Below are 111421 nucleotides of genomic sequence, written 5' to 3'. Positions count from 1 at the left end.
CGCTCCTCGTGAGGCTTTTGAGCTATCGTCAGAAACAGATGCGGCGCAGGCTTTACGAGGCGCTTTCTGCCTTTGTGGCCAATGATGCCGCGCCGTCTTTCACCACGGATTTGAATGGCGTGATCGGGTATGAGAACCGCGCTGCGGTGGCCCGGTTCGGCGGTCGCGGCGGCGAGACGCTTTTGGGCGCGCTCGAAGACCTCTTCGCAGCGCCTGCCGCCACGCTCAGCCGCCTGCAATCGCGCGCACTGGCCAAAGGGGCGGCGCGCGAAGACGTGGTGATGCGCCACGGGCATATGCGCCTCGCGGTGCATCTGATCGGCGAAGACGGTTTTCTGTGGCGGCTCGAAGATATGGCGGAGCGGGGTGGCGCGCTCGATGGCGATGTCATTTCCCTGCCCATGCTGACGATGAGCAAGAACAACACCATACTTTACATGAACGAGCCGTTGCGTCGCTTGCTCGGGCACCGCGAAAAGGCGCTGGACCGGATGATCACCGATCTGCCGATCCGTCCGGGGGACGTGCATGTTCTGGCCGGGGTCGAGGGGCGGATTTATGCCCGTGTGGCCCAGTTCGAAAGTGGAGAGTCGGGGCGTAAGGAATTGTATTTTCTGCCGGAAACCACGCCCAATGTCGGGGAATGGGACGCCTTTGATGCGCTCCCCGTTGCGCTCTTGAAGGTGGCGGTCGATGGGCAGATTTTACAGTCAAACCGACATTCGCGCGAGCTTTTGTCGATCCCTTCGCATGATCAGTTGAGCCTGAGCGATCTGGTCGAGGGGCTTGGGCGTCCGGTGCAGGATTGGGTCACCGATGTGGCGATGGGACGGGCGCGCAAGCCCGAGTTCGTGCGCGCGTCGCGGCCGCAGAATGACACCTTTTTGCAGATCACCCTCAATCGTGTCGAAGGCCAGAACAAACAGATCGAGCTGATTGCCGTGCTGTCGGATGCGACCGAATTGAAATCGCTCGAGGCGCAGTTCGTGCAGAGCCAGAAGATGCAGGCCATCGGCCAGCTTGCGGGCGGTGTGGCGCATGATTTCAACAATCTTTTGACAGCGATTTCAGGTCATTGCGACCTGTTGTTGTTGCGTCACGACAAGGCGGACCCGGATTACAGCGATCTTGTTCAAATCCACCAAAACGCCAACCGCGCGGCCTCCCTTGTTGGTCAGCTTTTGGCATTCTCGCGCAAACAGACGCTGAAACCCGAGGTCATTGACCTGCGCGATACGCTGTCCGATCTGACCCATTTGCTGAACCGTTTGGTGGGTGAGAAAGTCACCCTGACGCTCAATCACGATGCCGGGCTTTTGCCGATCCGTGTGGACAAGCGCCAGCTTGAACAGGTAATCATGAACCTCGTGGTGAACGCCCGTGATGCGATGCCGTCGGGTGGTGAGATCAAGGTGGAAACCCGCAACGAGGTGCTGCGCGAAGGCTTTACGCGCGACCGGGCAACGCTTCCCGTGGGAGAATATGTCATGGTAACCGTGTCTGATCAGGGCATCGGCATCCCGCCGGAGCGGCTTCAGAAAGTGTTCGAGCCGTTCTACACCACGAAGCGCACGGGCGAGGGCACGGGGCTTGGACTGTCGACCGCCTATGGCATCATCAAACAGACGGGCGGGTTCATTTTCGTCGACAGTGTGGTGGGCTCCGGCACTGCCTTTACCATCTATCTCCCGGCCCATACGGCACGCGCTGAGGCGGTGGTCGAGGCGGCGAATAAGCCCTTGCCCGATGTCACAACACAGGCGGAGCGGGGCTCTGGCGTGATCCTACTGGTCGAGGACGAAGCGCCCGTGCGGGCCTTTGCCTCGCGCGCGCTGCGCCTGCGCGGCTACACGGTGATCGAGGCGGAGAATGCAGAGGAGGCATTGGAAACCTTGGAAGACGACAGTCTGCATATCGATGTTTTCGTCTCCGATGTGATCATGCCTGGGATGGATGGGCCAAGTTGGGTGTCCGAGGCGCTGAAAGAGCGTCCGGGGGTCAAGGTGGTCTTCGTGTCGGGCTATGCGGAGGATCATTTTTCTGAGCAGCAATCACGCATTCCGAATTCGACCTTCCTGCCAAAACCCTTCTCTTTGTCCGAACTGACCGCGACGGTGCAGGCGCAGTTTCATTGAATGAAGCTGCGTCAGCCGTTGAAAATAATTGCGTGTGGCCGCATTTTCGCAACCTCTCGTTAACCAGTCTTGTTTCACAGTCATTTTCGTAAATTTAAGTTGAAATGTTCTCTTTTTGTGCTCATAAAGATAAATAAGAACAAGAGGCGAACACGAGCTCCGCATAGGACCCCGACCAATACGCGCCACAGATTGCGTGATGGACGCTTTGGAACGGGTGTGAAATAAGGAATTAAACAGATGGCAACGGCGACCAAAGACATGGCAAAGAACGACAAGCAAAACGGGGACAAGCAGAAGGCGCTCGACAGCGCGCTGGCCCAGATCGAGCGGCAATTTGGCAAAGGTTCGATCATGAAACTTGGTGCCGACAACCCGGTGCAGGAAATCGAGTCGACCTCGACGGGCTCTCTGGGCCTCGACATCGCGCTTGGCATCGGTGGCATCCCGAAGGGTCGTATCGTCGAGATTTACGGCCCGGAATCTTCGGGCAAAACCACGCTGACGCTCCATTGTGTGGCCGAAGAACAGAAAAAAGGCGGCGTTTGTGCCTTTGTCGATGCGGAACATGCGCTGGACCCGATCTATGCGAAAAAACTCGGCGTCGATCTCGATGAGTTGCTGATTTCCCAGCCGGACACCGGCGAGCAAGCGCTTGAAATCGTGGACACTCTGGTGCGTTCCGGCGCGGTGAGCCTTGTCGTCGTCGACTCGGTGGCGGCGCTGACGCCAAAATCCGAACTTGAAGGCGACATGGGCGACAGCTCCGTCGGTGTGCAGGCCCGTCTGATGTCTCAGGCGATGCGCAAGCTGACCGGGTCGATCAGCCGCTCGAAATGTACCGTGATCTTCATCAACCAAATCCGCATGAAGATCGGCGTGATGTTCGGCTCGCCCGAAACCACCACCGGCGGCAATGCGCTGAAATTCTACTCCTCCGTGCGTCTGGACATCCGCCGCATTGGTGCGATCAAGGATCGTGACGAAGTCGTCGGCTCCGAAACCCGCGTGAAAGTGGTGAAAAACAAGGTGGCGCCGCCGTTCAAACAGGTGGAATTCGACATCATGTATGGCGAAGGCATCTCGAAAACCGGCGAGCTTCTGGACCTCGGCGTCAAGGCCGGTGTCGTGGACAAATCCGGTGCCTGGTTCTCCTATGGCGACGAGCGTGTGGGGCAGGGCCGTGAGAACGCGAAACGCTACCTCAAGGACAACCCGCAGGTGGCGCTTGAGATCGAGGATAAAATCCGCGCGGCGCATGGCCTCGATTTCGATCTTGGCGATGATTTCGAGAAGGACGATCTGCTCGACGACGAGTGAGATCACCGCTGAGATCACCGGGACAATCTGATTTCAAAGCACTAGATTAAAACAAAGGGCCGACGCGTTTCGGCCCTTTTTGCTGTCGCGCGTTATGGACAGCCCCGCGTGAGAACGGTAAACCGGCTTGAATGCCAAGAAAACCCGCAAGGACGCGCCCCACATGCCCAGCGTGAACGACATCCGCTCTACCTTTCTCAACTATTTTGAACGCAACGGTCACACCGTCGTGGACAGCTCGCCGCTGGTGCCGCGCAACGACCCGACGCTCATGTTCACCAACTCCGGGATGGTGCAGTTCAAGAACTGCTTCACCGGGCTGGAAAAACGCGATTACGTGCGGGCCACCACGGCGCAGAAATGTGTGCGCGCAGGCGGCAAGCACAACGATCTGGACAATGTCGGCTACACGGCGCGGCACCACACGTTCTTTGAGATGCTCGGCAACTTTTCCTTTGGCGATTACTTCAAACACGAGGCGATCCCCTTTGCCTGGGAGCTGATCACCCGCGATTTCGACATCCCGAAGGACAAGCTCTACACCACCGTCTATCACACCGATGACGAGGCGTTCGAGATTTGGAAAAAGGTCGGCGTGCCGGAAGATCGGATCATCCGCATCGCCACCTCGGACAACTTCTGGCAGATGGGCGACACCGGGCCTTGTGGTCCCTGCACCGAGATTTTCTACGATCACGGCGATCACATCTGGGGTGGCCCTCCGGGCAGCCCGGAAGAGGACGGGGATCGTTTTATCGAGATCTGGAACCTCGTGTTCATGCAGAACGAGAAATTCGCCGACGGCACCATGACCGATCTCGACATGCAGTCGATCGACACGGGCATGGGGCTTGAGCGGATTTCGGCGCTGTTGCAGGGCTCGCACGACAACTACGACACCGATATGATGAAGTCGCTGATCGAGGCCTCGGCGCATGCGACCTCTGTCGATCCTTATGGTGACAAGAACGTCCATCACCGGGTGATCGCGGACCACCTGCGCTCGACGTCCTTCCTCATTGCCGATGGGGTGATGCCGTCGAACGAGGGGCGGGGCTATGTGCTCCGCCGCATCATGCGCCGCGCCATGCGTCACGCGCACCTCTTGGGCGCGAAAGACCCGATCATGCACAAATTGGTACCGGAACTGGTGCGCCAGATGGGCGATGCCTATCCGGAGCTGCGCATCGGTCAGGCGATGATCGAAGAGACGCTGAAACTCGAAGAAACCCGGTTCATCCAGACGCTGGATCGTGGTCTGAAACTCTTGGAAGACGAGCTAGTGGACCTGCCCGAGGGCGAAAAGCTTCCGGGCGAGGCGGCGTTCAAGCTCTATGACACCTACGGGTTCCCGCTCGATTTGACCCAGGACGCGCTGCGCGAAAAGGGCGTCGAGGTCGACACCTCCGGCTTCGATAGTGCCATGGCCGAACAAAAGGCCAAGGCACGTGCCGCTTGGGCCGGCTCTGGTGAGGCGGCGGATGCGACCGTCTGGTATGACATCGCGGAAGATAAAGGCACCACGGAATTCCTAGGCTACGACACCGAGAAGGCCGAGGGTGAGATCGTCGCGCTCGTCAAAGACGGCGCGCGTGTCGATGCCGTCAAAGAGGGCGACACGGCGCAGATCGTGGTCAACCAGACGCCGTTTTATGGCGAGTCTGGTGGTCAGGTCGGGGACACCGGCGTGATCCGCGTGGAAAAATCCATCGCCAAGGTGACCGACACGAAAAAGGTCGCGGGCGTCTTTATTCATTTCGCGACCATCGAGTCTGGCGAGATCAAAGTCGGCGCACCGGCGGCGCTCGAGGTTGATCATTCCCGCCGTAGCGCCATCCGCGCCAACCACTCCGCGACGCACCTGTTGCACGAGGCGCTGCGCGAGGCTTTGGGCGATCACGTCGCACAGCGCGGCTCGCTGAATGCGCCGGATCGTCTGCGCTTCGACTTCTCGCACGCAAAGGCGCTGAGCGCCGAGGAAATCGCCAAAGTCGAGGCCGACATCAACCTCTACATCCGCCAGAACACGGCTGTGGAAACTCGGATCATGACGCCCGACGACGCCCGCGAGTTGGGTGCGCAGGCACTCTTCGGTGAGAAATACGGCGAAGAGGTGCGCGTGGTCTCCATGGGCACGGCGGACACCGGCAAAGGCACCGATGGCAAGACCTATTCCATCGAGCTTTGCGGCGGCACCCATGTCAAACGCACGGGCGACATCGGCCTTTGTGTGATCCTCGGCGACAGCGCGTCGTCGGCCGGTGTGCGCCGGATCGAGGCTCTCACGGGGCAGGCGGCTTTGGCGCATCTTGAGACTGAAGCGCACCGTGCAGGCGAGATCGCAGCCCTGTTGAAAACCCCGGTCTCCGAGGTCGTGGATCGCGTGAAATCCCTGTCGGACGAGCGCAAACGCCTCGAACAGGAAGTCGCCAATCTCAAACAACAGATCGCACTTGGTGGTGGCATGAGTGGCGGCGCCAAAGGCGGTGCCGAGGCTCAGGATGTGAACGGCATTCCGTTCCTCGCACAAGCGCTGCAAGGCGTTTCCGGCAAAGACCTGCGCGGCTTGATCGATGCGCATAAAAACAACCTCGGCTCCGGCGTGATCCTGTTGATCGCGGAAGAGGACGGCAAGGTCGCTGTGGCCTGTGGCGTGACCGACGACCTGACCGACAAAGTCTCCGCCGTGGACGTGCTCAAGGCCGCCGTGCCTGCGGTCGGTGGCAAAGGCGGCGGTGGCCGTCCGGATATGGCGCAGGGCGGGGGCAAGGACTTCGCGGGCGCCGAGGCCGCGATTGAAGCCGCAGTTGCCCTGTTGAAAGGATAAACCATGCCAGCCCTTTGGATTGCTCATGTGACCGTCACCGACGAGGAGGCCTATGGCAAATACGCCAAACTGGCCGGTCCTGCGATTGCCAAACACGGCGGCAAGTTCATCGCCCGCGCCGCACGTTACGTGCAGCTTGAGGGCAAAGAACGTCCGCGCAATGTGGTGGCGAGGTTCGACACGGTCGAGGCCGCGGTCGCCTGCTACCACTCGCCGGAATACCAAGAGGCGCTGAGCCATGCCAAAGGTGCCTCAGAGCGGGAGCTTTTGGTGGTCGAAACGGAAGAGTGAGAGCTCTTATATGATGTGAGAACGGCGCGGGAATTTCCCGCGCCGTTTTTCATGTCTCAAAGGGATTTTTCGCGGCGCGATCAGAGGAGAGCGTCTTCGTGTTCTCGCTGACAAGCGCCTCAATCGCATCGGCCAAATGCACCGTATCGATATGGTCATCGCCCGCCGCCACACGGATCAGATGCGCGCGGTGGAGCACATCGGTATGAGTGTAGCCCAGAGGCGGCTCAAAGCGGTAGGACGCCAGCTCGATCAACATGCCATTCGGTTCGCGGAAATAGATCGAGTCCATGAACCCGCGATCCTTGACGCCCGAGTGTTTCACGCCGCGCGCGTCGAGCCGCGCGACCACCTGATCAAAGGTCACTTTCGAGACATTGAACGCGAGGTGATGCAGAGACCCCGGCCCCTGGTCGATCCTGTGCCGTCCCGGTTTGCGCTCCTCGGAGGTGAACACCGTGATCAGCCGCCCGTCGCCCGGATCGAAATAGAGATGGCCGTCCTCGGGCTTGTCGAGGTTGGGTTGCTCGAACACAAACGGCATGCCCAGCACACCCTCCCAAAAGTCGATGGTCGACTGCCGGTCCGCGCCGGTGATGGTGATGTGATGCACGCCCTGAGTTTGGATTTTACGCATGGCTTGTCTCCTTTGAGACCAAGATAGCGCAATCAGGACCAATCCCGAAGGCCGTCAGCCGCACAGACTCTGCGCGCCAAAGCGAAAGGCCCGCCGGTGAGGGCGAGCCTTTGGTTTCCTTTGTGCCTGAAATACTCAGGCAGATTTAGATCTGAGCCGCCTTGGCGTTGCGCTTGCGCTCATGCGGGTCGAGGTAGCGTTTGCGCAGGCGGATGCTCTCCGGCGTCACTTCGACCAGCTCATCGTCGTTGATGTAAGCGATGGCTTCTTCCAGAGACAGCGTCACCGGTGTCGTCAGGCGCACCGCGTCGTCCGTACCAGAGGCGCGCACGTTGGTGAGTTTTTTGCCTTTGAGCGGGTTCACTTCGAGATCGTTGTCGCGGGAATGCTCGCCGATGATCATGCCTTGGTAAACCTTGGCTTGCGCCCCGATGAAGAGCTTGCCGCGTTCTTCGAGGTTCCACAGCGCGTAGGCCACGGATTCACCGTCTTCCATGGAGATCAGAACACCCTGACGACGGCCCGGGATCGGGCCTTTGTAGGCGGTCCAGCCGTGGAACACGCGGTTCAAAACGCCGGTGCCGCGGGTGTCGGTCAAAAACTCGCCGTGGTAGCCGATGAGACCGCGCGACGGCACATGCGCGATGATGCGCGTTTTGCCGTTCTGCTGTTTCATCTCGGTCAGGTCGCCTTTGCGGGCCCCCGTCAGTTTCTCGATCACGGCGCCGGAGTATTCGTCATCCACGTCGACCGTGACTTCCTCGACTGGCTCCATGCGTTTGCCGTCTTCTTCCTTCATGATCACCTGCGGGCGGGAGATCGACAGTTCGAACCCTTCGCGACGCATGTTTTCAATCAGCACGCCCATCTGCAATTCGCCACGACCGGAGACCTCGAAGGCCTCGCCGCCGGGGGTGTCTTTGACCTTGATCGCGACGTTGGTTTCGGCCTCTTTCATGAGACGATCCCGGATCACGCGGGACTGGACCTTCTTGCCTTCGCGACCGGCCAGCGGGCTGTCGTTGATGCCGAAGGTCACGGTGATGGTCGGCGGATCGATCGGCTGAGCTTCGAGCGGCTCATCGACTTCCAGCGCACAGATCGTGTCGGAGACGGTCGCTTTCGCCATGCCCGAAAGCGATACGATGTCGCCCGCGATGGCTTCGTCGATCTCTGCCATGGCGAGACCGCGGAAGGCTTGGATTTTCTTGACCTGGAATTGTTCGATCTTTTGGCCGTTGCGGGTCAGGGCCTGCACGGTGGCACCGGCTTTGATTTTGCCGCTTTCAACGCGACCGGTCAGAAGGCGGCCGAGGAACGGGTCAGACCCCAGCGTGGTGGCGAGCATTTTGAACGGCTCGGTCTGGTGCTTGAGCTGACGCGGGGCCGGGACGTGGTTCAGGATCAGGTTAAAGAGCGCATCGAGGTTCTTGCGCGGCCCATCGAGTTCCGCATCACACCAGCCGGAACGACCGGAGGCGTAGAGATGCGGGAAGTCGAGCTGATCGTCATTGGCGTCCAAGGAGGCGAAGAGGTCGAAACATTCGTCCAGCGCACGGTCCGGCTCGGCGTCCGGTTTGTCGACTTTGTTCAAAACCACGATCGGGCGCAGGCCCAGAGCCAGCGCTTTCGAGGTCACGAATTTGGTTTGCGGCATCGGACCTTCGGCGGCGTCCACCAAAAGGACGACCCCGTCCACCATGGAGAGGATGCGTTCAACCTCGGCGCCAAAGTCGGCGTGGCCGGGCGTGTCGACGATGTTGATGCGATGGCCTTTCCATTCGACAGAGGTGGCTTTCGCCAGAATGGTGATGCCGCGCTCGCGCTCCAGATCGTTGGAGTCCATGGCGCGTTCGGTGGTGGCCTGGTTTTCGCGGTAAGTGCCCGACTGTTTCAGAAGCTCGTCCACAAGCGTGGTTTTGCCGTGGTCAACGTGGGCGATGATGGCGATATTGCGAAGATCCATAGGGTAGGGGTTTCCGTGGTGAAAATGAGTTGGCTTGCGCCTACCCCGGTCCGGGACAAAAAGCCAGACGTAAAACCGCTTTTTGGCGGTTTTAGGCGGTTTGACCCGGTTGCATGCGGGGATGCCCGCCGTTGCGAGGCATCTAGGGGGAAAAACGCCGCGGAATTTTCCCTTTGCAAAATCAGGCAATTTCCGATTTTGACGCGCAATAAACTTTCTCAACGATAAGGGACATAAGAGTGCAAGACCAAGAGTATCGCCCGGTGGTGTTTTCCGGGACCGCACGCGAGTATTTCGGCGTGTGGATCGTCAATCTTCTTTTGAGCATTGTGACGCTCGGCATTTATTCGGCCTGGGCCAAGGTGCGCCGGTTGAAATATTTCCACCAACATACCGAGATCGAGGGGCGTCGCTTCGACTACCACGCCACTGGCAAACAGATTTTCATCGGTCGTCTGATCGTGATCGCCGCCATCGTGGTGTTGCAGATCGTCACGGCCGTTCTGCCGCCGCTGGGGATTTTGCTCTGGCTCGGTGTGCTGATCTATGTGCCGACGCTGATCAACAAAGCCCTTCGCTTCCGCGCCCGCATGACCTCCTGGTCGGGACTGCGGTTCGATTTCGAGGGCAGCTATTGGGGCGCGTTGCGCACGCTGATCCTCTATCCGGTGCTGTCCCTGTTCACGCTTTACCTGGCGCTGCCCTTCGTGATCCGCGCGCAGCACAGCTACACCACCAACAACCACCGCTTCGGCACGGCGAAATTCCATTTCGAAAGCCCCATCGGCCCGTTCTACAAAGCCTTCGTCTTTGCCATCCTGTGGATGGCGGTGATCGGCGGGGTTGGCCTCTGGGCGCTCGGCGCGGGCGAGCTGTTCACGTCTCTGGCGATGGAAACCGCTGAGCCGACGCCGGAAATGATGATCCGTTTCGGTCTGATCTACGTGGTGGCTCTGGTGGCGATTGTGCCTATGGCCTTCATCTATCAGGCCTTCCTGCGCAATGCCGTCTTTGCGGGCACCGAATTGGAAGGCGGGCATAAGTTCCGTTCGACCATCTCGCCGGCGGGTCTCCTCTGGGTGGCTTTTTCCAACGCCTTCTTCGTGGTGATCTCCTTGGGTCTTCTGACGCCGCTCGCCCATGTCCGCATGTCGCGCTATCTGGCCGCGAACACCTTTGTCGCGCCCAACGGCTCGCTCGATGAATTCATCGGCGGCGAGGCTCAGAAAACTTCGGCCATTGGCGACGCCTATGTCGATATCGAGGGCATCGACCTCGGCATGGCCATCTAAGTGATGGCGGAGAGCTACACATCGGTTCGGGGGCAGGCCTATGCCCCCGGCACCTCTCGCCTCATCGCGGCGGAGTTGAAACGCAATGGCGTGGAGATCCTGTTGTGCGACGCGGCGGGCGAAGTTTTAACCCGTGGTGCGCCCATCGACCATGAGACCGGCCCTGCGGGGCGCGATGTTTTGAGCTTTGCAGATGGGATGCGGTTTGAGACGGTGGACCGCGACGGCCTGCGCGCGCTTGGCGTGATCGCCCAAGACGGCTGGCTCGCCCGGCTCGAGGGCTGGCATCCGCGTCTGGCGCTTGTCGCCGTGGTCTGTCTTTTGGGCGCGATTGCGATCTGGCGCTGGGGGCTTGATCTTTTGGTGTCGCTGGCGATTCTGGCGACGCCTGCGCCCGTGGTCACAAGCATGGATCGCGGCAATATGTTGATGATCGACCGCACCATGGCCGAGGACAGCGGTCTATCTTTAGAACGACAGGCTGAGGTCCGCGAGATTTTCGCCACGCTGAGCGCCGTCGCGCCGGAGGCCCCCTACGGCGCCTACAGGCTTGAATTCCGTGACATTGACGATATGGGCCCCAATGCCTTTGCGCTGCCCGGTGGCACCATCGTTGTGACTGACGCTTTGGTCGAGCAATTCGGAGACGACGACATCCTCGCGGGCGTCCTTGGGCATGAGATGGCCCATATCAGCGAACGCCATTCGCTGCGCCAGCTCTATCGCTCGCTGTCGGTCTATGTGCTGATCGGCATGATGGCGGGCGATGTGGGGCCGGTGTTGGAGGATCTGATCCTCGACGGCGGTGTTGTCCTGTCGCTGGCCTATTCGCGCGCGCATGAGCGCGTGGCGGATGACGTCGGCGTGCGCACGGCGGAGGCGGCGGGCTATGACGGTACAGCCTTGGCCGGGTTCTTCGACGAGTTGGATCGCCGCTATGGCGGAGTGGGGCCGGAATGGATGTCGACCCATCCGGACTCTGCGGAGCGCGCGGCGCGCATTCGCGAGATGCAATAAGGATCGGGCGGGCTTTGGCTCGCCTGAGGCCTTAATGTGAGGCGGTCTGCGAGAACAGGTGGATCACCAGAACGCCCGCGATGATCATGGACATGCCAAGGATCGCCGGCAGGTCGAGCTTTTGCCCCAGAAACACCAGCCCGATCAGAGAAATCAGCACAATCCCCAACCCCGACCAGACCGCATAGGCGATGCCGACCGGCACGACTTTGAGCGTTTGCGACAGGAAGTAGAACGACAGCCCGTAGGACACCACGAGGATCAGAACGGGGATCAGCTTGGTGAATTGCTGGGAGGCGGCCATGGCCGTGGTGCCGATCACCTCGAAACAGATCGCAAGGATGAGAAAGATGTATTGGGTCGGCATCGGCGGGCTCTTTTCGGATAAGGCGTTGAGTTACATGGCGATGTAGCGGTCGCGGCGGTGGTTGATGGCGATCACGAGGTTGACGACCACGGCCCCCACAAGAGAGTAGAGCACCAGCGGCAGCGGCATGATAAAGAAGGCGACGGCAAAGAGACAGGCGTCGAACGCAAGTTGGACATAGCCCGCTTTGACCCCGGTCGCATCCTGAAGATAGAGCGCGAGGATGCCGAGGCCGCCCAGAGAGCCGCCGTGGCGAAAGATCGCCATGAGGCCCGCGCCAGTCATGAACCCAACCATGATAGCGCCGAACAAGGGTGTGATTGCCTCAAACGCGATCATGCTCGGGAACCATTCGGACAGCACGGAGATCAGCGCGACATTGATAAAGGTCTTGCCCACGAAGGTCTTGCCCATGCGTTTGTAGCCGAACCAGTAGAACGGCAGGTTCACGGCGAAGAACACCCAGCCGAAGGGCAGGCCGGTGATATAGGAAATCAACACGGCCAAGCCCGCCATCTGTCCGGTGATCAGCCCCAAGGAGCGGAGCATCACGAGCGCAAAGGCGCACATGGAGGTGCCGAAGATATAGCCCTGAAGATCCTCGAACCACGTGTGTTTCTCGGGCTTTTGCGCATCCGTTGGCATGATGTCCTCTTCGGTCAAGCGGTGGTGTCAGTCGGCGATATAGCGATCACGGCGGTGATTGAAGGCGATCACACCGTTCAAAATCACTGCGCCCAAGAGCGAATACAGGACACGGCTGGGTTCGAAAAGGAAGAAGGCGACGGTAAAGAGCACAGCGTCGAAGCAGAGCTGCACAACGCCCGCGCGGATGCCGAAGCGGTCCTGGGCATAAAGTGCGACGACGCCGAGACCGCCCAGAGAACCCTTGTGTCGGAACGTGCCCAAAAGCCCGTAGCCGGTCAGAATGCCAAAAGCGATGGTGCCGAAGAGCGGATTGAGATGGGAAAACGTCATCCAGTCGGGAATGACCGCTACGAGAATCGAGAGGATCGTCACGCAAATGGCTGATTTAATGGTGAATTCTTTCCCCATGCGGAACCATGCGAGGGCATAGAAGGGGATGTTGATCAGCCAGAACACCCAGGAAAACGAATAGCCCGTCAGGTAGGAAATCACCAGGGCGAGGCCTGCGGTCTGGCCGGTGATGAAGCCAAGCTGGGCAATGATTGTGAGCCCGATCGCGGTGGTGATCAGGGCAATGGAAAAGCCCTGCACATCCTCGAGGAGGCTGTGCTTCTGGACATGTTGAGGGATCGGCATGGGCGCTGGCATGGGTCAGATTTAGGACAGCTTTGCTGACCTGTCCAGCGAAATGTGAGCGCCATCGCTGTCTGGGGGGTGACGTTCCGGCTGGCTGCTAAAAAGAACGGCAGATGCCCTGGCGAGGAGGCGCTATTCGACCCAGAGTCTTTGCGCCTGAAACAGCACTAAGGTTTCGGCGAGTTGCGGCGCCGAGGAGGGCGCGTGGGCGGCGCTGGACCGGCTCATCTGCGCTTCTTCCAGTTTGAAAAGCTGGGTCGAGAGGCGCTCCGTGTCCTGACCATAGCGTTGTGCCAGAGCAAGCTCGGAGCGCGTCTTGGCTATCAGATCGACCGGGGCGTCGGCGTCGAAATCTTGGTCACCGATGCCGTAAACGCTGCCAGAGGCCTCCATCTCCGCATGATAGGCGGCACCTTGGCGTTCGAGCGACATGACAAAGCCCAGATCGTCAAAACGCGCGGCTTTGAGATCGGCGGTGAGCGCGTCGATTTGGGTGGGGGTGATCTTGGTCAGGTCGTATTTGGCAAAGACATCCGCAGCTCCCCGGATGGTTTTGCGCGCGGCCGCGTTTTGCGTTGTGGTGGCGTCTTGCGCGCCGTTTTGAGCCCCGTCTTTAGCGGTATTCTTCTGGCCCTGCGCGTCCGTTGCGACAGAAGAACCGCCTGCATCCTGTGCGGCGGTTTTCGGGTCTTGTGGGTCCTGACGCAGTTGCGATTGCGCCCAAAACTGTGCGGCAGAGGAAATCTGCATGATCGGGAAACCTTCTGTTCTCCGTTTGCTAAGAACATAGGCACGCGAGGCTTAAGGCCAATATAACAAATAAAATTGCGCGGATTTTCGCCCGCGCAATCTGAGACTTATGGTTAATGAGGTGTGTTAGCCGATCAAAAGCGACAGGCCCATGAGCGTCGCCAAGGCGCCCAGGATACGCGGGCCATAGGGCAGCGCGCGGGCCATGACTTGTGCGGCCAGAATGCCTGCGGCGTGAAGGGCTGCGGTGGCAATTACGAAGCCGACGCCGAAGCCGAGCGCATTGGCGGCGCCCAGTTCGGCACCATGGGCATGGCCGTGGAACAGACCGAACAGGGCCGCGATGGCCACGCCACCTGCGAGCGCCGGTTTGACGGCGAAGGTGGCCAGAAGCCCGATCAGGATCGCGGAGGCGAGGATCATCGGTTCAACGAAGGGCAGGGACAGGCCGGAGACACCAGCGAAATAGCCCAAAGTCATGGCGCCGACAAAACCCGCGGGCACGGCCCAGACGGCTTTTCCGCCGATCTGAAGCGCCCAGATGCCGACGGCGACCATGGCGATGATGTGATCAAGGCCGAAGAGCGGGTGGGACACGCCCGCCATGAAGGAGCCGTGCTGTTCCGGCGGCAGGTGGGCGAGGGCGGGGCTGGCGGCGAGGGCGAAGAGGCCGGTCAGAAGATGTTTTTTCATAACTGTCCCTGAGAGTTATCCAAGAATTATGTCGAGAGGCGGCCCGGACGGGGCGCGCGTGTCGTTTTAACCTGACGAAGCGGGGTCGGACACGCAAGGGCCGGGGGCGCATTGCGGCAAAAAGAACACGTTTCCCCGGGGGCAGAAAAAAACCTTTGCCTGAAATTCGGGCGTCCGGCATGGTGTGCCCACTGAAACTGGCCACATTGGAGGGCGACATGACTGTTTATACGCAACGCACCCTTCGAGGACTCGCCGGACGCGGAGCAATTCGCGCGGCCGGGGTTCAACGTGGTCAGGGCGCTTTTGACGCGCGACGATCTTAACCGATCTCTTTTCCTGAAAACGTGCCTCTGCGTCTGTCTTCGTGATGGGACGGTTGATGACCTGTGTTTGACATTCGTTCAATGACACGGATGTCTGTCGCGGGCGGCGCGGTCCATATCCTGAAAAATCTCATATAAGGCCGGCCTTTGCCGGGCATTTCTCATGTTGGATGTTCTGCCTCCTGCGCCGCTCAGCTTGCGGCATCACCTTGAACCTTTGATCGAACACCATGGCTTTTGGCGCGTGCTCAAGGCCGCCTTTGCGGTGCGGCGTGATTTGCGGCGTGCGGCGAAACTGGCCCGGAGCCTTGCGCATCTGAGCCCGCACTTGCGCCGTGATGTGGGCCTGCCGCCTGAGGCGCCACCGGGGCGGGATTATGCGCTTTGGTTGCGCTGATAAAAAAGGCCATAAAAAAGACCGGGGCGCCTGAGGGCCCCGGTCATCTGTGGCGGAAAGGACTGGGGGTCTTATCCCGCCAAAGCTTTGTTCAGGTTCTCGTCGATTTTCTCCAAGAAGCCCATGGTGGTGAGCCAGGCCTGATCCGGGCCGACGAGAAGCGCGAGGTCTTTCGTCATGAAACCGCTTTCGACCGTGTCGACGATGGTCTTTTCCAACGTCGTGGCAAAGCGCATGAGCTGTTCGTTGCCGTCGAGTTTCGCGCGGTGCTTGAGGCCGCCGGTCCAGGCGTAGATCGAGGCGATCGAGTTGGTCGAGGTCGCTTCGCCCGCCTGGTGCTGGCGATAGTGACGGGTCACGGTGCCGTGGGCGGCTTCGGCCTCGACGATCTTGCCATCGGGGGTCATGAGCTGCGAGGTCATGAGACCCAGAGAGCCAAAGCCCTGTGCCACGGTGTCGGATTGCACGTCACCATCGTAGTTCTTACAGGCCCAGACGAATTTTCCGGACCATTTCATCGCGCAGGCGACCATGTCGTCGATCAGGCGGTGTTCGTACCAGATGCCGGCCTTTTTGAAGTCTTCGGCAAATTCGGCGTCGAACACCTCTTGGAAGATGTCTTTGAAGCGGCCGTCATAGGCCTTGAGGATGGTGTTTTTGGTCGACAGATAGACCGGCCAGCCGAGGCTGAGACCGTAGTTCAACGAGGCACGCGCAAAGTCGCGGATCGAGTCGTCGAGGTTGTACATCGCCTGATAGACGCCCGCAGACGGCGCGTCATAGACGACTTTCTCAATGACCGTGCCGTCTTCGCCCTCGAATTTCATCGTGAGCTGACCTTTGCCGGGGAAGGTGAAATCGGTGGCTTTATATTGGTCGCCGAATGCGTGACGGCCCACCACGATGGGATCGGTCCAGCCGGGCACAAGGCGGGGCACGTTTTTACAGATGATCGGCTGACGGAAGACGACGCCGCCCAAAATGTTGCGGATTGTGCCGTTGGGCGATTTCCACATTTTCTTGAGGTTGAATTCCTCGACGCGTTGCTCATCGGGCGTAATGGTCGCACATTTGACGGCGACGCCGACCTCTTTGGTCTTTTCGGCTGCATCAATGGTGATCTGATCTTCGGTCTCGTCGCGGCTCTCGATGCCCAGATCGTAATAGAGCAGATCGATGTCGAGATAGGGCAGGATGAGTTTCTTTTTGATGAAATCCCACATGATGCGGGTCATTTCATCGCCGTCCATTTCGACGATTGGGTTGTCTACCTTGATCTTGGTCATCTGGGGGAGCTCCATGCGATGTCTGGAAGAGTCGGGTTTGTTTTAGCGCAGTTCCGGGGAGAGTGAAATGTTTATTGTATGCCATTGCATACATTTTTCGCCTTTTGTCTCTGAGTAGCCTGTCAGGGCAGACCGCGTCTGTCTATGGGCTTGGTATCGCGGAGAGATGTTTCAAATCTGCAACGCTGCACCTAAGCGGCCCAGATTTATTCTTGATAAAAATAGTAAGAATATGTAGGAGCAGCCTGAATGCTGGCTCCGATCCACACGGCGGAGCTTCCAGGTAGCGACAGCCCCCAAGACGCAGCACATCGAAAATGCAAACCATGAGGGGGTTTCCATGACCACTTTGCACCGGACCGCTGGGGTCCGTATGCGCCTGCACTGCAGTGTCGCCATTCTAGTTTCCTGTTTTCCGATCGCCACTTTGGCTCAGGATGTGTCGCAAAATGTCACCGTCCTCGACACCATCGTGGTCGAGGGCAACACAGGCGAGGCCAGCGTCGAGACCCTGACAGGTGGCGAGATCGCCGTCGTCGAGGGCGAGGCCGTCGCCGACAGCTACACGGGCGATGTTGCCACTGCGTTGCGCTCCGTGCCTGGCGTGTTCACGCGCTCGCCGGGGGACAACCCCGCCGTCACGGTCAACATTCGCGGCATGCAGGGGTTTGGCCGCGTCAACACGATGATCGACGGCATCCCGCAGACCTTCCGCAATATGTCGGGCCATGGCGGGTCTTATGACGATCAGGTCTTTGTCGATCCCGGTCTGGTCGCCAGTGCCGATGTCGCAAAAGGCGCCGTGGCGGGGGCCGCGGGGATGGGCGCGCTGGCAGGGGCCGCGAATTTCCGCACCATTGGCATCGACGATGTGCTTGATGGGGAGGAGCGCGTTGGCGGGATGTTGAAATTCAGCGCCGGCACCAACGGCTACGGCCCGCATGTGACGGCGGCGGGCGCCATGCAGGGCAATTTCGCCACCGGCGGCGACTGGGGGACGATGCTGGCGATTTCCGGCTATGAGAATGGGCAATATGCGGATGGCGATGGCACCAAATCCAGCGAATATACTCAGGACGAGCCACTCACGATCCTTGCCAAAGCCCGCTTCCGCCCGTCGGACGCGCTTGAGATCAATATCGCGGCGCAGGACTATAATAACAAAATGTTCCCGGCGAGCAGTTCCGGTTATCTTTGGGACATGGAGCGTCAGAGCGTGTCTGCCGATGTCCATTACAACCCGGCCAGTGAACTGATTAACATCTCCGCCAGTGCTTATTGGCAGGATATGTCCTTTGATTTTCCCGGTCACGAAGGACAAGCCTTCAATGGCAACACTGGGCGCGCGGGCACGGATATTTCCAAGGGTCTCTCCGTGTCGAACAGCAGCCGCATCACTCCCGACCTGCGTCTGGACTATGGGCTGGCCTGGTCGAACAACGATTACGATGTGAATGAGCTCGGTGGGCAAAATGGCTCGGGCGAATTGGACAAGCTGGGCGCGTTCTTTCAGGCCAGCTACCAGATGGGCGCCTGGGATTTCGGGGCGGGGCTACGCTACGACACATGGGAGGTCTCCGGCGAGATTCCTGAGACCGTAGGTGGCGTAACCAACGTCGTGCCGCTGGACAACTCGGGCGAGGAGCTTTTGCCGAACCTGAGTGCGCGCTATCACTTTAGCGATGCGCTTTCGACCTATGCCTCTTATGCGCAAACTATGCGCGCGCCGACCGCGACCGAGATGTTCTTCGGCATCAACGGCAATGTCCACTCAGGCGGCTCCACGATCAGTGTGAACCCGGATCTCGACTCGGAAAAGGCGGAGACTTTTGAGATCGGGGTGAATTACGCCTCTGAACTCTATTATGTCTCGGCCTCTGCTTTCCAATCCAATGTCGAGGATTTCATCGTCTTTGAGACCGACAGCGACAATGAAGTCCGGTTCATCAACATTCCGGGCGAGACCAAGCTGCGTGGGATCGAACTTGCGGGGGGCTTTGAGACGGAGCGGTTCTTTGGCTCTCTCTCTGTGACGCTTTCCGACACGGACCAGCCCGCAGCGCAACAGGCCGGTGGCGGGCAGGACCAATATGGCGAGCTGCCGAATGAGTATCTGACGCTCGATCTTGGTGCGAAATTCCAGGGCGACGATGGTCGTATCGGCGCGCGGATGCGCTATGTCGGCGACAGCGTCGTGGCGCGCTATACGAGCTTTGGCGACATGACGGCTATGATGATCGACAAACCGTCCTATACGCTCTTTGACCTCTACGGTTCCTATCAGGTCAGCGACAATGCCGAGCTTTTCGCCAGCGTGGAGAATGTCTTCGACAAATATTACGTCGAAGCGAATTCCGGTGACACCAGTCTCAATGGCGGCATCGGCGGGCGCGGGCGCACCTTTACCCTCGGGGCGACGTTCCGGTTCTGAGGTGTAAACTGTCTTAACGAGTGTTGGCCTGTCCTTTTCGGACGGGCCTTTTGTTTTTGCGGCGTCGCGCCGCGTTACCCCGCGACCACCAAACCGACGCCATAGGCCACAAGCGCACAGACGCCGCCGACCAGAACCGTCTCGCTCACCGCACGCACAAGCCCTGCGCGGGTGGCGACATGGCGCAAGACGCCCAACAATGTGAGCGCGACGGCGGCGGCGGCCACGGCGGAGCCGAAGCGGATGCCAAGAGGCAGGCCCAAAAGATAGGGCAGGATCGGGATCACGCCGAAGGCCACGAAGGACAGGAATGTGATCAGGGCACGGGGCCACAACAATCCCTGTCCGGGGTCTTCCAGCCCTTCGACTTGCGAGAGCGTCATCTCCGCCATCAGCCCCGGCGATTTCGCCGCCAGCGCCGCCATGGTCGTGGCGTCGAGCGTCGAGAGCCCGTGGCTTTGCAGGTGCCGGGTGAGGGCGTCGATCTGTGCAGATGGGTTTTGTCTCAACTGCCTGTGTCTCAGCTTTGTCATGTCGCGGGCGGCGCGGGCCGAGAGGAATTCGCCCAAGCCCATCGAGGTCGCATCCGCAAAAAGATTGGCCAGTCCGAACACCAAGACCGCCAGAGCGGCGATTTCGCCTGTGCCCTCGGCATTGGCGCCGGCAAAGCCTGCGACGATGGCGAAGGTGGTGACGATGCCGTCGTTGCCGCCATAGACGATCTGTTTCAGGTGATCGGTGAGGGGGGACCTTGCAAACATGCTGGGCTCTCGTGTTGGTTTGTGCGAGAGCTTAGGCGAAAGCCCCGATTGATGCCAGATTTTCGGCTGAAACGGAGGTTTTGCGCTCGGGGAGGGCGATTTTGTTGGGGTAAAATGATACCTATTTTTTAAGGTGTTGTTTTTGCTAATTAAATCGCAATAGGAGCCGCTTGACGTGGCGCGCGAAATGCTTAGAACACGCTCAATCGAATTCCTATCCCATAAGGGCTGAACCTATGAAAACCTTTTCCGCAACACCGGCGGACATCGACAAGAAATGGATCATCATCGACGCCGAAGGCGTGGTGCTGGGCCGTCTCGCGTCTATTGTCGCTATGCGTCTGCGTGGCAAGCACAAAGCCACCTTCACCCCGTCCATGGACATGGGTGACAATGTCATCGTGATCAACGCCGACAAAGTGCAACTGACCGGCAAAAAACGCACCGACGAGCGTTTCTACTGGCACACCGGCCACCCGGGCGGCATCAAATCCCGCTCCATGGGCGAGCTGCTTGAGGGCAAGTACCCCGAGCGCGTCGTGACCAAAGCCGTGCAGCGCATGCTGCCGGGCGGCAAACTGTCCCGTCAGCAAATGACCAACCTGCGCGTCTACGCCGGTGCCGAGCACCCGCATGAAGCTCAGAACCCCGAAGTTCTGGACGTGAAGTCCATGAACAAGAAAAACACCCGGAGCGCATAATCATGGCTGATGAAATCAAATCCCTCGACGAGCTGAACGCCGTCGCCGGTGGCGAAACCGTCGTCGAAGTTGCAGCTCCGCGTGAACCGGTTCGTGACGAACTGGGCCGTTCCTACGCCACCGGCAAGCGTAAAGACGCTGTCGCGCGCGTTTGGATTAAACCGGGCTCCGGCAAAGTCACCGTCAACGGCAAAGACATGTCTGTCTACTTTGCTCGTCCGGTGCTTCAGCTGATCGTGAAACAACCGGCTCAAATCGCTGGCGTCGAAGGTGAATTCGACGTGGTTGCCACCGTCAAAGGCGGCGGCCTCTCCGGTCAGGCCGGTGCTGTGAAACACGGCATCTCCAAAGCTCTGCAGCTCTACAACCCGGAATTGCGCGCCGCTCTGAAAGCCGCTGGCTTCCTGACCCGCGACAGCCGCGTCGTCGAGCGTAAGAAATTCGGTAAGCGCAAAGCGCGTCGTTCCTTCCAGTTCTCCAAGCGTTAATCGCTTACTGGACCCAAGATTTGGAAACCGCCACGGAGCACTCCGCTGGCGGTTTTCTCTTTTTTGCGCCCGTTTTCGCCCTTGGCAGTTTTGCCATGCTGTTTCATAGTTTTCGAAACAGAGAAGGCGTGTCTTTTGAAAAATCCCTATTCCGACCTGCCGCCGAAAGCCTTTTGGAAAACCGGCGTCGTTCAGACGGACAAGGTCCATTGGCCCGAGCTTTTCGTGCCGAAATTCACCATCTCCGCCGACAGCGCCGTCGCAACCGCCGGAAGCTGTTTCGCGCAGCGCATCCGGCAGGCTTTGGCCGACGAGGAGATGCCGATCCTCGACGTCGAACCCGCGCCTGCGGCGGTGCAGGGCGATCTGGCGCGGGAGTTCGGGTACGGGCTACACTCTGCGCGCTACGGCAATATCTATACGCCGCGTCAGCTTTTGGAGCTGTTGCAGGACATGCAAAAGGACGCGGTGCACAAGGCGCTGATCTGGGAGCGCGACGGGTGCTATGTCGACATGCTGCGCCCGAATGTCGAACCCGATGGCTGTGCCTCGGTGAAAGAGGTGCTCGAGTTGCGAAAGCAGCATCTGGCGCGTTTGCGCGAATTGTTCGAGACGGTCGATGTCTTTGTCTTCACTTTGGGCCTGACGGAAGCGTGGATTCACGAACCGACCGGGCGCTGCCTGCCGGTCGCGCCGGGGGTGATCGCGGGGGAGTATGATCCCAAAACCTACCACTTCCACAATTTCACCCATTCGGAATTGCTCAAGGATCTCAAGGCGATCCGCGTTCTTCTTCGCGATATCCGCAAGGGGGTAAAGATCATCCTGACCACCTCTCCCGTGCCGATCACGGCGACGGCGTCGGGCGATCATGCGTTGAACGCCAGCACCTACACGAAATCCACGCTGCGCTCTGTGGCGGGCGAAATGGCGATGAAATTCAAGGATGTCGATTATTTTCCCGGCTATGAAATCGTCACCACCTGGGCGCGGGAAAACCCGGCCTATGAGGCCAACCAGCGCAGCATCCGGCCCGAGGTCGTGGCGCATGTGATGGCGGTGTTTCTCGACGCTTACGGGCTGCGCAACGCGAAGACGGAAGGGCGACGGCCGGAGCCGATCCATGACGATGCCGAATATCTCGAAGGCCATGACGACGATCTGGTCTGCGAGGAAATCCTGATCGAGGCCCTGCATAAATGACCCGCGCCTTGTTGATCGGAAACTCGCATGTTGGCCCCTATCTCAATGCGCTGAAACATGCGGAGGGGGAGGTCGCTTTGGACCTCGATTGCATCGCGGCCTTTGGCGACGGTCTGGAGCGTTACACCATTGAGGACGGCGTGTTCTGCGGCAATATCCTTGATCCGAAGGTGACCGGGCGCAAGGGCAAGGGACCGTTTCCCGGCTCGGACGCGCGCGCGGTGCTGAAGGATTACGATGTGGTGCTGCTGACCGGGCTCAGGTTTTCGATCTTTCAGGTGATCCGTGTGTTCCGAGATCTGGGTCTTGTGACGATGGACAGCTCCCGCGATTATGCGACGGCGGCGGAAAATGGCGTGACGCTGGTCTCCGAGGCTTTGTTGTACCGGCTGATCGCAGAGCGTCTGTCGGGCAGTCTGATGATGCAGATCGCGCGCGACATCCGGGCCGCAACGGATGCGCCGATCCTTGTGCTGGCCCAACCGCGTCCAACGCGGCAGGTCTTGGTCGAAGGCACAAGGTTCGAGACCTTTTGCAACGCCGAAGAGCGCGGTGAGGGGGACTTTGTGTCAAAGACCTATGAGCGCCTCGGGCAGGAGCTTTGCGCCGGGATCGCGGCGCATTATGTGCCGCAGCCGTCGGGAACCATCGACGGCGGGATGTTCACGGACACCTCCTATATGATGGGCACCCTGCGCCCGCCGTTTTGGAAAAAGAACGGGCGCCCGGTGGATTTTCGCCATGGCAATGCCCGCTATGGGGCACGGATGTTGAAACATGTGGCGCGGGAGCTGGAAACGCTGTGAGCCATCCCTATGAAACGAGCCTGGCAAAAGCGTTTTGGCGCAGTGGTGTTGTGGAGACCGACCGGCGGCGCTGGCCGGAGATTTACACGCCTGCCTTTCCGATCCGGCCCGAGACAGCCGTCGCCACCGCCGGAAGCTGTTTTGCGCAGCACATTGGCCGGTTTCTGCGGGACGTGGGCGTCAATGTTCTGGATGTGGAGCCTCGTCCTGAGGGGATGAGCGATGAGCAGGCCAAAGCGCGTGGCTATGGCCTCTATTCGGCGCGCTACGGCAATATCTACACGGCGCGCCAGCTGCGCGAGTTGTTGGAGGATGCCTTTGAAATCTATGTGGAGGACCGCCATTTTCTGACCCGCGACGGGGCATGGTTCGATGCGCTGCGCCCCGATGTGGAGCCGGACGGCTTTGCCACTTTGGAGGCGGCGGTGGAGGCGCGGCGGGCGCATCTTTTGCAGGTGGTGGAATTGGCGCAGGAGATGGAGGTGTTCATCTTCACGCTGGGTCTGACCGAAGGCTGGATCGACCGTGAAACGGGGCGGGTTCTGGCCATGGCGTCAGGCGTGATTGCGGGCGATTACGACCCGGAGCGCTATGTGTTTCACAATTTCACCTATGACGAAATTTACGCCGATCTCGTTGAAATCAGGAAACTTTTGCTCGGCATCAATCCCAATGTGCAGCTGCTTTTGACGGTCTCGCCGGTGCCTTTGACCGGGACGGCCTCAAACCAGCATGTTTTGGCAGCGACGAGTTATTCGAAATCGGTTTTGCGCGCGGCAGCAGGGGATTTGGCGGAGACATACGCGACGGTGGATTATTTTCCCTCCTATGAGATCGTTACCACTTGGGCAGCACCCGAGGCGGCTTTTGCGGCGAACCTGCGTTCGGTCCGGCCAGAGATGGTCGAGGGGGTGATGGCGGTTTTTTTGACCGCGCATGGGTTGGAGGCCACTGGCGGTTGACAGGCGATTGATGAGCTGCCTGTTTGATGGTCGAAGATGTGGCACATGCCATGAAATTGATCGTAGGGTCGGACGGCCTTTGGGAAAGCTCTTGCACATTTGATCAAAATCTTTTCAGGATCGAAGAGACAGGGGATAGGGCCGGGACCGGTTCGGAAACAGGAAGGACACCAGCATGGCGGCGAGCGACAGGATACGTCGTTTTTTCCGGACAGAGCAGGGGATCGGGATGCTTTTGGTGTCCCCGACGGCACTCTATGCGCTGTTGCTTTTGGCCGTGCCTTTGATCGCGATTTTCGTAATTTCGTTCTGGACACAGACCGGGGTGCGCGATTTCGACACCGCCTTTACGCTCGCGAATTACAAAGAGGCGCTCACCGATCCGCTCTATCGCCAGCTCATGCTGCGCTCTCTTATGGTGTCTGGTCTGGTGACGCTGATCACCGTGGTGCTGGCTTTTCCGATTGCCTATTTCGTGTCTTTCGGGGTGAAGCCGGAGCATAAATCGCTCTGGATTTTCCTGATCACCATCCCGTTCTGGACCTCTTACCTGATCCGTGTGTTCCTCTGGAAAGTTATTCTCGGCTATAACGGGGTGCTCAACTCCGGTCTGAAACTCGTTGGTTTGATTGAAGAACCTCTGTCCTTCATTCTCTATAACGTCAACGCGGTGATCATCACGCTGGCCCATGCCTATGCGCCTTTCGCGATCCTGCCGATCTTTGTCGCGTTGGAGAAAATCGACCGCTCTCTCTTGGAAGCGTCGCGCGATCTGGGCGAGAGCCGGACGATGACCTTTCTGCGGGTGACCCTGCCTCTGGCCGCGCCCGGTGTGGTCGCCGCCGTGCTGATCGTCTTCATCCCGACCATCGGTGATTACGTCACGCCGCGCCTTGTCGGTGGGCCAGGCGGCCTCATGATCGCCAATATGATCCAGACCCAATTCCTGCGCCTCAACAACGCGCCTTTGGGGGCCACTTTGGCGGTGCTCGCGATGTTGATCGTCGCGGTGATTGCCGTGGCCTTCCTGCTCTTGGGCAACCGCGCTGCGGGCGGTAAAAAAGGAGCGCGCAAATGAAATCGCTCAAGACCTATGCGATCCTCTATCTGATCTTTCTCTACGCGCCGATCTTTCTGTTGCCGCTCTTTGCTTTCAACAGCTCGACGATCATCGCCTTTCCGCTGGAGAGCTTCACGACCGAGTGGTTCACCCAGCTTTTGACCCTCTCCGAGATGCATGGCGCTTTGCTCAATTCGCTCAAGATCGCCGTGACCTCCGCCGTGTTGGCGACCACTTTGGGCATTTTCGCCGCCATGGCGGTGTCGCGCTATAGCTTCCCCGGCCAAAAGGGCATCATGGGGTTTATCATGCTGCCTTTGGTGCTGCCGGAGATCATCGTCGCCGTGTCCTTGCTCATCGTCATCCTGCGCATTGGGCTCGACACCGGCGCCTGGTCGGTGATCGCGGGGCACACGCTGATCTGCACGCCTTTTGCCATCGCGATCCTGCAATCGGCCTTCGCCGCTCTGGACCCGTCGCTCGAAGAAGCGGCCTACGATCTGGGCGAGACGCCCGCCTCGACCTTTCGCCTCGTGACCCTGCCTTTGGTCATGCCGGGGATCATTTCGGCGCTGTTGATTTCCTTCACCATCTCGATGGACGAATTCATCATCGCCTTCTTCCTGACCGGCGCCGAGCCGACGTTGCCGGTCTATCTCTTCTCCATGCTGCGGTTCCCGAAACTGCTGCCTGCGGTGATGGCTTTGGGCACGATCCTCGTCGTCCTCTCCATCCTCTTGATCACAATCGCCGAATTTTTCCGCCGCCGGGGCGCCAAGCGCACGGGCAATGACACCGGGGGCTTTCTTTGACTATGGCTGACATGACTGCTGATACACCTCTGATCTCTCTGCAAAACGTCAACAAGCACTATGGCGACTATCACGCCTTGCGGGGCATCAATCTCGACATCCGTCAGGGCGAGTTCTTTTCGCTTTTGGGGCCGTCGGGCTGTGGCAAGACCACTTTGTTGCGCACGATTGCGGGGTTTGAGGATTACGACACCGGCGCTGTGATGATCTCTGACCGGGACATGCGCGGCGTGCCCGCGAACAAGCGTCCGACCAATATGGTGTTTCAGAGCTACGCGATTTTCCCGCATCTCTCCGTTATCGAAAATGTCGCCTTCGGGCTGCGCAAATCGAAGATGTCGAAGACCGACAAAATGCTGGCCGCCGAGGCAGCGTTGGAGATGGTCGGTCTCAAAGGCTACGGCCATCGCGCCGCCCATGCTCTGTCTGGCGGGCAACGCCAGCGGGTCGCATTGGCTCGCGCGCTGGTGTTGAAGCCCAAGGTTTTGCTGTTGGACGAGCCGCTCTCCGCGCTTGACCGCAAGATGCGCGAACAGATGCAGGTGGAGCTGATCAAGCTGCAACGCGAGGTGGGCATCACCTTTATTCTCGTGACCCACGATCAGGAAGAGGCGCTTGTGATGTCCGACCGGATCGCGGTGATGTTCGAGGGTGAAATCGCGCAATGCGACGACCCGGAGGTGCTTTATCGCAAGCCCAATTCGAAACGCGTGGCGGATTTCATCGGGGTGATGAATTTCCTGCCCGCCACGGTCCGGCAAGAGGGCGAAACCTATCTGGCCGAGATCGCCGGGCTGGGCGAAACCGAGATCACCGAGGCGCAATGTCCGGGCGGCGTGCCTCTCCAGAATGACAACAGGGGCGAGGCCACAGTGGGCTTCCGCCCCGAGACCCTGACGCTTTTGTACGAGGGTCAAAGCGCCACCCACCGCGCAGCCCCCGCCGTGGTCGACGAGGTCGTCTATTACGGCGATATGACCTATTACGACGTGCGGTTTGAGGGTGTCGAAAAGCCGGTGCGTATTTCGATGCGCAACATCTTTGGCCGCGATGTTCTGGGCGTCGGCACGAAGGTCCGCGTCAGCTGGTCCCCGGGCGCGCTGGTGGTGTTTGATCAGAGCGCGTGAGGCCCACCGTCAGACGATCATGTTGACCCAATGGATGTTGTCAGCGATATAAGTGTCGTTGATAAGGTTTTTATTCAAAAGGGATTTCAGGATGTGGCGGGCTTTCGGCGTATTGGCTGTATTGGCGATGATTGCAGGTGCGGCAGGCACCCTTTGGTTCAAAACGCCGCTGAGCGATACCTTTCAGATCACGCGTCAGCTGCGGAATGTCCCGGTGCTTGAGGGGTATGAGATTGAGCTTGAATCCTGCACTTTGACTCTCTCCTACGAGAGTGTGGATGCGGATCGCAACAGTGTCAGGGTCATTCGGAGCCTTCTCGACCTGTCGCAATACGACCTCAAGAATGTGCGCATTCAAAGCCTCACCGATGGCAGCGCGATCTATAGCGCCTCGTCGCGTCGGGCCACGCCGGAGATGGCGCGGGAGGCCATGCGTGTGGTGGCGCTCTTGCCCGATAGCTTTTCCAGCAAAGAGACGACGCTGACCCTCTTGGGCGAGAATGGTGCGCGGGAGGTGCAAGAAACAATTGGGGCGGAGAGCCCCGAGGCCTTCAGTCTTGAAGCTGTACGAGAGCTGCTGGCAAAACCGGATCAGACTTTGACCTTTTGGCTCAACAGGTTCGTTCTCATTCCAAGTGAGGGCGGCGAGCCGGGAATTCATCCGGATGCGCCGGATTTTGATCGGTTCGCAACCTCCGTCCTCACCCTCGATCCGCCGGTTTCCACGCTTGTGATGCGGAACTATTTGTCGAAAACCGAAGACCCCACGCGGTTGTTGTCGGGGCAAGTCACGGTTTTCCCTAAACTTGATTTGCAATTCAAAACCCAAGACGATTTGATGGCCTTTGGCCAGCGTCTGGCGGGGTATCAAAGGCGCGTCTGCCCGGTCCGGTAAGGCTGGGGTGTCGCTCAGCGCTGCAACACCTTCGTCACGAACCCCGTCACCGCGCGTTCCAGATCGGGGCGCTTGCCGGTGCCGAGCGTGCGGTTCACCTCGGCGTGGCGATAGTTTGAGCCATCAAATAGGGCGGCATCCGCGCCCTTCGACCGGGCATTTGTGACGAAATTTGACATCGCCGTGGCGTGCCCGTGGGCCTCAGAGGTGATCGCCAAAATGGGCGGCAGGTTTTTGGCCAGATTGTAGGTGGGCGACAGCGCCCCCCATTGATTGCGGTCCGTGAACGCACTCGCGGTGCCAAAGGGCAGGTGGCCCTGATGGGCGCGCGCCAGCGTGATCAGATCGACCGCCCCGCTGTCATTGACGATCACGCCTGCGGGCAGGGGTGTCCAGCCGGTGAGCGCCGCCATGGCCACAAGATGCGCACCTGCCGAGTGGCCCATGACGATCGTGCGTTCGGGCTTGGCGACATTGGCAAAACACCAGTCCATCGCTTGCCGCACGGCTTTGATTTGGCCGGTCACCGGGGTTTTCGGCAGCGTCGGGTAGTCGATGGAGACGAAATCGAGGCTCATGGAATTGACCCAATCGGGTTTCGCGTCCACCGCCTTACGCGAGCCTCTGCGCCACGATCCGCCATGGACATAAATTACGGCCCCACGAGGGTTCGCGGCACGGTAGATGTCCAAATCCTCTGCGCCATAGCTTTTGGTCTCGGGCTTGCCAGCGGCCAAGGCAGGCCAGGGGTAGGCCGCGGCCAGAGCGCTCAACAAAAGGTGGCGACGGGTCAGGGGGCTGTGTTGCGGCATCTGCTCTCCTCACTAAAGCGTTTTTCGTTTAATCTGTTTCAGATTGAGCGGAAAACGTTGCCACACTGAATTGATAGTGCTGCGTTTCTCAAAAATTGAGTGCCTCAAGTTTTTTAAGAAACGCTTTAGTCTTGAGGGATCAACCCCAATCCGCGCAAGTATATGCCGATTCCGGTTTCCAAAAGGTCTTCGGGCGGGAAGGGCACCCGCGCGCCGGGGGTGCCACGGGCAAAAAGCTCGACCACGCCATGCGCCATGGCCCAAACATGCGCCGCGAACATCTGGGGCGGGGGGCGTTTGCCTTCGGGGATTTGTTCCGACAATTGCGTGGCGGCCCGTTCCAACACACCCAAGGCCCGTTCGGCCACGGCGTAGAGTTCGGGCGAGCGCTGCATCGAGATGCCGCTTTCGAACATGGCGATGTAATGGCCGGGGTAGCGGCGGGCAAAGGCCAGATAGGCGCGCCCCACCGCCTCAAAGGACGCAAGCGCCGAGGGCTGGCCGGTGTCATAGGCATAGTCGAGAAGATCGGCGAAGACCTCGAACCCTTGCCGGGCGATCTCGGCGATTAGGTCCTCGCGGCCCTCGAAATGGCGGTAAACGGCGGCGGGGGTGACGCCTGCGGTCTTGGCGGCCTCGGAAAGGGTGAACCCCGTCGGGCCCTTTTCCTCGATCAGCACAAGCGCCGCCTCGATCAGCGCTTGTCGCAGATTGCCATGGTGATAGCCGCGCTTGCTCATTCGGGCTTACTCATCCTCGTCGCCGGTGATCAGCAGGCTCGGCCCGTCGACGATCTTATCGTCGATCTCGCCGATGTTGTCCGCGTTTTTGCCCTTATAGTCGATCTGACACAGGACGGAGCGAATGGCATTGAGCCGCGCGCGGTATTTGTCGTCCGAGCGGATCACGGTCCAGGGCGCGATCTCGGAATGGCTGCGTTCCATGGTCTCGGAAATCGCCACAGTGTAGTCGTCCCAGCGTTTGAGGCCCTCGACGTCAATGGACGAGAGTTTCCACTGTTTCAGCACGTCCTGTTCACGCGCCAGAAAGCGTTTGAGCTGTTCGGCGCGGCCGACGTTGAGCCAGATTTTAAAAAGCTGAATGCCCTCTGAGACCAGCATGTCCTCGAACTCTGGCAGCTGGTGAAAGAACTTTTCGCGCTCCTTGTCGGAGCAAAAGCCAAAGACCTTTTCCACCACGCCGCGGTTGTACCATGAGCGGTCGAACAGCACGATTTCGCCCGTGGTCGGCAGGTGGTCGATGTAGCGCTGGAAATACCATTGCCCGGCCTCGCGCTCGGTCGGTTTCGACAGCGCCACCACGCGGGCGGAGCGCGGGTTCAGGTTCTCGCGGAACCGCTTGATCGTGCCGCCTTTGCCCGCCGCATCGCGGCCCTCGAACACCACGACGATGCGCTTGCCGGTCTCGCGCACATCGGCGAGCATCTTGACCAGCTCGCGCTGCAACAGCTTGATTTCATCCTCGTAGTCGGACTTTTTCATCCATGCGTCATAGGGGAAGGAGGGCGACAGGATCTCTTTCTTGCCGCCGTCTTCGACCGCTTTGCGGATGGATTTCGGCGCGTCTTTTTCGAAATAGCGGGAGATGGCGCCGTCAAAAGGCAGGTCTGAGGATTTATCGGTCATGGCGCATCGCTTTTTCCGTGTTAATCACCTTAACACTATGGGGTTTTTCAGGCCGGGTTGCAACGCGCACCGCTGCGTGACGTGGCGCGTCTCACAGCCTCGACCACAGCCTCCGTCGCCACGTGATGCGGCATATGGCCGATGCCGTCCAGTCGCGTGAGCACATTCGAGGCCACTTTGGCATCAAAGGGCAGGGCGTGGACGTGATCGGGGACGATGACATCCGACGTGCCATGAAGGCTCTCAATCGGCAGAGTTAGACCCGCGTAGCGCGGCACCATGGCGACCATTTCGGCCTTCAAGGCAATGCGTTGGCGGGCGTTTTGACGGTGACGCGGGGGATAGATGGAATTGCGGGGCTGGAAATGGTCGGCGTAGCCCTCGGGGACATCTTGCGGGGCGAAAACCTCGGCCAGTTGTTTGGCAATGATGCCCGGCGTGACCAGCGCGTTGATCAGCTCGGAGGCCCACCAGCCGAGGACAGGTTCGGCGAGTGTGCGGTGCAACAGCGGATGGCCGGTCTCCCAGTCATGGGACGGCGAAGAAACCAGAACCAAAGCCGCCAGATCGTCGGATTGAAGCGCCCATTCGAGCGCCACGGCGCCACCGTAGGACTGACCAAGAACGATGGGCGGGCGACTGTCGAGGGTCTGGATCGCCTCGCGCAGGACGCGGGCTTGGGCGGCGAGGCTTTCTTCTTTCATTCGGGGGCTGTGGCCAAAGCCGGGGCGGTCGATGACATAGACGCAAAACTCTTGCGCCAGCGCGGGCGCGAGGCGGAAACTCATGTCATAGGTCGAGCCAGACGCGCCGTGGATCAAGGCGACGGGCGGGGCGTCACGCTCACCATAGGTCTCGACATGGATCACAGCGCCGGAGCTGGTGTTCACCAAATCGCCCCGGCGTCGTGTCTTGATGGCACGCAGAGGGCCGCGCCGCGCAGGCATCCCAAAGAGGTCTCCAGCCGGTCGCGGTGCCACCGATCAGCTCCCGATGTCTTCCAAACGATAGGGCGTGTCCTGATAGATCGCGTTGATCCAGTTGCCGTACAAAAGATGCGCGTGCGACCGCCAGCGGTTCATCGGGCGCAGCGACGGGTTATCGTCCGGAAAGTAATGTTTCGGCAGGATGATCTCTTTGCCCGCATCCACATCCCTTTGATATTCCTCGAACAAAGTGCCCGTGTCATATTCAAAATGGTTGAAGATATAGAGGGCACGATGCTCCGGGTCCTGCACCAGACAGGGGCCGGTCTCGTCCGATCCCAGGAGCGGCACAAGGCCCGGCACGGCGTCGATTTCGGATTGGCGCATCTCTGTCCAGCGGCTCACGGGGATGTAGCACAGGTCGGAAAAACCGCGCAGATAGGGCGAGCTGGGGGCCAGGTTTTCCTGAAGGAACAACCCAAAGGCCTTGTGATCCAGATCGTATTTCTTCACGCCGTGGAAATAGTTGATCATCGCCATGCCGCCCCAGCAGACGCCGAAGGTGGAAAACACATGGCTCTGCGTCCACTCAAACACCTCTTTGAGCTCATCCCAATAGGTGACGTCTTCGAAGGGCAGGTGTTCGATCGGCGCGCCGGTGATGATCAGCCCGTCGAATTTCTCGCCGGAGGCTTTCACGTCCGAAAACGGCCGGTAGAATTGCTCCATATGCTCGGCGGCGGTGTTTTTAGTCTGGTGCTCGCTCATGCGGATCAGCTGAAAGTCGATCTGCAGGGGCGTCGCGCCGATCAGACGGGCAAATTGGTTCTCCGTCTGGATTTTCTTCGGCATCAGGTTCAAAAGCGCGATCCGGAGCGGGCGGATTTCCTGCGACTTTGCCCGGCCTTCGCCCATGACCATGACGCCCTCGGCGGAGAGCACGTCATAGGCGGGAAGGTTTTCGGGCAAGGTGATGGGCATTTCAGGATATCCTTTTTAGGGCAGGAAGGTAATTTAGGCTTGGGCCGCGCGTTTATCAAGCGCACGTTTCTCAAGTGCGGTGGCGATGAGGGCGGAGAAGTCGTCGGGGCCGGTGATGCGTTTGACGTCTTCGTAATCGAGCGTGATGCCCCAGTTTTTCGCCATGGCCTCGTAACGCGGCTGGCGGTGGTTGAGGGCGCGGGCGTAGGTGTAGCGGATGAAATCGTCGGGGTTGACCTGATCCTCTGTGAGGCCTTTTTCCGAGAGATATTCCGCCCAGATCGCGGCGAGGAATTCGGGCTGATAGGCCATCGGTTTCGGCGCCTTGTCAAAGCGGCGGATCAGCTCTTCTGTGTGGGCCTCGGAGCCTTTGAGCCACACGAGAAGCGCGTTTTTAGAGAGCGCGCTCAGGATCGGGTCATTGGCGTCCTCGGGATCGACCCATTCGCAGATCGAGCCACCGGTGTCGCAGACGAAATGCGGGTAGTCATAGAGCGTCTGCGCGCGGGTGATGAAATGGCTGGTGTCCATCAGGGCGGCTTTTTCGGCGACTTCGAACAGGCTCTGACGGCGCTGGAATTCTGCGATTGGAATGCCGCCCTGTGCCTCCGATCCGGGTTTGCCGAGGAAATAGGAGACTGGCGCGAGGTTGTCGAAGGTGATGTTCGACTTGATGTAGATGCTGTCCGACAGGAATTGTTCGCGCAGGAACGGCTCGCGCATCGCGACTTTTTTCAGATTGTCGTCAATGGCTTCGCCCAGATACCGCGTGCCGATGCGGTAGTCGATGGAGTAGTGATACCATTCGCCCGTGTCGCGCAGCATGTTGGAGATCACGGTTTTTCCGAGACCCGACATGCCGAAAAGAATGAGGCGTTTGTGGTCCGCACCCTGCCACTCTGCCGCTGTGTCGTAATGCATCTGTCTGTTCCTGTTGGTCTCGCCCTGTCGGTCGCGGTGGTGCCATGCCGCGCGCGGCCTCGCAAGTGTTATGCGGGGTTTTGGCGCCTCAGACACGTCAAAACCCGTCCGTCGATGACCAAAAGACCCAATGCGATGAGGCCAAAGCCCACGTAAGCCTGAAGCGAGAGGCTTTCGCCCAGCACGAGCGCGCCCAAGGCGATGGAGACCGGGGCGACGATGAGCGTCGTGAGCGAGGTGTTCCCGGCGCCTGCGAGTTGGATCACCTTGTAATAGATGATGTAGGGCAGGCTAGTTGCGAGGATCGAGAGATAGAAGAGCGCGCCCCATGTTTCGGGGCGGAGCGGGACGGGGGGGAGGCCAGAGATCAGGAACGCTGCGGGCAGGGCAAAGAGGGCCGCCCCCGTGAGCATGCCGGCGGCGGCAACCTCGGGGCGCAGATCGGACAGCATGATGCGCCCGACGCAGTTCGACAGCCCGTAACACATGGTCGCCCCGATCATCGCCAATTGGCCCAAAGAGGTGAGGTCAAAGGACCGAAGCGCCTCGATGCCGATGATGATCACGATGCCCATGACGCCCAAGAGCACGCCGGTGCCCTTGCGCAGGCCGAGCTTTTCATCGGCAAAGATGAGCGCGGCGAACAAGACGCCGAAGATCGCGGTGGAGGCGTTCAGGATGCCCGCAAGGCCCGAGGGGATGTGATGCTGTGCCCAGGAAATCAACAGGAAGGGTACGGCGGAGGTCAGGCAGCCGACAAGGATGAAACGCCAGAGGTAGCGGGAGAAGGCGGGAAGGGGGAAGCCTTTGATCAGAACATAGGCCCAAAGCACCAGCGCGGCGATGGAGACACGACCCGCCACGATCCAGAACACCGGAAGTTCGCGGATCAGGATGGCAACCGAGAGAAAGGAACAGCCCCAAAGGCCGCCCATGGCGAAGAGCCCGGCCCAGGCTGCGGGGGGGATGGTTTTTTGTGGGGCCATGCGGATGGGTCCTTTTGTCTTTCGGGACAAGGTCGCGTGCATCGGCACAGGTGGCAAACCGGAAATTGTGCAAAAGCCCATCACGGTTTCTGATGAAAGTCTTCGTCACGAAAAAAAAGGCCCCGCGAGATGCGAGGCCTTTTAATTGCGTATCCGGTCGGATCAGAAGTGATGCGACAGTTTCAGGCCGACACCGATGGCGGTGTTGTCTTCGAAGTCTGTCGTGTTGCCACTGAGGTCGGTATTTGCATCCCCAACCCAGACATAAGACACCCCACCGGCAATCGCAGTCTGCTCGGTGATCTGGTATTTCAAGCCCGCGGTGATGGATTTGTAACCGTCCTTCGGAGACAGGTTACCCTGAATGCCACCATAGGATTTCTCATAGCCGACAGAGAGCGAGCCGGACCACTGGTCATTGAAGCGACGCCCGACACCGAGGCTATAGGAAATTGTATCGTCGTTGTGATCGACGAGGTTATCATTGACGACACCGGGCGAGCTATAGATTTGCGGCGCAATGACAGTCTTGGTCCACTCAGCCCAGCGTGCGGAGAACATCAACAGGGTGTCGGCGGCGATGCCCGTCTGGAAATCGAAATTGATTGACTGGGGAAGCGTCACGTTCAGCGGTGTGTCCGAGGCGCCACCGGCGCCGCCGGAAAGATCTTCGGTCGCGGTGAAGTCGATGTCGATTTCGGAGTTGTAGGTCAGGCTGGCACGCAGCGCGATGTCCGGGATTTCATAGGCAACGCCCACAAGGTAACCCCAGTCATTCTCCGTTGATGTGTCCAGAGTATAGCCTGCCGGACCAACGGCGGGCAGGCTGACTTCGCCTTCCGTGGTCAGGTTGCGCACACCGCCGTGGACGGAGAACCGATCATTGAACTTGTAGCGCAAAAGGGCGGTGATGGCGACCGTATCCACGGAGGCCGTCGAGCCAGCCACCGGATAGCCTGTGCCTGCCGGGTAATCAACGTCCGCACCGAAGGGTTGGTCAATGATCAGGGCCATAGAGAGCGTGTCTGACAGGTCGCGTTTATAGGCACCTGCCATTTGCGTGTAGGACGGGGCCATGTCGCCAGATTGAAGGGCGCCAAAAAGGTTTCCGGAGACATCCGGGTTGACCGACCCAAAGCTCAGTTCGACATAGGTGCCTGTCTCGAAAATCGGAGCAATGGATTGGCCGGAACGGTCCATGCCACCCGCAAATGCACTGGTAGAGCCGACCGCGAGTGAGGCGGCCAGAAGTGTTGTTGTTTTCATGATCTCCATCCCTGACGAGCACCGAGGCTCGCTTCGATCTAAGTTGTTCGTGTTGAGCGACTTTCCGCTCTTATTGTTCACTCAGCCTAAGCTGCGACAAAATTTCAAGCAATTCTGACGCCACGTCATGATGAAAACGGGGTGATCATGGTTTTTGTGCATCAACTTGGGGTGGAGTGGGCTGACATCCGACGGTTCTCGGCCAAGATGTTGATGTAATTGGCGGAAAAGATGATCGCAGCGCCCAGAAACACCAGCGCATCGAGGCCTTCGCCGTAGAACATCATGCCGATGACGGCGATGATCGGCAGGCGCAGAAAGTCGATCGGCGTGACGATGGAGGCGGGCGCCAGGGACAGCGCCGTGGTCAGACAGAAATGCGCGCCGAGGCCTGAGACGGCCACCACGGTGACCCAGGGCAGATCGATCAAGCGGGGCAGGGCCATGTCGCCGTCGGCCAGCGCGCAGACGAGGCCAAAGCCGAGCTGAAGCGTGACCATCCAGAACATGATGCCCAGAATCGTGACATGGGCCGTGAGCGTCAGCCGCTTGGTGAACAGAGCCGAGGCGGCAAACCCGAGGGCACAGGCCATGGCGGCAAAGATGCCGATGGACAGGCCATCAGCGCCAAAGGGCCGCGCGACGATCAAAATACCAGCAAACCCCATCAAGGAGGTGAGCGCGCGTGTGGGCGTCATCTTTTCGCCCAAAAAAATCGTGGCGCCGAGACCCACGAGGATCGGGTAGGAGAATTCAAGCGCGAAAAGCTGTGCCATCGGGATCAGGGTGAGGGCGTAGAGCCAGAGGTTTTGGCCTGCAAAATGGCCGAGGTTGCGCCCGACATGCAAAGGCATGGCGGAGGGGCGACACTCGCGCAGGCGGCCTTGGGTCACGGCGATGGTCAAGACGATCACGAGGCCGATCAGTGAGCGGTAGCCCAGAATTTCAAAAGTGTCGAGATGGCCGGCGAGCTGGCGCCCGGCCACGGCCATGGAGGAAAATCCCAAAAGCGCGCCGCTCATCCAGAGCGCGGCTTTGATCGGCTGACTTTGCATACTCATTTAAAGGAACTCACGCGGCGCTTTTTTTGAAATTGCGCGCCATATGATGGGTGACGCGCCACCAGTCGGAGCTTTGCGTGCGGTCCTGATGCGCCTCAAAGGCGCGGGCGTCGCGGAACACTTCGGTAACATGAAACTCGGAGGGGCGCACCTCATCCTGCCAGAGATCGAATTGCAGACATCCGGGTTCGGCGCGCGACAGACGGATGTGCTCGGGCAAAAGCGCCAGAACGTGGTCCACCTCATCGGGCGCGCAGGTCATCGTGCCGGTCAATAGCACTTTTCCAGCCATTCGGTTCTCCTCCCAGAGCCTTCACGTGCGGTCTGTGCGCCTTGGAAAACGGGCGTCTCAGGTCGCGAAAGGGTCGTTGCAAAGACGCAGGATGTCCAGCCCAGTTTCCTCCGAAAGCTGCGCAGCCTCTTTGCGCCAATGCATGTGGGCTTGGTGCTGAAAGGGGCTTAGGGGCGTTTCCTCATCTTGGGGCCGCCATGGTTTTTGGCCCCCTGCGAAATGAAGAATGCCGGGGCGTACAAAGGCCTCACGGTATTCGACGCGCATCCTGCGTGGCAAATAGCGTTTTCGGGTTTTGCGCTCTGAAATCAAAAGGTGTTGCAGGTTCCAGCGCATCGGCAGTGTCGCGATTTGACCGGCGAACAGAAAATTGAACCAATCCTGATCGTTATGACTCCAATTCTTATCGATCTTGGTGTTCAGGCAGGATTCGAGATCACAAAGACGTAGGGCTTTTTCCGTGGAGCGCAGTTTCGGCATATCAATGAGGACGATGCCGGTGTTGCAATAGTTGCGCATGGGAATATCGCGTTTGTTTTCATGAAGATGAGCTGCGATTCTGCGCCGCTTGGATTGCCAGAACGGATAAAAGCGCCGGAAGTATCGCCCGCTGTGATAGAGCCTCTGATAGTGGCAATCGGGCGCGGCTGCTATGGCATGATCGCCAAGGGGCGTATCATAGGCCTGAGCGGCGTCATCCACGACCAAAGTGTCTCCGTCGATCACAAGGCTTTTGCACGGCAGGATGTCATAGAGATACAATTGCCAGAAGTTCTGAATGGGAACTTTATGCGCCCACGGGTGATCTGTTCCGGGCAAGTCCGGGTTTTCGATCAGTGTGATCTGGGCTTCGGGGTGGCGTTGTTTCAGGTGGTCGAGCGCCATATGAAATGCAGGAAGGGCCCGGTCGGTCAGGAGCAGAACGTCGCAGGCTCCGCGGCTCTGACGCAGAAGGGACGAGAGCGAAACAAGCGTCGGGAAGGTGTAGCCTGCGTTGAAAACGTAGGAAAAATGCGCGTTGTGAGCCATGGAATATGGGGTGCTTTAAAGACCACATGCCCCAGAAGGGGCATGTTTTGAGTTTCGGTATCTGCGTTATTCCAGCTCGATCGTGCCCGGCGGTTTCGAGGTGCAATCGTAGAACACGCGGTTCACGCCTTTGACCTCGTTGATGATCCGGGTGGAGGTTTCTCCGAGGAACTCGTGGCTGAACGGGTAATAGTCCGCGGTCATGCCGTCGACCGAGGTCACGGCACGCAGCGCCAGCGCATAGTCATAAGTGCGCCCGTCGCCCATCACTCCGACGGTGCGCATCGGCAGGATGGCCGCGAAGGCCTGCCAAATCTCGTCGTAAAGCCCGTGTTTGCGAATCTGGTCGATGTAGACGGCGTCCGCTTTGCGCAGGATTTCGAGCTTGTCGCGGGTGATCTCGCCGGGGCAGCGGATCGCGAGACCCGGGCCGGGGAAGGGGTGACGCCCGATGAAAGAGGCCGGCAAGCCCAGCTCATGACCGAGTGCCCGCACTTCGTCTTTGAACAGCTCGCGCAGCGGCTCCACGAGTTTGAGGCCCATCTTTTCAGGCAGGCCACCGACGTTGTGGTGCGATTTGATCGTCACCGAGGGGCCGCCGGAGAAGGACACGGATTCGATCACGTCCGGGTAAAGCGTGCCTTGGGCCAGGAATTCCGCGCCTTCGATCTGGTCGGCGTATTTCTGGAACACGTCGATGAACAGCTTGCCGATGGTTTTGCGTTTGACCTCCGGGTCAGAGACGCCTTCGAGCGCGCCGAGGAACAGATCGCTCTCATCCGCGTGGATGAGGTTCAGGTTGTAGTTGTCGCGGAACATCGAGACGACCTGTTCGGCCTCATTGAGGCGCAAAAGGCCGTGATCCACGAAGACACAAGTCAGCTGATCGCCGATGGCTTCGTGCAACAGGATGCCGGTCACGGAACTGTCGACGCCGCCGGACAGGGCACAGATGACCTTCTTGTCGCCGACCTGTTCGCGGATTTTCGCGATCATTTCTTCGCGGTAGGCGCCCATGGTCCAGTCGCCTTTGAACCCGGCAATTTTCACGAAATTCTCATAAAGCGTCGCGCCATTCGGCGTGTGGTGCACTTCGGGGTGGAACTGCACGGCGTAGAAGCGACGCTCAATGTCGGCTGTCATGGCGAAGGGCGCGCCCGGCGAGGTGCCGTAAACATCAAAGCCCGGCGCAATCTCGGCCACGTGGTCGCCGTGGGACATCCAGACCTGTTCGCGGCCGGAGGCGTCCAGGAACCAGCCGTTGAAGAAATCGGTGCTTTTGTCGGTCGGCGTCACATAGGCGCGACCGAATTCGGCGGTGGCATGTTCGCCCGCCTCAACACGACCGCCCAGATCGTGCATCATCACCTGCTGGCCATAGCAGATGCCAAGAATCGGCACGCCCATTTCATAGGCCGCTTTCGGCGGACGGGGCGAGCCCTCGCGCATCACCGAATCCGGGCCGCCGGAAAAGATGATCGCTTTCGGATCGAACTCTTTCAGGCTTGCGTCGGTGACGTTCTGATAGGGGTGGATTTCGCAATAGACATTCAACTCGCGCAGACGCCGCGCGATGAGCTGCGTCACCTGAGAGCCGAAGTCGATGATGAGGAGGCGGTCATGGGATGTCTGGGTCATGACTTGCCTTTATGCGCGCGCGGGCCTTGAGGCAAGATGGATTCCCGCCTCGCTTTCGCTGTTGCGGGGTTTGGCGCACAAAAAGGCATGAAAAAGCCCCCGGGACCGCCTTTTTGAAGGGGCGCCGGGGGCGTGGGAGATTGCTTTGGGGTCAGGCGGCGTGTTGTTCGCTTGGGAGCAGGCGCGCCTCGCCCATCAGGGCGATTAAAAGCTCGACATGGCGTTTCACGCTATAGGTCGCGTCGCCCGCGCGGCGGGTCTCCTCGATTTTGGCCTCTTCCTCGATCAGCGCGGAGAGGGCGCGGCTGGGCGAGGGGGCGGTGCTGGTGCGCATCACGCGCTTGAGGTCACGATTGCGGTTGTAGTCGTTCAGGCCAAAACGCGCGGCCCGGATCAAGAGACGGGGGCGACGCAGGGCGTTGAGCAGGGTCGTGACATCATTCATGAGTTTTATCTCCTGTTGTGGTGTGTCGTCACGATGACGACGCATTGATGACACATTTGCACAACCTTAGCGTGTGTTGCGCATTGTTTCCGAAATGCGAACGGTCCTTTCCTCAAGTGTTTAGAAATAGGAAACAATACTGGACAAACGAGGCCATAATTAACCTTTGGGTAACCAATGCAACCCATGGTTGAGGCAAGATTCGGGATAAATTTGGGGATAAAGCGTGGAAAAACGGTGGATAATTTGCTGAGCCGCCGAAACGTCTGCCCCAAGTCTTAACCGTATCACCAATGGAAACAATTAACAGAACTGCCGGGGGAAAGATGCTGGAATCAGGGAAGCCGACGATGAACCAAGGGAGCGCACGAGGGGGGTGCCTGCCGAAATGGGTGCCTCAGGAAGCCAAACGCTATCTTGCACATACGGAAAGCGGAGACACGATCAGGGAACTGGCGCGACAGGGGGGCTGTGCACCCTCCACGGTGATGCGACAGGTCCGCAAGCTTGAGCAAAAGCGCGACGATCCGTTGATCGACGAAGCGCTGGCCTCGCTTAGTCGTCTGGCCCCGAAAGATGCCGATCCCCAGCCTCTCCCCAGCGCGCTGCCCAAAGCCAAGGACATGGACACGATGACAGACAATACCCCGTTCGACGACCCCATGGGGTCCACCCCGCCGGATGACGCGACGATCCATCGCGAAGCGCGCCGCATTTTGCGCCGCCTGTCCGAACCGGGGGCCTGTCTGGCGGTGGCGAAAGATATGGAAAAGGCCGTCGTGGTGCGCGATTTGCCGGACGGGCGCACCACGCGCACCGCCGTGCTCGACCGTCCGATTGCGCAGGCGATGGCGCTAAAGGATTGGATCACCGCGAACGCCAAGGGCAAGATCACGCGCTATACGATCACCTCCGCGGGCCGCGCCGCGCTGCGTCGGTTTCTGGCAGAGGACGAATCCGCTCGTGCAGGGTTTGCCGAGGCCCCGGCACGGTTCGGCGAGATGGACCCGGACTATGATTTCCGGGCGGAGTTCGATCAGGGCGAGAGTCGCAACAAACGCATCCGTTACAACACGGCGGAAAGCCCGGTCATGGTGCTGGCGCGCCGTCGTGACAAAGAGGGCGAGGCGTTTCTTTCGCCGGAACTTGTGGGGGCTGCGGAGCGTCTGCGCGAGGATTTCGAACTGGCCCAGATGGGGGCGGGCAAAGAACAGAATTGGGACCTCTACCTGACGGCGGGGGCGCAAAAGGATGTCGCGGGCAACGTCAACGGCTTTGGCCCCGATGCGGCGCGGGCGCGCGTCGGCGCGGCGCTTTTGGACCTCGGGCCGGGCCTGGGCGATGTGGCGCTGCGCTGCTGTTGCTATCTTGAAGGCATGGAGCAGGCCGAGAAACGCATGGGCTGGTCGGCGCGCTCCGGCAAGATCGTGCTGCGGATCGCGTTGCAGCGGTTGAAGAAGCACTACGATGAGGCGGGGTATAGCAATCTGATTGGGTGAGGGCCGGTCTGGCCAAGGGCCAGATTGAAAGGTCCAGTGGACCTTTCAAAGGCGCGAACGCCCTCGCACGCTTGCGGGGGCCGGCCGGTTCGGGGCTTCGCGCAAACGCTCCAGTGGAGCGTTTGAGGATTTCACGGGCGGAGCCCAGGAGGAGCGCCGGTCTGGCCGAGTTAAGAGCATCCTCATCATTGCAATAAGTTGTCACACCGCCCTCGTTTGATTAGATAAACTAATCAAACGAGGGCGTCCCCCATGCTTACACTCCGACAAATGACCTATTTCGTGGCTCTGGCCGAGCGGCGCAGTTTTTCGGCCGCCGCCGAGGCCGTGCATGTCACGCAGCCCGCTTTGTCTCAGCAAATCAAGGAGATGGAGGCCTCGTTAGGGGCACAGCTGGTCGAACGCCTGCCGCGCGACATTCGGCTGACCCGCGCGGGACAGGTGGTGCTCGAGCGTTGTCACGAAATTCTGGCCCTGACCCGCAATCTCGAGGCCGAGATTCGCCTGTCCAAAGGCCTCACCGGGCGGCTGACCCTTGGTGTCATCCCGACCATCGCCCCCTATCTCTTGCCGCGCGCGCTGACACGGATCAAGGCGGCGGCTTTGGATCTCGACATGCGGGTGCGCGAGGCGCAGACGGCGGAGTTGATTGCGATGGTGGCGGCGGGTCAACTCGATGCGGCGGTGATCGCGTTGCCCTATGACACGCTGGGGCTGATGGCGGAGCCGTTGTTCACGGATCGGTTCTTGCTCGCCGGGTCGCAAGCGCGGATCGAGGCGCTGACGGCGCAAAGCGCCCCGCGCCCAACTGACCTATCCCCAGATACGCTTTTGTTGCTCGATGAGGGCCATTGTCTGGCCGATCAGGCGCTCGATGTCTGCGGCCTCAAACGCACCCGCCAGACAGTGGACCTCGGCGCCTCGTCCTTGGCCACGCTTTGCGGGCTGGTGGCGCAGGGCTTTGGGCTGACTTTTTTGCCGGAGATCGCGCTCTGTTCCGAAATGGCGGCGAGCCCCGATATGGTCGTGCGGCGCTTTCCCGATCCGCAACCAGAACGCACCGTGGCGCTGGTGCGGCGGCACTCGACGGAGGTGAAAGAATGGTTCACGGAACTGGCCGCGCTGTTGAAAGATGCGGGTGAAGAATTGCTTTGTGAGGCGCGTGTTCGCGCCTAAATTTCTCCCCCAATAAACCACTCAGCCCGTTGAACAAAAATGTCTTATAAAAAGAAATCTCGTCGGCAACGATCCCGTTCGAGGTCTGAACGTGCGCAGCCGACGCATTCGTCCTTTGAACTGCATCTTAGACACAAACGAAGCGTGCCGCGTATGCTGTGCGGGGCTGTTTTGATCTGGGTCGATCTGAAAGGCGTGCTAGGATTGATTGCGATACAGCCTTTCTGGGGGCTGTTTCTGTTTGTGGGCATCCTGTTGTTTTCTGGTGGTTTGATTTTACCCGGCCTGATGCGGCGACCCGCCGTGGACATCCAAAATGGTCACGTGCGGTTCAAGACATTGCTAAGAACATATGAGTTTGCTGCCGGAAGACCCCCGGCGTTTTTCTATCCGCTGACGGTTTATTTTTACACTGTTCTGATGATGAAGGTGCGCAAGTGCAACGGGTACAAAGGCTTTGCCGTGCAGATCCACAACATGCGCCATTTGAATGGGGACAAACCAGACCCTGAGACACTTCAAATGGACATGATGGGGGTCAAAAGGCTGGACGATGATGATCGGGAGATGTTTGCTTATGCGGAACGATACCGGGGTTTCATCGGTTCGATCCGTGCGATGGGCTGGGCGGTTTGGCTTATCCTGATCATGGCGATTGTTGCTCTCACCTTGCGGGAGTTGGGGGTGGGGTGAGGACTTCGGTTTTGATTTGAGCCATGCGTCTCCGGCATTCCCGGTATGCGATGGTATTCTGAGATCTTAAAATGCCGCAGATGCAAAAAGGCCCGCGAGGTTTCCCCGCGGGCCTTTCGTATCATTGGAGAGGCGGGCGTCTTACGCGACGGCTTCGGCCTCTTCGCCTTTGAGCCACTTGAGCACGTTTTCCGGGGAGGAGACGCCATAGGGGTCTTCGCCATGGTTGTCGCACAGACCCGGCTCTTCGAACCAGGCTTCGACAACGCCGTTGTTGACGACGGCGGCGTAGCGCCAGGAACGCAGGCCGAAGCCGAGGTTGTCTTTGCGCACCAACATGCCAACGCGGCGGGTGAATTCGCCGGAGCCGTCCGGGATCACGCCAACGTTCTCAAGCTCTTGAGATTGCGCCCATTTGTTCATGACAAAGCTGTCGTTGACGGACATGCAGTAGATCGCGTCGATGCCTTCGGCTTTGAAATCTGCAAAGCCTTTTTCAAAGCCCGGCAGCTGGTAGGTGGAGCAGGTGGGGGTGAAGGCGCCCGGCAGGGAGAACAGCACAACGCGCTTGCCTGCGAAGTAATCGGAGGTGGTTTTGTCTTCCCATGTGAACGGGTTCGGGCCACCGATGCTCTCGTCACGCACGCGGGTGTGGAAGGTCACTTCGGGGAGTTTGTAACCGGCTTTCATCATCTTGCTCCTTGGATCGCGCGCCCGGATCACAAAGGGGCGCTTCATTCTGTCGCGGACCTTTTAGAGCGATTCTAAAGCACGTATCAATGCACTTGCAGCGAAACCGGCCCCGCCCCGGAAATCTGCGGATTTCACGAGACATTTGCGGGCAGGTTGCCTATATCGTGATCCATACGGAAAAGCCCAAACGGAAAAGCATCCTGCCATGCGTGATCTCAAGATCCCCGACCAACGCCACCCCGAAAAGGCACATCGCCCCGACAACGCCCAGCCGAAGAAACCGGATTGGATCCGGGTCAAGGCACCCACGTCCAAGGGCTATATGGACACGCATAAGATCATGCGTGAGCATAAATTGGTGACCGTATGCGAAGAGGCGGGCTGTCCGAACGCGGGCGAATGCTGGTCGCAGGGCCACGCCACCATGATGATCATGGGCGAGATTTGTACCCGTGGATGTACCTTCTGCAACGTCGCCACCGGGCGCCCGGATGAGTTGGATGTCTTCGAGCCGGGCCGCGTGGCCGATGCGGTTCAGAAACTGGGCCTCAAACATGTGGTGATCACCTCGGTCGACCGCGATGACCTCGAGGACGGGGGCGCGGAACATTTCGCCATGACCATCCGCGCCATTCGCAAACGCTCGCCCGAGACCACCATTGAAATTCTCACGCCAGATTTCCTGAAATGCGCCCCGTCAGCGCTGGAAACCGTGGTTGCGGCCAAGCCGGACGTGTTCAACCACAACCTCGAGACCGTGCCGGGCCTCTATCAAGAGGTGCGCCCCGGTGCGCGCTATTTCCACTCCCTGCGTCTGTTGCAGCGGGTGAAGGAACTTGACCCGACGATGTTCACCAAATCCGGCATCATGGTCGGTCTGGGCGAGAAACGCCCCGAGGTGCTGCAAGTCATGGACGACATGCGCGCCGCCGACATCGACTTCATGACCATTGGGCAATATCTTCAGCCAACCTCGAAACACCATGCGGTGGCCGAATTCATCACGCCCGACGCCTTCAAAAGCTACGAGAAAGCCGCGATCAACAAGGGCTTTTTGATGGTCTCCGCCACGCCGCTGACGCGCTCGTCTTATCACGCGGGCGACGATTTTGCGCGCTTGCGCGAAAACCGTCTGGCCAAACTCGGTCAAGCCTAAGTGTCAGACAGATTTGAAATTTTCCTCGGCACCCAGCCGGGGCTTGAGCCCTATCTTCTGGCTGAGGCGATTGAGGCGGGTTTCCCGTCGCCGGTCGCCGTCGGCGGTGGCGTGACCTTTGAAGGCACATGGGAAGACGTCTGGCGTGCCAACCTGACCCTGCGCTGTGCGGCGCGGGTTCTGGCGCGGATCGGCAATTTCCGGGCGCTGCATCTGGCGCAGCTCGACAAACGCGCGCGCAAATTCCCCTGGGGCGAGGTGCTTCGACCCGATGTGCCGTTTCGGGTCGAGGTCGTCACCGGCAAGCGCAACAAAATCTACCACGCGGGCGCTGCACAAGAGCGCATCGAACGCGCCATCACTGAGGAACTGGGGGCGCCGGTCTCGCCCGAGGCCCTCGTGGTCCTGAAGGTGCGGATTGAGGACGATATGGTCATCCTCTCCGTCGACACCTCCGGAGAGGCGCTGCACAAACGTGGCTTTAAGGCGGGCGTCGGCAAGGCGCCGATGCGCGAAACCATGGCGGCCTCTTTCCTGCGCGCGTGCGGATTTGACGGCGCCGAGCCGGTGCTGGACCCGATGTGCGGTTCCGGGACCTTTGTGATCGAGGCGGCGGAAATGGCGCGGGGGCTTTTGCCCGGTCGTGCGCGGTCCTTTGCCTTTGAACATCTGGTGGGCTTTGACCCGAAGCCTCTGCACAATTTCAAGACCCAAGCCTCGACATGGGACACGGATGTGCAGTTTTACGGCTCTGATCGCAATGTGAACGTTATTCGCATGGCAGGTGACAATGCCGAACGCGCGGGCGTCGCCGATCTGTGCCAGTTCAAACCTGTCTCTGTGTCCGAGATAGAGCGCCCCGAAGGCGCACCGGGTCTTGTGATCGTCAACCCGCCTTACGGGGCACGGATTGGCAAAAAGAAAGACCTCTATGCGCTTTACGGTGCCTTTGGCGAGGTGATGCGCGCGCGGTTTTCCGGCTGGCGTGTGGGCATGATCACCTCGGATGCGCAGCTGGCCAATGCGACGGGTCTGCCGTGGCTGCCGACTGGCGCGCCGGTGGCGCACGGTGGCTTGAAGGTCACACTGTTCCAGACGGCGGCGTTGCCCTGAGCGTCAAAGACACCGCAGCTTCACGACTGTAAAACCTGTGCAAAAATCGCCCTTCATGTGATCTCTCTCAAGGCAGAGTGCACGACTCCCATGCTATATTTCGCATATATCAAGGGAGAGACTGATATGATGCACAGACCAAATTGGGACGATTATCGGTTCGTGCTTGCCGTGGCCCGCTCCGGGTCTGTCTCGGGGGCTGCGCGCGAGTTGGGGGTCAACCATGCCACCGTTTTGCGTCGCGTGGCGGCTATCGAAAAACGTCTGGGCGTTGAACTGTTCGAAAAATCCGTGCGTGGTTATGACATCGCGCCCGAAAAGTTGCGGCTGATCGAAGCCGCGCGCGAGGTTGAGGCCGCCGTGGGCGCCGTCGAACGGCTGGCGCAGGTGGGCGAGGCGCCCTTGGCCGGGATCATTCGCGTCACCTCGACGGATACATTTTGTCAGGCGGTTCTGCCGCATCTTCTGGCACGGCTCTCGGCACATGCGCAAGACCTGTCCTTCGAGCTTTTGTCCACCAACAGCCACCTCGACCTGTCGCGGCTTCATGCCGATGTGACGGTGCGCCCGACCTACAAACTGCCCGACGATCTGTTCGGCGATATGGCGACGCAGATGGCCTTTGGCTTTTACGCCGCCTCTGACGCGGTGCCCGAGGACCACTGGCTGGGCCTGACAGGCGGCATAGGGCGGTCTCATGCGGGGCAAAAGCTGCGCGAGGAACTTGAGCGGCGACACGTGCATTTCATGGCGGCCTCTGACAGTTTCCTGACGCTTCGGGCCTTGGCCGAAGAGGGCATGGGCCGGGTGATGTTGCCGGTGTTTTTGGGCAATGCCTCCACCAAATTGCGGCGGATCACGCCGGTTTTGGAGGTGCCGCCGGTGCCGGTCTTTGTGGCCTCACATGTCGATCTGGCCGATGCGCCGCGTCTGCGTCAGGCGCGTTCGCGGATCGCCATGGCTTTGGAGGCGGAGGAGGATATGCTGATGGGGCTGGAGAGCGTGAAAGCCACCGTTGAGCTTACTGAAGCTTGACCCTCGCGGGCCGTTCGACCTGCATCCAGTCGGGCAGGCCGACGGTTTTCTCGACCGCGTAGAGCGCGATGCAGGCGGCAATGATCGCAAAGGTAAATTTCACCCGCTTGGCGGAGGGCGGGTTCTGCGCCCAACGTTTGGCGCGGAGCATCCAGCGCATTTGGTTCACGCGCCTTTGCCTTCGTCCTCAAACACCACCGAGCCGATATAGGGCAGGTTGCGGTTGGCCTGGGCAAAGTCGATGCCATAGCCCACGACGAAAGCGTCGGGGATTTCAAAGCCGGTCCAAGTCGCCTTAAGATCGACCTCGCGCCGCGCCGGTTTGTCCAAAAGCGCGATGGTTTCGATCTTGCGCGGGTTGCGCGAGTGCAGGAGTTTCATCACAGCGGACAGCGTATGCCCGGTGTCGACGATGTCCTCGACCACCAAAACATCGCGGCCTTCGATGGGACCGCGCAGATCCTTGAGGATTTTCACCTCGCGCGAGGATTCGGTGGCATTGCCGTAGGAGGAGGCCTCCAAGAAATCGACCTCGACATTCATCTCCAGCTCGCGCACCAGATCGGCAATAAAGACGAATGAGCCGCGCAACAGGCCCACGACCACCAATTTGTCGGTGTCTTTGTAGTCGCGTCTGATCTCTTTCGCGAGGTCCTCGATCCGGGCGGCAATCGCCTTGGCCGAGATCATGACATCGATGTGATAGGGTCGCTGCGTCATCCTGTTCCCTTTTGGTCCCGTTTTGGACCCTTGCAATTTTGGGCTTAGCCATAGATGTATCAGGCAAGGAAAACATAGACCAGAGACCATGCCGACGCACCAGGAAACAAAGCACATGCCGTTCAGCGCCGATCAGATGTACGCGCTGGTGGCCGATGTCGAAAGCTACCCGAAATTCCTGCCGTGGAATGCCGCGGCGCGCATCCGCTCGCGCAGCGACATGGGCAACCACGAGTTGATGCTCGCCGATCTGGTGATTTCCTTTAAGGTGTTTCGCGAAAAATTCGGTTCGCGTGTGAAACTCTATTCCGAAGAGCGCCGGATCGACACCGAATATCTCGACGGCCCGTTTCGCTATATGAAAAGCTGGTGGCAATTCACCCCCGCCGAAGATGGCGGCTGTGATGTCGAGTTCTTCGTCGATTTCGAGTTCAAGAACGCCATCCTGCAAGGCGTGATCGGCATGGTGTTCAACGATGCCATGCAACGCATCGTGCGCGCGTTTGAACGTCGGGCGGCAGAACTCTACGGGTGACGGTTCAGAGCAATCGCACCGTAAAGATCACCGTCATCACCACGCCGACCAAGACGATGAAGTGCTTGAGCCGTGCGGTGTTCTTGATCCGTCGCGCGTAATGCGCGCCCAAGAAACCGCCCGCGATCATCGCGGCGGCCAACACGGCGGCAAAGTCCCAAGCGATCACACCGGCCAAAACATAGGTCACGGCGGAGACCAGCGACAAAAGCACCGACAAAGCGTTCTTCAGCCCGTTCATCGCATGCAGATCGGTGAACCCGATGAGGCCCAGAACGGCCAAAAGCATGATCCCCAGCCCGCCGTTGAAATAGCCGCCATAGATGGAGACGGCGAACAGCGCGACAGCGGCGCCAAGCGGCCCCAACATCTCGCGCGCAAACAACCGTTTGATCATCTGTGGCCCACCGGCAAAGAGTAGGGTCGCCAAGGCCATCAGCGCAGGCACCACCACAAGAAACGTGTCATTGGGCGTGATCAGCAAAAGCAGTGCGCCCATCACCCCGCCCAGCGCCGAAATCACGATCATCCGCGCGGCGGGCATGGTCGCGGTGCTGTGCAGGTCGCGCCTGTAGGCCCAGACGCTTGAGACATAGCCGGGCAGGGCGGTGAGCGTGGCGGTGGCATTGGCCGAAACCGGCGGCACACCGGCAAAAATCAAGGCGGGCAGGGTCAGAAATGTCCCGCCCCCCGCGACGGCATTGAGCGCACCGCCGGCTAGCCCGGCGATGAGGATCACGATCATTTCGAGCATTTTTCCTCCCCTTACGTCCTCCCCCTGAGCGGGCCACCAAAAAAAGCGGACCCGCAGGCCCGCTTTCTTATGAGATTTTCTGTCTTAGGTCGATTACGAATTGTGATCGTAGGCGCTTTCGCCATGGGCCGAAAGATCGAGCCCCTGATGTTCGCTTTCCAAATCGACGCGCATCCCCACGAGCGCCTTTGTCACCAGCACCAGCACGACGGTGACGACAAAGGTGAACACCCCCACGATGGCCAAAGCCCCAAGCTGTGCCAGCCATGTGCCCTGACCGAAGGCCGCAATCATGATCGTGCCGAAAATACCGCCCACACCATGGACGGCAAAGACGTCAAGCGTGTCGTCGATCCGCAGTTTGTTGCGGATCAAACCGACCATTTCCTGACACAGAATGCCGGCCACGGCACCAATGATCAGCGCTTCAATCGGGCCGACAAAGCCCGAGGCCGGGGTGATCGATGCAAGTCCGGCGATGGTGCCGGTCACAAGCCCGACGAGTGAGGCCTTGCCATATTTGATCCGCTCCCAAAGCGCCCAGGTGAGCGAGGCGGCGGCCGCCGACAGATGTGTCACGGTGATCGCCATGGCGGCGCCCCCGTCGGCAGCAAGCTGTGAGCCGCCGTTGAACCCGAACCAGCCAACCCAAAGCATCGAGGCGCCGATCATCACATAGCCGGGGTTGTGCGGCGGTTTGTTGTCCACTTTGCGCCGCCCGAGCATGACCGCGATGATCAGCGCGGCAAGCCCTGCGGTTTCATGCACCACGATGCCGCCTGCAAAATCGCGCGTTCCGGTTTCGCCGAAAATACCGCCATCGGCCATAAAGCCGCCGCCCCAGATCCAATGGGTCACCGGCGCGTAGCACAAAAGCATCCAGAGCGCGGAAAACAAAAGCACAAAGCCGAAGGTCACGCGTTCGACATAGGCGCCGACGATCAGTGCCGGGGTGATGATGGCAAAGGTCATCTGAAAGGCAAAGAACAGCACTTCTGGCAGGGTGCCCGACAGGCTCTCGGCGTCGATGCCCGCGAGGAACATCTTGCCCGGACCGCCCCAGATCGCGCCCCAGACCCCGCTGCCTTCGCCAAAGGCAATGGAATAGCCAAAGGCCAGCCACAAGACGCTCATCAAACAGGCGATGGCATAGACATGCATAAAGACCGAAAGCACGTTCCGTGCCCGCACAAGCCCGCCGTAAAACAGGGCGAGCCCTGGCAATGACATGAAGAGCACCAGTGCTGTGGCCACCAGTATCCAGGCGGTATCCGCTCCGACCATTGTTCCTTCGACCATTGTCCCCTCCTTGGTCAAAATCTGCGCATGATTTGCGCGTTGTGCTGCGTAAAGCGGCACTGATGATGATTTAAAAGAGGCAAGACAGCGAGAAATGAGGCCAAAAATGCATCATTTTTGGAATTGCATATAAAATGACCTAAAATTCCGGCTTGAGTGTAAAATCTAGCCGGAATTGAATCTTTGTCGCGCGAGAGGGCGATTCATCGGAGGGAGTCTTCAAATCCGGTCGCTTTGAAGACTCTTGCAGAGCATTTCCAGCGCCGTGATCACGGTCGCGCTGCGCACATTGGCGCGGCCAATGGGGCCGAACTCCACCGTTTTCACGATCGTGTCGTGCCCCTCATAGGCGAGGCCGAAACAGACCCGGCCTTCGGGTTTATGTTCGGAGCCGCCGGGGCCAGCGATGCCTGTCACGGCAACGGCGATCTGGGCCTGCGAGCGGCTCACGGCACCTTCGGCCATTTCGCGCGCCACCTGTTCAGAGACCGCGCCATATTGCGCCAAGGTCACCGGCGAGACGCCCAACATTTCACGCTTGGCGGTGTTGGAATAGGTGATGAATCCGCGTTCGACCACGTCGGAGGAGCCCGCCACTTCGGTTAGGCTGCCGATGATCATCCCGCCGGTGCAGCTTTCTGCGGTGGCGATCATCACGCCTTTCGAGCGCGCCGCCGCCAGCGTCGCCTCGGCCAGTTGATAGGGAATTTCGGTCGTCACATGATCACCTTATGGTAAATCCCCGCCATGATCACCACGACCAGCGCCGCAAACACGCCGGCGATCACATCATCCAGCATCACCCCCAAAGCATCGCCGCGTCTGTCGGCCCAGCCGACGGGGCCGGGTTTCCAGATGTCGAAGAGGCGGAATGCGATGAACGCCGTGGGCCATGCGGGCCAAAGCGCGGTCGAGGGCGCACCGGCCATCGCGGAGCCGATGGAGACCGGAATGAGCGCGATCCACATGCCGACCAACTCGTCGATGACGATCTCGGAGGGGTCGTGATTGTCGGAACCGCGGGTCATTTCGCCGGTGGCCCAAAGCCCCGCGATAAACATCACGACGGTGCCGATCAACACGCCCGGGACGCCCAGAGTTTCATGCAGAATCCAGAACAAAGGCACAGCGGCCGCCGAGCCCCAGGTGCCGGGGGCGGGGCGCATATAGCCGATCCGGGCCATGGTCGCGATGAGTTCGGCGAAAGGGTTCATCTTGCTCTTCCTTCTTATGCGGTGCGGATCAAGGCGGCGGTCGCCAAAGACGCGATGCCCTCTTCGCGACCGGTAAAGCCCAGCCGCTCGGAAGTGGTTGCTTTGACCGAGACTTTTTCGACATCGACGTTCATGATCTCGGCCAGAGCGGCGCGCATGGCCTGAGCATGCGGCCCCACCTTGGGGCGTTCACAGACCAGTGTCACGTCGCAATTCATCAGCTCATAGCCCATCTCGCGCGCCAATTCGATGGCGTGGCGTAGGAAAATATGGCTCTCGGCGCCTTTCCATTGCGGGTCAGACGGGGGGAAATGCTGGCCGATGTCGCCGCGCGCCAGTGCGCCGTAAATCGCATCGGTGAGCGCATGCATGCCGACATCGGCGTCGGAATGGCCCTGAAGGCTGCGACCGTGCGGGACTTCGACGCCGCAGAGCCAGACGTGATCACCCTCTCCGAACCGGTGCACGTCGTAGCCATTTCCAAGACGTATATCCATCTGTGTCGTCTCCTGCTCTTTTTGCCGCAACAGTGCGGAGGCCCGGGCGAAATCCTCCGGGTGGGTGATTTTGAAATTCTCTTCCGCGCCGCGCGTGATCGCCACTTTGAGGCCAGCCGCGCGGGCCACTTCGACATCGTCGGCGGCCTCGCCCTGATAAGATCTGTGCGCGGCCAGAATCGCCTCGAACGCGAATCCCTGTGGTGTCTGGGCGCGAAACAATCCGCTCCGATCCTGCGTACCGTCCACGAAACTGCCTGTTTCCGTGGCATCCTGCGAGACGGCCCCCCGCCAAAGCGCATCCGTCACAGCAAGCGCGGGGGCGGCGCCTTGGTGGTGGGTGAGGGCGCTTTTCACACCTTCGATCACGGCATCGGGGACCAAAGCGCGCGCCGCGTCATGGATCAGAACCCGGTCGATGCCCAGCCCGACAAGCGCCTCAAGCCCCGCCCGCACCGAGGCCGCACGCGTCGCGCCGCCGCAGACAAGTGTCACGTTTTCAAGGCTTTGCGCGAGGTCCAAATCGTCCGGGTGATGCACAACGACGATGTTGTCAACCTGCGCCCGACACCGCGCGATGCTATGGTCGATCACGCGCAACGACGCAGCCGCGCCCTTGAGCACCTGCCATTGCTTCGGCAGCGTCCCGCCCGCGCGGGTGCCGCGTCCGGCGGCAACGATGATGACGGCAGTTTTTGTCATGCGACTTGGGATAAGCGCTGGCGCGCGCCCTTGCAATGCGCTGTTTTTGACTGTCTGATAGATTAAATTTTGTGCAAACGTCGTTTTTCGCCCCTTTTTTCCTCGAAAGCCCCGCGCGACCCTTTGCGACTCGCATCTCTGGGCGCTACCTCTGGTCGAAATGCTTAAGGATTAATCGCTTGCCCGTTCGTTTGGCGCAACTCACACTGGACCCTCCCGTGTTTCTGGCCCCTATGGCCGGGATCACCGATCTGCCGTTCCGCACGCTGGTCTCCAGCTTTGGGGCGGGGCTTGTGGTGTCCGAGATGGTGGCCTCGCATGACATGATCAACGCGCGTCCTGGCACCCGCGAAAAGGCGGAGCTGGGCTTTGGTGTCGAAAACACTGCCGTGCAGCTTGCAGGGCGTGAGGCGGAGCCGATGGGCTTGGCAGCGAAGATCGCCGAAGACAGCGGTGCGCGGATCATCGACATCAATATGGGCTGTCCCGCGAAAAAGGTGGTCTCCGGCTATTCCGGTTCGGCGCTGATGCGCGATCTCGACCATGCCTTGACGCTCATTGAGGCGGTGGTGGCGGCGGTCGATGTGCCGGTGACGCTGAAAACCCGGCTGGGTTGGGACGATGCGCTGTTGAACGCGCCGGAGCTTGCCAAACGCGCCGAAGACGCGGGCATCCAGATGATCACCATCCATGGTCGCACCCGGTGTCAGTTCTACAAAGGCCGCGCCGATTGGTCGGCGATCCGGGCGGTGAAAGAGGCGGTGTCGATCCCGGTGATCGCCAATGGCGATATCACCTCGCCCGAGACGGCGCAGGAGGCTTTGAGCCAATCGGGCGCTGATGGGGTGATGATCGGGCGCGGCGCGCAAGGTCAGCCTTGGGTTCTGGCGCAGGTGGCGGCGAACCTCACCGGCTTGCCGGAACCCGTGCGACCCGAGGGCAAGGAGTTCGCCGATATGGTCGCCGGACATTATGAGGCTGGTGTCGTCTTTTATGGCAGGGACCTAGGGGCGCGCGTGATGCGCAAACATCTGGGCTGGTACATGGAGACCGCAGGCACGCCCGCGGCGCTGCGCAAGCGTGTGTTGACCGAAAAGACGCCCGAAGGCGTGCTGGCGCTTTTGCCGGATGCGCTCAGCGGAGATTTTACCGATACGGAAGGATATGCCGCATGACAGATGCGCGGTTCGATATGCTCTGGCCTTCGCTGCCGGTGCCTGCGGTCATGATCGACGCGACGAATCTGATCAATGAGGTGAATTCCTCGGCGGAACTGTTTTTGAATGCCTCCGCGCGCACCCTGATGGGCGTGCCGGTGTTTGACAAACTGGCCATCGATGCGCCGCTCGAAGAGGCTTTCGCCCGCGTGCGTCGCGACAATTCGCCTTTGTTTATCAACAATGTGGATGTTTCCGGCGGCAATGCGGCCCCGGTGCAATGCAACATCCAGATCGCGCCTTTGCAGGGCATGGACGACTGGCTGATCCTGTTGATGGAGCCGCGCCAGATCGCCGACCGGCTGGGCCGCGCGCATCAGGTGAAAACCTCCGCGCGCTCGGCGATCGGCATGGCGGAAATGCTGGCGCATGAGATCAAAAACCCTCTGGCTGGCATCACCGGGGCTGCGCAGCTTCTGTCGATGAGTTTGAGCCCCGAGGATCTGGAATTGACCGATTTGATCGTGGCCGAAAGCCGCCGGATCGTGGCGCTTTTGGAGCAGGTCGAGCAATTCGGCAACCTGCGCCCCCCCGCGAAACGCGCGATCAACATTCACGACCTTTTGGACCGCGCCCGCAAATCGGCCGAGCTGTCCTACGGCGCGAATATGAAGTTTATCGAGGAGTTCGACCCCTCGCTGCCGCCCACTTTTGTCGATGGCGATCAGCTGTTGCAGGTCTTTTTGAACCTAATCAAGAACGCCTCCGAGGCGGCGGGTAAAGAGGGCGGTGTGATCCGTCTGCGCACCTTTTACGACTTGTCTTTGCGGCTGCGGCGCAAGGATGGCACCGGCGGTGCGTTGCCGTTGCAAGTCGAGATCATCGACGATGGCCCCGGTCTTCCGCCGGAGATCGCCTCGGATATTTTCGAACCCTTTGTGTCGGGCCGCGAAAATGGCACGGGGTTGGGCCTCGCTTTGGTGTCCAAGATCATTTCCGACCACGAGGGCTGGATTTCGGTCGACTCGACGCCGGGCAGAACCGTGTTTCGAATTTCGCTGCCGGTTGCGCCGCGTGACGCAACATCCTCGACGTGAGGCGGATGATCTGGGCATGATGTGTAATAAAACTGTGAAGAACCCCGTTAAAAAGGGGATGCGCGACGGACAGGAGACGGCTTCGGTTCCGTTTTCAGCTCTGGCGCGAAACTGACAAGGAGAGAAAAACATGGATGGCACGATCCTCGTCGCTGATGACGACCGCACGATCCGCACCGTTCTGACCCAGGCGCTGACCCGCGCCGGATGCAAGGTCCACGCGACCTCATCTCTGGTCACCCTGATGCGATGGGTCGAGGAGGGGAAGGGCGATCTGGTGATCTCCGATGTGATGATGCCCGATGGCAATGGCTTGGAGGCGCTGCCGAAAATCGCAGAACTGCGCCCCGGTCTGCCGGTCATCGTGATCTCGGCGCAGAACACCATCATGACGGCAATTCAGGCGGCAGAGGCAGAAGCCTTTGATTACCTGCCGAAACCTTTCGATCTGCCCGACCTGATGAAGCGCGCCGCGAAGGCCCTGGAGGTCAAGCGCCGCGCCAACCCGGCGCCGTCGAATGCCAAAGCGCCCTCCGAGGGACCGAAAGAAGACCTGCCGCTGGTGGGGCGCACGCCTGCGATGCAGACGCTTTATCGGCTTGTCGCCCGCGTGATGAACACCGATCTTCCGGTTCTGATCACCGGCGAGAGCGGCACGGGAAAATCGTTGATTGCCCGCGCGATTCATGATTTCTCCGACCGACGCACTTTGCCCTTCGTGGTGGTCTCGGCCGCCGATCTGGCGACGATGGAAGGCCCGGCTGCGGTGATTTCCAAGGCCAAGAACGGCTCGATCCTGTTTGACGAAGTGGGCGATCTCGATGAAGAGGCGCAGGCTCGTATCGTGCGGATGCTCGACAGTTTCACCGACAACGGCCCGCGCATCATGGCCAGTTCCCAGGCCAATCTGGCCGCGAAAATGGAAAGCGGCGCCTTCCGTCAGGACCTGTTCTACCGTCTGGGCGGCGTGACGATTTCTGTGCCCTCGCTGCGGGAGCGCGTCGATGACATCCCGCTTTTGGCGGAGTTCTTCCTGTCGAAAGCCGAACGTGATGGCCTGTCCGCGCGCCGCTTCTCGCATGAGGCGATGGAGCTGGTTCGCGCCTACAGCTGGCCGGGCAACGTGCGCCAGTTGGAAAACACCATCCGTCGTCTGATTGTGACCTCGCCCGAAGAGGAAATCACCCGGATCGAAGTAGAAACCGTTTTGGGCAACCAGCCCGCGATGGAACCGCTGCAAGGCGGCTCCGAGGGCGAAAAACTGTCGTCTTCGGTGGCGAAACACCTGCGCCGCTATTTCGACCTGCATGGCGGTGTCCTGCCGCCGCCGGGGCTTTATCAGCGGATTTTGAAGGAAGTCGAAGGGCCTTTGATCGAAATCGCGCTCGATGCGGTCGGCGGAAATCAGGCCAAATGTGCCGATCTTCTTGGCATCAACCGCAATACCTTGCGTAAAAAGATCAATGATCTCGATATTCAGGTGACACGCCGCCGCAAGTTGATGTAAAAAGGCCACATCCGTGGTGATTTGGGCGCAGTGATGCGGAAAGCACGCAGCTGCGACCAGATTGCAACGGATGTCCGTGCTTTGCGTCTTGGTCATGATTTTGGTCCAACCCGCGCAAGAGGGCAGGACCAGAAGCAGGATAAAGACGAGGCGCAGCGTGGCCAAAACACGGGCAGATAAGGCCCTGGCACAACGGATCGGACGGCAAAGCTGGCAGCGGTTGACGCGGCTCAGGCGCCAGCGCCGATTGCAAAATGTCGCGACGCTCGCGGTGTTCATTCTCGGCCCGGTTCTGGCGATCATGACCTTCCTCGTCTTGGGGCCTTTGGACCATGGCCCGGCCTCGACCGTGCTGCGCTCGGTGCTTTTGGCCGATGTGGTCTATGTCATTCTGGTCGCGGGGCTGGTGGCGCAACGCATCGCGCGGGTCATCGCCGCGCGGCGCGCCCACTCCGAAGGCTCGCGGCTCCACCTTCGGCTCTCCGGCGCTTTCGTGCTTTTGGCGCTCATTCCGACCGTCATGGTGGCGATCTTCGCCGTGGTGACGGTGAATTTCGGCCTCGAAGGCTGGTTTTCTGATCGGGTGCGCAATGTGGTGGGGTCGTCGATGGAGGCCGCGAAGGCCTATGAGGACGAGCATCACGATGGCCTCTCCGAGGACACCCGCGCGCTTGCGAATTTCATCATCGACCGCCGCCGTCAGGTCACGATTCTGCCCGACGGGGCGCTTAGACAGGTGCTCAATCAGGGCCAGGGCCTCATTCAGCGGGGCCTGCGCGAAGCCTATGTGATCGACCGGGCGGGCGACATCAAAGCGCGCGGTGATCGCTCCTATCTCTTTGATTACGAACATCCCTCCGAGGCCGATCTGGCCCGCGCCGAGACCGGCGAACTGGTGCTGATCGACGATTGGGATCAAAACGAATCCCGTGCGCTTCAGCGGCTTGCCGGGTTTTCGGATCGCTATCTCTATGTGACCCGCGATGTGGATGGCAAAATCCTCAATCTCTTGGACGAAACGCAGGACAGCATTGCGCTTTACAACCAGTTGGAAAGCGACCGTGGGCGGCTGTTGTTTGAATTCGGGCTTTTGTACATCGGCTTTGCCATCATCCTCATTCTGGCGGCGACCTGGCTGGGTCTGTGGTTCGCCGAACGCCTCGCGCGCCCCATCGGGCGGCTGGCGGGGGCGGCACAGAAGGTGGGCGAGGGCGATCTGTCTGTGCGTGTGCCTGAGGAAGAGGGCCAAGACGAAATCGCCACTTTGGGCCGGGTGTTCAACCAGATGACCGGGCAGGTGAAGCTGCAGCGCGACGAGCTTTTGGACCGCAACGAACAGATCGATCAGCGCCGCCGCCTGTTCGATTCTGTGCTCTCATCGGTGACGGCGGGCGTCGTGGGCTTGGACGCGGAAGGTCGCGTGACGCTTTTGAACCGCTCGGCGCAGGCGCTGTTGAACCTTGGCGCGCGCGATGTGACGGGCGAGGCGCTGGCCGTGGTGGTGCCGGAATTCGGACCGTTGTTCGATGTGCTGCGCGCGGGCAATCGCGAGGTGGCCCAAGAAGAATTGCGGCTCATTCGCTCCGGCGCGCAGGAAAGCCTTTTGGTGCGCATCGCCACGCGGCGCGACGTCGAGGGGCGGCTTGAGGGCTATGTGGTGGCCTTTGACGATGTGACCGATCTGGTGAGTGCCCAGCGTCTGGCCGCTTGGGGCGATGTGGCGCGGCGCATTGCGCATGAGATCAAGAACCCGCTGACGCCCATTCAATTGTCCGCCGAACGCATCCTGCGCAAATTCGGGCGCGGCCTCGACGAAGAGGCGCGGGCGGATCTTGAGCAATACACCTCCGTCATTGTGCGCCAGACCGGCGATTTGCGTCGCATCGTGGATGAGTTCTCGAAATTCGCCCGGATGCCAAGCCCGGAACGGCGCGAGAATGATCTTGTCGATCTGGTGAAAGGCGCTGTGCTGTTGCAGCAAAACGCGCTGCCGGACGTAAAGGTGCGGGCCGAGATCGAACCGGATCACGCCTGGGCCGAAGTGGATGCAACGATGATCGGTCAGGCCTTTACAAATTTGATAAAGAACGCCGGGGAAGCCATTGAAACTGTGTTGGAAAAAGGTTTTCAAGAGGGCTATGAGCCAACCGTGCGCGTGGCGATGCGGCGCGAGGAGAATGAGGCGGTGGTGACGATCACGGACAACGGCATCGGCCTGCCCGAAGATCGTTCGCGCCTGTTCGAACCCTATGTGACGACGCGCGAGAAAGGCACCGGTTTGGGCCTGCCGATCGTCAAGAAAATCATCGAGGAACATGGCGGGACGCTGACGCTCATGGATGGTGAGCCGATTGATCCCTCGGGGCGGATCGGAGCCTGCGCCACCATTCGTCTCGCCCTCATTGAGGTGGTGAATAAAGATGAAAAACAAGAGCTTGCAGTGTAATTATGAAGTCTGGAGTGAACCATGTCTGATATTCTGATCGTCGACGATGAACGCGATATTCGCGAGTTGATCGGAGATATTTTGCAGGACGAAGGCTTTGAGACGCGGCTGGCGGCCAATTCCGACGACTGCATGAAACAGATCGGCGACGCGGTGCCAGCGCTGATGATCCTCGACATCTGGCTGAAGGACAGCGAGATGGACGGGATCGATATTCTCAAACATGTCAAACGCGAGCACCCGGAGGTGCCGATCATCATCATTTCCGGCCATGGCAACATCGAAATTGCAGTGGCGGCGATCAAACAGGGCGCTTACGATTTCATCGAGAAACCGTTCAACATCGACCAGCTCATGGTGGTGATCACCCGCGCGATGGAGACCTCGCGTTTGCGGCGCGAAAACGCCACGCTGAAACGGTCGGGGTCGGGCGATGTCGAGATGATCGGCGTCTCCACTGCCTTCAAACAGCTCAAACTCAATCTGGAAAAAGTCATCAAATCCAACGGCCGTGTTATGCTGACGGGCGGCGCGGGCGTGGGCAAGGAAGTGGCGGCGCGGTTCATCCATGCGGGCTCTGACCGCAACGACGCGCCTTTCGTCTCCGTGTCCTCGGCCAATATCGAACCCGACCGGATGGAAGAGGTGCTCTTTGGCCGTGAAAGCCCGGAGCGCGGCATCGAGAAAGGCCTGTTGGAAGAGGCCAACGGCGGCGTGATCTATTTCGACGAGGTGGCGGATATGCCGCTTGGCACCCAGTCGAAAATCCTGCGCGTGTTGGTCGATCAACGGTTCACGCGGGTGGGCGGCACGGCGCAGGTCTCCGTCGATTTGCGGGTGATTTCCTCGACTTCGCGCGACCTGACAATGGAGATTGCGGCGGGGACCTTCCGCGAGGAATTGTACCACCGGCTGAACGTGGTGCCGATTGAGGTGCCGGCGCTCGAAAAACGTCGTGAGGACATCCCGGAACTGGCCGGGTATTTCATCGAGAAACTGAACCGCGAACAGGGCCTGCCGCAGCGCGGGCTGACAGAAGACGCCGCCGCGATGCTTCAGACCATGGCCTGGCCGGGCAATGTGCGCCAGCTCAAGAACGTCATCGAGCGCGTTTTGATCCTCGGTGACAGCACGGGCGACATCGAGGTCTCTGAACTGCCGTCCGAAGAGGGTGCGCGCGAAGACGACGGGCGGGCGGTTCTGTCGCCTGCGATTGCGACGCTGCCTCTGCGCGAGGCGCGTGAGCTGTTCGAACGCGAGTATCTTCTGACGCAGATCAACCGCTTCGGCGGCAATATTTCCCGCACCGCGACCTTCGTGGGCATGGAACGCTCGGCGCTGCACCGCAAGCTGAAATCCCTGGGCGTTGTGACCGGCAACAAACAGGGGGGCCGCGTGGCCTATGTCTCGGAAGAGGCGGAGTAACGGCTGTTGACGGCCCGAAATGACGTGACAGCCGCGTTGACGCCTTCGCCGTTAAGTGCGAAGGCTGGGGCGAAGCAATAAAGGTGATGCGATGAAAGTCATCATTTGCGGCGCGGGCCAGGTCGGCTGGCAGATCGCCAAACAACTCTCTTCCGAGAAAAACGACGTCACTGTCGTGGACAACAACCCCGCGCTGGTGCGCCGCGCGACCGACACATTGGACGTGCAGGGCATCGAGGGCTTTGCCTCCTACCCGGACGTGTTGGAGCGGGCAGGGGCGCGCGACGCCGATATGGTGATCGCCGCGACCTATTCCGATGAGGTCAATATGGTCACCTGTCAGGTGGCGCATTCGGTGTTCGGCGTGCCGCGCAAAATCGCGCGTCTCAGGGCACAGAGCTATCTGACCGCGATCTATTCCGATCTCTACCGCCGCGATCACCTGCCGATTGATGTGGTGATCTCGCCCGAAAAAGAAGTCGCTGAGGCGGCATTGCGGCGTTTGGCGGCGCCTGCGGCCTTTGACACGCAGGCCTTTCTGGCGGGTGGCGTACAGCTTATGGGTATCCTGCTCGAAGAGGACTGCCCGGTGCTCAACACCTCCCTGCGCGAGCTGTCGGACTTGTTTTCGACGCTCCGGGCCATCGTTGTCGGCGTGCGTCGCGAGGGGCGGTTGTTCGCACCCGAACCCAATGATCAGCTCTTTGCCAAAGACGAGGTCTATGTCTTTGCCCATTCCGACGACCTGACCCGAACGCTTGAGATTTTCGGCAAGACCCATGCCAAACAGGACCGTGTGGTCATTCTGGGCGGCGGCAACGTCGGTCTCGCTGTGGCGCAGGCGCTGGAGACCCGCACCGAACGCGTGCGCGCCAAGATCATCGAGAAGAACCGCAAGACCGCAGAGAAGGCCGCCGACAGTCTGGAGCGCACGATTGTGCTCAACGGCGATGCGCTGGATCAGGAGCTTTTGGCCGAGGCGGGGATCACCCGAGCCGATGCCGCGCTTTGCGTGACGGATGACGATAAGGTCAACATGCTGGCCGCCGTGCGCGCGAAACAACGCGGCGCGAAGATGGCGATCTGTCTGGTGAACGACCCGACGCTGGTGCCGATCCTCAATGCGCTCGACATCGACGCCTATATCAACCCGCGCGCCACCACGGTGTCCTCAATCCTGCGCCACATCCGCCACGGGCGGGTGCGCAATGTCTACTCCGTCGGCGATGGCGAGGCGGAGGTGATCGAGGCGCAGGTGCTTTCGACCTCGCCGATTTCCGGCAAACCGATCCGTGACATCGACTTCCCCGAAGGCGTGTTGGTTGGCGCGATCTCCAAGGGGGGCAAATACGTCAAACCGACCGGTGCCACGCGCATCGACGAGGGCGATGTGATCACCATCTTCTCGCTCCGGGACGACGTGCCCGAGGTCGAGCGTCTGTTGCAAGTGTCGATCGATTACTTCTAATGAACCGCTTTTCGCGCATGCCATTTTTTGTCCAGCTGATGCTGGTGAGCGGGGGCGCGATGCTGGTCCCTGCGATCTATGCTTTGGTGCTGCGCGAATGGGACGATACGCGGGCGTTCTTCTATGCGGCGGTGCTGTTTTCCTCGCTCGCGGGGTTCATCGCCATTGCCCGGTTCCGCCCCGAGGCGACCGAGGATCGCGACAGCCTTATGGACCGCGACCGGGAGGGGCGAAATCAGCTTTTGACCCTTTTGGGCACCTATACCGCGCTGCCGCTGATCCTTGCCGTGCCCTTCGCGGAGGCCACGAAAGACACCACCTATTTCAACGCCTATTTCGAGATGGTCTCGGCGCTCACCACCACGGGCGCGACGCTGTTTGACGATCCGGCGCGGCTGTCGCGCCCGGTGCATCTCTGGACGGCGCTTGTGGGCTGGCTGGGCGGGCTTTTTGCCTGGATCACGGCGGTGGCGGTGCTGGCGCCTTTGAACCTTGGCGGCTTTGAGGTGATTTCCTCGCGCGGGGTTGGGCAAAGCGAGGTACGCGCCTCTCAGATCACCCGTGTTGCGGCCGCGCCTGAGCGCCTCGCGCGTTTCACCGTCAAACTGTTTCCGATCTATCTCGGCCTGACGCTGGCGCTGTGGTTTGCGCTCTCGATGATCGGCTCGAACCCCTTTGTGGCGCTGTGTCATGCCATGTCCGTGATGGCCACCTCGGGCATTTCGCCCGTCGGCGGACTGACCGAGGCGGGCACCGGGTTTATCGGCGAAGTTCTGGTCTTTGCCTTCTTGTTTCTCGCTTTGTCGCGCAAAACTTTTACCGCCGATCAGGCCCGCACCGGCGCGCCGCCCCTATGGCGTGACCCGGAGATGAAAATCGGCCTCGCGCTCATCGTTGTGATTCCGATCTTGCTGTTCCTGCGCCACTGGGTTTCGGTGCTGGAGGTCTCGGGCGATTGGACCTTTACCCGTGCGCTGTCATCCCTTTGGGGCGGCATCTTCATGGTGCTGTCCTTCCTCTCCACCGCGGGCTTCGAGAGCCTCGGCTGGGAGGAGGCACGGCTTTGGTCCGGGCTTCAGGCGCCGGGGGTGTTGCTCATGGGGCTGGCGATTTTCGGCGGCGGCGTGGCGACCACGGCGGGCGGCGTCAAGCTGCTCCGGCTCTATGCGTTGGTGCGTCACGGCGAACGCGAAATCGAAAAACTGATCTCGCCGCATTCGGTCGGCGGGGCGGGCGCCAATGCCCGGCGCATCCGGCGCGAAGGCGCCTATGTGGCCTGGGTCTATTTCATGGTTTTCGCCTTTACCATTGCCGCCGTGATGATGCTTTTGTCCCTCTTCGGGCTGCATTTCCAAGAAGCGGCGGTGTTCACCATTTCCGCACTCACGACCACGGGGCCTTTGGCCAATGTGGTGGGCGATGTGCCCTTGAGCTACGCCAGCCTTGGGGATGCGGAAAAGATGATCCTGGCGGCCACCATGGTGCTCGGGCGGCTTGAGATGTTGGCGATCATCGCGCTGTTGAACCCGGAATTCTGGCGGCGGTGATCCGCGCCTCCCGGAATGTTAGCGTCCAGAGTGACGTAAATTTGTGTCGTCTTTTCCATAGCTGCGACACAAGAGCGGGGAATTTCAGACGCTTATCTTGACATTCGGGTGAATCTGCGGCGAGGTGTGCTCAAGTGCTGTCGCCCGAGGGACAGTTCGCATCATAAAGCGCAAGAAAAAGGCAAAGATCATGGCCGCCGACAAACAGAACCTTCAGGACGCCTTCCTTAACCACGTTCGCAAGACCAAAGTGCCCGTCACGATCTTTTTGATCAACGGCGTGAAACTTCAGGGTGTGATCACTTGGTTCGATAACTTCTGCGTCCTTCTGCGCCGTGACGGCCAATCGCAGCTGGTGTACAAACACGCGATCTCCACGATCATGCCGGCCCAGCCGATCAATCTTTACGACGGCGAAGAGGCCTGATCTCGGCCCTCTTGCAGTTTGCATCTCGAAGATTACCTAAGGACGCGCACCTGACGTTTCGGCGACAGGTGCTTTTGCGCGTTCTGGCGTAACGTTTTAGACCCTATCAAAGGAGCGGCATTTGGCCGAACTTTACGAACATGAGGTGAAGCAGACCCGCGCCTGGGTGCTTCATCCCGACATCACTTCCGACCGCAATCGCCGCGAACCGCAGGCGGGGTTGGAGGAAGCCGTGGCGCTGGCCGCCGCTCTCCCTGACCTCGAAGTGGTCGGCTCCGAAATTGTGCGCCTGCCGAAAATTCAGCCCGGCCATCTTTTCGGCTCCGGCAAGATCGAAGAGCTGAAACAGCGCATGAAGGCCGCCGAGGTCGAGCTTGTGCTGATCGACGGCCCGGTGACACCGGTGCAGCAGCGCAATTTGGAAAAGGAATGGAAGGTCAAACTTCTCGACCGGACGGGCCTTATCCTCGAAATCTTCTCCGACCGTGCGCGCACCCGCGAGGGCGTGTTGCAGGTCGAAATGGCGGCCCTTAGCTATCAGCGCACGCGATTGGTCCGCGCGTGGACCCACCTTGAGCGGCAACGCGGCGGGTTGGGCTTTGTCGGCGGTCCGGGTGAGACCCAGATCGAGGCCGACCGCCGTGCCATCGACGAACAGCTTGTGCGCCTGCGCCGTCAGTTGGAGAAAGTGGTGAAAACCCGCGAGCTGCACCGCGCCTCGCGCGCGAAAGTGCCGTTCCCGATCGTGGCGCTGGTGGGCTACACCAACGCCGGGAAATCGACATTTTTCAACACGGTGACCGGCGCCGATGTGTTTGCCAAAGACATGCTCTTCGCGACGCTCGACCCGACCATGCGCCAGCTTGTGATCGAAAACGCGCACGGGGGCGACCGCGAGATCATCCTGTCCGACACGGTGGGCTTTATCTCCAACTTGCCGACGCAACTCGTGGCCTCCTTCCGCGCGACGCTCGAAGAGGTGCTGGACGCCGATCTCATCCTGCATGTGCGCGACATCGCCGCCGAGGAGACCGAGGAACAGAAAGACGACGTGCTGAAAATCCTGTCCGATCTGGGCATCAAGGAAGACGCGCCGATGTTCGAGGTCTGGAACAAGATCGACCTTCTGGACCCTGAGGCCCATGCCGCCCGGATGGAGCGTGCGGGGCAGGAAGAGGGCATTTTCGCGATCTCCGCCGTCACGGGCGAGGGCGTGCCGGAGCTTTTGTCGGCGATTTCGGAGTTTTTCGAAGAAGACAAGATTGAACGCGATCTCGTCCTGCCCTATTCCGAAGGCAAGAAACGGGCCTGGCTCTTTGAGGAGGGTGTGGTCTTGGGCGAGGAAATGGCCGAGGATGGCTATCAGCTCAAGGTGCTTTGGACCCCGCGTCAGGAAAAGCAATTTCGGGAGATGTGAGATGAGCAAAGAGCAGGCAGCCAAGACAAAGACCAAACCGGACGCCAAGGCTCCCGGAGAGGGCAAGCCTCAAAGACATCTGTTCATGATGCTGTTCGAGGCCACGGCCGGCGCCAAAACCGGCCTGCGTCTGGGCGGGCGTCACGCGATCATGGTCTTCATGGTGGCGGGCGAACAAAAGCTCGCGATTGCCAAGGGCTTTAAGGCGCTTGAGGCCACTGGCTGGTCCAGCATGGAGATGAAAAAGGGTCTGGACCTCACCGGGCGCCCGCGTCTCAAAGACAAGGCGCTCGATGCTTCGGCGCGGAAAGCCATGCAAAAGGGCGCGGCGTTCTTGGTCTATAAGGATGAGATCAAAGGGCAGGCGTGAGGCTCTGAGCCAGTCGCGCCACGCGTTTCCTCATTTTCGCCACACGGACCCTGTATCCCGAATGTGTTTTGAGACGCATTCGGGAGACTACATTTGTCACGACAAGATTTTGAAAAGCGCCTATCCGGGCTGGGGCGCGGTCCGGCGTTTCGATTTGACCCAGAACGTTCGGCGTTGAACACATCCGAGCGTGTTCGGGGCCACCGACAAGGGCCAGTTACGCCGATGTCAGAGTTCGCTTGCAGCCTGGGGTTTATCGCTGCTTTCCTTGTGTTCATTCTTCTGGCCGTGGAGGGGCCGCCCTTCGCCGTTCCTTTCGCGCTCATCGCCTTTCCGGGGCTGGTGATCTGGGGCGTTGTCCTGATTGTCCTGAAGATGCGGCGAGAGGAGATGTCCCTGTCGGAGCTTCTGACATTTCTCTTCGAGTATCTCTGGCGACCGCTGCGGGCGCTTTTCAGCTTTTTTGACTGACGCGGCTTAAATCCCCCGCGCCGGGTTCCCCACAACCCGCGCGCCCGGGGCCACATCCTTGGTCACCACAGAGCCAGCCCCCACGATGGCACCATCGCCAATCGTAACCCCCGGCAGGATGATCGCGGCGCCGCCGATCCAGACATCTTTGCCGATGGTGACGGGCAGGGCGCGTTCGATGAGTTGCCCGCGCAAGACCGGATCGCGGTGGTGATCGGCGCAGTAGATTTGCGTGCGAGGCCCGATCATCGTGTTCTCCCCGATCTCGACCCGCGCGCTGTCCAGAACGACACATCCGACGTTCAGAAAGGTGCCGTCGCCCAGAAACAGGTTCTCGCCATACAAGAGGTGAAACTGCCCCTCGATCCGGGCGGTCTCGGGCGCGGCACCCAGCAGAGCGCGCAGCTCCGGGTGGATGTCGCCGCGTTCGGAGGGCAGCGCCATATTGTGGCGGTGCACGGCGTCAAAGACCTTTGTCCGGTGCGCATCTATCTCGGGGTCCATGCAGCAATACCAGTCGCCCGCGCGCATTTTATCCCACTCTGAGGTCATTCTCCGCTCACTCCTCTGGTTACTCTTCCGGCACCAGATGCGTGATGCCGACGCCAGCCGCACGCGCCAGCTCCGGGTCGAGGCTCATCGGCACATATTCGCCCCGGCGCCACAGCTCGCCCAGATCGTCATAGTGACGGCTCAAAGGATGGCCGGACTGGCCGGTGGCGGTCACGAAGACCGAACTGTCGGGATCGGCAAAGTCATAGACGCCGCGATAGGCCGCGCCATGCACGTTCGCGAAGGGCTCCGGCGCATCGCCCGCCGTCACGCCGCGCATCAGCGTGTTGTCACCGCCAGAGGTCGATTGCCGGATATTCACCACCCATTTCAGCAAAGGCACATCGCCCAGCACCGGGTGATCGTGATGCGCCATATGGGCATCCCCCCAACGCAGGCTCTCAAGGTTCGTCGAGTAATGCTCGCCGATCCACAACAACGCATCGTCCAGAGATTGCCGCGCAATGTCGGTACAGGTCTCCACGGGCGCCGATTGGATCACATCGCACCAGGCCGAGGCGCCGCCGATGTCGCGATAGACGCGTTCGATAAAGATCGGATCGACATGGGTGAACTCGCGCGCGAGCGGCCCGATCTCGTCGCGCATCAAACGGTCCTGAAGCGCGCGCATCCAGGCGTAGTAAATCAGCGGCTCCGGCAGATGCTCGTTCATCTCGCCGTTCCACTCGGCCAACAACGTCAGCGCGCGTTGGCGCTGGCGCTCGGGCGTGCCTTCGGGCGCGGCCTCGCCGGTGAACCACAGATCGGCCCCCACCAGCGGCAAGAGGTTGCGCGCGGCGGCGGAGACCACGTCGTTTTGCACCTCGATGAAACTGTCGCGGGTGTGAACCTCGCGCGATTGCATCAGGCGTTGCCACCGCTGAATGCGCTGGGTGTCGCCCCAATGGTAGGACAGGTGATCCGGGAAGGGCGCATCGACGGTCTTGTTGTTGGTGTTGCCGATGATGCCATCGCGATCCGCCGTGAACAGCGGCAGATCGTCGAAATCGCGCCAGCCCTGCCAACGGTCGGCCTCAAGCCACCCGGGCGAGGGGATGCGGCCCTTGGATTGATGCAGCGCATCGCGCATCGGTGCGCGGCCGATGACCTTCATCTGCACCCGGTCCGGGTCCGCCATGGCGAGGTTCAGAGCAGGGGCGGCAAAGTCGCGCGCGGCGACCATGGCCTGTGTCAGCGTTGTCGCATGGTTGAGCGCGATCACCGACGACATCGAGCGGTCATCGGGTACAAGCGCGGTCCAGGCCACAGAGACCAGATGCCCCGGCGGGGTGATCGTGTCGACGTCAAAGGCGGTTTTGGGCAGGATCGGGCCGTTGTCGGACCACTCCAGCGTCAAGGTGACGGGGTCTGCGTCCTTGATCTGGACAATCGAGGGGCGGCTGCGCAGCGGTTTATAGCCGTCGGGTGTCAGAACCTCGCCCGGCGCATCGGGGTTTTGCTTTTCGATATAGAGATCGGCGTCATCGACATAGGCCGCCGTGATGCCCCAACCGAAACTCTCATGCCGACCCGAGACAATTGCCGGAATCCCCGGCACAGAGGCGCCGATCACACCGCCGGTGCTCAACTGCAGCCGCGCGAGATACCACGCGCCCGGCGCGGAAAAGCTCAGATGCGGGTCATTGGCCAAAAGCGTCGCGCCGGTGGCCGAGCGCCCCGGTCCCGCCGCCCAGACGTTGGAGGCGCCGGCGAGGCCGGATTTCGGGAAGGGCGAGAGGGCATATTGCGTGCCAGAGGGGGCCACGCCCGGCTGCGCCTCAGGGAAAAGCGCGGCGTAAGAGGGCAAAAGCCCAAGCCCCGTGCCGGGGGCGTCCGGCATCAGATCGCGCAGGCGCTCTTGCGGCAACAACAGAGAGGCGCGAGCGCGCAGCACCTCGTTCGGGATCTGATCCGACAGCTGCACGGCCACGAGTTTCAGGATCGCGATGGAATCGGCGGGCTGCCAATAGGCGATCTCGGACGGAAAGAGAAAGAACTCCGGCGCGCCGCGCCCCAATGCGCCTTCGTTTACCTCTTTGATCCAGGCGTTCACCCCGCGGGCATAGGCCTCGAGCGCGGCGGTGGCCTCGGGGCTTTGCACCTGTGCGGATTGCCGCGCGGCCTCATAGAGGCCAAGACGCCGCATCAGCTCGTCGGTCTTTAATGTGCGCTCGCCGAACATCTCCGACAGTCGTCCTTGGGCTGTGCGTCGCAGGAGCATCATCTGGAACAACCGGTCCTGCGCGTGCGCAAAGCCCAGCCCGTAATAGACATCCTCATCCGTGGCGCCGAAAATATGCGGCACATTGGCGTTGTCGCGTGCAATCTCCACCGGCGCGCTGATGTCCGCCACCTCAAAATCCGCGTTGTAATCGGGCAGGGAGCGCGCGGCGAGCCAATAGGTCAGCCAGATCGCCAAAACAGTCAAAAGAACGAGACCTGAGACGATCTTGAGCAGCAAAGAGAAAATCCGGGCCATGAGGGGCGGTCCTGTCAGATGTGCGCGAATGCATGTTGACGCCGCGCCGCGAGCGGCTACGGTTTCGGCCGTTAAACCACATCGACGCGCGAGGGAAAAGCCATGGTGAAAACGGGTGTGAAGGCTGCATTTTTGGGTCTTGGGGTCATGGGATACCCGATGGCGGGGCATCTCGCCTCGAAAGGCCATGCGGTGACGGTCTACAACCGCACCACGGCGAAGGCGGAAGGCTGGGCCAAGGCGCATGGCGGCGGCTTTGCGCCCACACCGCGCGAGGCCGCAGAAGGAGTCGATTTCGTGATGGCCTGTGTCGGCAATGACGATGACCTGCGCTCTGTTTGTCTTGGCCCAGATGGCGCTTTTGCGGGCATGAAACCCGGTGCGATCTTTGTCGATCACACCACAGTGTCGGCTAAAGTGACCCGCGAGCTGGCCGCACGCGCCGCAGAGGCCGGGATCGGCTATGTCGACGCACCGGTGTCCGGCGGGCAAGCGGGGGCAGAGAATGGTGTGCTCTCTGTCATGTGCGGCGGCGCGGAGGGTGATTACGCCAAGGCCGAGCCGGTGATGGCCGCATACGGCAAGATCGTCAAACGTCTGGGCGAGGTCGGCATGGGGCAGACCGCCAAGATGTGCAATCAGATCTGCATCGCGGGGCTGGTGCAGGGGCTGTCCGAGGCGCTGTTGCTGGCGGAAAAATCCGGCCTCGATGGCGAGGCGCTGGTCGATGTGATCTCCGGCGGCGCGGCGGGAAGCTGGCAAATGGTCAACCGCCACAAGACCATGTTGGCGGGCCATTACGAGCATGGTTTTGCCGTCGATTGGATGCGCAAGGACTTGGCGATCTGTCTCGAAGCGGGCGAAGATACCGGCACGCCCTTGCCGGTCACGGCGCTGGTCGATCAGTTCTACAAGGACGTGCAAACCATGGGCGGCGGGCGTTGGGACACCTCGAGCCTCATGGCGCGGCTCAAGGCCTTTGGCTAAGGTTCGCGTGAGTATTTTTCGCAGCAAAGGAAACATGGCCCGAAAATCTTGTCGGGTTTCCTTTGTTGTCTAAATACTCATGAAACCGGCTCTTTCCCTGAGTGCTTCGGCTCTGTTATAAGGCCTTTCGATCAAAAGGACGCGTAGACTCATGGCTGGTGACAAAAAGAAACCCGGGGCGACATCGGGACGCGGCGCGCGGGATTTGCGCGTCAAGGTGAAGTCGGCGCGGGGGCGCAAGCTGTCTTCGACGCTTTGGCTCGAACGTCAGCTCAACGATCCCTATGTGAAACGTGCCCGCGATGAGGGCTATCGCGGCCGCGCGGCGTTCAAGATCATGGAGATCGACGACAAGTTCCGCTTTCTCCTGCCCGGCGCGCGGGTGGTCGATCTGGGCTGTGCGCCCGGCGGTTGGTGTCAGGTGGCGGTGAAGCGGGTGAACGCTTTGGGCGAGAAGTCCGGCAAAAAGATCGGCACCATTCTGGGCGTCGATTTGCAGGAGGTCGAACCGATCGCCGGGACCGAGATTCACCAGCTCGATTTCATGGAAGACGATGCGGACCAAAAGGTGAAGGACTGGCTCGGCGGTGAGGCCGATGTGGTGATGTCCGACATGGCGGCGGCCTCTTCGGGCCACAAACAGACCGACCACCTGCGCATCATGGCGCTCTGCGAGGCGGCGGCCTATCTGGCCTTTGATGTGCTGTCTCCGGGCGGCACGTTTGTGGCCAAGGTTTTGGCGGGCGGCGCCGAGGGGGATTTGCAGAAGCTCCTCAAGCAGAAGTTCGAGAAGGTGCAGCATTTCAAGCCGCCCTCGTCGCGCTCTGACAGTTCCGAGAAATTCGTCGTCGCGACAGGGTTTCGTGGGTAGGGTTTGGGGCTGATGGAGCTGCGGCTGGGCTGTGGGGCGCTTGCGCTTTGCTTTGACGCTTCTGTCGGCAATATTCGCAGTTATACCGTTCAGGATCGCGAGGTGTTCCACGCGGCGCATTGGGTCGGTACGCCTTTGGCGGCTGAGGCCTTGAGCGTGGTGGATGCGCATCTGGCGGGGGATTTTCTAGCCGCGCCCTTTGGCGGTTCTGATGTCGTACAAGACCCGCCTCATGGCTGGACGGCCAATTCGGCGTGGCATTTGATCACTCGCTCTGAGACTGACGCTCATGCCCATATGAAGCTCGCGCTGGAGCGTCCGGTAATGGGGGCGCAGATCACCAAGGAGATCACGCTCCGCTCCGATCAGACGGTGCTCTATCAGCGGCATGAGATCACGGGCGGGGCCGGGGGGCTCACCTTTGCGCATCACCCGATGATCCGGGTGTCTCCCGGCGATCATATCGCAACCTCTCCGAAACGCGTGGCACTGACCTCGGAAGCCCCTTTGGAGGAAGCTCATATTCTGGCCTATCCGGGGCGCAGTACCGATCTGACGCAATTCCCGGCGCGGGATGGGGGCAGGGTGGATTTGAGCCACTATCCGCATCAGACGGGTCACGAGGATTTCGTCACGCTGGTCGAAGACGACGTGGAGGGCCTCGGCTGGACCGCCGTGTCGCGGGCCCGCGAGCGAGACATTGTGGTCTTTGTCAAAGACAGCCGTGTCATGCCCGTCACGATGCTCTGGATATCGAACGGCGGGCGCGCGTATGCGCCTTGGGATGGGCGGCATGATGGCGTTTTGGGCGTCGAGGACGGCTGCGCGGCGGGAGCTGAGGGGCACAGGGCTGCGCTTGGCGACAATGCCGTGGCGCGGGAGGGGGTGAGAACCGTGCTCGCGCTGGACGAGGGGCGCACCCATGTGCTTTCCCATGCCACGGTGGTGCTCGATCAGCCCGAGGGCTGGCAGGGCGTTGAGGCTATCGCCTTCCAAGACCGAGAAATGGTTGTGCGGGGGCGGGAGGGTGAAACTCTGCGCGTGCCTTTCGAGGCCTCTCATTTCTTTATCTGAAATATACCTTTCTGATCCAGATCAAAGTCACAGTATTTTGACGCCAGGTAATGTGGCTGAAACCTGCGTGCGCCCCTTGTCTAAACCCAAGCCAGAGATGGAGACCACCAGCCATGCGTTTGACGATCCGAACCAACCTCGCCATGCGCGTGCTCATGGCCTGTGCCGTGAACGAAGGCCATATGGTGCGCCGTGCGGGCATTGCCAAGGCGGCAAATGCCTCGGAAAACCATCTGGCGCAGGTGGTGCATCTTTTGGCGAATGAGGGCTATATCGAGACCACGCGCGGCCGTGCGGGCGGGATCGTTTTGGCGCGCAATCCTGACGAGATCACCATCGGCGAGGTGTTTCGGCATTTCGAGGCGCATGTGCCCTTTGCCGAATGTTTCGCGGCGCAGGACAACACCTGTCCGCTGCAGGCCGTGTGTCGTTTGCGTCTGGCGCTGACGGCGGCTCTGGAGGCGTTTTACGGCGTGCTTGACGATATGACGCTGGCCGATTTGGTGGCGGATAACGTGGGGCTTGAGGCGCTGTTGAACCTGCCGCAGCCGGATATGATGATGCCGCAGGACGGCTGCAACGGCACGCGGCTGAACTGAGATTTAGGACCGGCCGCCCCTGAGGTGCGGTTGATCCGGTTCCTTGAGCGCGAGGATCATGAGCGCGGCCAGCCCCAAGCAAATCGGCACGGCAGAGAGCGCCAGCGCATGATTGCCGCCCGTGAGGTCCAAAAGCCAGCCGACCAGTGGTTGAAACACCAAAGCCGCGCCGATCCCGATCATGTTCACGAAGGCGGTGACGGTGCCGACCGCGCTTTGGTCTTGGCCCTCTTTCGCCATGGCGAATGTCAGCATCTGCGCGCCGCAAAACAGGCCGCCGAGGAAGAGTGCGACGGAGATCAGCACCATGTTGCTGCTGCTCCCCAAAATGACCCAGCCCCAGAACAGCGTGGCCGCCATGGCGCCCGCGAAGACGATCCATTTGCGATGGCCCAAAGCGTCTGAGACGGCGCCCCACAGCACGGATCCCGCCGCCATCCCCCAAAACATCATGGAGACGGCGGTTTCCGCGGAGACGGCAGAGAGGGCATGATCGGCGATCAGCTCTTCGTTGCCCCAAAGCCCGCCATAGACGTTGATCGGCATGTAGATCAGCGCGCCCACGAGGGACAAAAGCCAGACCTGCGGGCTTTTGATCACCTGTTTTAGCGGTCCGATCGGATTGGGATGGGTGTCCGTGTCGCCCGCGGACGGCGCTTCGCGGTAGAAAAACAGCGCCAGAACGAAAAGCGCGCCGCCGGTGATCCCGATGCCGATGAAGGACGGGCGCCAGCCTGCGGTCTCTGTGAGAGAGGTGAGCCAGATGACACCAATCGCTGTGCCCAACATGCCGACCGCATTGACGAGGCCTGACAGAAGCGCAAAGCGCGCGGGCGCGAACCAGTGGTTCACCACATAAAGCGCGCCGACAAAGGCGAAAGACGCGCCAAACCCGGTCATCAACCGCCCGACGGAGGCGATGACCACATGGGGCGCGAGACCGATGAGCGCAATCCCACCGGCACAAAACGCAATGGCCGGAACCACAAAGCGCCGCGCGCCCCAGCGGTCGAGCAACAGCCCGACCACGATCTGCATCGGGGCGTAAACCCAGAAAAACAGAGAGGAAAACACGCCGAGACCGGCTTTGGTCAGCTCAAGGTCTTGCGTGATCGCCGTGGTCGCGGTGGAGGGCGCGATGCGGGAGATGAATTCGAAGAGGAAAAACAGCGTCGCCAGCGCAAAGGCCGCGGGGGCTTTCCAGCTTGTGCTCCGTATTGTTCCCCGTCTTGTGATCCGTGGTGTGTCGGTCATGCGCGCGTCTCCCTGTATCGCGCATGTGTTTGGGATATTGTGCGGAGGCTCGCAAGGGGGAGGCTCTTGTCATTTGCAACGAAGGTCTGGTTGGAGGCTAAATTGACCGATGCTGTAATCTGTACCAAAGTCAGCTTTTAAGGTGCGCCCAATGAAACGAAAGTTGACTTTTTGCGGCCTCCCACTCGTGGTAAGCGAAAATCCCTAATCCGAGTCCTGATGCTGGAAGCCGAAAATGCCGATTTGCGCGTTTTGCCAAGAAGAACGTGAACTATGCGCGTCTCATTCGATTCCAGATGGGTTTTTCAAAGCCATTTCAAGGCGGAATAACGGGCAACTTATCAGCATACCAGATGGCGAAGGTAAGATTGGGCTAAGCCAAAACACCGGTAAGGCAAAATTGCTCTGTCGGGAATGCGAAACCCACTTTAACAAAAACTTCGACAGCCCGCTTACGAACGCCTTCAAGGCGTGGGATAAACAGATAAAAGCTAACGGCCTCGGCGTCAGATATGAGTTTTCGCCAAATCATCTTGCCCAGTGCCTAGCATCGGTGTGCTGGCGGGCGAGCGTGACCGGAAACAGTATGTACGCGAATGCAAGGGTTAGCATGCGCTACAGGGCGCACCTCTTAGCCCTCCTACTAGGCAACCGGGAAGATACGCTGAAATCTTGCTCATGCTCTATCAAGAGGCTCTACGATAAACGCCCGCTCCCTGATGGGGGATTCTCACAGGATGTCGTCTCAGACATTATCCTGCCCGTGAACGCTTACCGGATCAGCAAGAAGGGCAAGAAGCCCGGAAACCATTTCGCGTTCGCATTGCTGGTGCAGGGATTCTTGTGTCACCTCATGATACCACGCCTTCCACATGCGCTTCGCATCGGTCCCGAGTTCCTCAAGCCTTCAAAGACTTCGCTGCATGCGCCGCCACAGTATTTTGCGGACTACAAGCCTCTGATGGATGCGATGGTGGCTGGACTAGGAAAGCATCTTGATGGACAGTCTACGCTGAAGGACTGATTGTGGAGAAGGGAGCGCGCCATCTGATTGCCCGTTTCACAAACGCGACTTTGGCGCAGCCGCAGCGAATGGCCGCCCTGTCTCGCCAACCGATCTCCCCCAACGCGCGCAAAACCATCTTCACTAACTTTTACCTTCCCCCCAAATACTCCATCCCCTCAATCCATGCGAACATCGTGTTCAGCGCATCGGGTGCGTAGGCGTTTCGGCCTTCGAGCAAAAACCTGACGACCGCAACGCGTGACCACTCCTCGGTCAATTGCCAGTTATACTCAGGGGCCTTCAAAAGCCCGTGCGTTGCATTGGGAACCACAACGATGCGGGCGGGGATGCGGCTGTGGTCGGGGCGGTTGCCGAGAGTTTCACGGAAAATCTCGGGGTTTCGGGTGGGGTCGACATTCAAATCCTCCGCGCCCCAGAGCGCCAGCAGGGGGATGTCCAGCGTCGAGAGGGCCTGTCGCGCGTCTGCGCCTCGGTTCAGGCGAATAAACTGCCAGCGGTCGCGGGACATACCATGTGGCCTGTCTTCGGGCGTCGCGTTGGGGCCAAAGAGCCGGTCGTCTTCGATTTCTTGCGCGGCGAGCGTGGCTTTGATGGCCTCTGCGTCATAGCCTTCGCGCGTCAGTCGCACGGCGGTGTAATAGTCGCCCTGATCCTGCCAGGAGACCGCCGCGCCGACGGTCACCAGAAAATCCGCATCTGTACGCGTCAGGCCGGGGAGGACCCAGCCCGCTTGAGAAAAGCCGAGGGCGCCGACTGGGGTGTCTTCGAACCGCTCTTTGAGAACTGCGAGAACCGCGCGGGTCTCTGCTGTGCGATCCGACATGGTTTGCCGCAACCAGTTGCCCTCGCTTTGGCCAACGCCCGGCTTGTCCCAGGACGCGATGGCGAAACCCCGGTCGAGAAAGGCATTGATCAGAGGCGCGTAGCCGCCCGAGGACGTCCGGTCCTGCGCGCCGTCGCCATGCACAAGCGCCACCACCGCGGTCGGGGCCTCGTCAGGCAGCCAGATCGTTCCGGCGATGCGCGCGCCCGAGACCGTGACAAAGAGCGTCTCGCTGGGGCGGCGCTCCAGATCGTGATCGCCCAGCCGCCACATCAAGACGCATACTAATAAGGCCACAACCCCGGCCGCCCCAAAAAACCATCGCTTCATTTGAAATCAGTTGCCTTTGTCACCATTTACGCCTTGTAACTATGGAGTGCGTTTGATGAGTACAATATTCCAAACCGAGCCCTTCACCGTGGAGCAGGGCGTTCAGCCGCAGCATCTCGCGCAGGCGGCGCAGGGATATTGGCGCGCCTTCTCGCGCAAGCTGCGCTATCCTCTGGGGCCGGAGAAAAAGGCCGTCGCCTTTCTTGAGAGCGTCATGGACCCGACCCACGCGATCTCCGCCGTGTCGAAAGACGGGGCGTTTCTCGGCATGGCGGGGTTCAAATCGCCTCAGGGCGCGCTGGTCGGTGGGGGCATGCGGGATATGGCGCGCGTCTATGGCTGGCTCGGCGGCAGTGTTCGGGGCGCCTTGATCCAAGCCCTGGAGCGCAGATGCGACGATGATACGCTCTTGATGGATGGGATTTTCGTGGAACCGGAGGCGCGGGACCAAGGTGTCGGCACCGCGCTTTTGAACGCGATAGAGGTCCATTGTGCCCGTCAGGGGCTGCGTCAGATCAGGCTCGATGTCATCGACACCAACCCGCGGGCGCGCGCACTTTACGAACGGTTGGGATTTGCGGAGCGCTCCGTCTTGTCGCTTGGTCCGTTGAGGTCTATTTTTGGGTTTTCCTCTGCGACCGAGATGACGAAAGCCATCGTGCGCTGAGGGGATATGGGGCACTTTGTCGATGCTCAAAACGCCTGTGCAGGATTTTTGCTTTACCTTTTCGGCGGAAAAGCCATCCTCCCCTCAACTGGAGGAGACACTAATGAAATTCACACGTTTTGGCCCCAAAGGGGCGGAAAAGCCCGGTTTGATCGACGCCAAGGGCCGGCTGCGCGATCTGTCGGATCATTTGGACGATCTGTCGGGCGATGTTTTGACGCGGCTCACTGAGTTCAACCGGCTCGACATCGAGACGCTGCCCTTGATCACCGAAGAGGTGCGGTTGGGGCCTTGCGTGGGCGGGACAGGCAAATTCATCTGTATCGGGCTCAATTTCGCCGATCATGCCGAGGAGAGCGGCATGGAACTGCCGAAAGAGCCGGTGATTTTCGCGAAATACACCTCTGCGATCTGTGGACCGAATGATCCGATCCTGATCCCGCGCGGGGCGGAAAAGGTCGATTGGGAAGTCGAATTGGGGCTGGTGATTGGCAAGCCCGCGAAATACGTGAGCGAAGACACGGCGTTGGAGCATCTGGCGGGCTATTGCCTTGTGAACGACGTCTCCGAACGCGGGTTTCAGCTTGAGCGCGCAGGGCAATGGTCGAAGGGCAAGTCCTCGGACAATTTCGGCCCCCTCGGCCCGTGGCTTGTGACGCCTGACGAGATCAAGGACCCGGACGCTTTGGCGATGTGGTGTGACGTGAACGGCGAACGCATGCAGGACGGGACGACCGCGACGATGATCTTCAAACCGGCGTATCTGATTTCCTACCTGTCGCAGTTCTTCACGCTCTATCCGGGTGACATCATCTCGACCGGCACACCCGCCGGTGTCGGCATGGGCAAGGTGCCGCAGCAGTATCTCAAGGACGGCGATGTGGTCGATCTGGGCATCGAGGGCCTCGGCACCCAGCGACAGCTCTGTGTGGCGGACGGTTAGGAACCAGGCTGAAGCTGCAGGTCGCCGATTGAGAATTGGCAACTTGCGCCGTGGTGATAGGTGCAGCCGGGACCCTGATCGAGATCGAAACTGCCCTGTGTGGCGCTTTGGGCGTTGGGCCTGAGCGCGATCAGGCATTGGGTCGTCTCGTAGTCGTCGTCCATGATGACATAATTCCCGAGCTGATCCTGCATCAGCGTGCCATTCATTTGGCCAAGACAGTCATGGGTGCCGACGGTCAATTCGACCCGGTTGCCCGTCAGCTCAAAACTGACACGATAGCCGTCGCTGCCCGCCCGGTAGGTGCCGGAGTAGAGCTGGAGCGGCGGCTCCTGCGCCGACAGGGGCAGGGGGAAACTGACAAGAGCGAGGCAAAGGGCTTTGAACAGGTCGGTCATGCGTAAAATCCATTGAAGTGTCAGATCAATGGAGAAAGCTTACGACAAAACCGCGGGTCTTCGATCAGAAAATCAAAGCTCCACGCCCTTTTGCGCCTTCACGCCGTCCTTGAACGGATGTTTGACCAGCGTCATCTCGGTCACCAGATCGGCGGCCTCGATCAATTCGGGCTTGGCGTTGCGGCCGGTGAGGCAGACGTGGGTCATCGGCGGCTTTTGCGTCAACAGGAAATCGACCACCTCGTCGATGTCGAGATAATCGTAGCGCAGCGCGATGTTGATCTCATCGAGCAACACGAATTGGATCTCTGGGTCGAGGATTTGTTCCTTGGCGATGCGCCAGCCGTTTTGTGCCGCCGCCACGTCGCGGTCACGGTCTTGGGTTTCCCAGGTAAAGCCCTCGCCGGAGACGAAAAACCGCACTTCGTCAGAGAACCGCTCGCGCAGGAGGGTCTTTTCGCCGGTCTCCCAGCTGCCTTTGATGAATTGCACCACGGCGGCGGGCATGCCGTGCCCGATGCAGCGCATGATCATGCCGAAACCAGACGAGGATTTGCCCTTACCGCTGCCGGTATGCACCATGATGAGACCTTTTTCCTCGGTCTTCGTCGCCATGATCTTGTCCCGCGCGGCTTTGATCTTGCGCATTTTTGCGTTGTGGCGGGCCGTGATGTCGTCTGGGGTGGGGGCGTCGGGCGTGGGTGCATCGGTCATGGCGTTTCCTGACAGTTTTTGTTTCTGCCGGGAAACTGGCAGCCAAAGCGCGGGCTGTAAACAGGGAAAGCTGAGGACGGCGTGGCCTTAGTCCGCGATCTCGATCCGCACAGAGGTGTCGCCCGCGTCGACCAGAGGCGCAACAGAGCCATCGAAAGCGCCCAGACGCACAAGGCCGTTGGATTTCTGGAAGGGTTTGTAAAAGATCGCAAGATTGCCCCAAGGCGCATAGAGCGTGATGTCGCCGGTCTCGGGTTTATAGGCCCGGGGCGCGCCGGTGGTGTCGAGCTTGCGCGGCAGATCGGCGATCTTTTCAATGCCGTGGTAATCCGTCAGCTCCAGCTCAAGCGGCAGCATGGCGGCGAAATCCTGCCCGGCGGGGGTGTCGTCGAGCGTGGCGGTGAGAACCTCTGCGCCGAAGGTGAACGTGATTTTGGTCATGGGGCGGTCTTTCTGAAATGTTGTCTCGGAGCTGTCCGCGAAAACCGGAGCAGTCAGGGCAAGGCCGAACAGGGCGGTGCGGAGGAGGGCGGCGAACATCTCTTTAACTCCGTAACGGGATCAGGACGGGCGCTGTGACCCGTCCCGACAGGATGGCATCAGGCCGCGGTCATGTCGATGACATAGCGGTAGCGCGCCTGTTTGTTGACGACCTTTTCACAGGCCGCGCCGATCTGATCCGGGGTGATCATCTCATAGGACGCGGCCACGCCATGGTCGGCGGCAAAATCGATCACGGCCTGGGTCTCCGCAATCCCGCCGGTCATGGAGCCGGCAAGGCTCTGGCGGTTGAACGCCATCATCATGCCCTGAGCGCCCTGAACCTCGAACAGCGCACCGACATTGACCAGCGTTTTGTCGAGTTTCAACATGTTGAGGAAGGGCTGCATGTCATAGGCCACGGGAACGGTAGAGATCATCAGATCAAAGCTCATCGCCTGTTGCGCAAGCGCCTCTTCGTCGGACCAGAGATAGGCCTCGGTGGCGCCAAAGGCCTTGGCATCGGCGAGTTTGGCCTCGGAGGTGGTGAAAACCACAACCTCGGCGCCTTTCGCGACGGCGAGTTTCACGGCGAGGTGGCCCAGACCGCCCATACCGATCACGCCATAGCGCTGACCCGGTTTCAGATCCCAGTGGTTGATCGGCGAAAACGTGGTGATGCCCGCACAGAGGAGCGGCGCAAACCCCGCAAGGTTCACCCCCGGCGGGATGCGCAGGGCGAACTCTTCCTTGACGACGATCTTCTTCGAGTAACCGCCATAGGTCACACCGCCGGAGATTTTATCCTCTGAGCCATAGGTAAAGGTTGTGCCGTTGAGACAGTTCTGTTCCCGGTCAGCGACACAGTTGGCACATTCCCCGCAGCTGTCCACCATGGTGCCGACACCGGCGTAATCGCCCTCGCGGAATTTGATCACATCCGCGCCCACGGCGACCACACGACCGACCATCTCGTGACCCGGCACCAGCGGATAGACCTGTTGGCCCCAGTCGCCTTTGTAGGTGTGAATGTCGGAGTGACAGATCGAGCTGTACATGATCTCGACCACCACGTCCTTCGGCCCAGCGGCGCGGCGCGTGATGGTGTGGCGGGCAAAGGAGCCCTCGGTGTCGAAGGCGGCCCAGGATTGCACCTGACTTTCAGAGAGGGAGGTCTCAGAGAGGGCATTGGCGTCTTGGGCCTGAGCGGCCCCGGCAAAGCCGGTCGCAGCCAAAGGTGCGGCCACAGCAGCGGCGGCCCCGGCAGTCAGAAAGCCACGACGGCTCTCGCCCTCACGGGTCAGGAATTCGGGGGAGGAGTTACAGGCGTCACACATGATCTCTTTGGCGTCCTTTTGTGGGAAGGGGGCAAATACATGCAGATAGGATGACGCAAAACGCGGCGAGGATAATCGCCAATCCATGCAAGCCATTCATGAGAGGTCATCATGAATGCGTTGAGGGAAGGGGCCATGATCCGAGAGGGGGCGCGACCTAAGTTGTCTTCAACATGTATCAAACGAGAGAGGACTACCTATGAAACTCGCACTTGGCCTGACACTGGCCCTGGCCCCCGCCGCACTCTTTGCCCAATCCGTCGAAATCTCCCACCATCACGAACGCCCCGGTCAGATCGGCAGCGACGAGACCTTTACCGGCACCGCCTATGTCGCGCCGGTCTTTGCGCCCGAGATGCATGACGTGAGCGCCGGTGAAGTGACCTTTCTGCCGGGGGCGCGCTCCGCGTGGCACACACATCCGGCGGGCCAGATGTTGGTGATCACCCACGGGACGGGGTGGACCCAGGAACGCGGACAGGAGAAACAGATCATCACCGCAGGCGATGTGGTCTGGTGTCCGCCGGGGGTCGAGCATTGGCATGGCGCCACCGACAGCACCTCTGTGACGCATTACGCCATTCAGGCCAGCGTCGAAGGTTCTGCGGTGGAATGGGGCGAGAAAGTCACGGATGCCGAATATGGCGAGTAAGCTGAGGCCCGCGCTGGGGCTGGCCTTGGTGCTCAGCTCTGGTGTGACAGCTGCGGCGATGGCGCAGGGGATGACGCCGGGGGAGACCGTCTTGGACGGTCTCGACTACCCGTGGGACATCGAGGCACTGGGCGATGTGATCTATGTGACCGAGAAAGCGGGCAGTTTGGGCCTGTTCGATGGGGAGGGCTTTACGCGTCTGCCCGTCGAGACCTCTGTGCCGATCCTCAATCATCGTGGCGGGGGGCTTTTGGGCCTCGCGCTGCGTCCCGATTTTGCCGAGACCAGCCGCGCGGTGCTCTATCATCACGCAGGTACGCCCGAGGCGCGGTACAATCGGGTGATCGAGGTTGCGAAAGACGGGGAGAGCTGGCGTGAGACCCGTGTGCTCTTGGACAATATCCCCGGCCATCCGCTCTACAACGGCGGGCGCGTGGCCTTTGGGCCGGATGGGATGCTCTATGTCACCACCGGTTGGGTCGAGGACCGCGCGCTGCCGCAGGATGTGAACAGCCTTGCTGGCAAGATCCTGCGCCTGACACCCGACGGCGCGGTGCCCGAGGACAATCCTTTCCCCGGCTCGCCTGTTTATTCCCTGGGGCATCGCAACCCACAGGGGATCGCTTGGGACGCCTCGGGCCAGATGTTTGCCGCAGAGCACGGGCAATCCGGCCACGATGAGGTCAATCGCATCGTCGCGGGGGGCAATTACGGCTGGCCGTTGATCCAAGGCGATGAGACCCGTGAGGGGATGCAGGCGCCTTTTGCGCACTCCGGTCGTAGCACCTGGGCGCCGTCCGGGCTGACATCTTCGGGGCAGGGGCTTTTGCTCGCCGGACTTCGGGCAGGTGCGGTGCTTGGCATCTCCGAGACGGGGGAGGTCACAGAGGCTTATGGGGCCTATGGCGCAGGCGAGCGTCTGCGCGATGTGCTTGTTGTGGGCGATGAGGTCTATGCCATCACCACCACCCGTTCGCCGCGTCGCGATGGTGCCTCTGAGGATCGGCTCGTGCGGCTCGCGCCATAACGATCCCGTTATGAGCCTCGCATAATCCGTCGACTTTATGAGTCTGAAACATATATCATGAGGGAACCCGTTAGATGATCACCTCCCAACCCCCGGCTTCCCTCATGATACGCGAGAATATCAACGACCTCATCGCCTTCGCCGCCGTGGCCGAAGAGCGTAGCTTTACCAAGGCGGCGGCGCGTCTCAACGTGTCGCAATCGGCGCTGAGCCATACCATCAAGGGGCTGGAACAACGCCTCGGGCTGCGGCTTTTGACCCGCACGACCCGCACCGTGGCGCCGACGCTGGAGGGCGAGGACCTTTTGGCCACCCTCAACCCCTGTTTCGAGAAGATCGAAAGCCGGTTGCAGGCGCTCAACGATTCCCAGGATACGCCCACCGGCACCGTGCGGATCGTTGCCGTGGAATATGCCATCGAGAGCATCCTCTGGCCGAAACTCTCGCCGGTGCTCAAGCAATACCCGTCGGTCAATGTCGAGTTCGTCATGGACTACGGCTACACCGATCTGGCCGCCTCGCAATGTGATGCGGGCGTGCGCTACGGCGATCAGGTCAGCGACGGCATGATTGCGATGCGGATCGGGCCGGACGAGCGGATGATCTGTGTCGGCGCGCCGGAGTATTTCGAGGCGCTGGGCGCGCCGAAAGTGCCGCAAGATCTGGTCGATCACCGCTGCATCAATCTGCGGCTTTCGACCCATGGCGCGCTTTATGCTTGGGAATTTGAGGACAAGGACGGGCAGGAGATCAACGTCAAGGTCAAGGGGCAGGCCTGTTTCAACACCGTCAACCCGGTGCTTCAGGCGGCGATTGACGGGCATGGGCTGGCGCTGGTGCCTGAGCGTCTCGCGCAACCGCATCTCGACCGCGGGGCGCTCAAGATGTGCCTCGATGACTATTGCCCGAATTTCCCCGGATTTCACCTCTATTATCCCAGTCGCCAGAGGCCGTCCTCGGCCTTCACCGTGGTGTTGGAGGCGCTTCGAGAGCGCGGGTAAAGCGTTTCGAGGGGGATTGATGAAAGCGGCTCATAAGTGGGGTGATGCTGAGCGGCATTAACCGCGCGGTGATCCGCCCCATATGTCTGGAAACACAACAGGAGTTCCCATGACGTTTTCGAAAAAGACCCCGATTGCCGCCTCCGCCTTTGCCCTCGTGACCAGCGCTGCTCTGGCGCAGGATGTGCGCGACACCGTGCCCTCGTCGCTTGCCCAAGTCGCCCCGGCGCTTGAGGCCTACACCTCTGAGACCATCCTCGGCTCCGAGTGGGAAAGCGAGGCGATGTCGGTGCGCGACCGTGCGCTCGTGACCTTTGCCGCCCTGATGACGCGCCATGAGACCGAAAACCTCGCAAGCTATGTGACGCTGGCGCTGGACGCTGGTGTGACGCCTGCGGAACTCTCAGAGACCATCACCCATCTGGCCTTCTACACCGGTCTTGGCAACGCCACCGCCGCCGCCGAGGTTGCGGCACCTGTGTTCGAGGCCCGTGGCATCACGCCCGACAGCCTGCCCGGCGCGGACGTCGAGTTTCTGCCGCTGAACCAAGAGGCAGAGGACGCGCGCGAAGAGCTTGTCAGCGGCAATTTCAGCGATGTTAGCATCGGCGTGGTGGACAACACCCGCGACGTGCTGTTCCGCGATCTCTGGCTGCGCCCGGACCTCGCACCGCGTGACCGCAGCCTCGTCACCGTCGCCGCCCTCATCGCCGCCGGTCAGCCGGAACAGATGACATTCCACCTCAACCGCGCCATGGACAATGGTTTGACCCAAGAGGAAGCCGGCGCCATGCTGTCGCATCTCGCCTTCTACGCGGGCTGGCCGAAGGTCTTCTCCGCTATGCCGGTCGCGAAAGAGGTGTTCGAGAACCGGGCAGAGTAAACTGAGGCGCTGAAAGGAGAGTTTGGCATGAAAATCGGCATTCTGGGATCGGGTCTCATGGGCGGCAAACTGGGCCGCATCTGGGCCGAAGCGGGTCATGACGTGACCTTTTCCTACGCCAGGGATCGTGCCAAGCTCGACCGGCTCGCAGGCGAGGTCGGCGCCTCTGCGGGCAGCGTGGCCGAGGCGGTCGAGGAGGCCGACGCGGTGCTTTTGGCGGTGCATTGGTCGCGCCGCGCCGATGTTTTGGAGCAGGTGGGCGATCTGGCGGGCAAGGTTGTGCTGAACTGCTCTTTGCCTTTGAACGACAGCAACACCGCGTTGGTCGTCGGCACCACCTCGTCTGGCGCAGAAGAGCTTGCGAAACTGCGGCCCCACGCCCGTTGGGTGTCCTGTTTCAACACCAACCCGTCAGAGAGCTTTTACCCGGTCTTTGCCCGTAGGGGGCAGGGACCTGCACCGCAGGTCATGACCTATGGCGATGACAAGAGCGCCAAGGAGATTGCTTTCGATCTGATCCGCGATGTCGGGTTCGAGCCGCTGGACTGCGGAGGCCTGCACAACGCCCGCTTTATCGAACCCTTCGCTATGGCGACGGTCGAGCTGGCTTACGTTCAGCCCGGCGGCCCGGCACTGACCTATCGTTTTGACAAATTGCGCGGCTAAGACCCGCGTTTCTGAAAGGAGTATCCCCATGAAAATCATCCGTTCCGGCAGCAATCCCTCGATGGCTGGTCCCGAAGATTGGTTCACCGGCACCGTGCGAGTCGATCCGATGTTCCAAGCCGAAGAACCGGGCCGCGTCGGTGGCTCGCATGTGACCTTCGAGCCGGGCGCGCGCACCGCATGGCACACGCACCCCGCAGGGCAGACCATCATCATCACCTTTGGCCGTGGTCGCGTTCAGCGCGAAGGCGGTCCGGTTGAAGAGGTGAGCGCTGGCGATGTCGTCTGGTTCCCGGCGGGCGAGAAACACTGGCATGGCGCCGCACCCGAGAATGCCATGAGCCACTATGCCATTCAGGAAACTGTCGATGGCTCCGCCGTGACTTGGATGGAGAAGGTCGCGGACGAAGATTACAACGGCTGATCTCTGATCTGAGCTGAATGGGGTCACTCATGATTTCCATTCATGAGTGACATCTATTTTGCCCGGATTATCATAGCTCACGCTTTGGCCTAGATTGAGCCCATCAAGATGACACCGGCTGTTCCGGTTGGCGCAAGTGCCACCATGACAGCCCCGTTTGCAAAGCCCGAGCGGCACGCAGGCGGCCAAACGCAAAGAAAGGAAGATCCCATGATCCTTCAAGACACATACACCCTCGCCAATGGCGTCGAAGTTCCGAAACTCGGCCTCGGCACCTGGATGATCGACGACGACAAAGTCGCTGAGTCCGTGAAGGCCGCCGTCAAACTCGGCTACCGCCACATCGACACCGCACAGGCCTATGGCAACGAACGCGGCGTCGGCGAAGGCCTGCGCGATTGCGGCGTGGCCCGCGAAGAGCTGTTCCTGCAAACCAAACTGGATGCAGGCATCAAAGATTACGAAGGCGCGAAAGCCGCCATTCAAGGCTCGCTCGATCTTTTGGGCGTCGACTACATCGACCTGATGATCATCCACAGCCCGACGCCGTGGGAAAACTTCGGCGGTGACGATCGCTTTTTCGAAGGCAATCTGGCCGCTTGGAAAGCCCTCGAAGAGGCTTACAAGGACGGTAAAATCCGCGCCATCGGCGTGTCCAACCACGAGAAAGCCGACCTCGACAACCTGATCGACAACGGCACCGTGGCGCCGATGGTCAATCAGGTGCTGGCCCACGTGACCAACACGCCCTTTGAGCTGATCGATTATTGCCAGAGCAAAAACATCCTCGTGGAAGCCTACTCCCCGATGGGCCACGGCGAGCTGATGAAAAACACCGAAGTGCAGGCGATGGCCGACAAATACGGTGTGAGCCTGCCGCAGCTGGCGATCCGCTATTGTCTGCAACTGGGCCTTCTGCCGCTGCCGAAAACCGCGACGCCTGCCCACATGGAAAGCAACGCCGCCGTCGATTTCGAAATCTCCGCCGAGGACATGGACGCCCTCAAAGTCATGGAGAAAATCAAAGACTATGGCGACGCCAGTATGTTCCCGGTCTACAGCGGCGTGTAATCTGCTAAATTGCTAGTCGCTACGCCTAAAAGGCTCCACGAAAGTGGGGCCTTTTTTATGCAGTCAACAAGTGGAGCAGGGCATCGGCAGGCAAGTCCGATGCATAAAATGCTTTGATGGTTTGGGGAAATATGGCGGAGAGACAGGGATTCGAACCCTGGGTCCCCGTGAAGGGACAACGGTTTTCGAGACCGCCCCGTTCGACCACTCCGGCACCTCTCCGCGGGGGTCTGGTGGCGGGTGATTTATCCTTGCATTCGGGGCGGCGCAACCCCTTTCGTGACATTCTTTTCAGCATATTTACGCTCAATGGCTCGCAAAATCATGCCGCTCGGGCACAAATACGTGTCCAGTCTTGTTCTGCGCTTCACTCTTTGTTTAGCTGTTGGGGTGACATTACGATCGGAAGGGACCGAAATGACTGCGATTGCCACTCCTAAGATGTTTTCCTGCCTGTCCGGCTTTGCGCCGCGCGACGGTTTGAAAAATGGTGTGAAATATACGCTCTTGTCGACAGCGCTTTGTCTTTTCGGCGTGGGCGCGCAGGCGGGCCCAGACGAGGCACAGCTCACGACGCTGATGCAGGCGATGATGTTCGAGGATGTCGTCGATGTGCTCTGCGACGAGGGGGCGGAGATGTCTGAGGATTTCGTCGAGGCGGGTTACGGTGTGCCGAAACCGATGTGGGACAAGATGCTTTCGCGTCTCTACGATGAAGATGTGATGGCCAAGGCGTTTCACGAAGAGATGGGCGAGGCGCTTGGCGATACCGATCTGACGCCGATGATCGCGTTTTACGAGACGGACTTGGGCCAAAAGATCGCCCGGCTCGAACTTGAGACCCGCAGGGCAATGTCCGACGAGGCGACCCAGGAGGTGGCCAATGACGCCTGGGCCCAGCTCGACCCGGATACGGAGCGCGCGCATCTGATCGAAGACTACGTGCAGGTCAACGATCTGGTCGAGATGAATGTCGTGGGCGCGATGAACAGCGATATTGCCTATTATCAGGGCCTCTGGAGCGCCGGGTTCGACAACGCCCAAGGGTCGAGCGACAGCGACATCCTGAACGAGATCTGGGCGTCTGAGCCCGAGGTGCGTGCTGATGTGTCGGAATGGGTCTACGGATTTTCGACCATGGCCTATCAGACGCTGTCGGACGATGAATTCGAGGCCTATATCGATTTCGGTCGCACGGAGGCCGGACAAAAGCTCAATCATGCGCTTTTCTCTTCCTTCGATGCGGTCTATGAGCATGTCTCGCGTGGCCTTGGCGCCGGCACTGCGAAGCTGATGCAGGATTTCGACGGTCAGCAGCTCTGAGCGACGTCGTCTCCAAAGTCTGAGCGGGGCAGGCGGCTGCCCCGGCTCGGTCGCCAAGAGAGGCCTGATCGCCAATATATGCTTGACTTTTAAGCCCCGATTCCCGATATACGCGCCACCCGGCGGACCCTTGGTGCGACCGGGTGATGTGTTTTTGTCCGGAAGTTTTCCAGAAAATCAGGGCCAAAACCGCATCCTAACATGAAAATCTCGTCCCCAAAGGGGCGCGCTGTTTGAAGGCACCTAACGCCGAAACGATACGATTTCGGGGCCACAGAACGCGGGTATATCGAAAGGAAGACTGCATGTTTGCGGTTTTGAAAACTGGCGGTAAGCAATACAAAGTGCAGAGCGGCGACGTTCTTCGCGTGGAAAAACTTGCCGCTGATGCTGGTGAAAAAATCCAGTTCAACGAGATTCTGATGGTTGGCTCCACCATCGGCGCCCCCCTCGTGGAAGGCGCCGGCGTGCAAGCCGAAGTCATCGACCAGATCAAGGGTGAGAAACTCATCCACTATGTGAAGCGTCGTCGTAAGCACTCTTCGCAGCGCAAAAAAGGTCACCGTCAACAGCTCACGCTGCTCCGCATCACCGACATTCTCGAATCCGGTGCGGACAAATCCGGTGTCAAAGCTGCCATCGGCGCGGGCTCAGTTTCCGCTGCTCCGGCTGCTGCCGCTGCTCCGAAGAAAGCTGCTGCCAAAGCTGAGGCTCCGGCCGCTGCTGGTGCAGACGATCTGACCGCCATCACCGGTGTGGGTCCGGCTGCTGCCAAGAAATTGGCCGAAGCAGGCATCACCACCTACGCTCAGCTCGCCGCTGTCGACGTCGACACCTTCGACGCCGTCAAAGTGAAGCCCGAGTGGGTCGCACAAGCCAAAGATCTGGCTCAGTAAGTTACGTTAAGGAGAGAACACCATGGCACATAAAAAAGCAGGCGGCTCATCCCGTAACGGTCGCGACTCCGCAGGTCGTCGCCTCGGCGTCAAACTCTACGGTGGCCAGTCCGCCATTTCCGGCAACATCATCGTCCGTCAGCGCGGCACGAAGTTCTGGCCGGGTGAGGGCGTTGGCCTTGGCAAAGATCACACGATCTTCGCAACCACCGATGGCGTTGTGACCTTCCGCAAAGGTCTCAAAAAGCGCACTTTTGTGGACGTGCTTCCGGTGGCAGAGGCCGCTGAGTAAGCCGACCCACCGTCCAGACATCGGACATCACAATCAGGGGATCGGCGAGAGCCGGTCCCTTTTCTTTTGCGCTTTCTGACTTAAGTAAGATACAGAAGGCCTTGAAAAATTTTAAACTTTCAGGCCAAATCAGCTTTCGCGCATAGGTTTGTTCAGTCGAAGTTAACGGAACTGTCGTATTGGGACGCTAGGCTGTGTCTTCATATCCGACGTCTCGGAACCGACGGGCAGGGCAACCTCTCTTCAGGGAGGAAGAGGACGCGGAAACTCTTTTGGAGGAAGAGGGATGAAAATGGAGACCGTGAAAGACAGAGCCGCACCGGCTGTTTTGGGCAGTGTGGAGGGCATCGTCGCGCAACCGGTGATCGAAACCGATCGCTTTGTCATGCGCCCGCCGCGTCTCTCGGACGCCGGTCTGTTGAATATGTACGCCAGCGACAGTCGCGTGGCGCGCAATTCGCGGTCCCTGCCGCATCCGATGCCGCCGGGCGCGACGGAGGCCTTCGTGGCCCGCGCGTTGAAACCCGAGACCCGTGAAAAAGTCTGGATTCTCGACGGTTCCGCGCATGGTCTGTCCGAAGTTCTGGGCGTGATCTCCCTCAAGCCGCTCGACCGCGATCAATGCGAAGTGGCCTTTTGGGTGGCGCCGAGTTTCTGGGGGACCGGTTTGGCGCGCACCGCGTTGAAGGCGCTGGTCGAGGCCAACCCATTGGGCGCCAAGACGCTTTTTGCCGAGATTTTTCAGGACAATCAGGCCTCGGCCCGTGTCGTGACCGCCGCAGGTTTTGACTATATCGGCGATGCTGAGACCTATTCGGTCGCTCGCGGTGGGCAGGTCCCAACCTGGACTTATCTGCGCAAACTTTAAAGACCTCGGAGATCGGGGTCACCATACTGGAAGACCCCGATGACCCAGCCCATTCTCACCACAGCCCGCCTGACACTCCGCGCGCTTCGTGCCGAGGACGCGCCCGATGTCGTGCGCGCGTTGAACGATTTCGAGGTGAGCAAATGGCTGACCCGCGTGCCTTATCCGTACTCTGTTCACGATGCGAACTGGTTCACCCGCCGGGTGGCGGCGATTGCCTTTGTCTTCGGACTTGAGTTTCAGGGACGGATCATAGGCACCATCGGCTGCGAAGGCGAATTCGGCTATTGGCTGGGGCGCGAGTATTGGGGCAGGGGCTTGATGCCGGAGGCGGCTCAGGCGATCCTCGAGGCCTATTTCGCGCAAGGGCACGACCAAATCGAGGCCGGGTATTTCACCGAGAACGCCCGTTCCTCCCATGTGTTGCGCAAAATGGGCTTTGTCGAGACGGGTCAGTCGCGCAGTTTTAGTCTCGCTCAAGGCCAAGAGGTCGACCGGATCGACATGATCCTGCCCCGCGAGGCCTTTGAGGCGCGAAACGGCAATTGAGTTTAACGTGCGGGCAAGCTACATCTGCCCGAAAGCCCCCATCGACATCCGGTCGCAGGGGCAGCAAAGGATAAGACAATGAAATTCCTCGATCTCGCCAAGGTCTACATCCGCTCCGGCTCCGGTGGTAACGGTTGCGTGTCCTTCCGGCGCGAGAAATTTATCGAATACGGCGGGCCGAATGGCGGCGACGGCGGGCGTGGTGGCTCCGTGATCATCGAGGCCGTCGATGGTCTCAACACGCTCATTGATTTTCGCTACCAACAGCATTTCTTTGCCCAAAACGGCCAGGGCGGCATGGGCAACAACCGCACTGGCAAGGACGGCAAGGACATCATCCTGCGCGTGCCGGCGGGGACCGAGGTGCTGGACGAGGACGAAGAAACCGTGATCGCCGATCTCACCGAAGTTGGGGATACGTTCACTCTGGCCAAGGGCGGCAATGGCGGCTGGGGCAACCTGCGGTTCAAGACCTCGACCAACCAAGCGCCCGGTAAGGCGAACCCGGGCCAACCCGGCATTGACCGCACCATTTGGCTGCGGCTCAAACTGATCGCGGATGCGGGCCTTTTGGGGCTGCCGAATGCGGGCAAATCGACGTTTCTGTCTGTGACGTCGAACGCCCGGCCGAAAATCGCGGATTACCCGTTCACCACGCTGCACCCGAACCTCGGTGTCGTCGGCATCGACAATGCGGAGTTCGTTGTGGCCGATATTCCCGGCCTGATTGAGGGCGCATCTGAGGGCCGTGGTCTGGGCGATCTCTTCCTCGGTCACGTCGAACGCTGCGCGGTGCTTTTGCATCTGATCGACGGTACCTCCGAGGATGTGGTGGCGGATTACGAGACCATCATCACGGAGATCAACAATTACTCGCATATTCTGGGCGACAAGCCCCGGATTACGGTGCTCAACAAGATCGACAGCCTGCTCGAAGAAGAGGTCGAAGAGAAACTGAGCGCCCTGCAAGAGGCCTCCGGCGGGCGGGTCTACACCATGTCGGGCGTCTCGCGTGAGGGCGTCGATACGGTGCTGCGCGCGTTGAAAGCCGAGATTTCCATGGACCGCCTTCGGATCAAACAGGCCGAAGAGGGGGATGACGAGGAAGACACGCCTTGGCAACCCTGACGGCCTCCATGCCCGCAACTCTTGCGGGGGCGAAACGCATTGTGATCAAGATTGGCTCGGCGCTTTTGGTCGAGCGTGGCGAGCTGCGGGCCCAGTGGCTCGATGGGCTGGCGGAAGATGTCGCCATGCTCACGGCGCGCGGCGCGCAGGTGATTTTGGTGTCGTCCGGCTCCATCGCTTTGGGGCGGGGCATTTTGGGTCTGCCGTCGGGGGAATTGCCGCTGGAGCACTCGCAGGCCTGCGCCTCTGTCGGTCAAATCCGCCTCGCGCGCGCCTATCAGGAGGTGCTGGAGCCCCGTGGCATCACCACCTCTCAAGTGCTTTTGACGTTGGAAGACAGCGCGGATCGCCGTCGCTACCTCAACTCGCGCGCCACGCTGGATGCGCTTTTGTCGCTGGGCGTCGTGCCCATCGTCAATGAGAATGACACGGTCGCGACCGATGAGATCCGCTACGGTGACAACGACCGTCTGGCCGCCAATATCGCGGTGACGGTGGGCGCGGATCGGCTGGTGTTGCTCTCCGATGTGGACGGGCTTTACACGGCGAACCCTTCAGTCGACCCGGATGCGCGCCATATCCCGGTGGTCGAGGAGATCACCTCTGAGATCGAGGCGATGGCGGGCGATCCCGTCTCCGGTGTGTCGAAAGGCGGCATGAAGACCAAGGTGATGGCGGCCAAAACCGCAATTTCGGGCGGGTGTTCCATGGCCATCACAGAAGGCTCGAAAGCGCGCCCGTTGAAAGCGCTCGAAGAGGGCGCGCGGGTGACGTGGTTCCTGGCCAAAGAGGACCCGGCGCATGCCCGCAAACGCTGGATCGGCGCGATGAAGCCCAAGGGCGAAGTGCAGATCGACGCAGGCGCCGTGGCGGCACTCGCGAAAGGAAAATCTCTGTTGCCCGTCGGCGTCGAGGAGGTTGTGGGCCATTTTGGCCGCGGCGAACCAGTCGTGGTGCTCGGGCCTGACGGCGCGCGCATCGGGCTCGGGTTGTCGCGTTACACTTCCGAGGAAGCCGAAGCCATCAAAGGCGCGCATTCCGAAGACATACAGGCGATCCTCGGCTATCCCGGCCGGGCCGCCTTGATCCATAGAGACGATTTGGTGACATGACCGATATTGACGTGAAAGACATGATGAAAGACCTGGGCAGCCGCGCGAAAGCCGCGGCGCAGGTGCTGGCGACGGCAACCTCTGAGGCCAAGGAACAGGCGCTGCTGGCGGCAGCCGACGCGCTTTGGGCCAACCGGGCGGAGATCATCGCCGCCAACGAGAAAGACCTCGAATTTGGCCGCAACAAAGGCCTGACGGATGCCATGATGGACCGGCTCAAACTCGATGAGCCGCGCATTCAGGGCATGATCGACGGGCTCAAGGCCATCGCGGCACAAAAAGACCCGGTGGGTGATGTGATCGCGGAGTGGGACCAGCCCACGGGGCTGCACATCAAGCGCGTGCGCACGCCTTTGGGCGTGATCGGCGTGATCTATGAGAGCCGCCCGAATGTGACGGCGGACGCGGGAGCGCTGTGCCTCAAAGCCGGGAATGCGGTGATCCTGCGCGGCGGGTCCGAAAGTTTCCATAGCTCCGGCGCGATCCATGCCTGTCTGGTCGAGGGGCTGAAAGCCGCCGGTCTGCCCGAAGACGCCATCCAGCGCGTGCCGACCCGCGACCGGGCGGCGGTGAGCGAAATGCTGACCATGACCGATTATATCGACGTCATCGTGCCGCGGGGCGGCAAGGGCCTCGTGGGTCTCGTGCAGCGCGAAGCCCGCGTGCCGGTCTTTGCCCATCTTGAGGGCATCGTGCATGTGTTCGTCGATGCCTCCGCCGATCCGGAAAAGGCGATGAAGGTCGTGCTGAACGCGAAAACCCGGCGCACGGGGATTTGCGGGGCGGCGGAATGTCTGCTCATTCACAAGGACATCGCCGACACCTTGGGCTGTGATCTGGTGGCGGCTCTGGTCGAGAAGGGCGTCGATGTGCACGGCGATGCAATGGTGCAAAAGCTGGTCGATCAGGTGACGCCCGCGACGGAAGAGGATTGGGGGCGTGAGTACCTTGATAGCATTATCGCCGCGAAAGTCGTGGCGGATGTCGATGAGGCCATCGCGCATATCCAGCGCTATTCTTCGTCGCACACCGAATGCATCCTGTCTGAGACGCCGGAAAACGTTGAGGCGTTTTTCTCCCGCATCGACAGTGCGATCCTGATGCACAATAGCTCGACGCAATTCGCCGATGGCGGCGAGTTCGGCATGGGCGCGGAGATCGGCATCGCGACAGGCAAGATGCATGCGCGCGGGCCGGTGGGCGCGGAGCAGCTGACGAGCTTTAAATATCTCGTGACCTCGGACGGGGCGGTGCGGGCCTGATCTGAGTATTTAGACTGCAATGAAGACAAAATAGGGCGCGCCAAACCGGCGCGCCTTTTCTTATGCCATCAGAGAGATCACACCGTCGCCGGAGCCCTGTGTGATCCGGCGCCCGAGGGCGGCGGCTTGCAAAGGGGCGAGGATAAACTGCACCTGAGAGGGTTTCAGCCCCTCGGTGCCCGTCACACTGCCGAGCCGGGCCCAGAGATCGGGCGCCGGTTCAAGCCGCGCAGAAGAGGCGCGAATTTTCCATTGGCTGGTGGAATAGGTCACCTTGATTTCACCGCCACGGGGCAGGGCGGTTTCCAGACACATGAGCATCAGACAGGCCAGTTTGACCTCTTCGCGCGGCAGGTCTTCGGCGGGGTCCCAGACATAGGTGAGCCGCGGTGTGGAGATTGCGTTCAGGATGCCGGAGATTTCGGCGCGCGAGGTCATCTGACCGACGGAGGCCATGCCGAAAGCGATGCGAAAGAATTTCACCCGGGCATTGGCATTGTCCACGCTTTCGGAGATAAGGCTAAGCTCTGGGCCGGTTCCCGCGCCCGACATGGCCATCAATTCGACACCGTTCGAGATCGCGCCCACCGGGCTGATCAGGTCGTGACAGATACGGGAACCGATCAGGGCGGCGATGTCGCGTGTCATGTCACGTTTCGTGTCTTTTGGCGCATCTGTGGGCATGTCGTGGGTCATTCAAGTCTCCGTTTTTGGCCGGTCAGGCCGGTATTTCGAGGAAGAAACCGATGCAAAATCGCACTCTGGACGATCTCAATGCCATGCTGGAGCCGGGCCAGATGGTGCGCCACCCGCAGGAGCCCGATTGGGGGCTGGGTCAGGTGCAATCGAACATCAACGGCAAGTTGACGGTGATGTTTCAGCATCAGGGCAAGGTTGTGATCGACAGTCGGCGGCTTGCGCTCCTCCCCGTTTTCGACTGAGGCCCGGTAGAGGCCGTGTCGCGTGGCGTTTGCGCCCTATGGTGGCGCGAATTGGTCAGATATTCAACCTAAGCGGTATTCGCGCCGCATGGAACCCCGCCAGTCTGTTGCATTGAAATCAACAAAATCTTAAAACCCGCCCACCTGTCACCTGTCAGGGCCAAGCAAAAGAGATCGCCATGAGCGCAGAGGCGCAGCCGTTCCAGTTGAAATTCGCCGAGACCGAGGCCGATCTGCGCGCGGCGCAGCGTTTGCGCTATCGGGTGTTCGTTGAGGAACTGGGCTCCGACGGCGAGATGGTGGATCATGAGGCCAAGCTTGAGGCCGACCGCTTTGACCCGGATTACCAGCATCTCATGTTGATGCACCCGACGCGCTCTGACGATCCGTTGGAGCAATGCGTCGGCGTTTACCGGCTTTTGACCGGGGAAAAGGCCGCAGACTTGGGTCATTTCTATTCCGAGGGCGAATACGATCTGACGGCTTTGAAAGCCTCCGGAAAGCGGCTTTTGGAACTGGGCCGGTCCTGCGTGGCGCGCGAGTATCGCGGTGGCGTGGCGCTGTTTCAGATGTGGGCGGGGCTGGCGAAATATGTGATCGAAGAGGGCTATGACGTGCTCTTCGGCACGGCCTCGTTTTTCGGCGCAGATGTGGCGCAACATGCCGAGGCTTTGTCCTTGCTGCATTCCCGACATCTGGCGCCGGAGGCCCTGCGGGCCCGGGCACAAGAAGCGCATTTCCAGAGCATGGATTTGGTGCCCGAGGACCAGATCGACCGCAAACGCGCCATGCTGGCGATCCCGCCGCTGATCAAGGCTTACCTGCGGATGGGCGGTACTGTGGGCGAGGGCGCTTTTGTGGATCGCGCGTTCAACACGGTCGATGTGCTGTTGATTCTCGACGTCGACCAAATCTCCGAACGCCAGCGCGCAATGTACACCAAGGGCATGGACAAAGGGGGAAAACGATGAGCGGACCTCTCTGGGAAAGCCGCATTCCGCCGTCCGAACCTGCGCCCGTCAAAGGCGGCACATGGCGGATGATCCGCCGTGGTCTGCCGGTGATCCTGCTCATCGTGATCTGCATGGTGCTGATGTTTGCGACCCGCGCGGTGGAGCGGTTGATCTATGGATTACGACGCCCGTGGTCGTCGTCTTACCCGCGTTTCGTGTCGCGCAACGCGCTGCGGCTCATGGGGGTCAAACTCAGCGTCAAAGGCCAGCCGATGCGGCATCACGGAGCGGTTGTGGGGAACCATTCGACCTGGCTCGATATTTTCGTGCTCAATGCCGTGCAGCGGATTTTCTTTGTCTCAAAAGCCGAGGTCGCGAATTGGCCCGGCATCGGCACGATGGCCAAGGCGACCGGCACGGTGTTCATCAACCGCGACCGAAAAGAGGCCGCCGAACAGAAACGCGTGTTCGAAGAGCGGTTGCACCTCGGGCATAAACTCTTGTTCTTCCCGGAAGGCACGTCCAGCGATAGTCTTCGGGTTTTGCCTTTCAAACCAACGCTTTTTGCCGCCTTCTTTACGCCGGAACTGCGCGAGGAGGTCTGGATTCAACCCGTCACCGCGCGCTACATCGCGCCTGAGGGGCAAGACGTGCGGTTCTACGGCTGGTGGGGCGACATGGAGTTCGGGCCGTCTCTGGTGCAGGTTTTGAAAGCCAACCCGCAAGGCCGCGTCGAGGTGATTTTCCACGATCCGATTGCGGTGAAAGACGTCAAGGATCGCAAGGAGATGGCCGCCAGATGCGAGGCAGCGGTGCGGTCCGGGTTGCCGGAGATTCCGGTGGAGTATGTGGATGTTTGAATAAATCTGGTTTGTTTTTTTGGAGTGTTTTTATGAGTTTGTCCCAAAGATTTCGTTGGAAAATCATTGTTTTATCCATTCAAGGGGTGGGGGTTTCTCTGTCTGTTCTCCTGATTTTCCTGACCTATCTCTCGCGGGATCAGGTTGAAGCGCGACTGCAATCGCTGGCGATGCAAAAGGTTGAGTCCTATGCCGCTTCTGTGTTGGATGCGTCGGAAAAGACGGATTCAGGTGGGACATCAAAGCTACTATCGGCGCTTTCCCGAAGGTTTGCGGAGGAGACGGAGGTGCTGCAGGGCCAGCGGAAAGATACAATCGCGGCGCTGGTGGCCTATGCTCTCTCAGACCAGTGTGATGACAATTGTGTCATGTTTACGGGCGGAGCCGCGATGATTTTGGAAGCGTCGCGTGTTCAGAAGATTGCAGAGCTTGAGATCGGTCAGAAAACGGTCGCGGACCTCATTGCTGCGCGCTACGAAAAGACGGTCGCAGCACTTGTGTCCGATATACGGCAGTTCGGAACGGTGAACGTGATCGTTCTGGTTTTGATGGCCGTGCTCGTCGTCTTCAAAGATCATCTGAACTTGCAAACGACCACCTTTTCTGTCGCCCTGACGGGCTATACGGCCTGGGCGAGCTATAGCTATTTTTTCCGGCAGAATTGGGCCATGACGATTTTGACTCAGAATTGGGCCGCACCCGCTTATCAGGCGGGGATGATTTTCGTGATGTTTCTTTTGATCGACTGGGTGTTCTTGCGTGGTATCGTCACGCGTATCGTCGGGAATGTTATCTCGTCAGTGATACCGGGCTGACGCTCAACGTCACCCCATCGCCGCGATCAACGCGCCCAAGGCGGCGACGGGATCTTCCGCCCCCCAAATTTCCTCACCCACGGCGAAGAAATCGGTCACGGGGGTCAGCTCTTTGACGATCTCGATGGAGAGCGCGCCCTCGGCCACCACCGGCACTTCGATCATCGCCGACCACCAGTCGAAGAGATCGCGCGGCGCTTTGGTGCCGTCGCCCAGATCGGTGTCGCCCACGGGGCCAAAGGCCACGTAATCCGCGCCCGCTTCGCCCGCCGTCATGCCGTCATGACGCGACGCGCCACAAAAGGACCCGACGATGGCGTCATCGCCCAGGGTCTTGCGCACCTTGCGGATCGAGCGCGCGCCATCGGTCAGATGCACGCCATCGAGGCCGTGACGCTCCGCGAGCGCCACATGGCTTTCGATCACGATGGCCACATCGCGGGCGTGGCACACTTCGCGGCAGGCGTCGGCGGCCTTGCCCAGCACATATTCGTCTTTCGAGGCCAACACGAGGCGCACACAGGCCACCTCATGCGCATCCAGCACAGCCGCCAGTTTCGGCGCAAAGTCTTCCGGCTCAAAAGCTGTCGGCGTCAGCAGGTAGATCTGCGGCAGTTCGGATTGCGGCTCGGACATTTGGGCACCTCAGGTGGAGTTTTGCCCGCTATAGCGTAAGCGACGCGCCGGGGGAAGCCTTGCTCATAGGGGGAAATGCCGCTAATCGGCAGGCAAAGCCGAAAGGAAACGCCGCCATGTCCGAAAAGCCAGACGTCATCACCCCCGCCATGATCCTTGTGCGCCCGCAGATGGGCGAGAACATCGGCGGCGCCGCGCGTGCGATGTGGAATTTCGGTCTGGACCGGATGCGGGTTGTGGCGCCACGGGACGGCTGGCCGAACCAGAAAGCGGTGGCGATGGCCTCCGGCGCGGGGCGGCTGCTGGACGAGGCGGGATTGTTCGGCACGGTGCGCGAGGCGGTGGCGGATTGCGATTACGTCTTTGCCACGACCGCCCGGATGCGCGGCATCACCAAACCGATCATGACGCCGGAACGCGCGATGGAACATGCCCGTGCTTTGGTCGCGGAGGGCAAGAAGGTCGGCGTGATGTTCGGCCCCGAACGCGCGGGGTTGGAGAATGAGGATGTGGTCGAGGCCAATGCCATCGTGACCGTGCCGGTGAACCCGGCGTTCGCCTCGCTCAATCTGGCGCAGGCGGTGTTGCTCATGTCCTACGAATGGGGGCGCCAGACCACGGAAGTTCCCCCCGAGGTCATGGAAATGGCCAAGACTGAATGGGCAGGTCACGTCGAGGTCGAAAAGCTCGGCGATCACTACGAAGAGGTGATGGAGGAAGCTGGGTTCTTTTTCCCAGAGCACAAGGCCGAGAACATGAAGCTCAACCTTCGCAATCTCTGGTCGCGCATGCCTTTGACGCGGGCCGATGTGCAAATCCTGCACGGGGTGATGCGTCAAATGAAGCGCTGGAAAGAGCGCGGGTAAGCGGTTCGAGTGTCACTCAAACAGAAAGAGAGCGCGAGGTAAACCTCGCGCTCTTTTGCGTTTTCAAGACGTGGATTACGACTGTGGGCGCACCACGAGCGGGTATTGCCCCTCAAAGGCGGGTTTGCTCGGGTCGGGTTTCGCTTGTGGCACCACCAAAAGCCCGTCTGGTGCGGTCTGTTGTACCGGGACCAGATAGCTGCCCGAGACCCAAAGCGGGGCGGCACCATGGGCAGACACTTTCACCCAACCGCCGCTGTGCCCCAGTGCGGTGAGCGGCGTGCCGGGCGCATAGGCGGTGACGGCGTGATAGCCGGTGCCGGGACCAGAACGCGCGTTGAGCGTCACGCCGGGTTTGACCTTGTAATCCGCCCTGTAATCCGCGTGCGCCACCGCCTGCGTTTGTGCTGTGGCGGCGGTGGGGGCGAGCATCGGAGCGGTGATGAGCGCGGCGCCCATCAGGGTGGCGGCGAGAATGTTGCGTTGAGCCGTCATGAGAGCTCTCCTTTCGTCTGTACGAAGGAGAAACGCGGCAGGAACCGGGCAGGGTTCCCCAAAACTTTGTCTCTCGGCGGTAACTTGCCGCAAGTTTGCCCAGTCGCCCCTTGTGAAATTCATCCCGAAACGCTTGCCCTTCGCGGTGGACGAACCTAGGGTCTGGGCACGCAACGAGACGAGACTCCAAGAGACCCAAATGGCACAAAAACGCAGCATTTTCGAAGAGGTGGGCACGGATCAAAAGCCCAAAACCGCAACGGAGTCCAAGCCCAAAGGCGGGCTGATCGAAAAGGGCAACCGGGGCGCGCGCAGGGGCATCCGGGCGTGGCTTATGGTGATTTTTGCGCTGGTGATGATGATGATCGCCGTGGGGGGGCTGACGCGTCTCACGGACAGCGGGTTGTCGATCACCGAGTGGAAACCCGTGACGGGCGCCGTGCCGCCGATGGATGAGGCCTCATGGCAGGCGGAGTTCGAGAAATATCAACAAATTCCGGAATATACGCTGCAAAACGAAGGCATGAGCCTGTCGGAGTTCAAATCTATTTATTGGTGGGAATGGGGCCATCGTCAGCTGGGCCGCGTGATCGGACTCGTCTGGGCGCTTGGATATGTCGGCTTTGCGGCCGCCAAAAAGGTCCCGACTGGTTGGCACAAACGCCTGATTTTCATTGGCGCTTTGGGCGGGCTTCAGGGCGCGATTGGCTGGTGGATGGTGTCCTCGGGGCTGACCGGTCAGATGCTCGATGTGGCCTCTTACCGTTTGGCAATCCATCTGGGGTTGGCCTTTATCATCCTCGGATTCATCGCGTGGTATGTTTTCCTTCTGGGCCGAACTGAGGGTGAGCTGATGCAGGCGCGGCGCGCCAAGGATGCAAAACTTTTCGGCATGTCCACCGGCATGTTGCATTTCGCCTTCCTGCAAATCCTCTTGGGCGCTCTGGTTGCCGGCATCGACGCAGGCCGGGGCTATACCGACTGGCCCTTGATGGGCGGGCAGGTCTTGCCGCCCGATCCGTTCTACATCGCGCCCGTCTGGCGCAATTTCTTCGAAAACCCGGCGCTTGTGCAATTCATTCACCGTGTCGCGGGCTACCTGTTGTTTGCTTTCGGTGTCGTGACTTGGCTCAAAGGCCGCAAATCTGCGAATAAAACCACCGTGGCTGCCTTTAACATGATGGGCGCTGTCCTGTTCCTGCAAGTCGTTCTGGGCATCGTCACCGTGCTGCACGGCGCGCCTTTGGCTTTGGGGCTTGCGCACCAAGTGGGCGCCGTCGCGCTTTTCGTGGCGATCTCCCGCGCGCGGTTCCTGAGCCAATTTCCGAAACCCCAATCGGTCCGGGAGGGCCTTTGAATGTCTGCCTATGATGAGTTGATGAGCTACACCCGCGAGACCGAGGCGCTTGGCGCCATCATGGGACGGCTGAGCTGGGATCAGGAAACTATGATGCCGCGTGGCGCCGCCGAGCAGCGGGGCGAGGAAATGGCCGCTCTCGAAGGCGTGTTGCACGCCCGGCGCACCGATCCGCAGATTGGCGCATGGCTGGAGGCGATCGACGCTTCCGTGTTGGGCGAGGTGGGGCTGGCCAAACTGCGCCACATCCGCCGGTCCTATGAGCGCAACACCAAAGTGCCCGCCAAATTGGCCGCTGAGATCGCGCGGGTGACCTCGGTCGCTCAGGGCACATGGGCCGAGGCCCGTGCCCGTGATGATTTCGCCCATTTTGCACCGACCTTCAAAGAGGTGGTGCGCCTGCGCCGCGAAGAGGCGGCGGCTCTGAAAGAGGGCACGGATTTCGACCTCTGGGACGCGCTGCATCAGGATTACGAACCCGGCTCGACGGGGGCAGAACTCGACGCGATGTTCGGCGCGCTGCGCCCGCGTCTGGTGGCGCTTCGCGATAAAATCATGGGCGCGGATCAGCCCAAAGGCCTCTCTGGCACCTTCGATGAGACCAAACAAATGGCCCTGACCGAAGGCTTGGCCGCCGCTTTCGGCTATGACTTCGCCCACGGCCGCGTCGACAAGGCGGTGCATCCGTTTTCCTCCGGCTCGGGTCTGGACGTGCGCATCACCACGCGCACCAACCCCGAAGATCCGCTCAACTCGATCTATTCGACGATCCACGAAACCGGGCATGCGTGCTACGAACAAAACATCTCGCGCGACTATTTGCTGACCCCTCTGGGCGAGGGCGTGTCGATGGGCGTGCATGAAAGCCAGTCGCGGATTTTCGAGAACCAACTGGGCCGCTCGCGCGCTTTCACAGAATACCTCTACGGCCAGATGCGCGACACTTTTGGCGAGATCGGTGTGAACAGCGCCGAAGAATTTTACGCCGCCGTCAACCGCGTTACGCCGGGTTACATCCGTACGGAAAGCGACGAGGTCCAATACAACCTGCATGTGCTGCTGCGCTTCGATCTCGAACGTCAGATCATCGGCGGAACGCTGGAGATCGACGATCTGCCGGAGGCTTGGGACACGCGCTTTGAGGCGGATTTCGGCGTCAAGGTCGACAAGGTCTCGAACGGCTGTTTGCAGGATGTGCATTGGCCCGTTGGGTTGTTCGGCTATTTCCCGACCTATTCTTTGGGCAATGTCTACGCCGGCTGCCTCGATAAGGCGCTGCGCAGCGACATCCCCGATCTCGACGCGCAGATGGCCAAGGGGGATACCAAGGCGGCCACCCGCTGGCTGGCGGAGACCCTGCAACAGTTCGGTGGCCTGCGTGAGCCGCGCGACACCATCGTACATGCCTGTGGCTTTGAACCCACCGAGGCGCCGCTTTTGGATTATCTCGAAGAGAAATTTGCGGGCATCTACGGGTTCTGAGTATTTGAACAGCAAAGGAGACATCGCCCTGAGCGGTGTCTCAGTTCGGTAAAATCGACCGGGTAAAAGGTGAGTCTCGTGGCGCGTTGGCTAAAGGTAGTGTTGCCGCTGATCTGTTTGATCGTGGGAATGTTCGTGATCTATTTTTTGACGCTCTGGAGCGATCGCGATCTGGTTTCTCTGAGCTTTGTCATCGGCTTTCCCTTTGTGGCTGGGGGCGTTTTCACGGTTTTTCGTCCAAGAGGCGCGTTTCGGGGATTGATCGGCCTGATCTTCTGGATCGTTCTGGTCATGGTGCTCAGCCTTGCGGGCTCACAGGTCTCGGGGTTCGAGGGGCTGATCTGCATCGCCATGGCGGGTGTGCCGATGATTGGGGCAGCACTTTTGGGCGGGGTAATCGCCCTGACCGTGCGACGCGCCAAGGTGGATCGCAAGACCACGACGGGCGTCTATCTTTTGCCTCTTTTGGCGTTTGTGGCGTTGGATCAGCTTCCCACTGCGCCGCGGATTTACGCGATCTCCAACACGGTCGTGATCGACGCACCTGCCGACGCGGTGTTCGAATTCGTCAAAGAGATCCGCGACATCCCTCCCGAAGAGATTGACACCCGTGCCTCGCATCTTTTGGGCGTGCCGAAACCGACAGAGGCGCTTTGGTTCGAAGGCGCTGACGGCGTGGTGCGGCAGTCCTCTTGGGGCGATGAGGTGCGCTTTCTCGAACATATCACCCGCATCGTGCCGGGGCGTGTGATCGAATGGCGCTTCGAGTTTCCCGAGGGCTGGGCCGAGGGCGTCGAAGACCCGCATTTGCAGGTCGGCGGCGCCTATCTCGACATTCTGAGCGGCGGCTATGAGATCGAGCCGATGGGCGACAAGACCCGGCTGACCCTGACCACGCGCAGTCTTGATCGCTCAGGGTTCGGGGCCTACGCGCGGTTCTGGCATCATTTCTTTATCGAGGATTTCCATCTGGTGATCCTCGATCTGGTCAAGCACCGGATGGACGCCGCCTGACCCTAGAGAGCGTCCCGCGCGACGAACCAAGGTTCGCATTTGGCGCGGATATAGGGCCAAAGCTTCGGGCAGCCACGGGCGATTTTGACGCCGACGCGGCTGTCGAGCTGGTGCAGTTTCACGTCATAGGTCCGCCAAGAGCCACCGTCATCGGCGAGGTTGTGCAGCACCGGCTGGCAGCGGTCGATGGATTTGGCATAGATCGCGGTCGGTGTTTCAGCGGCCTCGAACTCGTCCCAGATGGCGCGGAACTCTGTCGCTTGGTCTGAGGGCAAAAGGCCAAAGAGCCGATCTGCCGCGACGAGTTCCGCCTCTTCCTGAGCTTTCAGGGCCTCGGGCGTGACGGCGCCGTGGATCGGCGTGTCGCCGGCGTCAACCTCGACGATGTCATGCAGGAGGAGCATTTTGAGCGCCAGATCGACGTCCACGCCGGGGGCGGCATGATCGGCAAGCGTCAGCGCGTAGAGCATGATGTGCCACGAGTGCTCGCCAGTGTTTTCCTTGCGCGACCCATCGGCAATCGGCGTGGCGCGGTAGACGGTTTTCAGGCGGTCCGCCTCGCACCAGAAGGCAAAGCGTTGGGCGAGGGTGGGATCGGTGTCCGCGCCTTCGAAGGCGGCTTGCGTAAAGGCGAAAAGCTCCGGCAGGATGTCTTTGGTTTTCACCGCACGGCCCCGGCGCAGGTTGCCCGCAACGATCTCGCGCTCTTCGTCCAATTGCACCTTGGCGCCAATGCTTTGCAGCGCGGGCGCGAGGTAGTCGATGGATTTCGCAAACCGCGCGGTCTCGGTCTCCATCGCTTCGAATTCGGTCCAGATGGCACGGAAAGTCGTCGCCAGATCCTCGGGCAAAAGCCCATAGATGCGGTCGGCGGCGGCGGCCTCGCGCACGGCAATGTCGTCGGTGTCATAGAGGATGTGGATCGGATGATCGCCCGCGTCGACCTCGACGATGTCATGCAGCATGAGCATCTGGATCACGCGGCTCAGATCGACCTGATCAGAGGCCAGCGGCGCCATGAGGAACGCCAAAAGACAGGCGTGCCAGCTGTGTTCGGCGGAGTTTTCGAACCGGGAGCGGTCCATGACCTGATTGGCGCGCTCCACCGTCTTGAGCCGGTCGGCCTCCATCAGGAAAGCGTATTGGGCGTCGAGGCGGGGGGAGGCGCTGTCTTTGGGCATGGGGTCTCTAGTATTCGATGTCATCCTCTGAGCCCGGCGGGGGCGCGGAGGCTTCGAGGCCAGCCTTGGCCTCGGCGATGCGTTTTTGCAAATACGCGCGCGCGCGGGCCTCGGAGAGGCGAACGCGCGCGGCGGTGAGAAAGGCTTCTTGCGTGGTGATGGACGAGGCGCCGATCACGCGGGCCACGTCCTGGATCAACTCGTCGGAGCCGACAATGTCGAGCGCCTCGATGGTCTCTTTCGCCAGATCGTCGGCGATGTCCTCCATGATCCCCATAACGCGTTCCTCAGCGGGTGTTTTCGGTCAGACGACGGCGGACATAGTCGTCCACGGAGCCGATCATCTGTTCCATATGCGGGTCTTCAAAGAAGTGGCCCGCGCCCTCGACTTCCTCATGGGTGATGGTGATGCCTTTTTGCTCGTGGAGCTTGTTCACCAAGGACTGCGTGTCCTTCGGCGGCGCCACACGGTCGGCGGTGCCGTTGATGATCAGACCCGACGACGGGCAGGGTGCCAGGAAGGAAAAGTCGTACATGTTGGCGGGCGGAGCGACCGAGATAAAACCGGTGATCTCCGGGCGACGCATCAGCAATTGCATGCCGATCCAGGCGCCAAAGGAGAAGCCCGCAACCCAGCAATGTTTCGCATTGGGGTTCATCGACTGAAGGTAGTCGAGCGCGGAGGCCGCATCGGACAATTCACCCACGCCTTGATCATATTCGCCCTGAGACCGGCCCACACCGCGGAAATTGAACCGCAGCACGGTGAAGCCCATGTTGTGGAAGGCGTAATGCAGGTTGTAGACCACGCGGTTGTTCATCGTGCCGCCGAATTGCGGGTGCGGATGAAGAATGATGGCGATGGGGGCGTCTTTTTGCGGTTGCGGGTGGTAGCGGCCTTCGAGCCGGCCTTCGGGGCCGGGAAAAATCACTTCGGGCATAGTCGTCCCTGTCTCCTCATGTCGCTGCGGCCTGACAGGCGGGTCCCGAAGGGCATCTTCAGGCCGTAGCGCGCTTTTATGGCAAATCCGACGGGGCGGTTTTGCACTCGTGTATATGACGCGGGCGCTTTATAGTTGACGAAATTGCTCAGGCTATTTAGAAGCATTCTAAATTGACCAAAAGCAAGGCGCACGCGGGTGGTATGGAGGTAAGGCTCTCACGCGCGCACGTCAATGTTTTTGCGCGGCTTTTTGTGGTCCCCCGCCGAGGAATCGGCGAAAGTCGGGGTCGTGCGGCCAGCAAAGACCAGATGGCGCGCCGAAAATGCGGTCGAAGAGAGGGCATCTGGCCGGAAGGCGGGGCTCAAAATGAAGGGGAAAGCCGATGAAATTGTCCACGAAAGGGCGTTATGCCATGGTGGCGCTGGCCGATCTGGCGCTGCAAAAGGATGAGAGCCTGTTGTCGCTGGCGGAGATTGCCAAGCGTCAGGATATTTCACTGCCTTACCTCGAACAGCTTTTCGTCAAACTGCGCCGGGCCGATCTTGTGACCTCCGTGCGGGGGCCGGGCGGTGGCTACAAACTGGCGCGACCGGCGTCCGAGATTCGCGTCTCGGACATTTTGGGCGCGGTGGATGAGACTGTTTCGGCAATGCACACGGGCGCGGGTGCGTCTGGCGGTGTCTCCGGCTCGCGCGCGCAGTCGATGACCAACCGGTTGTGGGAAGGCCTGTCGGCGCATGTCTATGTCTTCCTGCACCAGACGCGCCTGTCGGATGTGGTGAAAAACGAGCTGCGGCCCTGTCCGGCGGTGCCGACCCTGTTTGCCGTTGTGGACGAAGACTAATCGCTCTTTTGAGTATTTGAACAACAAAGGAAACCCGTGACCAAGACGCGCACATATCTCGACTGGAACGCCACGGCGCCTTTGTGTCAGGCGGCACGTGAGGCGATGATTGCGGCCATGGAAGTGGTCGGCAATCCGTCGTCGGTGCATGGCGAGGGGCGTGCGGCGAAGGCGTTGATGGAGCGTGCACGGGCGCAGGTGTCTGAGGCGTTCGGGGCGCAGGGCGCGGACATTGTCTTTACCTCGGGTGCGACGGAAGCGGCGGCTTTGGCTTTGAGTGGGCGTGGGATACACTGTGCGGAGGTCGAACATGAGGCGGTGTCCTCGTGGTGCGTGGCTGATTTGTCGGTCGGACGTGATGGCCGTGTGACAGTGGTGGAGCCAGCGCAAAGCGCACTGCAAGTGGCGAATTCCGAGACTGGGATCATTCAAAGCCTGCCCGAAGGTCTGGCGGTCTGCGACGCGACGCAGGGCTTTGGTAAGATGCCGCTGGCTTTCAACTGGCTGGGCTGCGATATGGCGCTGGTGTCGGCGCATAAGCTCGGCGGGCCGAAGGGCGTTGGCGCTTTGGTGTTGAAACAGGGCTTGGATGTCGAGGCCGGGATCAAAGGCGGTGGTCAGGAGATGGGGCGCCGCAGTGGCACCGAGAACCTGATCGGCATCGCGGGTTTTGGCGCGGCGGCTGAAGCGGCGGCGAAAGCTTTGGCTGGCGGCGTTTGGGAGGAGGTTGCGGAAAAGCGCGATCACCTTGAGGCGCTGATTGCGAATGAGATCGAAGCCCCTATTTTTGTGGGGAAAGACGTGGCGCGCCTGCCCAATACGATGAGCCTGATCACGCCCGGTTGGAAGGGCGAGACGCAGGTGATGCAGATGGATTTGGCGGGCTTTGCGGTTTCCGCAGGTTCGGCGTGTTCGTCGGGAAAGGTCAAAGCGTCCAAGGTCTTGACCGCGATGGGATACACCGAAGAGGAGGCCGCAAGCGCGCTTCGGGTATCTATCGGGCCTGAGGTGAGTAAGGAAGATTTGGAGCGGTTCGCCACGGCGTGGTTGGCCGCCTACGGACGCTGGCGCAAACGCGCGGCGTAAAGATAAACGAGAGGGCCAGAGGCCCCGGATAGCACATGAGGCGCAAGCCTCCAGAGATACGGTAAGGAGTGATCCCATGGCGGATGACGTACAATTGAAGGACCAAGTCAAAGACGGCGTCGAGGAAGAAACCGTCGCCGCCGTTCAGGCGCTGGCCGGCAAGTATAAATACGGCTGGGACACGGAAATCGAGATGGATTATGCGCCGAAAGGTCTCTCCGAGGACATCGTGCGCCTGATTTCTGCCAAGAACGAAGAGCCGGAATGGATGCTGGAGTGGCGTCTTGAGGCCTATCGCCGCTGGATCACGATGGAAGAGCCGGATTGGGCGATGGTCGAGTACCCTGAGATCGATTTCCAAGACCAGTATTACTATGCGCGTCCGAAATCCATGGAGAACAAGCCGAAATCCTTGGATGAGGTCGATCCGAAACTCCTCGCAACCTACGAAAAACTCGGCATTTCTCTGAAAGAGCAAATGATCCTCGCGGGTGTCGAAGGCGCGGGCGACGTGCCGGCGGACGGCAACAATTCCGAGCGCAAAGTGGCCGTGGACGCGGTGTTTGACTCTGTCTCCGTGGGCACGACCTTTAAGAAGGAATTGGAAAAGGCGGGCGTCATTTTCTGTTCCATCTCGGAGGCCATCAAGGATCACCCGGAGCTGGTGAAAAAATACCTCGCCTCCGTGGTGCCGGTGTCCGACAACTATTATGCGACGCTGAATTCCGCCGTCTTCTCCGACGGGTCCTTTGTCTACATCCCGCCGAACACGCGCTGTCCGATGGAGCTGTCGACCTATTTCCGCATCAACGCGGAAAACACCGGCCAGTTCGAACGCACGCTGATCATCGCCGACAAGGGTTCCTTCGTGTCTTACCTCGAAGGCTGCACCGCACCGCAACGTGACACCGCTCAGCTTCACGCCGCCGTCGTCGAAATCGTCATCGAGGAAGACGCCGAGGTGAAATATTCCACGGTGCAAAACTGGTTCCCCGGCGACGAAGAGGGCAAGGGCGGCATCTACAACTTTGTGACCAAACGCGCCGATTGCCGGGGCGACCGGGCGAAAGTGATGTGGACGCAGGTCGAAACCGGCTCGTCGGTGACCTGGAAATACCCGTCCTGCATCCTGCGCGGCGACGACAGCCAGGGCGAATTCTATTCCATCGCCATCACCAACAACCACCAACAGGCCGACACTGGCACGAAGATGATCCACTTGGGCAAGAACACCAAGTCGCGGATCGTCTCCAAAGGCATCTCGGCGGGCGTGGCGCAGAACACCTATCGCGGTCAGGTGGCGATGCATCCGAAGGCCAAGAATTCGCGCAACTACACGCAGTGCGACAGCTTGCTGATCGGCGACAAATGCGGGGCGCATACCGTGCCTTACATCGAGGTGCGCAACAACTCCTCGCGGGTCGAACATGAGGCGACGACGTCCAAGGTGGACGACGAACAAATGTTCTACTGCCGCCAGCGAGGCATGGACGAAGAGGAAGCCGTGGCGCTGATCGTCAACGGTTTCGCCAAGGAGGTGCTGCAAGCGCTGCCGATGGAATTCGCCATGGAAGCGCAGCAGTTGGTTGCGATTTCGCTTGAGGGGTCCGTGGGTTGATGAGAAGCGGGCTTGAGACCCACGACACAACGCAGTTCGATCCGCGTCACCCGCGCCACGGCGAGGGGCTTCGCGAGGGCCTGATGGCTTTCGGAGTCGTTGCGGGTTGTGCTGTGATGTTCTGGGTCTCTGTTCCCGCGGCTTTCATATCGCTCTACTGGAAGATTTTCCTGACGCTTATTCTGGCGAGTGGTGCGGGTTTTCTGGTCTCAACGTGGATCGGTCATATGCGTGTACGGTATCGTCAGAATGTTGAGAAAGACTATCGTGACACTCAGTCTGCTGAGATTGAAAGAAAGCTCGCCGAGGCGCGTGCACGGGGGGATTTCGACAAATGGGAAGGACAGAAAGACCAATGATCCAATCCGTTTCCAAAAACGTGGCCAAGGCGCGCCGGATTTATCCGGGGCATGGAGCACGTGCGGCGGGTGAGGGGCGCGAAGTGTCCGTTCTCACTCTGCTGATGGTGGGCGTTTTCGGGCTGACGATGCTGCATGACGAGATCGTCGCAGAGCTGGTCGAACGGGGCTGGCTCAGCGGTTTGCGGGCGGAAACCTGGGAGGTTCTGCTCTGTGCCGTGCTGTTCCTGATCTGGAGCTTTCTGATGCTGCGTCTGGTGACCTGTCTCAACAAGGCGCGTAGCAGCAGAACCGAGAACAACAGCACGGGGGACTGACGATGATCACCACCACGACCCCCTCCATCGAGGGCCGCAAGATCAGGGCCTATCATGGCATCGTCACCGGCGAGGCCATCATGGGCGCCAATATCGTGCGCGATCTCTTTGCGCAGGTCACTGACATCATCGGAGGGCGTTCCGGCGCCTATGAGCAGAAACTGGGCGAAGGCCGCGAGACCGCTCTGCGCGAGATGCAGGAGCGTGCGGCCGCCATGGGCGCCAATGCGGTTGTCGGTGTCGATCTCGATTACGAGGTGATCGGCCAGATGCTTATGGTCTCCGCCTCCGGCACCGCCGTGACAGTAGAGTAAGGCAGGAGTACCCCATGCGTTTCGATCTTTTTCCCATGTTCCTCGCAAGCTCCGCCGGCATCGGTCTCGGTGTCTTTATCGGCGTTTTCATCGGGCTTCTCGTCCGGGTGAAAGCCGGCAAGCGTGAGGGGTTGTTCATGAATTCGGTGGCCGCCACCGCCTTTCTCGCCTCTGTCGCTGCGCTGGTGATTTCCGCTCTGATCAAACTGGTGACTTTCTCCGGCTGACATGACCCAGATATGACCCTGCACAGCGCACATATCCCCACGTTTGGCCCCGATGGGCCGGAGCTGACCTTCCCCGAGGAGGTCAGGGAGGTCGTGTGCGCGCAATATGATGCGGCGGAGGTGATCCTTGAGTATGGCTCCGGCGGTTCGACGGCTTATGGCGCGGCGCAGCCCGGAAAGACGCTCTATTCGGTCGAAGGCGACAAGACCTGGCACACAGCAATGGAGCATCATTTCGCGGCCCATCAGCCCAAGGCCGCGCTGCATCTGATCCACGCCGAGATTGGCGAGACGGGGGAGTGGTCCTGGCCCAAGGGCAATGGAAAATGGTTCCGCTACCCGGATTATTGCTTTGGCATCTGGCAGCGCGATGACCTGAAAGCCCCTGATCTGGTGCTGATCGACGGGCGGTTCCGCGCGGGCTGTTTCCTTGCCACCATGGTGTCGATCACACGCCCCACGCGGGTGCTGATCGACGATTTTGTCGGGCGCGAAGACAAATACGGCGTGATCACCGACTTCGCCACGCCCACCGGTTTTCACGGCCGGATGGCGCAATTCGACCTCTCGCCGATCTCGACGCTGCCTGCGGGGGCGCTTTACAGCCTGCTCAAAGCCTTTCAGGTGAAAGCATGACCAGAACGCGCCTTTTCCCTCATTCCGATCACTCTTGTGCTCTGGCTCTGCCCGAATTCTGCCACGATTCCTTGGTAAACGCGGTTAACGTGGGGCTTATGCAAGGGAAAAGGGATCGCGATGGATCAGCGACAAGACTTTCTAAGCCGCATTGGCCGCGTCTCGCAGGCGCCGCAATCGCGCCTCGAAGAGATGGGGCTCGACAATATGGGGCCGGCGCAAACCCGCACCCATGGCCGCAATCAACGCCTCTCCGAAATGCTCGAACGGCATCAGGCGCAGGGCGTGCATGGCCGGAGCTATGCGGGCGAACCGCGGCTGAAGCTCTCGCAGATCATGTCCTATGTGCTGGCCTTCGCCATGGGCGGCATGGCGGCGGTGATCGCGCGCGTGCTGCGGTTTCAAATCTCTGGCACCGAGGCCCTTGGGTCGGCGGACGCCGATCTGGCGCTCGACGTGATCTTCGCGATCTTCGTGGCCTTTATCCTGCGCGAACTGGTGTCGCTCTCGGCGGTCAAACGCATGGGGACGC

At 60.3% G+C, this 111421-nt stretch carries 118 protein-coding genes and 1 tRNA gene (2 of these 119 only partly in view); 74 read left to right on the top strand and 45 right to left on the bottom strand.

Translation table 11 applies throughout. The annotated features are described in order from the left end of the window. From ACN0X0_RS01360 to ACN0X0_RS01345, 4 genes are all read left to right on the top strand, one after another. Positions 1 to 2135 carry the 3' portion of an ATP-binding protein gene (locus ACN0X0_RS01360; protein WP_417277875.1) on the top strand. Its footprint begins 160 nt before the window's first position, so the window shows 2135 of its 2295 coding nt (coding positions 161-2295); the start codon falls outside the window, past its left edge; it ends in the stop codon at positions 2133 to 2135. Between the two features lie 240 nt (positions 2136 to 2375). Continuing rightward, on the top strand, positions 2376 to 3455 hold the full coding sequence (gene recA, locus ACN0X0_RS01355; protein WP_417277701.1) for a recombinase RecA: 1080 nt from the start codon (positions 2376 to 2378) through the stop codon (positions 3453 to 3455). Between the two features lie 163 nt (positions 3456 to 3618). Next, positions 3619 to 6282, top strand: a complete 2664-nt coding sequence (gene alaS / locus ACN0X0_RS01350) for an alanine--tRNA ligase (RefSeq protein WP_417277700.1) — start codon at positions 3619 to 3621, stop codon at positions 6280 to 6282. Positions 6283 to 6285: 3 nt separating this feature from the next. After that, on the top strand, positions 6286 to 6573 hold the full coding sequence (locus ACN0X0_RS01345; protein WP_417277699.1) for a DUF1330 domain-containing protein: 288 nt from the start codon (positions 6286 to 6288) through the stop codon (positions 6571 to 6573). Between the two features lie 49 nt (positions 6574 to 6622). Here ACN0X0_RS01345 and ACN0X0_RS01340 read toward each other — a convergent pair whose 3' ends face one another. Together ACN0X0_RS01340 and typA are read right to left on the bottom strand one after the other, a co-directional pair. Continuing rightward, positions 6623 to 7210, bottom strand: coding sequence for a VOC family protein (locus ACN0X0_RS01340; protein ID WP_417277698.1), 588 nt, complete (start codon positions 7208 to 7210; stop codon positions 6623 to 6625). A 145-nt stretch (positions 7211 to 7355) separates the two neighbouring features. After that, entirely contained in the window at positions 7356 to 9176 is a 1821-nt protein-coding gene (typA, locus tag ACN0X0_RS01335) for a translational GTPase TypA (protein ID WP_417277697.1), read from the bottom strand. 239 nt (positions 9177 to 9415) lie between these two features. On the opposite strand from typA, the gene ACN0X0_RS01330 reads away from it, so the two are divergent. Together ACN0X0_RS01330 and ACN0X0_RS01325 are read left to right on the top strand one after the other, a co-directional pair. After that, positions 9416 to 10468 (top strand): YjgN family protein, encoded by a 1053-nt coding sequence (locus ACN0X0_RS01330; protein WP_417277696.1) that lies wholly within the window; start codon positions 9416 to 9418, stop codon positions 10466 to 10468. A gap of 3 nt (positions 10469 to 10471) precedes the next feature. After that, the gene (locus ACN0X0_RS01325; protein ID WP_417277695.1) at positions 10472 to 11485 is read left to right on the top strand and encodes a M48 family metallopeptidase; all 1014 of its coding nucleotides are present in this window, start codon (positions 10472 to 10474) and stop codon (positions 11483 to 11485) included. A gap of 31 nt (positions 11486 to 11516) precedes the next feature. Here the strand turns inward: ACN0X0_RS01325 and ACN0X0_RS01320 are convergent, their stop codons facing one another. The 5 genes from ACN0X0_RS01320 to ACN0X0_RS01300 all read right to left on the bottom strand — a co-directional run bounded on the left by ACN0X0_RS01320 (position 11517) and on the right by ACN0X0_RS01300 (position 14579). Further along, positions 11517 to 11852 carry a DMT family transporter gene (locus ACN0X0_RS01320; protein ID WP_226550690.1) on the bottom strand — a complete coding sequence of 112 codons (336 nt, stop codon included), beginning with the start codon at positions 11850 to 11852 and terminating at the stop codon, positions 11517 to 11519. A gap of 30 nt (positions 11853 to 11882) precedes the next feature. Beyond that, positions 11883 to 12497 carry a YitT family protein gene (locus tag ACN0X0_RS01315; RefSeq protein ID WP_417277694.1) on the bottom strand — a complete coding sequence of 205 codons (615 nt, stop codon included), beginning with the start codon at positions 12495 to 12497 and terminating at the stop codon, positions 11883 to 11885. Between the two features lie 27 nt (positions 12498 to 12524). Further along, positions 12525 to 13136 carry a YitT family protein gene (locus ACN0X0_RS01310; protein WP_417277693.1) on the bottom strand — a complete coding sequence of 204 codons (612 nt, stop codon included), beginning with the start codon at positions 13134 to 13136 and terminating at the stop codon, positions 12525 to 12527. 132 nt (positions 13137 to 13268) lie between these two features. Beyond that, positions 13269 to 13886: a hypothetical protein gene (locus ACN0X0_RS01305; RefSeq protein WP_417277692.1), complete on the bottom strand. Its 618-nt coding sequence runs from the start codon at positions 13884 to 13886 to the stop codon at positions 13269 to 13271. 126 nt (positions 13887 to 14012) lie between these two features. Beyond that, on the bottom strand, positions 14013 to 14579 hold the full coding sequence (locus ACN0X0_RS01300; RefSeq protein WP_417277691.1) for a HupE/UreJ family protein: 567 nt from the start codon (positions 14577 to 14579) through the stop codon (positions 14013 to 14015). Positions 14580 to 15068: 489 nt separating this feature from the next. On the opposite strand from ACN0X0_RS01300, the gene ACN0X0_RS01295 reads away from it, so the two are divergent. Then, the gene (locus ACN0X0_RS01295) at positions 15069 to 15302 is read left to right on the top strand and encodes a hypothetical protein (protein ID WP_417277690.1); all 234 of its coding nucleotides are present in this window, start codon (positions 15069 to 15071) and stop codon (positions 15300 to 15302) included. A 71-nt stretch (positions 15303 to 15373) separates the two neighbouring features. Here ACN0X0_RS01295 and ACN0X0_RS01290 read toward each other — a convergent pair whose 3' ends face one another. Next, positions 15374 to 16588, bottom strand: a complete 1215-nt coding sequence (locus ACN0X0_RS01290; protein WP_417277689.1) for an NADP-dependent isocitrate dehydrogenase — start codon at positions 16586 to 16588, stop codon at positions 15374 to 15376. A 340-nt stretch (positions 16589 to 16928) separates the two neighbouring features. On the opposite strand from ACN0X0_RS01290, the gene ACN0X0_RS01285 reads away from it, so the two are divergent. Beyond that, positions 16929 to 19019, top strand: a complete 2091-nt coding sequence (locus ACN0X0_RS01285) for a TonB-dependent receptor domain-containing protein (protein WP_417277688.1) — start codon at positions 16929 to 16931, stop codon at positions 19017 to 19019. Between the two features lie 74 nt (positions 19020 to 19093). Here ACN0X0_RS01285 and ACN0X0_RS01280 read toward each other — a convergent pair whose 3' ends face one another. Beyond that, a complete protein-coding gene (locus ACN0X0_RS01280) occupies positions 19094 to 19780 on the bottom strand; it encodes a VIT1/CCC1 transporter family protein (RefSeq protein WP_417277687.1) in 687 nt (228 codons plus the stop codon). Positions 19781 to 20016: 236 nt separating this feature from the next. On the opposite strand from ACN0X0_RS01280, the gene rplM reads away from it, so the two are divergent. From rplM to ACN0X0_RS01235, 9 genes are all read left to right on the top strand, one after another. After that, on the top strand, positions 20017 to 20481 hold the full coding sequence (rplM, locus tag ACN0X0_RS01275) for a 50S ribosomal protein L13 (protein WP_167600610.1): 465 nt from the start codon (positions 20017 to 20019) through the stop codon (positions 20479 to 20481). A gap of 2 nt (positions 20482 to 20483) precedes the next feature. After that, positions 20484 to 20969 (top strand): 30S ribosomal protein S9, encoded by a 486-nt coding sequence (gene rpsI / locus ACN0X0_RS01270; RefSeq protein ID WP_167600609.1) that lies wholly within the window; start codon positions 20484 to 20486, stop codon positions 20967 to 20969. Between the two features lie 135 nt (positions 20970 to 21104). After that, positions 21105 to 22172, top strand: a complete 1068-nt coding sequence (locus tag ACN0X0_RS01265; protein ID WP_417277686.1) for a GSCFA domain-containing protein — start codon at positions 21105 to 21107, stop codon at positions 22170 to 22172. After that, on the top strand, positions 22169 to 22978 hold the full coding sequence (locus ACN0X0_RS01260; RefSeq protein WP_417277685.1) for a hypothetical protein: 810 nt from the start codon (positions 22169 to 22171) through the stop codon (positions 22976 to 22978). Before ACN0X0_RS01265 ends, ACN0X0_RS01260 begins: the two co-directional genes overlap by 4 nt. Next, positions 22975 to 23940: a GSCFA domain-containing protein gene (locus ACN0X0_RS01255; RefSeq protein ID WP_417277684.1), complete on the top strand. Its 966-nt coding sequence runs from the start codon at positions 22975 to 22977 to the stop codon at positions 23938 to 23940. The genes ACN0X0_RS01260 and ACN0X0_RS01255 overlap by 4 nt, the downstream gene beginning before the upstream one ends. A 175-nt stretch (positions 23941 to 24115) precedes the next feature. Beyond that, positions 24116 to 25018, top strand: a complete 903-nt coding sequence (locus ACN0X0_RS01250; protein WP_417277683.1) for an ABC transporter permease — start codon at positions 24116 to 24118, stop codon at positions 25016 to 25018. Beyond that, positions 25015 to 25812: an ABC transporter permease gene (locus ACN0X0_RS01245; protein ID WP_417277682.1), complete on the top strand. Its 798-nt coding sequence runs from the start codon at positions 25015 to 25017 to the stop codon at positions 25810 to 25812. Before ACN0X0_RS01250 ends, ACN0X0_RS01245 begins: the two co-directional genes overlap by 4 nt. 2 nt (positions 25813 to 25814) lie before the next feature. Then, a complete protein-coding gene (locus ACN0X0_RS01240) occupies positions 25815 to 26939 on the top strand; it encodes an ABC transporter ATP-binding protein (RefSeq protein WP_417277681.1) in 1125 nt (374 codons plus the stop codon). A 91-nt stretch (positions 26940 to 27030) separates the two neighbouring features. Continuing rightward, complete coding sequence (locus tag ACN0X0_RS01235; protein ID WP_417277680.1) at positions 27031 to 27834, top strand: hypothetical protein; 804 nt, start codon at positions 27031 to 27033, stop codon at positions 27832 to 27834. Positions 27835 to 27848: 14 nt separating this feature from the next. Here ACN0X0_RS01235 and ACN0X0_RS01230 read toward each other — a convergent pair whose 3' ends face one another. The 13 genes from ACN0X0_RS01230 to ACN0X0_RS01170 form a co-directional block, all read right to left on the bottom strand. Next, positions 27849 to 28646, bottom strand: a complete 798-nt coding sequence (locus ACN0X0_RS01230; RefSeq protein WP_417277679.1) for an alpha/beta hydrolase — start codon at positions 28644 to 28646, stop codon at positions 27849 to 27851. Positions 28647 to 28771: 125 nt separating this feature from the next. Next, entirely contained in the window at positions 28772 to 29386 is a 615-nt protein-coding gene (locus ACN0X0_RS01225; protein ID WP_417277678.1) for a TetR/AcrR family transcriptional regulator, read from the bottom strand. Positions 29387 to 29392: 6 nt separating this feature from the next. Beyond that, positions 29393 to 30292: a polyphosphate kinase 2 gene (gene ppk2 / locus ACN0X0_RS01220; protein WP_417277677.1), complete on the bottom strand. Its 900-nt coding sequence runs from the start codon at positions 30290 to 30292 to the stop codon at positions 29393 to 29395. A gap of 47 nt (positions 30293 to 30339) precedes the next feature. Continuing rightward, complete coding sequence (locus tag ACN0X0_RS01215; RefSeq protein WP_417277676.1) at positions 30340 to 31272, bottom strand: alpha/beta fold hydrolase; 933 nt, start codon at positions 31270 to 31272, stop codon at positions 30340 to 30342. 3 nt (positions 31273 to 31275) lie between these two features. Continuing rightward, positions 31276 to 32199, bottom strand: coding sequence for a homoserine O-succinyltransferase (locus tag ACN0X0_RS01210; protein WP_417277675.1), 924 nt, complete (start codon positions 32197 to 32199; stop codon positions 31276 to 31278). Between the two features lie 33 nt (positions 32200 to 32232). Beyond that, entirely contained in the window at positions 32233 to 33120 is an 888-nt protein-coding gene (locus ACN0X0_RS01205; protein ID WP_417277674.1) for an ATPase, read from the bottom strand. A 68-nt stretch (positions 33121 to 33188) separates the two neighbouring features. After that, positions 33189 to 34106: a DMT family transporter gene (locus ACN0X0_RS01200; protein ID WP_417277673.1), complete on the bottom strand. Its 918-nt coding sequence runs from the start codon at positions 34104 to 34106 to the stop codon at positions 33189 to 33191. Between the two features lie 162 nt (positions 34107 to 34268). Next, complete coding sequence (locus ACN0X0_RS01195) at positions 34269 to 35372, bottom strand: OmpP1/FadL family transporter (RefSeq protein ID WP_417277672.1); 1104 nt, start codon at positions 35370 to 35372, stop codon at positions 34269 to 34271. Between the two features lie 161 nt (positions 35373 to 35533). Further along, entirely contained in the window at positions 35534 to 36433 is a 900-nt protein-coding gene (locus ACN0X0_RS01190; protein ID WP_417277671.1) for a DMT family transporter, read from the bottom strand. A gap of 10 nt (positions 36434 to 36443) precedes the next feature. Further along, positions 36444 to 36725: a putative quinol monooxygenase gene (locus tag ACN0X0_RS01185; RefSeq protein WP_417277670.1), complete on the bottom strand. Its 282-nt coding sequence runs from the start codon at positions 36723 to 36725 to the stop codon at positions 36444 to 36446. Between the two features lie 57 nt (positions 36726 to 36782). After that, positions 36783 to 37754, bottom strand: coding sequence for a glycosyltransferase family 8 protein (locus tag ACN0X0_RS01180; RefSeq protein WP_417277669.1), 972 nt, complete (start codon positions 37752 to 37754; stop codon positions 36783 to 36785). 66 nt (positions 37755 to 37820) lie between these two features. Continuing rightward, complete coding sequence (gene guaA, locus ACN0X0_RS01175; protein ID WP_417277668.1) at positions 37821 to 39392, bottom strand: glutamine-hydrolyzing GMP synthase; 1572 nt, start codon at positions 39390 to 39392, stop codon at positions 37821 to 37823. Positions 39393 to 39543: 151 nt separating this feature from the next. Continuing rightward, a complete protein-coding gene (locus ACN0X0_RS01170; protein ID WP_226550720.1) occupies positions 39544 to 39837 on the bottom strand; it encodes a DUF6477 family protein in 294 nt (97 codons plus the stop codon). 350 nt (positions 39838 to 40187) lie between these two features. On the opposite strand from ACN0X0_RS01170, the gene ACN0X0_RS01165 reads away from it, so the two are divergent. From ACN0X0_RS01165 to ACN0X0_RS01155, 3 genes are all read left to right on the top strand, one after another. Continuing rightward, positions 40188 to 41336 (top strand): DUF6456 domain-containing protein, encoded by a 1149-nt coding sequence (locus tag ACN0X0_RS01165; protein WP_417277667.1) that lies wholly within the window; start codon positions 40188 to 40190, stop codon positions 41334 to 41336. A 252-nt stretch (positions 41337 to 41588) separates the two neighbouring features. Then, on the top strand, positions 41589 to 42512 hold the full coding sequence (locus tag ACN0X0_RS01160) for a hydrogen peroxide-inducible genes activator (RefSeq protein ID WP_417277666.1): 924 nt from the start codon (positions 41589 to 41591) through the stop codon (positions 42510 to 42512). A gap of 171 nt (positions 42513 to 42683) precedes the next feature. Beyond that, complete coding sequence (locus tag ACN0X0_RS01155) at positions 42684 to 43205, top strand: hypothetical protein (RefSeq protein WP_417277665.1); 522 nt, start codon at positions 42684 to 42686, stop codon at positions 43203 to 43205. Positions 43206 to 43346: 141 nt separating this feature from the next. Here ACN0X0_RS01155 and ACN0X0_RS01150 read toward each other — a convergent pair whose 3' ends face one another. Beyond that, entirely contained in the window at positions 43347 to 43895 is a 549-nt protein-coding gene (locus ACN0X0_RS01150; protein WP_226551000.1) for a peroxiredoxin, read from the bottom strand. 208 nt (positions 43896 to 44103) lie between these two features. Between ACN0X0_RS01150 and lipA the strand changes: the two genes are divergently transcribed. The 3 genes from lipA to ACN0X0_RS01135 all read left to right on the top strand — a co-directional run bounded on the left by lipA (position 44104) and on the right by ACN0X0_RS01135 (position 47202). Further along, the gene (lipA, locus tag ACN0X0_RS01145; protein ID WP_417277664.1) at positions 44104 to 45054 is read left to right on the top strand and encodes a lipoyl synthase; all 951 of its coding nucleotides are present in this window, start codon (positions 44104 to 44106) and stop codon (positions 45052 to 45054) included. Further along, positions 45055 to 46167 (top strand): THUMP domain-containing class I SAM-dependent RNA methyltransferase, encoded by a 1113-nt coding sequence (locus ACN0X0_RS01140; protein WP_417277663.1) that lies wholly within the window; start codon positions 45055 to 45057, stop codon positions 46165 to 46167. It abuts the gene before it with no gap. A gap of 126 nt (positions 46168 to 46293) precedes the next feature. After that, the gene (locus tag ACN0X0_RS01135; protein WP_417277662.1) at positions 46294 to 47202 is read left to right on the top strand and encodes a LysR family transcriptional regulator; all 909 of its coding nucleotides are present in this window, start codon (positions 46294 to 46296) and stop codon (positions 47200 to 47202) included. Here ACN0X0_RS01135 and ACN0X0_RS01130 read toward each other — a convergent pair. Further along, entirely contained in the window at positions 47189 to 47362 is a 174-nt protein-coding gene (locus ACN0X0_RS01130; protein WP_417277661.1) for a hypothetical protein, read from the bottom strand. The two genes, ACN0X0_RS01135 and ACN0X0_RS01130, sit on opposite strands and share 14 nt — an antisense overlap. A gap of 5 nt (positions 47363 to 47367) precedes the next feature. After that, positions 47368 to 47922 carry a hypoxanthine phosphoribosyltransferase gene (gene hpt / locus ACN0X0_RS01125; RefSeq protein ID WP_417277660.1) on the bottom strand — a complete coding sequence of 185 codons (555 nt, stop codon included), beginning with the start codon at positions 47920 to 47922 and terminating at the stop codon, positions 47368 to 47370. 88 nt (positions 47923 to 48010) lie between these two features. On the opposite strand from hpt, the gene ACN0X0_RS01120 reads away from it, so the two are divergent. Then, a complete protein-coding gene (locus tag ACN0X0_RS01120) occupies positions 48011 to 48457 on the top strand; it encodes a type II toxin-antitoxin system RatA family toxin (RefSeq protein WP_417277659.1) in 447 nt (148 codons plus the stop codon). A gap of 4 nt (positions 48458 to 48461) precedes the next feature. Here ACN0X0_RS01120 and ACN0X0_RS01115 read toward each other — a convergent pair whose 3' ends face one another. The 5 genes from ACN0X0_RS01115 to ACN0X0_RS01095 form a co-directional block, all read right to left on the bottom strand. Then, a complete protein-coding gene (locus ACN0X0_RS01115; RefSeq protein ID WP_417277658.1) occupies positions 48462 to 49211 on the bottom strand; it encodes a sulfite exporter TauE/SafE family protein in 750 nt (249 codons plus the stop codon). A gap of 93 nt (positions 49212 to 49304) precedes the next feature. Then, positions 49305 to 50495, bottom strand: coding sequence for an ammonium transporter (locus ACN0X0_RS01110; protein ID WP_226551002.1), 1191 nt, complete (start codon positions 50493 to 50495; stop codon positions 49305 to 49307). Between the two features lie 234 nt (positions 50496 to 50729). Further along, the gene (locus ACN0X0_RS01105; RefSeq protein ID WP_417277657.1) at positions 50730 to 51230 is read right to left on the bottom strand and encodes a CinA family protein; all 501 of its coding nucleotides are present in this window, start codon (positions 51228 to 51230) and stop codon (positions 50730 to 50732) included. Beyond that, positions 51227 to 51724, bottom strand: a complete 498-nt coding sequence (locus ACN0X0_RS01100) for a phosphatidylglycerophosphatase A (RefSeq protein ID WP_417277656.1) — start codon at positions 51722 to 51724, stop codon at positions 51227 to 51229. The genes ACN0X0_RS01105 and ACN0X0_RS01100 overlap by 4 nt, the downstream gene beginning before the upstream one ends. 14 nt (positions 51725 to 51738) lie before the next feature. Continuing rightward, positions 51739 to 52923, bottom strand: a complete 1185-nt coding sequence (locus ACN0X0_RS01095) for a bifunctional 2-C-methyl-D-erythritol 4-phosphate cytidylyltransferase/2-C-methyl-D-erythritol 2,4-cyclodiphosphate synthase (protein WP_417277655.1) — start codon at positions 52921 to 52923, stop codon at positions 51739 to 51741. A 179-nt stretch (positions 52924 to 53102) separates the two neighbouring features. Between ACN0X0_RS01095 and dusB the strand changes: the two genes are divergently transcribed. The 11 genes from dusB (at position 53103) to ACN0X0_RS01040 (ending at position 66255) form a co-directional block, all read left to right on the top strand. Beyond that, a complete protein-coding gene (gene dusB, locus ACN0X0_RS01090) occupies positions 53103 to 54098 on the top strand; it encodes a tRNA dihydrouridine synthase DusB (protein ID WP_417277654.1) in 996 nt (331 codons plus the stop codon). Then, entirely contained in the window at positions 54095 to 55177 is a 1083-nt protein-coding gene (locus ACN0X0_RS01085; RefSeq protein WP_417277653.1) for a two-component system sensor histidine kinase NtrB, read from the top strand. Before dusB ends, ACN0X0_RS01085 begins: the two co-directional genes overlap by 4 nt. A 130-nt stretch (positions 55178 to 55307) precedes the next feature. Further along, on the top strand, positions 55308 to 56684 hold the full coding sequence (locus ACN0X0_RS01080; RefSeq protein WP_167600579.1) for a sigma-54-dependent transcriptional regulator: 1377 nt from the start codon (positions 55308 to 55310) through the stop codon (positions 56682 to 56684). Between the two features lie 184 nt (positions 56685 to 56868). Further along, positions 56869 to 59130, top strand: a complete 2262-nt coding sequence (locus ACN0X0_RS01075) for an ATP-binding protein (protein ID WP_417277874.1) — start codon at positions 56869 to 56871, stop codon at positions 59128 to 59130. 21 nt (positions 59131 to 59151) lie between these two features. Further along, entirely contained in the window at positions 59152 to 60555 is a 1404-nt protein-coding gene (locus tag ACN0X0_RS01070; protein ID WP_417277652.1) for a sigma-54-dependent transcriptional regulator, read from the top strand. Positions 60556 to 60646: 91 nt separating this feature from the next. Continuing rightward, the gene (gene trkA, locus ACN0X0_RS01065; protein WP_417277651.1) at positions 60647 to 62023 is read left to right on the top strand and encodes a Trk system potassium transporter TrkA; all 1377 of its coding nucleotides are present in this window, start codon (positions 60647 to 60649) and stop codon (positions 62021 to 62023) included. Positions 62024 to 62040: 17 nt separating this feature from the next. Next, positions 62041 to 63570 (top strand): TrkH family potassium uptake protein, encoded by a 1530-nt coding sequence (locus ACN0X0_RS01060; RefSeq protein ID WP_417277650.1) that lies wholly within the window; start codon positions 62041 to 62043, stop codon positions 63568 to 63570. A 190-nt stretch (positions 63571 to 63760) separates the two neighbouring features. Next, on the top strand, positions 63761 to 63997 hold the full coding sequence (gene hfq / locus ACN0X0_RS01055) for an RNA chaperone Hfq (RefSeq protein ID WP_066603845.1): 237 nt from the start codon (positions 63761 to 63763) through the stop codon (positions 63995 to 63997). A gap of 121 nt (positions 63998 to 64118) precedes the next feature. After that, positions 64119 to 65414, top strand: a complete 1296-nt coding sequence (gene hflX / locus ACN0X0_RS01050) for a GTPase HflX (RefSeq protein WP_226550743.1) — start codon at positions 64119 to 64121, stop codon at positions 65412 to 65414. Between the two features lies 1 nt (position 65415). Continuing rightward, positions 65416 to 65784, top strand: coding sequence for a hypothetical protein (locus tag ACN0X0_RS01045; protein WP_226550744.1), 369 nt, complete (start codon positions 65416 to 65418; stop codon positions 65782 to 65784). Between the two features lie 225 nt (positions 65785 to 66009). After that, complete coding sequence (locus ACN0X0_RS01040) at positions 66010 to 66255, top strand: hypothetical protein (RefSeq protein WP_417277649.1); 246 nt, start codon at positions 66010 to 66012, stop codon at positions 66253 to 66255. A gap of 6 nt (positions 66256 to 66261) precedes the next feature. On the opposite strand, the gene ACN0X0_RS01035 is transcribed toward ACN0X0_RS01040, so the two are convergent. Both ACN0X0_RS01035 and ACN0X0_RS01030 read right to left on the bottom strand, forming a co-directional pair. Beyond that, on the bottom strand, positions 66262 to 66807 hold the full coding sequence (locus ACN0X0_RS01035; RefSeq protein ID WP_417277648.1) for a sugar O-acetyltransferase: 546 nt from the start codon (positions 66805 to 66807) through the stop codon (positions 66262 to 66264). Between the two features lie 19 nt (positions 66808 to 66826). Beyond that, positions 66827 to 69286, bottom strand: a complete 2460-nt coding sequence (locus ACN0X0_RS01030) for a penicillin acylase family protein (protein WP_417277647.1) — start codon at positions 69284 to 69286, stop codon at positions 66827 to 66829. A gap of 102 nt (positions 69287 to 69388) precedes the next feature. On the opposite strand from ACN0X0_RS01030, the gene ACN0X0_RS01025 reads away from it, so the two are divergent. The 4 genes from ACN0X0_RS01025 to ACN0X0_RS01010 all read left to right on the top strand — a co-directional run bounded on the left by ACN0X0_RS01025 (position 69389) and on the right by ACN0X0_RS01010 (position 72817). Beyond that, positions 69389 to 70273, top strand: a complete 885-nt coding sequence (locus tag ACN0X0_RS01025) for an NAD(P)-dependent oxidoreductase (protein WP_417277646.1) — start codon at positions 69389 to 69391, stop codon at positions 70271 to 70273. A gap of 151 nt (positions 70274 to 70424) precedes the next feature. After that, positions 70425 to 71144, top strand: a complete 720-nt coding sequence (locus ACN0X0_RS01020) for an RlmE family RNA methyltransferase (protein ID WP_417277645.1) — start codon at positions 70425 to 70427, stop codon at positions 71142 to 71144. Positions 71145 to 71156: 12 nt separating this feature from the next. Next, entirely contained in the window at positions 71157 to 72218 is a 1062-nt protein-coding gene (locus ACN0X0_RS01015; RefSeq protein WP_417277644.1) for a hypothetical protein, read from the top strand. A 113-nt stretch (positions 72219 to 72331) separates the two neighbouring features. Beyond that, the gene (locus ACN0X0_RS01010) at positions 72332 to 72817 is read left to right on the top strand and encodes an RrF2 family transcriptional regulator (RefSeq protein ID WP_417277643.1); all 486 of its coding nucleotides are present in this window, start codon (positions 72332 to 72334) and stop codon (positions 72815 to 72817) included. A gap of 3 nt (positions 72818 to 72820) precedes the next feature. Here the strand turns inward: ACN0X0_RS01010 and ACN0X0_RS01005 are convergent, their stop codons facing one another. After that, a complete protein-coding gene (locus ACN0X0_RS01005; RefSeq protein WP_417277642.1) occupies positions 72821 to 74071 on the bottom strand; it encodes an MFS transporter in 1251 nt (416 codons plus the stop codon). 235 nt (positions 74072 to 74306) lie between these two features. Here ACN0X0_RS01005 and ACN0X0_RS01000 point away from each other — a divergent pair, with 235 nt between their 5' ends. Further along, positions 74307 to 75095: a hypothetical protein gene (locus ACN0X0_RS01000; RefSeq protein ID WP_417277641.1), complete on the top strand. Its 789-nt coding sequence runs from the start codon at positions 74307 to 74309 to the stop codon at positions 75093 to 75095. Positions 75096 to 75225: 130 nt separating this feature from the next. On the opposite strand, the gene ACN0X0_RS00995 is transcribed toward ACN0X0_RS01000, so the two are convergent. Continuing rightward, positions 75226 to 76218, bottom strand: a complete 993-nt coding sequence (locus ACN0X0_RS00995) for an alpha/beta hydrolase (RefSeq protein WP_417277640.1) — start codon at positions 76216 to 76218, stop codon at positions 75226 to 75228. 88 nt (positions 76219 to 76306) lie between these two features. On the opposite strand from ACN0X0_RS00995, the gene ACN0X0_RS00990 reads away from it, so the two are divergent. Continuing rightward, positions 76307 to 76918, top strand: coding sequence for a GNAT family N-acetyltransferase (locus ACN0X0_RS00990; protein WP_417277639.1), 612 nt, complete (start codon positions 76307 to 76309; stop codon positions 76916 to 76918). Positions 76919 to 77021: 103 nt separating this feature from the next. After that, the gene (locus tag ACN0X0_RS00985) at positions 77022 to 77861 is read left to right on the top strand and encodes a fumarylacetoacetate hydrolase family protein (protein ID WP_417277638.1); all 840 of its coding nucleotides are present in this window, start codon (positions 77022 to 77024) and stop codon (positions 77859 to 77861) included. On the opposite strand, the gene ACN0X0_RS00980 is transcribed toward ACN0X0_RS00985, so the two are convergent. The 4 genes from ACN0X0_RS00980 to ACN0X0_RS00965 form a co-directional block, all read right to left on the bottom strand. After that, positions 77858 to 78259 carry a hypothetical protein gene (locus ACN0X0_RS00980; protein WP_417277637.1) on the bottom strand — a complete coding sequence of 134 codons (402 nt, stop codon included), beginning with the start codon at positions 78257 to 78259 and terminating at the stop codon, positions 77858 to 77860. The two genes, ACN0X0_RS00985 and ACN0X0_RS00980, sit on opposite strands and share 4 nt — an antisense overlap. Positions 78260 to 78331: 72 nt before the next feature. Next, on the bottom strand, positions 78332 to 78973 hold the full coding sequence (gene cobO, locus ACN0X0_RS00975) for a cob(I)yrinic acid a,c-diamide adenosyltransferase (protein ID WP_226550760.1): 642 nt from the start codon (positions 78971 to 78973) through the stop codon (positions 78332 to 78334). 87 nt (positions 78974 to 79060) lie between these two features. After that, positions 79061 to 79414, bottom strand: coding sequence for a cyclophilin-like fold protein (locus tag ACN0X0_RS00970; RefSeq protein WP_417277636.1), 354 nt, complete (start codon positions 79412 to 79414; stop codon positions 79061 to 79063). A 158-nt stretch (positions 79415 to 79572) separates the two neighbouring features. Next, positions 79573 to 80877, bottom strand: a complete 1305-nt coding sequence (locus tag ACN0X0_RS00965; RefSeq protein ID WP_417277635.1) for an NAD(P)-dependent alcohol dehydrogenase — start codon at positions 80875 to 80877, stop codon at positions 79573 to 79575. Positions 80878 to 80989: 112 nt separating this feature from the next. On the opposite strand from ACN0X0_RS00965, the gene ACN0X0_RS00960 reads away from it, so the two are divergent. From ACN0X0_RS00960 to ACN0X0_RS00930, 7 genes are all read left to right on the top strand, one after another. Then, positions 80990 to 81442 carry a cupin domain-containing protein gene (locus tag ACN0X0_RS00960; RefSeq protein WP_417277634.1) on the top strand — a complete coding sequence of 151 codons (453 nt, stop codon included), beginning with the start codon at positions 80990 to 80992 and terminating at the stop codon, positions 81440 to 81442. After that, the gene (locus ACN0X0_RS00955) at positions 81432 to 82469 is read left to right on the top strand and encodes a PQQ-dependent sugar dehydrogenase (RefSeq protein ID WP_417277633.1); all 1038 of its coding nucleotides are present in this window, start codon (positions 81432 to 81434) and stop codon (positions 82467 to 82469) included. Before ACN0X0_RS00960 ends, ACN0X0_RS00955 begins: the two co-directional genes overlap by 11 nt. A 104-nt stretch (positions 82470 to 82573) precedes the next feature. Further along, positions 82574 to 83470: a LysR family transcriptional regulator gene (locus ACN0X0_RS00950; RefSeq protein ID WP_417277632.1), complete on the top strand. Its 897-nt coding sequence runs from the start codon at positions 82574 to 82576 to the stop codon at positions 83468 to 83470. Positions 83471 to 83579: 109 nt separating this feature from the next. Beyond that, entirely contained in the window at positions 83580 to 84353 is a 774-nt protein-coding gene (locus ACN0X0_RS00945) for a carboxymuconolactone decarboxylase family protein (protein ID WP_417277631.1), read from the top strand. 27 nt (positions 84354 to 84380) lie between these two features. Then, the gene (locus ACN0X0_RS00940; RefSeq protein WP_417277630.1) at positions 84381 to 85019 is read left to right on the top strand and encodes an NADPH-dependent F420 reductase; all 639 of its coding nucleotides are present in this window, start codon (positions 84381 to 84383) and stop codon (positions 85017 to 85019) included. A 28-nt stretch (positions 85020 to 85047) separates the two neighbouring features. Continuing rightward, positions 85048 to 85443 carry a cupin domain-containing protein gene (locus tag ACN0X0_RS00935; protein ID WP_417277629.1) on the top strand — a complete coding sequence of 132 codons (396 nt, stop codon included), beginning with the start codon at positions 85048 to 85050 and terminating at the stop codon, positions 85441 to 85443. Between the two features lie 210 nt (positions 85444 to 85653). Next, positions 85654 to 86514 carry an aldo/keto reductase gene (locus tag ACN0X0_RS00930; protein ID WP_417277628.1) on the top strand — a complete coding sequence of 287 codons (861 nt, stop codon included), beginning with the start codon at positions 85654 to 85656 and terminating at the stop codon, positions 86512 to 86514. A gap of 132 nt (positions 86515 to 86646) precedes the next feature. Here the strand turns inward: ACN0X0_RS00930 and ACN0X0_RS00925 are convergent. Then, positions 86647 to 86736, bottom strand: a tRNA-Ser gene (locus ACN0X0_RS00925). 195 nt (positions 86737 to 86931) lie between these two features. On the opposite strand from ACN0X0_RS00925, the gene ACN0X0_RS00920 reads away from it, so the two are divergent. From ACN0X0_RS00920 to ACN0X0_RS00885, 8 genes are all read left to right on the top strand, one after another. Next, a complete protein-coding gene (locus tag ACN0X0_RS00920) occupies positions 86932 to 87837 on the top strand; it encodes a DUF2059 domain-containing protein (RefSeq protein ID WP_417277627.1) in 906 nt (301 codons plus the stop codon). 305 nt (positions 87838 to 88142) lie between these two features. Then, positions 88143 to 88733, top strand: a complete 591-nt coding sequence (locus ACN0X0_RS00915; RefSeq protein WP_417261407.1) for a 50S ribosomal protein L21 — start codon at positions 88143 to 88145, stop codon at positions 88731 to 88733. A 22-nt stretch (positions 88734 to 88755) separates the two neighbouring features. Further along, the gene (gene rpmA / locus ACN0X0_RS00910) at positions 88756 to 89025 is read left to right on the top strand and encodes a 50S ribosomal protein L27 (RefSeq protein WP_167600543.1); all 270 of its coding nucleotides are present in this window, start codon (positions 88756 to 88758) and stop codon (positions 89023 to 89025) included. Between the two features lie 286 nt (positions 89026 to 89311). Beyond that, positions 89312 to 89893: a GNAT family N-acetyltransferase gene (locus ACN0X0_RS00905; protein ID WP_417277626.1), complete on the top strand. Its 582-nt coding sequence runs from the start codon at positions 89312 to 89314 to the stop codon at positions 89891 to 89893. A 39-nt stretch (positions 89894 to 89932) separates the two neighbouring features. Further along, positions 89933 to 90442 (top strand): GNAT family N-acetyltransferase, encoded by a 510-nt coding sequence (locus ACN0X0_RS00900; protein WP_417277625.1) that lies wholly within the window; start codon positions 89933 to 89935, stop codon positions 90440 to 90442. Positions 90443 to 90520: 78 nt separating this feature from the next. Next, positions 90521 to 91570 (top strand): GTPase ObgE, encoded by a 1050-nt coding sequence (obgE, locus tag ACN0X0_RS00895; RefSeq protein WP_417277624.1) that lies wholly within the window; start codon positions 90521 to 90523, stop codon positions 91568 to 91570. Continuing rightward, entirely contained in the window at positions 91558 to 92682 is a 1125-nt protein-coding gene (gene proB / locus ACN0X0_RS00890) for a glutamate 5-kinase (protein ID WP_417277623.1), read from the top strand. The genes obgE and proB overlap by 13 nt, the downstream gene beginning before the upstream one ends. Next, a complete protein-coding gene (locus ACN0X0_RS00885; RefSeq protein WP_417277622.1) occupies positions 92679 to 93944 on the top strand; it encodes a glutamate-5-semialdehyde dehydrogenase in 1266 nt (421 codons plus the stop codon). Before proB ends, ACN0X0_RS00885 begins: the two co-directional genes overlap by 4 nt. 60 nt (positions 93945 to 94004) lie before the next feature. On the opposite strand, the gene ACN0X0_RS00880 is transcribed toward ACN0X0_RS00885, so the two are convergent. Then, positions 94005 to 94640, bottom strand: a complete 636-nt coding sequence (locus ACN0X0_RS00880) for a histidine phosphotransferase family protein (protein ID WP_417277621.1) — start codon at positions 94638 to 94640, stop codon at positions 94005 to 94007. A gap of 65 nt (positions 94641 to 94705) precedes the next feature. Between ACN0X0_RS00880 and ACN0X0_RS00875 the strand changes: the two genes are divergently transcribed. The 4 genes from ACN0X0_RS00875 (at position 94706) to ACN0X0_RS00860 (ending at position 97513) form a co-directional block, all read left to right on the top strand. Continuing rightward, a complete protein-coding gene (locus tag ACN0X0_RS00875; protein ID WP_167600825.1) occupies positions 94706 to 94885 on the top strand; it encodes a DUF3553 domain-containing protein in 180 nt (59 codons plus the stop codon). Positions 94886 to 95064: 179 nt separating this feature from the next. Further along, entirely contained in the window at positions 95065 to 95856 is a 792-nt protein-coding gene (locus ACN0X0_RS00870; RefSeq protein WP_417277620.1) for a GNAT family N-acetyltransferase, read from the top strand. Beyond that, on the top strand, positions 95853 to 96698 hold the full coding sequence (locus ACN0X0_RS00865; RefSeq protein WP_417277619.1) for a lysophospholipid acyltransferase family protein: 846 nt from the start codon (positions 95853 to 95855) through the stop codon (positions 96696 to 96698). The genes ACN0X0_RS00870 and ACN0X0_RS00865 overlap by 4 nt, the downstream gene beginning before the upstream one ends. 32 nt (positions 96699 to 96730) lie before the next feature. Then, positions 96731 to 97513 (top strand): hypothetical protein, encoded by a 783-nt coding sequence (locus ACN0X0_RS00860; RefSeq protein WP_417277618.1) that lies wholly within the window; start codon positions 96731 to 96733, stop codon positions 97511 to 97513. Between the two features lie 9 nt (positions 97514 to 97522). On the opposite strand, the gene ACN0X0_RS00855 is transcribed toward ACN0X0_RS00860, so the two are convergent. Beyond that, positions 97523 to 98149: a thiamine phosphate synthase gene (locus ACN0X0_RS00855; RefSeq protein WP_417277617.1), complete on the bottom strand. Its 627-nt coding sequence runs from the start codon at positions 98147 to 98149 to the stop codon at positions 97523 to 97525. 116 nt (positions 98150 to 98265) lie between these two features. Here ACN0X0_RS00855 and ACN0X0_RS00850 point away from each other — a divergent pair, with 116 nt between their 5' ends. Beyond that, positions 98266 to 99015 carry an RNA methyltransferase gene (locus ACN0X0_RS00850; protein WP_417261417.1) on the top strand — a complete coding sequence of 250 codons (750 nt, stop codon included), beginning with the start codon at positions 98266 to 98268 and terminating at the stop codon, positions 99013 to 99015. Positions 99016 to 99090: 75 nt separating this feature from the next. Here ACN0X0_RS00850 and ACN0X0_RS00845 read toward each other — a convergent pair whose 3' ends face one another. Further along, complete coding sequence (locus tag ACN0X0_RS00845; protein ID WP_417261418.1) at positions 99091 to 99510, bottom strand: SH3 domain-containing protein; 420 nt, start codon at positions 99508 to 99510, stop codon at positions 99091 to 99093. A gap of 199 nt (positions 99511 to 99709) precedes the next feature. Between ACN0X0_RS00845 and ctaA the strand changes: the two genes are divergently transcribed. From ctaA to ACN0X0_RS00830, 3 genes are all read left to right on the top strand, one after another. Beyond that, positions 99710 to 100867: a heme A synthase gene (gene ctaA / locus ACN0X0_RS00840; protein ID WP_417277616.1), complete on the top strand. Its 1158-nt coding sequence runs from the start codon at positions 99710 to 99712 to the stop codon at positions 100865 to 100867. After that, positions 100868 to 102349, top strand: a complete 1482-nt coding sequence (locus ACN0X0_RS00835) for a carboxypeptidase M32 (RefSeq protein ID WP_417277615.1) — start codon at positions 100868 to 100870, stop codon at positions 102347 to 102349. It begins immediately after the preceding gene. A 78-nt stretch (positions 102350 to 102427) separates the two neighbouring features. Further along, positions 102428 to 103363, top strand: coding sequence for a polyketide cyclase/dehydrase (locus tag ACN0X0_RS00830; protein WP_417277614.1), 936 nt, complete (start codon positions 102428 to 102430; stop codon positions 103361 to 103363). Positions 103364 to 103365: 2 nt separating this feature from the next. On the opposite strand, the gene ACN0X0_RS00825 is transcribed toward ACN0X0_RS00830, so the two are convergent. The 3 genes from ACN0X0_RS00825 to ACN0X0_RS00815 are packed head-to-tail and all read right to left on the bottom strand — an operon-like array spanning position 103366 to position 105485. Further along, positions 103366 to 104544, bottom strand: a complete 1179-nt coding sequence (locus tag ACN0X0_RS00825; protein ID WP_417277613.1) for an HD domain-containing protein — start codon at positions 104542 to 104544, stop codon at positions 103366 to 103368. Positions 104545 to 104551: 7 nt separating this feature from the next. Beyond that, positions 104552 to 104821 (bottom strand): hypothetical protein, encoded by a 270-nt coding sequence (locus tag ACN0X0_RS00820; protein ID WP_417277612.1) that lies wholly within the window; start codon positions 104819 to 104821, stop codon positions 104552 to 104554. 10 nt (positions 104822 to 104831) lie between these two features. After that, positions 104832 to 105485, bottom strand: coding sequence for an alpha/beta hydrolase (locus ACN0X0_RS00815; RefSeq protein ID WP_321363849.1), 654 nt, complete (start codon positions 105483 to 105485; stop codon positions 104832 to 104834). 385 nt (positions 105486 to 105870) lie between these two features. On the opposite strand from ACN0X0_RS00815, the gene ACN0X0_RS00810 reads away from it, so the two are divergent. From ACN0X0_RS00810 to ACN0X0_RS00770, 9 genes are all read left to right on the top strand, one after another. Then, on the top strand, positions 105871 to 106332 hold the full coding sequence (locus ACN0X0_RS00810) for an Rrf2 family transcriptional regulator (protein WP_417277611.1): 462 nt from the start codon (positions 105871 to 105873) through the stop codon (positions 106330 to 106332). A 36-nt stretch (positions 106333 to 106368) separates the two neighbouring features. Continuing rightward, positions 106369 to 107418, top strand: coding sequence for a cysteine desulfurase family protein (locus tag ACN0X0_RS00805; protein ID WP_417277610.1), 1050 nt, complete (start codon positions 106369 to 106371; stop codon positions 107416 to 107418). Positions 107419 to 107494: 76 nt separating this feature from the next. Then, positions 107495 to 109036 (top strand): Fe-S cluster assembly protein SufB, encoded by a 1542-nt coding sequence (gene sufB / locus ACN0X0_RS00800; RefSeq protein WP_417277609.1) that lies wholly within the window; start codon positions 107495 to 107497, stop codon positions 109034 to 109036. Then, the gene (locus ACN0X0_RS00795; RefSeq protein ID WP_417277608.1) at positions 109036 to 109395 is read left to right on the top strand and encodes a hypothetical protein; all 360 of its coding nucleotides are present in this window, start codon (positions 109036 to 109038) and stop codon (positions 109393 to 109395) included. Before sufB ends, ACN0X0_RS00795 begins: the two co-directional genes overlap by 1 nt. After that, positions 109392 to 109712, top strand: coding sequence for a hypothetical protein (locus ACN0X0_RS00790; protein ID WP_417277607.1), 321 nt, complete (start codon positions 109392 to 109394; stop codon positions 109710 to 109712). The genes ACN0X0_RS00795 and ACN0X0_RS00790 overlap by 4 nt, the downstream gene beginning before the upstream one ends. Before the next feature lie 2 nt (positions 109713 to 109714). Continuing rightward, positions 109715 to 110026, top strand: a complete 312-nt coding sequence (locus tag ACN0X0_RS00785; protein WP_417277606.1) for a heavy metal-binding domain-containing protein — start codon at positions 109715 to 109717, stop codon at positions 110024 to 110026. A 14-nt stretch (positions 110027 to 110040) separates the two neighbouring features. Continuing rightward, entirely contained in the window at positions 110041 to 110253 is a 213-nt protein-coding gene (locus tag ACN0X0_RS00780) for a hypothetical protein (protein ID WP_417277605.1), read from the top strand. A 12-nt stretch (positions 110254 to 110265) separates the two neighbouring features. Then, on the top strand, positions 110266 to 110889 hold the full coding sequence (locus ACN0X0_RS00775; protein ID WP_417277604.1) for a hypothetical protein: 624 nt from the start codon (positions 110266 to 110268) through the stop codon (positions 110887 to 110889). 120 nt (positions 110890 to 111009) lie between these two features. Continuing rightward, positions 111010 to 111421, top strand: the 5' portion of a protein-coding gene (locus ACN0X0_RS00770) for a hypothetical protein (protein WP_417277603.1). The gene runs 161 nt beyond the window's last position; only the first 412 of its 573 coding nucleotides appear in the window; it begins with the start codon at positions 111010 to 111012; the stop codon falls past the right edge of the window.

The organism is Celeribacter sp., from assembly GCF_048270365.1.
Classification (GTDB): domain Bacteria; phylum Pseudomonadota; class Alphaproteobacteria; order Rhodobacterales; family Rhodobacteraceae; genus Celeribacter.
The sequence above is the reverse complement of the archived record's forward strand: the minus strand, read 5'-3'. Positions and strand labels throughout refer to the sequence as shown.

Coding starts and splice junctions, on each gene's coding strand:
- ACN0X0_RS00985 (WP_417277638.1), top strand. CDS start 77,022: ATGAAATTCACACGTTTTGGCCCCAAAGGGGCGGAAAAGCCCGGTTTG.
- hfq (WP_066603845.1), top strand. CDS start 63,761: ATGGCCGCCGACAAACAGAACCTTCAGGACGCCTTCCTTAACCACGTT.
- ACN0X0_RS00820 (WP_417277612.1), bottom strand. CDS start 104,821: ATGGGGATCATGGAGGACATCGCCGACGATCTGGCGAAAGAGACCATC.
- ACN0X0_RS01230 (WP_417277679.1), bottom strand. CDS start 28,646: ATGCCGCAACACAGCCCCCTGACCCGTCGCCACCTTTTGTTGAGCGCT.
- ACN0X0_RS00945 (WP_417277631.1), top strand. CDS start 83,580: ATGACGTTTTCGAAAAAGACCCCGATTGCCGCCTCCGCCTTTGCCCTC.
- ACN0X0_RS00905 (WP_417277626.1), top strand. CDS start 89,312: ATGAAAATGGAGACCGTGAAAGACAGAGCCGCACCGGCTGTTTTGGGC.
- ACN0X0_RS01340 (WP_417277698.1), bottom strand. CDS start 7,210: ATGCGTAAAATCCAAACTCAGGGCGTGCATCACATCACCATCACCGGC.
- ACN0X0_RS00950 (WP_417277632.1), top strand. CDS start 82,574: ATGATACGCGAGAATATCAACGACCTCATCGCCTTCGCCGCCGTGGCC.
- ACN0X0_RS01165 (WP_417277667.1), top strand. CDS start 40,188: ATGAACCAAGGGAGCGCACGAGGGGGGTGCCTGCCGAAATGGGTGCCT.
- ACN0X0_RS00825 (WP_417277613.1), bottom strand. CDS start 104,544: ATGCCCAAAGACAGCGCCTCCCCCCGCCTCGACGCCCAATACGCTTTC.
- ACN0X0_RS00965 (WP_417277635.1), bottom strand. CDS start 80,877: ATGGATTGGCGATTATCCTCGCCGCGTTTTGCGTCATCCTATCTGCAT.
- ACN0X0_RS01095 (WP_417277655.1), bottom strand. CDS start 52,923: ATGACAAAAACTGCCGTCATCATCGTTGCCGCCGGACGCGGCACCCGC.
- ACN0X0_RS01320 (WP_226550690.1), bottom strand. CDS start 11,852: ATGCCGACCCAATACATCTTTCTCATCCTTGCGATCTGTTTCGAGGTG.
- ACN0X0_RS01305 (WP_417277692.1), bottom strand. CDS start 13,886: ATGCAGATTTCCTCTGCCGCACAGTTTTGGGCGCAATCGCAACTGCGT.
- ACN0X0_RS00860 (WP_417277618.1), top strand. CDS start 96,731: ATGAGTTTGTCCCAAAGATTTCGTTGGAAAATCATTGTTTTATCCATT.
- ACN0X0_RS00850 (WP_417261417.1), top strand. CDS start 98,266: ATGTCCGAAAAGCCAGACGTCATCACCCCCGCCATGATCCTTGTGCGC.
- hpt (WP_417277660.1), bottom strand. CDS start 47,922: ATGACGCAGCGACCCTATCACATCGATGTCATGATCTCGGCCAAGGCG.
- ACN0X0_RS01135 (WP_417277662.1), top strand. CDS start 46,294: ATGATGCACAGACCAAATTGGGACGATTATCGGTTCGTGCTTGCCGTG.
- ACN0X0_RS01030 (WP_417277647.1), bottom strand. CDS start 69,286: ATGGCCCGGATTTTCTCTTTGCTGCTCAAGATCGTCTCAGGTCTCGTT.
- ACN0X0_RS01040 (WP_417277649.1), top strand. CDS start 66,010: ATGTCAGAGTTCGCTTGCAGCCTGGGGTTTATCGCTGCTTTCCTTGTG.
- ACN0X0_RS01345 (WP_417277699.1), top strand. CDS start 6,286: ATGCCAGCCCTTTGGATTGCTCATGTGACCGTCACCGACGAGGAGGCC.
- ACN0X0_RS01045 (WP_226550744.1), top strand. CDS start 65,416: ATGAGCAAAGAGCAGGCAGCCAAGACAAAGACCAAACCGGACGCCAAG.
- ACN0X0_RS01240 (WP_417277681.1), top strand. CDS start 25,815: ATGGCTGACATGACTGCTGATACACCTCTGATCTCTCTGCAAAACGTC.
- ctaA (WP_417277616.1), top strand. CDS start 99,710: ATGGCACAAAAACGCAGCATTTTCGAAGAGGTGGGCACGGATCAAAAG.
- rpmA (WP_167600543.1), top strand. CDS start 88,756: ATGGCACATAAAAAAGCAGGCGGCTCATCCCGTAACGGTCGCGACTCC.
- ACN0X0_RS01025 (WP_417277646.1), top strand. CDS start 69,389: ATGGTGAAAACGGGTGTGAAGGCTGCATTTTTGGGTCTTGGGGTCATG.
- ACN0X0_RS01000 (WP_417277641.1), top strand. CDS start 74,307: ATGCCGATTTGCGCGTTTTGCCAAGAAGAACGTGAACTATGCGCGTCT.
- guaA (WP_417277668.1), bottom strand. CDS start 39,392: ATGACCCAGACATCCCATGACCGCCTCCTCATCATCGACTTCGGCTCT.
- ACN0X0_RS00845 (WP_417261418.1), bottom strand. CDS start 99,510: ATGACGGCTCAACGCAACATTCTCGCCGCCACCCTGATGGGCGCCGCG.
- ACN0X0_RS01085 (WP_417277653.1), top strand. CDS start 54,095: ATGACAGATGCGCGGTTCGATATGCTCTGGCCTTCGCTGCCGGTGCCT.
- ACN0X0_RS01245 (WP_417277682.1), top strand. CDS start 25,015: ATGAAATCGCTCAAGACCTATGCGATCCTCTATCTGATCTTTCTCTAC.
- ACN0X0_RS01005 (WP_417277642.1), bottom strand. CDS start 74,071: ATGACCGACACACCACGGATCACAAGACGGGGAACAATACGGAGCACA.
- recA (WP_417277701.1), top strand. CDS start 2,376: ATGGCAACGGCGACCAAAGACATGGCAAAGAACGACAAGCAAAACGGG.
- ACN0X0_RS01035 (WP_417277648.1), bottom strand. CDS start 66,807: ATGACCTCAGAGTGGGATAAAATGCGCGCGGGCGACTGGTATTGCTGC.
- ACN0X0_RS01325 (WP_417277695.1), top strand. CDS start 10,472: ATGGCGGAGAGCTACACATCGGTTCGGGGGCAGGCCTATGCCCCCGGC.
- ACN0X0_RS00780 (WP_417277605.1), top strand. CDS start 110,041: ATGCGTTTCGATCTTTTTCCCATGTTCCTCGCAAGCTCCGCCGGCATC.
- ACN0X0_RS00885 (WP_417277622.1), top strand. CDS start 92,679: ATGACCGATATTGACGTGAAAGACATGATGAAAGACCTGGGCAGCCGC.
- ACN0X0_RS01190 (WP_417277671.1), bottom strand. CDS start 36,433: ATGAGTATGCAAAGTCAGCCGATCAAAGCCGCGCTCTGGATGAGCGGC.
- alaS (WP_417277700.1), top strand. CDS start 3,619: ATGCCCAGCGTGAACGACATCCGCTCTACCTTTCTCAACTATTTTGAA.
- ACN0X0_RS01160 (WP_417277666.1), top strand. CDS start 41,589: ATGCTTACACTCCGACAAATGACCTATTTCGTGGCTCTGGCCGAGCGG.
- ACN0X0_RS00775 (WP_417277604.1), top strand. CDS start 110,266: ATGACCCTGCACAGCGCACATATCCCCACGTTTGGCCCCGATGGGCCG.
- ACN0X0_RS00785 (WP_417277606.1), top strand. CDS start 109,715: ATGATCACCACCACGACCCCCTCCATCGAGGGCCGCAAGATCAGGGCC.
- ACN0X0_RS01225 (WP_417277678.1), bottom strand. CDS start 29,386: ATGAGCAAGCGCGGCTATCACCATGGCAATCTGCGACAAGCGCTGATC.
- ACN0X0_RS01170 (WP_226550720.1), bottom strand. CDS start 39,837: ATGAATGATGTCACGACCCTGCTCAACGCCCTGCGTCGCCCCCGTCTC.
- ACN0X0_RS01250 (WP_417277683.1), top strand. CDS start 24,116: ATGGCGGCGAGCGACAGGATACGTCGTTTTTTCCGGACAGAGCAGGGG.
- ACN0X0_RS00980 (WP_417277637.1), bottom strand. CDS start 78,259: ATGACCGACCTGTTCAAAGCCCTTTGCCTCGCTCTTGTCAGTTTCCCC.
- ACN0X0_RS00930 (WP_417277628.1), top strand. CDS start 85,654: ATGATCCTTCAAGACACATACACCCTCGCCAATGGCGTCGAAGTTCCG.
- ACN0X0_RS00920 (WP_417277627.1), top strand. CDS start 86,932: ATGACTGCGATTGCCACTCCTAAGATGTTTTCCTGCCTGTCCGGCTTT.
- ACN0X0_RS01210 (WP_417277675.1), bottom strand. CDS start 32,199: ATGCCCATCACCTTGCCCGAAAACCTTCCCGCCTATGACGTGCTCTCC.
- ACN0X0_RS01205 (WP_417277674.1), bottom strand. CDS start 33,120: ATGCATTACGACACAGCGGCAGAGTGGCAGGGTGCGGACCACAAACGC.
- ACN0X0_RS01060 (WP_417277650.1), top strand. CDS start 62,041: ATGCCATTTTTTGTCCAGCTGATGCTGGTGAGCGGGGGCGCGATGCTG.
- ACN0X0_RS01200 (WP_417277673.1), bottom strand. CDS start 34,106: ATGGCCCCACAAAAAACCATCCCCCCCGCAGCCTGGGCCGGGCTCTTC.
- ACN0X0_RS01120 (WP_417277659.1), top strand. CDS start 48,011: ATGCCGACGCACCAGGAAACAAAGCACATGCCGTTCAGCGCCGATCAG.
- ACN0X0_RS01070 (WP_417277652.1), top strand. CDS start 59,152: ATGTCTGATATTCTGATCGTCGACGATGAACGCGATATTCGCGAGTTG.
- ACN0X0_RS00810 (WP_417277611.1), top strand. CDS start 105,871: ATGAAATTGTCCACGAAAGGGCGTTATGCCATGGTGGCGCTGGCCGAT.
- ACN0X0_RS01150 (WP_226551000.1), bottom strand. CDS start 43,895: ATGAAAGCCGGTTACAAACTCCCCGAAGTGACCTTCCACACCCGCGTG.
- ACN0X0_RS01195 (WP_417277672.1), bottom strand. CDS start 35,372: ATGAAAACAACAACACTTCTGGCCGCCTCACTCGCGGTCGGCTCTACC.
- ACN0X0_RS00790 (WP_417277607.1), top strand. CDS start 109,392: ATGATCCAATCCGTTTCCAAAAACGTGGCCAAGGCGCGCCGGATTTAT.
- ACN0X0_RS00935 (WP_417277629.1), top strand. CDS start 85,048: ATGAAAATCATCCGTTCCGGCAGCAATCCCTCGATGGCTGGTCCCGAA.
- ACN0X0_RS00865 (WP_417277619.1), top strand. CDS start 95,853: ATGAGCGGACCTCTCTGGGAAAGCCGCATTCCGCCGTCCGAACCTGCG.
- ACN0X0_RS01285 (WP_417277688.1), top strand. CDS start 16,929: ATGACCACTTTGCACCGGACCGCTGGGGTCCGTATGCGCCTGCACTGC.
- rpsI (WP_167600609.1), top strand. CDS start 20,484: ATGGCTGATGAAATCAAATCCCTCGACGAGCTGAACGCCGTCGCCGGT.
- rplM (WP_167600610.1), top strand. CDS start 20,017: ATGAAAACCTTTTCCGCAACACCGGCGGACATCGACAAGAAATGGATC.
- trkA (WP_417277651.1), top strand. CDS start 60,647: ATGAAAGTCATCATTTGCGGCGCGGGCCAGGTCGGCTGGCAGATCGCC.
- ACN0X0_RS01290 (WP_417277689.1), bottom strand. CDS start 16,588: ATGACCAAGATCAAGGTAGACAACCCAATCGTCGAAATGGACGGCGAT.
- ACN0X0_RS01260 (WP_417277685.1), top strand. CDS start 22,169: ATGACCCGCGCCTTGTTGATCGGAAACTCGCATGTTGGCCCCTATCTC.
- ACN0X0_RS00990 (WP_417277639.1), top strand. CDS start 76,307: ATGAGTACAATATTCCAAACCGAGCCCTTCACCGTGGAGCAGGGCGTT.
- ACN0X0_RS01110 (WP_226551002.1), bottom strand. CDS start 50,495: ATGGTCGGAGCGGATACCGCCTGGATACTGGTGGCCACAGCACTGGTG.
- ACN0X0_RS00835 (WP_417277615.1), top strand. CDS start 100,868: ATGTCTGCCTATGATGAGTTGATGAGCTACACCCGCGAGACCGAGGCG.
- ACN0X0_RS01080 (WP_167600579.1), top strand. CDS start 55,308: ATGGATGGCACGATCCTCGTCGCTGATGACGACCGCACGATCCGCACC.
- cobO (WP_226550760.1), bottom strand. CDS start 78,973: ATGACCGATGCACCCACGCCCGACGCCCCCACCCCAGACGACATCACG.
- typA (WP_417277697.1), bottom strand. CDS start 9,176: ATGGATCTTCGCAATATCGCCATCATCGCCCACGTTGACCACGGCAAA.
- ACN0X0_RS01185 (WP_417277670.1), bottom strand. CDS start 36,725: ATGGCTGGAAAAGTGCTATTGACCGGCACGATGACCTGCGCGCCCGAT.
- sufB (WP_417277609.1), top strand. CDS start 107,495: ATGGCGGATGACGTACAATTGAAGGACCAAGTCAAAGACGGCGTCGAG.
- ACN0X0_RS00955 (WP_417277633.1), top strand. CDS start 81,432: ATGGCGAGTAAGCTGAGGCCCGCGCTGGGGCTGGCCTTGGTGCTCAGC.
- ACN0X0_RS01280 (WP_417277687.1), bottom strand. CDS start 19,780: ATGTTTGCAAGGTCCCCCCTCACCGATCACCTGAAACAGATCGTCTAT.
- ACN0X0_RS01235 (WP_417277680.1), top strand. CDS start 27,031: ATGTGGCGGGCTTTCGGCGTATTGGCTGTATTGGCGATGATTGCAGGT.
- ACN0X0_RS01020 (WP_417277645.1), top strand. CDS start 70,425: ATGGCTGGTGACAAAAAGAAACCCGGGGCGACATCGGGACGCGGCGCG.
- ACN0X0_RS01295 (WP_417277690.1), top strand. CDS start 15,069: ATGTTGGATGTTCTGCCTCCTGCGCCGCTCAGCTTGCGGCATCACCTT.
- ACN0X0_RS00915 (WP_417261407.1), top strand. CDS start 88,143: ATGTTTGCGGTTTTGAAAACTGGCGGTAAGCAATACAAAGTGCAGAGC.
- lipA (WP_417277664.1), top strand. CDS start 44,104: ATGCGTGATCTCAAGATCCCCGACCAACGCCACCCCGAAAAGGCACAT.
- ACN0X0_RS01115 (WP_417277658.1), bottom strand. CDS start 49,211: ATGCTCGAAATGATCGTGATCCTCATCGCCGGGCTAGCCGGCGGTGCG.
- ACN0X0_RS00970 (WP_417277636.1), bottom strand. CDS start 79,414: ATGACCAAAATCACGTTCACCTTCGGCGCAGAGGTTCTCACCGCCACG.
- ACN0X0_RS01315 (WP_417277694.1), bottom strand. CDS start 12,497: ATGCCAACGGATGCGCAAAAGCCCGAGAAACACACGTGGTTCGAGGAT.
- ppk2 (WP_417277677.1), bottom strand. CDS start 30,292: ATGACCGATAAATCCTCAGACCTGCCTTTTGACGGCGCCATCTCCCGC.
- ACN0X0_RS00795 (WP_417277608.1), top strand. CDS start 109,036: ATGAGAAGCGGGCTTGAGACCCACGACACAACGCAGTTCGATCCGCGT.
- ACN0X0_RS00855 (WP_417277617.1), bottom strand. CDS start 98,149: ATGTCCGAGCCGCAATCCGAACTGCCGCAGATCTACCTGCTGACGCCG.
- ACN0X0_RS00940 (WP_417277630.1), top strand. CDS start 84,381: ATGAAAATCGGCATTCTGGGATCGGGTCTCATGGGCGGCAAACTGGGC.
- ACN0X0_RS00870 (WP_417277620.1), top strand. CDS start 95,065: ATGAGCGCAGAGGCGCAGCCGTTCCAGTTGAAATTCGCCGAGACCGAG.
- ACN0X0_RS01180 (WP_417277669.1), bottom strand. CDS start 37,754: ATGGCTCACAACGCGCATTTTTCCTACGTTTTCAACGCAGGCTACACC.
- ACN0X0_RS00880 (WP_417277621.1), bottom strand. CDS start 94,640: ATGACCCACGACATGCCCACAGATGCGCCAAAAGACACGAAACGTGAC.
- ACN0X0_RS01300 (WP_417277691.1), bottom strand. CDS start 14,579: ATGAAAAAACATCTTCTGACCGGCCTCTTCGCCCTCGCCGCCAGCCCC.
- ACN0X0_RS00900 (WP_417277625.1), top strand. CDS start 89,933: ATGACCCAGCCCATTCTCACCACAGCCCGCCTGACACTCCGCGCGCTT.
- ACN0X0_RS01010 (WP_417277643.1), top strand. CDS start 72,332: ATGCGTTTGACGATCCGAACCAACCTCGCCATGCGCGTGCTCATGGCC.
- ACN0X0_RS01130 (WP_417277661.1), bottom strand. CDS start 47,362: ATGCGCTGGATGCTCCGCGCCAAACGTTGGGCGCAGAACCCGCCCTCC.
- ACN0X0_RS00960 (WP_417277634.1), top strand. CDS start 80,990: ATGAAACTCGCACTTGGCCTGACACTGGCCCTGGCCCCCGCCGCACTC.
- ACN0X0_RS01015 (WP_417277644.1), top strand. CDS start 71,157: ATGGAGCTGCGGCTGGGCTGTGGGGCGCTTGCGCTTTGCTTTGACGCT.
- ACN0X0_RS00815 (WP_321363849.1), bottom strand. CDS start 105,485: ATGCCCGAAGTGATTTTTCCCGGCCCCGAAGGCCGGCTCGAAGGCCGC.
- obgE (WP_417277624.1), top strand. CDS start 90,521: ATGAAATTCCTCGATCTCGCCAAGGTCTACATCCGCTCCGGCTCCGGT.
- ACN0X0_RS01310 (WP_417277693.1), bottom strand. CDS start 13,136: ATGCCGATCCCTCAACATGTCCAGAAGCACAGCCTCCTCGAGGATGTG.
- ACN0X0_RS01100 (WP_417277656.1), bottom strand. CDS start 51,724: ATGAACCCTTTCGCCGAACTCATCGCGACCATGGCCCGGATCGGCTAT.